This is a genomic window from Streptomyces sp. NPDC024017 (genome assembly GCF_040638895.1).
Lineage (GTDB): Bacteria > Actinomycetota > Actinomycetes > Streptomycetales > Streptomycetaceae > Streptomyces.
Genome location: NZ_JBEZYZ010000013.1, coordinates 1 through 115,343, shown reverse-complemented (window position 1 = coordinate 115,343; position 115,343 = coordinate 1). Strand labels below are relative to the sequence as shown.

At 70.9% G+C, this 115,343-nt stretch carries 85 protein-coding genes and 8 pseudogenes (1 of these 93 running past the window's edge); 41 read left to right on the top strand and 52 right to left on the bottom strand.

The window, feature by feature from the left end; translation table 11 throughout:
- Window positions 1-318, top strand: the 3' portion of a protein-coding gene (locus AB0G20_RS31220) for a DNA-formamidopyrimidine glycosylase family protein (protein WP_361308151.1). The gene continues 468 nt to the left of window position 1, outside the view; 318 of the gene's 786 nt are visible here — the last part of the coding sequence; the start codon falls outside the window, past its left edge; its stop codon occupies window positions 316-318.
- Window positions 319-421: 103 nt separating this feature from the next.
- On the opposite strand, the gene AB0G20_RS31215 is transcribed toward AB0G20_RS31220, so the two are convergent.
- The 3 genes from AB0G20_RS31215 to AB0G20_RS31205 form a co-directional block, all read right to left on the bottom strand.
- Window positions 422-1,318: a DMT family transporter gene (locus tag AB0G20_RS31215; RefSeq protein WP_361308516.1), complete on the bottom strand. Its 897-nt coding sequence runs from the start codon at window positions 1,316-1,318 to the stop codon at window positions 422-424.
- 127 nt (window positions 1,319-1,445) lie between these two features.
- Window positions 1,446-2,318, bottom strand: a complete 873-nt coding sequence (locus AB0G20_RS31210; RefSeq protein ID WP_361308149.1) for an acyl-CoA thioesterase II — start codon at window positions 2,316-2,318, stop codon at window positions 1,446-1,448.
- A gap of 37 nt (window positions 2,319-2,355) precedes the next feature.
- Window positions 2,356-4,869, bottom strand: coding sequence for a DUF3516 domain-containing protein (locus AB0G20_RS31205; RefSeq protein ID WP_361308147.1), 2,514 nt, complete (start codon window positions 4,867-4,869; stop codon window positions 2,356-2,358).
- A gap of 145 nt (window positions 4,870-5,014) precedes the next feature.
- Between AB0G20_RS31205 and AB0G20_RS31200 the strand changes: the two genes are divergently transcribed.
- Complete coding sequence (locus tag AB0G20_RS31200) at window positions 5,015-5,809, top strand: metal-dependent hydrolase (RefSeq protein WP_361308145.1); 795 nt, start codon at window positions 5,015-5,017, stop codon at window positions 5,807-5,809.
- A gap of 20 nt (window positions 5,810-5,829) precedes the next feature.
- Here AB0G20_RS31200 and AB0G20_RS31195 read toward each other — a convergent pair whose 3' ends face one another.
- The 4 genes from AB0G20_RS31195 to AB0G20_RS31180 all read right to left on the bottom strand — a co-directional run bounded on the left by AB0G20_RS31195 (window position 5,830) and on the right by AB0G20_RS31180 (window position 10,389).
- Complete coding sequence (locus tag AB0G20_RS31195) at window positions 5,830-6,075, bottom strand: type B 50S ribosomal protein L31 (protein WP_361308143.1); 246 nt, start codon at window positions 6,073-6,075, stop codon at window positions 5,830-5,832.
- A 44-nt stretch (window positions 6,076-6,119) separates the two neighbouring features.
- Window positions 6,120-6,590: a DUF5709 domain-containing protein gene (locus AB0G20_RS31190; protein ID WP_361308141.1), complete on the bottom strand. Its 471-nt coding sequence runs from the start codon at window positions 6,588-6,590 to the stop codon at window positions 6,120-6,122.
- Window positions 6,591-6,805: 215 nt separating this feature from the next.
- Entirely contained in the window at window positions 6,806-8,587 is a 1,782-nt protein-coding gene (locus AB0G20_RS31185) for an ABC transporter ATP-binding protein (protein ID WP_361308139.1), read from the bottom strand.
- Window positions 8,584-10,389, bottom strand: coding sequence for an ABC transporter ATP-binding protein (locus AB0G20_RS31180; protein ID WP_361308137.1), 1,806 nt, complete (start codon window positions 10,387-10,389; stop codon window positions 8,584-8,586). Before AB0G20_RS31180 ends, AB0G20_RS31185 begins: the two co-directional genes overlap by 4 nt.
- 208 nt (window positions 10,390-10,597) lie before the next feature.
- On the opposite strand from AB0G20_RS31180, the gene AB0G20_RS31175 reads away from it, so the two are divergent.
- Both AB0G20_RS31175 and AB0G20_RS31170 read left to right on the top strand, forming a co-directional pair.
- Window positions 10,598-12,202 carry a peptide-N4-asparagine amidase gene (locus AB0G20_RS31175; RefSeq protein ID WP_361308135.1) on the top strand — a complete coding sequence of 535 codons (1,605 nt, stop codon included), beginning with the start codon at window positions 10,598-10,600 and terminating at the stop codon, window positions 12,200-12,202.
- A 176-nt stretch (window positions 12,203-12,378) separates the two neighbouring features.
- Entirely contained in the window at window positions 12,379-13,791 is a 1,413-nt protein-coding gene (locus tag AB0G20_RS31170) for a cation:dicarboxylase symporter family transporter (protein ID WP_361308133.1), read from the top strand.
- Window positions 13,792-13,864: 73 nt separating this feature from the next.
- Here AB0G20_RS31170 and AB0G20_RS31165 read toward each other — a convergent pair whose 3' ends face one another.
- Entirely contained in the window at window positions 13,865-14,314 is a 450-nt protein-coding gene (locus AB0G20_RS31165) for a MarR family transcriptional regulator (RefSeq protein ID WP_361308131.1), read from the bottom strand.
- 86 nt (window positions 14,315-14,400) lie between these two features.
- Between AB0G20_RS31165 and AB0G20_RS31160 the strand changes: the two genes are divergently transcribed.
- Both AB0G20_RS31160 and mltG read left to right on the top strand, forming a co-directional pair.
- Entirely contained in the window at window positions 14,401-16,203 is a 1,803-nt protein-coding gene (locus tag AB0G20_RS31160) for an ABC transporter ATP-binding protein (protein WP_361308129.1), read from the top strand.
- Window positions 16,204-16,246: 43 nt separating this feature from the next.
- Window positions 16,247-17,092 carry an endolytic transglycosylase MltG gene (gene mltG / locus AB0G20_RS31155; protein ID WP_361308127.1) on the top strand — a complete coding sequence of 282 codons (846 nt, stop codon included), beginning with the start codon at window positions 16,247-16,249 and terminating at the stop codon, window positions 17,090-17,092.
- A 24-nt stretch (window positions 17,093-17,116) separates the two neighbouring features.
- Here mltG and AB0G20_RS31150 read toward each other — a convergent pair whose 3' ends face one another.
- On the bottom strand, window positions 17,117-18,193 hold the full coding sequence (locus tag AB0G20_RS31150; protein ID WP_361308125.1) for an NAD(P)-binding domain-containing protein: 1,077 nt from the start codon (window positions 18,191-18,193) through the stop codon (window positions 17,117-17,119).
- Between the two features lie 174 nt (window positions 18,194-18,367).
- Here AB0G20_RS31150 and AB0G20_RS31145 point away from each other — a divergent pair, with 174 nt between their 5' ends.
- Window positions 18,368-19,570 carry a serine hydrolase domain-containing protein gene (locus AB0G20_RS31145; RefSeq protein ID WP_361308123.1) on the top strand — a complete coding sequence of 401 codons (1,203 nt, stop codon included), beginning with the start codon at window positions 18,368-18,370 and terminating at the stop codon, window positions 19,568-19,570.
- 45 nt (window positions 19,571-19,615) lie between these two features.
- Here the strand turns inward: AB0G20_RS31145 and AB0G20_RS31140 are convergent, their stop codons facing one another.
- From AB0G20_RS31140 to AB0G20_RS31125, 4 genes are all read right to left on the bottom strand, one after another.
- Complete coding sequence (locus AB0G20_RS31140; protein ID WP_361308121.1) at window positions 19,616-20,644, bottom strand: ABC transporter substrate-binding protein; 1,029 nt, start codon at window positions 20,642-20,644, stop codon at window positions 19,616-19,618.
- Window positions 20,645-20,700: 56 nt separating this feature from the next.
- Entirely contained in the window at window positions 20,701-21,441 is a 741-nt protein-coding gene (locus tag AB0G20_RS31135) for an ABC transporter ATP-binding protein (protein ID WP_361308119.1), read from the bottom strand.
- Window positions 21,414-22,283 (bottom strand): ABC transporter permease, encoded by an 870-nt coding sequence (locus AB0G20_RS31130; RefSeq protein WP_361308117.1) that lies wholly within the window; start codon window positions 22,281-22,283, stop codon window positions 21,414-21,416. The genes AB0G20_RS31135 and AB0G20_RS31130 overlap by 28 nt, the downstream gene beginning before the upstream one ends.
- A gap of 134 nt (window positions 22,284-22,417) precedes the next feature.
- Entirely contained in the window at window positions 22,418-22,501 is an 84-nt protein-coding gene (locus tag AB0G20_RS31125; RefSeq protein WP_349817350.1) for a putative leader peptide, read from the bottom strand.
- 220 nt (window positions 22,502-22,721) lie between these two features.
- On the opposite strand from AB0G20_RS31125, the gene AB0G20_RS31120 reads away from it, so the two are divergent.
- The 7 genes from AB0G20_RS31120 (at window position 22,722) to AB0G20_RS31090 (ending at window position 33,492) form a co-directional block, all read left to right on the top strand.
- Window positions 22,722-23,144: a YjbQ family protein gene (locus tag AB0G20_RS31120; protein ID WP_234749552.1), complete on the top strand. Its 423-nt coding sequence runs from the start codon at window positions 22,722-22,724 to the stop codon at window positions 23,142-23,144.
- Window positions 23,145-23,290: 146 nt separating this feature from the next.
- Window positions 23,291-26,782, top strand: a complete 3,492-nt coding sequence (locus AB0G20_RS31115; protein WP_361308115.1) for a SpoIIE family protein phosphatase — start codon at window positions 23,291-23,293, stop codon at window positions 26,780-26,782.
- A gap of 52 nt (window positions 26,783-26,834) precedes the next feature.
- The gene (locus AB0G20_RS31110; RefSeq protein WP_361308113.1) at window positions 26,835-28,412 is read left to right on the top strand and encodes a sugar ABC transporter ATP-binding protein; all 1,578 of its coding nucleotides are present in this window, start codon (window positions 26,835-26,837) and stop codon (window positions 28,410-28,412) included.
- Window positions 28,409-29,470 carry an ABC transporter permease gene (locus AB0G20_RS31105; protein ID WP_361308111.1) on the top strand — a complete coding sequence of 354 codons (1,062 nt, stop codon included), beginning with the start codon at window positions 28,409-28,411 and terminating at the stop codon, window positions 29,468-29,470. The genes AB0G20_RS31110 and AB0G20_RS31105 overlap by 4 nt, the downstream gene beginning before the upstream one ends.
- 46 nt (window positions 29,471-29,516) lie before the next feature.
- On the top strand, window positions 29,517-30,680 hold the full coding sequence (locus tag AB0G20_RS31100) for a substrate-binding domain-containing protein (protein WP_361308109.1): 1,164 nt from the start codon (window positions 29,517-29,519) through the stop codon (window positions 30,678-30,680).
- Window positions 30,681-30,848: 168 nt separating this feature from the next.
- Window positions 30,849-31,955, top strand: a complete 1,107-nt coding sequence (locus AB0G20_RS31095; RefSeq protein WP_361308107.1) for an FAD-dependent oxidoreductase — start codon at window positions 30,849-30,851, stop codon at window positions 31,953-31,955.
- Between the two features lie 133 nt (window positions 31,956-32,088).
- Window positions 32,089-33,492: a cytochrome P450 gene (locus tag AB0G20_RS31090; protein WP_361308105.1), complete on the top strand. Its 1,404-nt coding sequence runs from the start codon at window positions 32,089-32,091 to the stop codon at window positions 33,490-33,492.
- Window positions 33,493-33,734: 242 nt separating this feature from the next.
- Here the strand turns inward: AB0G20_RS31090 and AB0G20_RS31085 are convergent, their stop codons facing one another.
- On the bottom strand, window positions 33,735-34,340 hold the full coding sequence (locus tag AB0G20_RS31085; protein ID WP_361308103.1) for a response regulator transcription factor: 606 nt from the start codon (window positions 34,338-34,340) through the stop codon (window positions 33,735-33,737).
- 218 nt (window positions 34,341-34,558) lie between these two features.
- Here AB0G20_RS31085 and AB0G20_RS31080 point away from each other — a divergent pair, with 218 nt between their 5' ends.
- Window positions 34,559-36,040: an MFS transporter gene (locus AB0G20_RS31080; RefSeq protein WP_361308514.1), complete on the top strand. Its 1,482-nt coding sequence runs from the start codon at window positions 34,559-34,561 to the stop codon at window positions 36,038-36,040.
- 26 nt (window positions 36,041-36,066) lie between these two features.
- Here AB0G20_RS31080 and AB0G20_RS31075 read toward each other — a convergent pair whose 3' ends face one another.
- From AB0G20_RS31075 to AB0G20_RS31055, 5 genes are all read right to left on the bottom strand, one after another.
- Window positions 36,067-37,290 carry a GDSL-type esterase/lipase family protein gene (locus tag AB0G20_RS31075; RefSeq protein WP_361308101.1) on the bottom strand — a complete coding sequence of 408 codons (1,224 nt, stop codon included), beginning with the start codon at window positions 37,288-37,290 and terminating at the stop codon, window positions 36,067-36,069.
- Between the two features lie 221 nt (window positions 37,291-37,511).
- The gene (locus tag AB0G20_RS31070; protein WP_361308099.1) at window positions 37,512-40,424 is read right to left on the bottom strand and encodes an AAA family ATPase; all 2,913 of its coding nucleotides are present in this window, start codon (window positions 40,422-40,424) and stop codon (window positions 37,512-37,514) included.
- 193 nt (window positions 40,425-40,617) lie between these two features.
- Complete coding sequence (locus AB0G20_RS31065) at window positions 40,618-41,622, bottom strand: (-)-alpha-amorphene synthase (protein ID WP_361308097.1); 1,005 nt, start codon at window positions 41,620-41,622, stop codon at window positions 40,618-40,620.
- The gene (locus AB0G20_RS31060) at window positions 41,606-42,988 is read right to left on the bottom strand and encodes a cytochrome P450 (RefSeq protein WP_361308095.1); all 1,383 of its coding nucleotides are present in this window, start codon (window positions 42,986-42,988) and stop codon (window positions 41,606-41,608) included. The genes AB0G20_RS31065 and AB0G20_RS31060 overlap by 17 nt, the downstream gene beginning before the upstream one ends.
- Window positions 42,989-43,392: 404 nt before the next feature.
- The gene (locus tag AB0G20_RS31055) at window positions 43,393-46,254 is read right to left on the bottom strand and encodes a glycosyl hydrolase 115 family protein (protein WP_361308093.1); all 2,862 of its coding nucleotides are present in this window, start codon (window positions 46,252-46,254) and stop codon (window positions 43,393-43,395) included.
- Between the two features lie 374 nt (window positions 46,255-46,628).
- Here AB0G20_RS31055 and AB0G20_RS31050 point away from each other — a divergent pair, with 374 nt between their 5' ends.
- Window positions 46,629-47,255: a chorismate mutase gene (locus tag AB0G20_RS31050; protein WP_361308091.1), complete on the top strand. Its 627-nt coding sequence runs from the start codon at window positions 46,629-46,631 to the stop codon at window positions 47,253-47,255.
- Between the two features lie 9 nt (window positions 47,256-47,264).
- Here the strand turns inward: AB0G20_RS31050 and AB0G20_RS31045 are convergent, their stop codons facing one another.
- From AB0G20_RS31045 to AB0G20_RS31035, 3 genes and pseudogenes are all read right to left on the bottom strand, one after another.
- Window positions 47,265-47,735, bottom strand: coding sequence for an SRPBCC domain-containing protein (locus tag AB0G20_RS31045; RefSeq protein ID WP_361308089.1), 471 nt, complete (start codon window positions 47,733-47,735; stop codon window positions 47,265-47,267).
- Window positions 47,736-47,744: 9 nt separating this feature from the next.
- A complete protein-coding gene (locus tag AB0G20_RS31040; RefSeq protein ID WP_184914192.1) occupies window positions 47,745-48,149 on the bottom strand; it encodes a DUF779 domain-containing protein in 405 nt (134 codons plus the stop codon).
- A 172-nt stretch (window positions 48,150-48,321) separates the two neighbouring features.
- Window positions 48,322-48,615 (bottom strand): annotated as a pseudogene (locus AB0G20_RS31035) (oxidoreductase C-terminal domain-containing protein); the annotation flags it as partial.
- On the opposite strand from AB0G20_RS31035, the gene AB0G20_RS31030 reads away from it, so the two are divergent.
- Both AB0G20_RS31030 and AB0G20_RS31025 read left to right on the top strand, forming a co-directional pair.
- On the top strand, window positions 48,594-49,064 hold the full coding sequence (locus AB0G20_RS31030) for a MarR family transcriptional regulator (RefSeq protein ID WP_361308087.1): 471 nt from the start codon (window positions 48,594-48,596) through the stop codon (window positions 49,062-49,064). The pseudogene AB0G20_RS31035 and the gene AB0G20_RS31030 overlap by 22 nt on opposite strands.
- Window positions 49,065-49,090: 26 nt before the next feature.
- On the top strand, window positions 49,091-50,014 hold the full coding sequence (locus AB0G20_RS31025) for an aminoglycoside phosphotransferase family protein (RefSeq protein ID WP_361308085.1): 924 nt from the start codon (window positions 49,091-49,093) through the stop codon (window positions 50,012-50,014).
- 6 nt (window positions 50,015-50,020) lie between these two features.
- Here the strand turns inward: AB0G20_RS31025 and AB0G20_RS31020 are convergent, their stop codons facing one another.
- The 3 genes from AB0G20_RS31020 to AB0G20_RS31010 all read right to left on the bottom strand — a co-directional run bounded on the left by AB0G20_RS31020 (window position 50,021) and on the right by AB0G20_RS31010 (window position 56,004).
- A complete protein-coding gene (locus AB0G20_RS31020) occupies window positions 50,021-52,060 on the bottom strand; it encodes a CocE/NonD family hydrolase (protein WP_361308083.1) in 2,040 nt (679 codons plus the stop codon).
- Window positions 52,061-52,076: 16 nt separating this feature from the next.
- On the bottom strand, window positions 52,077-53,393 hold the full coding sequence (locus tag AB0G20_RS31015) for an ATP-grasp domain-containing protein (RefSeq protein WP_361308081.1): 1,317 nt from the start codon (window positions 53,391-53,393) through the stop codon (window positions 52,077-52,079).
- Window positions 53,394-53,601: 208 nt separating this feature from the next.
- Window positions 53,602-56,004 (bottom strand): SpoIIE family protein phosphatase, encoded by a 2,403-nt coding sequence (locus AB0G20_RS31010; protein ID WP_361308079.1) that lies wholly within the window; start codon window positions 56,002-56,004, stop codon window positions 53,602-53,604.
- Between the two features lie 376 nt (window positions 56,005-56,380).
- On the opposite strand from AB0G20_RS31010, the pseudogene AB0G20_RS31005 reads away from it, so the two are divergent.
- Window positions 56,381-56,515, top strand: a pseudogene (locus AB0G20_RS31005) (sarcosine oxidase subunit gamma); the annotation flags it as partial.
- A gap of 128 nt (window positions 56,516-56,643) precedes the next feature.
- A complete protein-coding gene (locus AB0G20_RS31000; protein WP_175431149.1) occupies window positions 56,644-57,096 on the top strand; it encodes an Lrp/AsnC family transcriptional regulator in 453 nt (150 codons plus the stop codon).
- A 24-nt stretch (window positions 57,097-57,120) separates the two neighbouring features.
- Here the strand turns inward: AB0G20_RS31000 and AB0G20_RS30995 are convergent, their stop codons facing one another.
- The gene (locus tag AB0G20_RS30995; RefSeq protein ID WP_361308077.1) at window positions 57,121-58,059 is read right to left on the bottom strand and encodes an aminoglycoside phosphotransferase family protein; all 939 of its coding nucleotides are present in this window, start codon (window positions 58,057-58,059) and stop codon (window positions 57,121-57,123) included.
- A 141-nt stretch (window positions 58,060-58,200) separates the two neighbouring features.
- On the opposite strand from AB0G20_RS30995, the pseudogene AB0G20_RS30990 reads away from it, so the two are divergent.
- Window positions 58,201-58,299, top strand: a pseudogene (locus AB0G20_RS30990) (alpha/beta hydrolase); the annotation flags it as partial.
- Between the two features lie 133 nt (window positions 58,300-58,432).
- A complete protein-coding gene (locus tag AB0G20_RS30985) occupies window positions 58,433-59,101 on the top strand; it encodes a DUF5701 family protein (RefSeq protein ID WP_361308075.1) in 669 nt (222 codons plus the stop codon).
- 6 nt (window positions 59,102-59,107) lie between these two features.
- Here the strand turns inward: AB0G20_RS30985 and AB0G20_RS30980 are convergent, their stop codons facing one another.
- Both AB0G20_RS30980 and AB0G20_RS30975 read right to left on the bottom strand, forming a co-directional pair.
- Window positions 59,108-59,296 (bottom strand): hypothetical protein, encoded by a 189-nt coding sequence (locus AB0G20_RS30980; protein WP_361308073.1) that lies wholly within the window; start codon window positions 59,294-59,296, stop codon window positions 59,108-59,110.
- Window positions 59,297-59,598: 302 nt separating this feature from the next.
- Window positions 59,599-60,699: an AI-2E family transporter gene (locus AB0G20_RS30975; protein WP_361308071.1), complete on the bottom strand. Its 1,101-nt coding sequence runs from the start codon at window positions 60,697-60,699 to the stop codon at window positions 59,599-59,601.
- 188 nt (window positions 60,700-60,887) lie between these two features.
- Between AB0G20_RS30975 and AB0G20_RS30970 the strand changes: the two are divergent.
- A pseudogene (locus AB0G20_RS30970) lies at window positions 60,888-61,159 on the top strand (SgcJ/EcaC family oxidoreductase); the annotation flags it as partial.
- Complete coding sequence (locus AB0G20_RS30965) at window positions 61,160-61,672, top strand: VOC family protein (RefSeq protein ID WP_361308512.1); 513 nt, start codon at window positions 61,160-61,162, stop codon at window positions 61,670-61,672.
- Here AB0G20_RS30965 and AB0G20_RS30960 read toward each other — a convergent pair.
- Window positions 61,669-62,451, bottom strand: coding sequence for a polysaccharide deacetylase family protein (locus AB0G20_RS30960; RefSeq protein ID WP_361308069.1), 783 nt, complete (start codon window positions 62,449-62,451; stop codon window positions 61,669-61,671). The two genes, AB0G20_RS30965 and AB0G20_RS30960, sit on opposite strands and share 4 nt — an antisense overlap.
- Before the next feature lie 198 nt (window positions 62,452-62,649).
- Window positions 62,650-62,865: a hypothetical protein gene (locus tag AB0G20_RS30955; RefSeq protein WP_361308067.1), complete on the bottom strand. Its 216-nt coding sequence runs from the start codon at window positions 62,863-62,865 to the stop codon at window positions 62,650-62,652.
- Window positions 62,866-63,193: 328 nt separating this feature from the next.
- Between AB0G20_RS30955 and AB0G20_RS30950 the strand changes: the two genes are divergently transcribed.
- The gene (locus AB0G20_RS30950; RefSeq protein ID WP_361308065.1) at window positions 63,194-63,976 is read left to right on the top strand and encodes a methyltransferase domain-containing protein; all 783 of its coding nucleotides are present in this window, start codon (window positions 63,194-63,196) and stop codon (window positions 63,974-63,976) included.
- 5 nt (window positions 63,977-63,981) lie between these two features.
- Here AB0G20_RS30950 and AB0G20_RS30945 read toward each other — a convergent pair whose 3' ends face one another.
- Window positions 63,982-64,524: a LuxR C-terminal-related transcriptional regulator gene (locus tag AB0G20_RS30945; protein ID WP_361308063.1), complete on the bottom strand. Its 543-nt coding sequence runs from the start codon at window positions 64,522-64,524 to the stop codon at window positions 63,982-63,984.
- 107 nt (window positions 64,525-64,631) lie between these two features.
- Between AB0G20_RS30945 and AB0G20_RS30940 the strand changes: the two are divergent.
- Window positions 64,632-65,062, top strand: a pseudogene (locus AB0G20_RS30940) (helix-turn-helix transcriptional regulator); the annotation flags it as partial.
- 80 nt (window positions 65,063-65,142) lie between these two features.
- Here the strand turns inward: AB0G20_RS30940 and AB0G20_RS30935 are convergent.
- Window positions 65,143-67,035, bottom strand: coding sequence for an SMI1/KNR4 family protein (locus AB0G20_RS30935; RefSeq protein ID WP_361308061.1), 1,893 nt, complete (start codon window positions 67,033-67,035; stop codon window positions 65,143-65,145).
- Window positions 67,036-67,165: 130 nt separating this feature from the next.
- On the opposite strand from AB0G20_RS30935, the pseudogene AB0G20_RS30930 reads away from it, so the two are divergent.
- Window positions 67,166-67,550 (top strand): annotated as a pseudogene (locus AB0G20_RS30930) (transposase family protein); the annotation flags it as partial.
- Between the two features lie 30 nt (window positions 67,551-67,580).
- Here the strand turns inward: AB0G20_RS30930 and AB0G20_RS30925 are convergent.
- Entirely contained in the window at window positions 67,581-68,162 is a 582-nt protein-coding gene (locus AB0G20_RS30925) for a hypothetical protein (RefSeq protein ID WP_361308059.1), read from the bottom strand.
- 593 nt (window positions 68,163-68,755) lie between these two features.
- On the opposite strand from AB0G20_RS30925, the pseudogene AB0G20_RS30920 reads away from it, so the two are divergent.
- Together AB0G20_RS30920 and AB0G20_RS30915 are read left to right on the top strand one after the other, a co-directional pair.
- Window positions 68,756-69,436: pseudogene (locus AB0G20_RS30920) on the top strand (ABC transporter ATP-binding protein); the annotation flags it as partial.
- Between the two features lie 133 nt (window positions 69,437-69,569).
- Window positions 69,570-74,786 carry a family 43 glycosylhydrolase gene (locus AB0G20_RS30915; RefSeq protein ID WP_361308057.1) on the top strand — a complete coding sequence of 1,739 codons (5,217 nt, stop codon included), beginning with the start codon at window positions 69,570-69,572 and terminating at the stop codon, window positions 74,784-74,786.
- Window positions 74,787-75,042: 256 nt separating this feature from the next.
- Here the strand turns inward: AB0G20_RS30915 and AB0G20_RS30910 are convergent, their stop codons facing one another.
- Both AB0G20_RS30910 and AB0G20_RS30905 read right to left on the bottom strand, forming a co-directional pair.
- Window positions 75,043-76,263 (bottom strand): metallophosphoesterase, encoded by a 1,221-nt coding sequence (locus AB0G20_RS30910; protein WP_361308055.1) that lies wholly within the window; start codon window positions 76,261-76,263, stop codon window positions 75,043-75,045.
- 149 nt (window positions 76,264-76,412) lie between these two features.
- Window positions 76,413-77,891 carry a non-reducing end alpha-L-arabinofuranosidase family hydrolase gene (locus tag AB0G20_RS30905; RefSeq protein WP_361308053.1) on the bottom strand — a complete coding sequence of 493 codons (1,479 nt, stop codon included), beginning with the start codon at window positions 77,889-77,891 and terminating at the stop codon, window positions 76,413-76,415.
- Between the two features lie 822 nt (window positions 77,892-78,713).
- On the opposite strand from AB0G20_RS30905, the gene AB0G20_RS30900 reads away from it, so the two are divergent.
- Window positions 78,714-80,144, top strand: a complete 1,431-nt coding sequence (locus tag AB0G20_RS30900) for an endo-1,4-beta-xylanase (protein WP_361308051.1) — start codon at window positions 78,714-78,716, stop codon at window positions 80,142-80,144.
- Window positions 80,145-80,244: 100 nt separating this feature from the next.
- Window positions 80,245-81,552 (top strand): RICIN domain-containing protein, encoded by a 1,308-nt coding sequence (locus AB0G20_RS30895; protein WP_361308510.1) that lies wholly within the window; start codon window positions 80,245-80,247, stop codon window positions 81,550-81,552.
- A 504-nt stretch (window positions 81,553-82,056) separates the two neighbouring features.
- Here AB0G20_RS30895 and AB0G20_RS30890 read toward each other — a convergent pair.
- From AB0G20_RS30890 to AB0G20_RS30865, 6 genes and pseudogenes are all read right to left on the bottom strand, one after another.
- Window positions 82,057-82,290: pseudogene (locus tag AB0G20_RS30890) on the bottom strand (aldo/keto reductase); the annotation flags it as partial.
- Between the two features lie 383 nt (window positions 82,291-82,673).
- Window positions 82,674-82,847: a hypothetical protein gene (locus AB0G20_RS30885; protein WP_361308049.1), complete on the bottom strand. Its 174-nt coding sequence runs from the start codon at window positions 82,845-82,847 to the stop codon at window positions 82,674-82,676.
- 146 nt (window positions 82,848-82,993) lie between these two features.
- Window positions 82,994-83,662 (bottom strand): NAD(P)H-binding protein, encoded by a 669-nt coding sequence (locus tag AB0G20_RS30880; RefSeq protein ID WP_361308047.1) that lies wholly within the window; start codon window positions 83,660-83,662, stop codon window positions 82,994-82,996.
- The gene (locus AB0G20_RS30875) at window positions 83,659-84,492 is read right to left on the bottom strand and encodes an NAD(P)H-binding protein (RefSeq protein WP_361308045.1); all 834 of its coding nucleotides are present in this window, start codon (window positions 84,490-84,492) and stop codon (window positions 83,659-83,661) included. Before AB0G20_RS30875 ends, AB0G20_RS30880 begins: the two co-directional genes overlap by 4 nt.
- A gap of 155 nt (window positions 84,493-84,647) precedes the next feature.
- Complete coding sequence (locus AB0G20_RS30870; protein WP_361308043.1) at window positions 84,648-85,568, bottom strand: RNA polymerase sigma-70 factor; 921 nt, start codon at window positions 85,566-85,568, stop codon at window positions 84,648-84,650.
- Window positions 85,569-85,749: 181 nt separating this feature from the next.
- Window positions 85,750-86,223, bottom strand: a complete 474-nt coding sequence (locus AB0G20_RS30865) for a carboxymuconolactone decarboxylase family protein (protein WP_361308041.1) — start codon at window positions 86,221-86,223, stop codon at window positions 85,750-85,752.
- Between the two features lie 170 nt (window positions 86,224-86,393).
- On the opposite strand from AB0G20_RS30865, the gene AB0G20_RS30860 reads away from it, so the two are divergent.
- Window positions 86,394-86,777 carry a DoxX family protein gene (locus AB0G20_RS30860; protein ID WP_361308508.1) on the top strand — a complete coding sequence of 128 codons (384 nt, stop codon included), beginning with the start codon at window positions 86,394-86,396 and terminating at the stop codon, window positions 86,775-86,777.
- Between the two features lie 211 nt (window positions 86,778-86,988).
- Here the strand turns inward: AB0G20_RS30860 and AB0G20_RS30855 are convergent, their stop codons facing one another.
- Both AB0G20_RS30855 and AB0G20_RS30850 read right to left on the bottom strand, forming a co-directional pair.
- The gene (locus tag AB0G20_RS30855) at window positions 86,989-88,185 is read right to left on the bottom strand and encodes an FAD-dependent oxidoreductase (RefSeq protein WP_361308039.1); all 1,197 of its coding nucleotides are present in this window, start codon (window positions 88,183-88,185) and stop codon (window positions 86,989-86,991) included.
- Window positions 88,186-88,298: 113 nt separating this feature from the next.
- The gene (locus AB0G20_RS30850; RefSeq protein WP_361308037.1) at window positions 88,299-88,751 is read right to left on the bottom strand and encodes a nuclear transport factor 2 family protein; all 453 of its coding nucleotides are present in this window, start codon (window positions 88,749-88,751) and stop codon (window positions 88,299-88,301) included.
- A 166-nt stretch (window positions 88,752-88,917) separates the two neighbouring features.
- Between AB0G20_RS30850 and AB0G20_RS30845 the strand changes: the two genes are divergently transcribed.
- On the top strand, window positions 88,918-89,808 hold the full coding sequence (locus tag AB0G20_RS30845; RefSeq protein WP_361308035.1) for a LysR family transcriptional regulator: 891 nt from the start codon (window positions 88,918-88,920) through the stop codon (window positions 89,806-89,808).
- Between the two features lie 101 nt (window positions 89,809-89,909).
- Here the strand turns inward: AB0G20_RS30845 and AB0G20_RS30840 are convergent, their stop codons facing one another.
- Entirely contained in the window at window positions 89,910-90,365 is a 456-nt protein-coding gene (locus AB0G20_RS30840; RefSeq protein WP_361308033.1) for an Lrp/AsnC family transcriptional regulator, read from the bottom strand.
- Between the two features lie 95 nt (window positions 90,366-90,460).
- Between AB0G20_RS30840 and AB0G20_RS30835 the strand changes: the two genes are divergently transcribed.
- The 3 genes from AB0G20_RS30835 to AB0G20_RS30825 all read left to right on the top strand — a co-directional run bounded on the left by AB0G20_RS30835 (window position 90,461) and on the right by AB0G20_RS30825 (window position 94,551).
- The gene (locus AB0G20_RS30835; RefSeq protein WP_361308031.1) at window positions 90,461-91,336 is read left to right on the top strand and encodes a TIGR03619 family F420-dependent LLM class oxidoreductase; all 876 of its coding nucleotides are present in this window, start codon (window positions 90,461-90,463) and stop codon (window positions 91,334-91,336) included.
- Window positions 91,333-91,761: a nucleoside deaminase gene (locus tag AB0G20_RS30830; RefSeq protein WP_361308029.1), complete on the top strand. Its 429-nt coding sequence runs from the start codon at window positions 91,333-91,335 to the stop codon at window positions 91,759-91,761. The genes AB0G20_RS30835 and AB0G20_RS30830 overlap by 4 nt, the downstream gene beginning before the upstream one ends.
- 2,007 nt (window positions 91,762-93,768) lie before the next feature.
- Window positions 93,769-94,551, top strand: a complete 783-nt coding sequence (locus tag AB0G20_RS30825; RefSeq protein WP_261680454.1) for a hypothetical protein — start codon at window positions 93,769-93,771, stop codon at window positions 94,549-94,551.
- Between the two features lie 12 nt (window positions 94,552-94,563).
- Here the strand turns inward: AB0G20_RS30825 and AB0G20_RS30820 are convergent, their stop codons facing one another.
- From AB0G20_RS30820 to AB0G20_RS30790, 7 genes are all read right to left on the bottom strand, one after another.
- Complete coding sequence (locus AB0G20_RS30820) at window positions 94,564-98,457, bottom strand: CHAT domain-containing protein (protein WP_361308027.1); 3,894 nt, start codon at window positions 98,455-98,457, stop codon at window positions 94,564-94,566.
- A 315-nt stretch (window positions 98,458-98,772) separates the two neighbouring features.
- Window positions 98,773-99,567 carry a hypothetical protein gene (locus tag AB0G20_RS30815; protein ID WP_361308025.1) on the bottom strand — a complete coding sequence of 265 codons (795 nt, stop codon included), beginning with the start codon at window positions 99,565-99,567 and terminating at the stop codon, window positions 98,773-98,775.
- A 5-nt stretch (window positions 99,568-99,572) separates the two neighbouring features.
- Window positions 99,573-100,727 carry a hypothetical protein gene (locus AB0G20_RS30810; protein ID WP_361308023.1) on the bottom strand — a complete coding sequence of 385 codons (1,155 nt, stop codon included), beginning with the start codon at window positions 100,725-100,727 and terminating at the stop codon, window positions 99,573-99,575.
- Entirely contained in the window at window positions 100,724-103,003 is a 2,280-nt protein-coding gene (locus tag AB0G20_RS30805) for a hypothetical protein (protein ID WP_361308021.1), read from the bottom strand. The genes AB0G20_RS30810 and AB0G20_RS30805 overlap by 4 nt, the downstream gene beginning before the upstream one ends.
- A 211-nt stretch (window positions 103,004-103,214) precedes the next feature.
- Window positions 103,215-105,959: an AAA family ATPase gene (locus tag AB0G20_RS30800; protein WP_361308019.1), complete on the bottom strand. Its 2,745-nt coding sequence runs from the start codon at window positions 105,957-105,959 to the stop codon at window positions 103,215-103,217.
- Window positions 105,960-106,764: 805 nt separating this feature from the next.
- Entirely contained in the window at window positions 106,765-108,282 is a 1,518-nt protein-coding gene (gene adh / locus AB0G20_RS30795; RefSeq protein ID WP_361308017.1) for an aldehyde dehydrogenase, read from the bottom strand.
- 114 nt (window positions 108,283-108,396) lie between these two features.
- Window positions 108,397-109,620 (bottom strand): transcriptional regulator, encoded by a 1,224-nt coding sequence (locus AB0G20_RS30790; protein ID WP_361308015.1) that lies wholly within the window; start codon window positions 109,618-109,620, stop codon window positions 108,397-108,399.
- Window positions 109,621-109,880: 260 nt separating this feature from the next.
- Between AB0G20_RS30790 and AB0G20_RS30785 the strand changes: the two genes are divergently transcribed.
- On the top strand, window positions 109,881-110,300 hold the full coding sequence (locus AB0G20_RS30785; RefSeq protein ID WP_361308013.1) for a hypothetical protein: 420 nt from the start codon (window positions 109,881-109,883) through the stop codon (window positions 110,298-110,300).
- On the opposite strand, the gene AB0G20_RS30780 is transcribed toward AB0G20_RS30785, so the two are convergent.
- Complete coding sequence (locus AB0G20_RS30780) at window positions 110,266-110,754, bottom strand: hypothetical protein (RefSeq protein WP_361308506.1); 489 nt, start codon at window positions 110,752-110,754, stop codon at window positions 110,266-110,268. The two genes, AB0G20_RS30785 and AB0G20_RS30780, sit on opposite strands and share 35 nt — an antisense overlap.
- A gap of 685 nt (window positions 110,755-111,439) precedes the next feature.
- On the opposite strand from AB0G20_RS30780, the gene AB0G20_RS30775 reads away from it, so the two are divergent.
- The 4 genes from AB0G20_RS30775 to AB0G20_RS30760 form a co-directional block, all read left to right on the top strand.
- Window positions 111,440-113,305, top strand: a complete 1,866-nt coding sequence (locus tag AB0G20_RS30775; RefSeq protein WP_361308011.1) for a phage tail sheath subtilisin-like domain-containing protein — start codon at window positions 111,440-111,442, stop codon at window positions 113,303-113,305.
- Window positions 113,306-113,338: 33 nt separating this feature from the next.
- A complete protein-coding gene (locus tag AB0G20_RS30770) occupies window positions 113,339-113,863 on the top strand; it encodes a phage tail protein (RefSeq protein ID WP_004003113.1) in 525 nt (174 codons plus the stop codon).
- 128 nt (window positions 113,864-113,991) lie between these two features.
- Entirely contained in the window at window positions 113,992-114,726 is a 735-nt protein-coding gene (locus tag AB0G20_RS30765; RefSeq protein ID WP_361308009.1) for a hypothetical protein, read from the top strand.
- Window positions 114,719-115,343 (top strand): hypothetical protein (locus tag AB0G20_RS30760; protein ID WP_361308007.1); only part of this gene is annotated, 625 nt, incomplete at its 3' end. The genes AB0G20_RS30765 and AB0G20_RS30760, both read left to right, overlap by 8 nt.

The window sequence follows — 115,343 nt, the reverse complement described above, 5'->3', positions numbered from 1 at the left end:
ACGGCCCTCACCGACCAGTCCGTCCTCGCCGGCCTCGGCAATCTGCTCGCCGACGAGATCCTGTGGCGGGCCCGGCTGCGTCCCGACCGCGGGGCGCGCGATCTGACCCAGGAGGACTGCCGGCGCCTGTACCGCGAGATGCGCCGCACCCTGCGCTCGTCCGTCACCGCCCGCTGCGTACCGCCGCGCGACTCCTGGCTCACCGGCCACCGGGACGACCGGGACCCGAGGTGCCCGCGGTGCGGCACCGGCCTGCGCAGGTCCCGTATGGCGGGGCGGGGGACGGTGTGGTGCCCGCGCTGCCAGCCGGACGCGTGAGCTTCGGGCAGGGCTGGTCGGCGAGCCGAGGCAGCCGTGAGCCGTCACCGAAGCCGCTTGCGGCGGCCGGGCCCGTTCCTGCCCCCGGACGTCACCAGCGAGGTCAGGGTGCCGCCGCGGTCTCGTGCTCCTCGTCCGGAGCCACCAGCGACTGCGTGAACGGGATCCGAGCCAGCGCGAGCACCCCCGCGGCGATCAGCGCGACGCCGAACAGCTGGGGCAGCAGCCACCACCCGGAGCGGATGGTCTCCTCGTACAGGGTGATGCCGAGGGCGAGGCTCACCAGGGCGTCGCCGAGGGTGAGCGCGGGCTGCGAGGCGACCAGCGGACCGGCCTGCATGGCGTTCTCCAGCAGGAACAGCGCGCACACGCCGGTGGCGGCGAAGGCGTACGTCTGCCACGCGGTGAGGAAGCCCACGAGGCCCTGCTCGTCGAGGATGTGCATGGCGGCCTTCATCAGCGCCGCGGTCACCGCGTAGCTGATCGCCGTCGCGGCCCCCAGACAGGCCGCCCGGGCACGCCCTTCAGGGCGCCGGAGGGCGGCGAGGGCGAGGGCGACGACCGCCCCCGCGCACACGGCGAGCGCGGGAATCCAGCGGTCCAGCGCCACATGGGTGCGGTTGCCGGCGGGGGAGGCGGCGGCGAGCGCGACCGCCAGACCGGCCACCACCGCCGTCACGGCCAGCCAGCCCCTGCCCGGCAGATGCCGGTGCATCAGCAGCGAGGCGACGATGAGGGTGAGCGGCAGCTCCAGCACGAACAACGGCTGCACGATCGTCAGCGGCCCGGTGGCCAGCGCCAGCGCCTGGCAGACGGCGGCGCCGATCACCGCGAGGATGCCGGCCAGCCACACGGGCCGGTGCAGCAGATCGACGATCAGCCCGGCCCGCAACCCTTGGGAGGCGGGCACGGTGAGCGCCGCCTTGCGTTGCAGCACGGTCGCGACCGCGTTGCTGAGCGCGGCGCAGATCGCGAGCACGACGGGGAACACGGTGTGCAGCGTGGCCACCTCCCGGACCGGCGGGCGCGTGACGTCGGCGGTGCCTGCTCCTGCCATGGTCGCCGGATCCGGTCGGGGGCGCGATCGGAGCCCCGGCGCGCGGGGCCCCGGTCGGTGAAGGGCCAGGTCAGGCCAGCTTCCGGAAGAGCCCCTCCTGCACCACGGACACGACCAGACGGCCCTCGCGGTCGTAGATCCGCCCCCGGGCCAGGCCACGGCCGCCGACCGCGATCGGCGACTCCTGGTCGTACAGGAGCCAGTCGTCCGCGCGGAACGGGCGGTGGAACCACATCGCGTGGTCCAGCGACGCCATGTCGAAGCCGCGCGGGCCCCACAGCGGCTCGACCGGGATGCGGACGGCGTCCAGGAGGGTCATGTCGCTGGCGTAGGTGAGGGCGCAGGTGTGCACGAGCGGGTCGTCGCCGAGCGGCCCGACCGCGCGCATCCACACGGCGCTGCGCGGCTCGGCGTCGTCGACCTCCTCGGCGGTCCAGCGCAGCCGGTCGACGTAGCGGATGTCGAAGGGCTGGCGGCGGGCCATCCGCTCCAGCTGCTCGGGCAGCGTGCCCAGGTGCTCCCGGATCTCGTCCGTGACCGTGGGCAGGGACTCCGGGTCCGGGACCTTGCGGGCCGGCGGCAGCTGGTGCTCGAAGCTGCCCTCCTCCGGCTTGTGGAAGGAGGCGGTGAGATTGAAGATCGTGCGGCCCTGCTGCACGGCCGTGACCCGGCGGGTGGTGAACGACCGCCCGTCGCGCACATGCTCGACCTGGTAGACGATCGGCACGCCCGGCCGGCCCGGGCGCAGGAAGTACGCGTGCAGCGAGTGCACGGGCCGGTCGCCCTCGGTGGTGCGGCCGGCGGCGACCAGCGCCTGCCCCGCCACCTGCCCGCCGAAGACCCGCTGCAGGGACTCCTGCGGGCTGCGGCCGCGGAAGATGTTGACCTCGATCTGCTCCAGGTCGAGCAGGTCGACCAGTCTCTCGGCCGGGTTCGTCGTCATGGGTGGGAATCTCCTGTGCTCGCTGCTGCCCGGCCCGTCAGAGCTGGCCGACGTCGGTGACGCGGACGATCGCGCGGCCCTCCGCGTCCGAGGCCGTGAGGTCGACCTCCGCGCTGATGCCCCAGTCGTGGTCGCCGTTCGGGTCGTGGAAGATCTGCCGGACCCGCCACAGGGCGTTCTCCGGCTCCTCCTCGATGAGCAGCAGCTTGGGGCCGCGGGCGTCGGGGCCGGTGCCGAGATCCTCGTACTCGTCCCAGTACTTGTCCATCGCCTCACCCCACGCGTCGGCGTCCCAGCCGGACTCCCCGTCCATCTCGCCCAGCTCCCCGACCTGGTCGAGGGCGGCGAGTTCGACCCGGCGGAACATGGCGTTGCGGACCAGGACGCGGAAGGCGCGCGCGTTGGCGGTGACCGGCTTGACCTCGTCGGCCTTCTCCTGGGCCTCCTCGGCCGTCATCTCCGCCGGGTTGGCCAGCTGCTCCCACTCGTCCAGCAGGCTGGAGTCGACCTGGCGCACCATCTCGCCCAGCCAGGCGATCAGATCCTGGAGGTCCTCGGACTTGAGGTCGTCCGGGACGGTGTGGTCGAGGGCCTTGTAGGCGCTGGCGAGATAGCGCAGCACGATGCCCTCGGTGCGGGCCAGCTCGTAGTGGGACACCAACTCCGTGAAGGACATCGCCCGTTCGTACATGTCACGGATGACCGACTTCGGCGACAGCGGATGGTCACCGACCCAGGGGTGGCTCTTGCGGTACGTGTCGTACGCGTGGAAGAGCAGCTCCTCCAGGGGCTTCGGGTACGTGATGTCCTGGAGGCGCTCCATGCGCTCCTCGTACTCGACACCGTCGGCCTTCATCGCGGCGACCGCCTCACCGCGCGCCTTGTTCTGCTGGGCGGCGAGGATCTGCCGCGGGTCGTCGAGCGTCGACTCCACGACGGACACCATGTCGAGCGCGTACGACGGGGACTCGGGGTCCAGCAGCTCGAACGCGGCGAGCGCGAACGTGGACAGCGGCTGGTTGAGCGCGAAGTCCTGCTGGAGGTCGACCGTGAGGCGGACGATGCGGCCTTCGGCGTCCGGCTGGTCGAGCTTCTCGACGATGCCGCCGTCCAGCAGCGAGCGGTAGATCGCGATGGCCCGGCGGATGTGCCGCAACTGCTGCTTGCGCGGCTCGTGGTTGTCCTCCAGCAGCCGGCGCATCGCCTCGAAGGCGTTGCCGGGGCGGGCGATCACCGACAGCAGCATCGTGTGCGTCACCCGGAACCGGGAGGTCAGCGGTTCCGGTTCGGAGCCGATGAGCTTCTCGAAGGTCTGCTCCGACCACGCGACGAAGCCCTCCGGGGCCTTCTTGCGGACGACCTTGCGGCGCTTCTTCGGGTCGTCGCCCGCCTTGGCGAGGGCCTTCTCGTTCTCGACGACGTGCTCGGGCGCCTGCGCGACGACGAAGCCCTCCGTGTCGTACCCGGCCCGCCCGGCCCGGCCCGCGATCTGGTGGAATTCCCGGGCCCGCAGGGTGCGCACGCGGGTGCCGTCGTACTTGGTGAGGGCCGTGAACAGCACCGTGCGGATGGGGACGTTGACGCCGACGCCGAGCGTGTCCGTGCCGCAGATGACCTTGAGCAGACCGGCCTGCGCGAGCTTCTCGACCAGGCGGCGGTACTTGGGCAGCATGCCGGCGTGGTGCACCCCGATGCCGTGCCGGACGTAACGGGAGAGGTTACGGCCGAACTTGGTGGTGAAGCGGAAGTTGCCGATCAGCTCGGCGATCCGCTCCTTCTCCTCACGCGAGCACATGTTGATGCTCATCAGCGCCTGCGCCCGCTCCACGGCCTGCGCCTGCGTGAAGTGCACGATGTAGACCGGCGCCTGCCGGGCTGCCAGCAGGTCGGTGAGCGTCTCGGTGAGCGGGGTGTAGCGGAACTCGTAGGACAGCGGCACCGGGCGGGTCGCCGAGCGGACCACCGCGGTCGGGCGGCCCGTGCGGCGCGCGAGGTCCTTCTCGAAGAAGGAGACGTCGCCGAGCGTCGCCGACATCAGCACGAACTGTGCCTGCGGCAGCTCCAGGATCGGGATCTGCCAGGCCCAGCCGCGGTCGCCCTCGGCGTAGAAGTGGAACTCGTCCATGACGACCTGGCCGACGTCCGCGTGCTTGCCGTCGCGCAGCGCGATCGACGCGAGGACCTCGGCGGTGCAGCAGATGACGGGGGCGTCGGAGTTGACCGACGCGTCGCCGGTCAGCATGCCGACGTTCTCGGTGCCGAAGATCTTGCACAGCTCGAAGAACTTCTCCGACACCAGCGCCTTGATCGGGGCGGTGTAGAAGGTGACCTCGTCGCGGGCCAGTGCCGCGAAGTGCGCGCCCGCCGCGATCATGCTCTTGCCGGAACCGGTGGGGGTCGACACGATCACGTTCGCGCCGGAGACCACCTCGATCAGCGCCTCCTCCTGGTGGGGGTAGAGCGTGAGACCCCGCTCGCCGGCCCACGACTCGAAGGCTTCGTACAAGGCATCGGGGTCGGGGGTCCGCGGCAGCTGATCGATGAGGGTCACGCCCCCATCTTGCCTGGCCCGGTGCCCGATGCGGGAATCGGCTGCGGGCCCGAAGATCACGAACGCTACGCTGGGGCGCCGACGGGACGTCAGCACGCCCGGTCAACTGGACAGCGGCACAGGACGAATGGGGCGGGCAGCGGCCATGATGGGACCAGCACACTCACTGTCGGGAGCCGCCGCCTGGCTCGGCGTCGGTGCGGCCGCCGCGGCCGCCGGGCACCCGATGCCCTGGCCGGTCCTCCTCGTCGGCGCCCTGATCTGCGCCGGAGCCGCCCTGGCTCCGGACCTCGACCACAAGGCGGCGACCATCTCCCGGTCCTTCGGACCGGTGTCGCGCTGGTTGTGCGAGATCGTCGACAAGCTGTCGTACGCCGTCTACAAGGCCACCAAGAAGCAGGGCGACCCGCGCCGCTCCGGCGGGCACCGCACCCTCACGCACACCTGGCTGTGGGCGGTGCTGATCGGGGCGGGCACCTCGGTCGTGGCGATCACCAGTGACCGCTGGGGCGTGCTCGCGATCCTCTTCGTGCACATGGTCCTGGCCATCGAGGGCCTGCTGTGGCGGGCGACGCGCGGCTCCAGCAGCGAGGTCCTGGTGTGGCTGCTGGCCGCGACCACCGCGTGGATCCTCGCGGGCGTGCTGGACAAGCCGGGCAACGGCGCGGACTGGCTGTTCACGGCGCCGGGCCAGGAGTACCTGTGGCTGGGGCTGCCAGTCGTGCTGGGCGCGCTCGTGCACGACATCGGGGACGCGCTCACCGTGTCCGGCTGCCCGATCCTGTGGCCCATCCCGGTCGGGCGCAAGCGCTGGTACCCGATCGGGCCGCCGAAGGCCATGCGGTTCCGGGCGGGCAGCTGGGTCGAGCTCAAGGTGCTGATGCCGGTGTTCATGCTGCTCGGCGGGGTGGGCTGCGCGGCGGCGCTCAACGTCATCTGAGCGCAGCCCGACGACGTGCCTCAGCCGCCGCCGTAGCGCCGCTCGAACGCGGCGACCCGGCCCTCCGAGTCCACCGTGCGGGCCTTGCCCGTGTAGAAGGGGTGGCTCTCCGAGGAGATCTCCACGTCCACGACCGGGTAGGTCTCGCCGTCGTCCCACTCGATGGTCTGGTCGCTGGACGCGGTGGACCGGGTGAGGAACGCGTACCCGGCGGCGCGGTCGCGGAAGACGACAGGGTGGTAGTCGGGGTGCTTGTCCTGCTGCATGGATGCTCCTCGAACGGCTCGGGCCGGCTCGGCCGGTTCTGCGATCAGCCGGACAGGGTGTCCTCGTCGACGATGTGCACGGCGGCCTCCTCGGCCGACGCGGCGGCGCCGTCGATGCCCACGTCCATGGCGACCAGTGCCTCCTCCTCGTCCTCGTGGGCGCCCTCGTCGGGTGCCACGAGCCGGCCGGAGCGCGCGGCGCCGACCTCGTTGTCCAGGAGTTCCCCGTCGGTGCCCTCGCAGTCCCCGAGGCCGTCACCGTCCGGGGCGGAGGCATCCGGCAGCTCTTCGGAGAGCCGCTGGTCCAGCGTCTCGCCCCGCTGCCGCTCGGCCGCCGTCACGCCGAGGTGCTCGACGGCCCAGGGCCGCTCGGGAGGGGACCAGCCCCGGTCCAGGGGATCGTCGACGCCGTCGTTCTCCAGGGTGTCCTCGGCGTCGAGCAGCCCCGTGTCCTCCCTCTGCTCGTCTTGGTCCGGCTGGTAGACGTCGTCTCCCCAGCCGTCGGAGCTGTTCACGGGTACCTCCAGGGGGTGGGGACGGGCCCGTTCTCACGGGACCCGCACCGGGCCGCCGCCGCACGGAGCACTGACGCCGCCCGATCCGCTGTTTCCCGGGCGTTCCCCGATCCGGTGCCTGATTCCAGCCTTCCACCCCGGCTCGGGACCGCGCAACGCCAAGGACACGGCCGCCCTCCCCTCAGCGACGAGCGTCGTCTCGCACGACGAGGTGCTCAGCCGTGCCACGACCTCCACAGCGCCGCGTACGCCCCGTCCGCCGCGACCAGCTCCTCGTGGCTGCCCAGCTCGCTGATCCGGCCGTTCTCGACGACGGCGATGACGTCCGCGTCGTGGGCGGTGTGCAGCCGGTGGGCGATGGCGACGACGGTGCGGCCGTCGAGGACCCGGGCCAGGGACCGTTCCAGGTTGCGGGCGGCGCGCGGGTCGAGCAGGGACGTCGCCTCGTCCAGGACCAGCGTGTGAGGGTCGGCCAGCACCAGGCGTGCCAGGGCGATCTGCTGGGCCTGTGCCGGGGTGAGCGCCAGACCGCCCGAGCCGACCTCGGTGTCCAGGCCGTCGTCGAGCGCGCGGGCCCAGCCGTCGGCGTCGACCGCGCCCAGAGCCGCCCACAGCTCGGCGTCGACGGCGCCGGTCCGTGCGAGCCGGAGGTTGTCGCGCAGGGAGCCCACGAAGACGTGGTGCTCCTGGTTGACCAGGGCCACATGGGAGCGGACGCGTTCGGCGGGCATCCGGGACAGCTCGGCGCTGCCCAGGGTGATCCGGCCGTCCCGGGGCGCGTAGATCCCGGCCAGCAGCCGGCCCAGCGTGGACTTGCCCGCACCCGAGGGGCCGACTAGGGCCAGCCGGGTGCCGGGGGAGACCTCCAGGGACACCTCGCGCAGGACGTCCACGCCCTCCAGGTAGCCGAAGTGCACCCGGTCGGCGTGCACATGACGTCCCTCGGGAGCCACCGACGGATCCCCGGCGTCCGGCTCGATGTCCCGGACCCCGACCAGCCGGGCCAGCGACACCTGGGCCACCTGCAGCTCGTCGTACCAGCGCAGGATCATGCCCACCGGGTCGACCAGCATCTGGGCGATCAGCGCGCCGGTCGTCAGCTGGCCGACGTCGATCCACCCGTGCAGGGCGAACACGCCGCCGATCATCAGGACGGAGGCGAGTACGGTCACGTGGGTGGTGTTGATGACCGGGAAGAGCACCGACCGCAGCCAGAGCGTGTACCGCTCCCAGGCCGTCCACTCCCGGATCCGGCGCTCCGACAGCGCGACACGGCGCTCGCCGAGGCGATGGGCCTCGACGGTGCGCCCGGCGTCCACGGTCTCGGCGAGTGCGGCGGCCACGGCGGCGTACCCGGCGGCCTCGGAACGGTAGGCCGAGGGCGCCCGCCGGAAGTACCAGCGGCAGCCGACGATCAGCAGCGGCAGGGCGAGCAGCACGGCGAGCGCCAGCGGCGGCGCCGTGATCACCAGCCCGCCCATCAGCAGGAACACCCACACCACGCCGATCGACAGCTGCGGCACGGCCTCGCGCATGGCGTTGCCCAGCCGGTCGATGTCGGTCGTGATGCGCGACAGCAGATCGCCGGTCCCGGCCCGCTCCAGCACCCCGGGCGGCAGCCCGACCGACCGGACGAGGAAGTCCTCGCGCAGGTCGGCCAGCATCCGCTCGCCCAGCATCGCGCCGCGCAGGCGCACCTGCCGGACGAACACGGCCTGGACGGCCAGCGCGGCCACGAAGAGCCCGGCCGTCAGTTCCAGCCGCAGGTCCCGCGCCCCGTCGGACACGCGCTCCACGAGTCCGCCCAGCAGCCAGGGACCCGCCATCGAGGCGATCACGGCGGCTGTGTTGACGGCGATCAGCAGCAGGAACGCCCGCCGGTGCCGGCGCAGCAGTTCGGCCACGTAGGCGCGGACGGTCTCGGGGGCGCCGACCGGCAGGGTGTTCGCCGTCGTCGGGGCCGCCGGGTCGTAGGCCGGTGGCGCGACGCCGATCATGCCTTCTCCTCGATCTCTTCCAGTTCCTGCAGGACCTCGTCCAGGGCGACGGAGCCGTTCAGCGCGGCCTCGTCGTCCGTCTCGCGGGTGACCACCGCCCGGTAGCGGGGTTCGGTACGCACCAGCTCACGGTGGGCGCCGACCGCCACGGCCTCGCCGTCGTGCAGGAACACGACCCGGTCGGCGCGGTCCAGCAGCAGCGGGGAGGAGGTGAACACCACGGTCGTGCGCCCGTCGCGCAACTCCCGCACGCCCTGCGCGATCCGTGCCTCGGTGTGCGAGTCGACGGCCGAGGTCGGCTCGTCCAGGACGAGCGCCTCGGGGTCGGTGACCAGCGACCGGGCCAGCGCGAGCCGCTGGCGCTGACCGCCGGACAGGGACCGGCCGCGTTCGGTGATCCGGGCGTCCATGGGGTCGGCGGCGTCCAGCGAGCCCTGCACCAGCGCCGCCAGCACGTCGTCGCACTGCGCGGCCGCCAGCGCCTCCCGCGGCTGGACGGCGCCCGACGCGGGTACGTCGAGCAGGTCGCGCAGCGTGCCGGACAGCAGGACCGGGTCCTTGTCCTGGACGAGGACGGCCGTACGGGCGCTGTCCAGCGGGAGTTCGTCCAGCGGCACCCCGCCCAGCAGCACCGAGGTGCCCTCCTGGGACGGGTGTCCGCCCAGCCGTTCCGCCAGCAGGCCCGCCGCGTCCGGGTCGCCGCACACCACCGCCGTGAGCCGGCCGGCGGGCGCGAGCAGCCCGGTCTCCGGGTCGTAGAGGTCTCCGGAGGGGACCTCGGCGGCGCGCGACCCGGCGGTGTCCGTGGGCCGCTGAAGCGACAGCACTCCCGCGGCCCGCTTGGCGGAGGGCCGGGAGAAGGAGTACGCCATGGCGATCTCCTCGAAGTGCCGCAGCGGGTAGGTGAGGACCATCACCGAGCTGTAGACGGTGACCAGTTCGCCGACGGTGATCCGGCCCTCGCGCGCCAGCCGCACGCCGTACCAGACGACGGCGACGAGCAGCAGCCCGGGCAGCAGGACCTGGATCGCGGAGATCAGGGCCCACATCCGGGCGCTGCGCACGGCCGCGTGGCGCACCTCCTGGGAGGCACTGCGGTAGCGGTCGAGGAACAGCTCCTCGCCGCCGATGCCGCGCAGCACGCGCAGGCCCGCGACGGTGTCCGAGGCGAGTTCGGTGGCGCGTCCGGCCTTCTCGCGCTGGGTGTCGGCACGCCGGGTGGCGGGGGGCAGCAGCGGCAGCACGGCGAGCGCCAGCGCGGGCAGCCCCACGGCGACGACCACGCCGAGCGCCGGCTGGTAGACGAGCAGCCCGACGCAGACCAGCACGATGGTGACCAGGGCCGCGGTGAAGCGGGACAGGGCCTCGACGAACCAGCCGATCTTCTCGACGTCACCGGTCGAAACCGCCACCACTTCACCGGCAGCGACGCGCCGGGTCAGCGCCGAACCCAGATGGGCGGCCTTGCGGGCGAGCAGTTGCTGGACGCGGGCGGCCGCCGTGATCCAGTTGGTGATCGCGGTGCGGTGCAGGAAGGTGTCGCCGACCGCGTTGCCGACGCAGGCCAGCGCCAGCAGGCCGCCCGCCAGAGCGAGCCGGGTGCCCGAGCGGTCGACGACGGCCTGCACGGCGACCCCGACACAGAACGGCAGCGCGGCGACGGAGGCGAAGTGCAGCAGCCCCCAGGCCAGCGACTTGAGCTGACCGCCCAGCTGATTGCGGAAGAGCCACCACAGGAATCGGGGACCCGAACGCGCGTCCGGCACGCCCGGGTCGGGGTACGGAAGGTCTTGAATCTGCATGACGTCCCAGTGGCTCGTGTCAGGGGGATGGCGTGAGGATGGGTCCGGCCGATGGCAGCAAACCGTGACAGGTTCGCCTCGCCGCGTGGTCGGAGGCAACAGGTTTTCCGCGCACCGAACGGAACCGGCCGACCAGGGCGGGAAGAGGGCTGTCGAGGCGGGCCGGTGCGCATTGCGGAGGCGGCCGGGGCCCCGTAGAACACCGGCCATGAAGAGACGGATCGTCATGTCCATGCTTGCCGGAGCGACCCTCCTGGCGAGCACCCTCCTCGGCACCGGTCCCGTCCGGGCGGCGGACGTCCCGGCCCCGGCGGCCGACGTCCCCGCCGAGTTCGGCACCGACTGGCACGACCCGGTCACGGCCGCCCCGCCCGTCGGCAGGCCCGCCGGAGAGTCCTGCCAAGTCACCGTCGCCCGGGCTCAGTTCCGTGACTTCACCCCGTACCGCGGCACCTACACCCCGCCCGACGGCTGCGGCGACCGCTGGAGCAAGGTGGTGCTGCGGCTCGACGGCAAGGTCAAGGGGCGCCAGTACGACCGGCTCGGCTACCTCCACGTCGGCGGGGTCGAGATCTTCCGGACGTCGACGCCACAGCCCTCACCGGACGGCATCGAGTGGTCCGTGGAGAAGGACGTCACGCGCTACAGCGACACCTTCCGCACGAGCCGGGACGTCGAGATGCTCATCGGGAACGTCGTCGACGACACCTACACGGGTGTCCTCGACGTCAGCGTCACGCTGACGTTCTACCAGGGCCGCCCCGACGGGCAGAGCCCCGACCGGGTTCTCACCCTGGACGGCGACTCGGCCCTCACCACCCCGCGCAACAGCGAGCGCATCGTCGCCGAGGTGTACGCGACCGGTTCCGGCGGCGGCTGCGAGGAGTACTGGTACCTGACGGTGCCCGAACCGGCGCCGTACTCCTGCACGTCAGGGCGAGGTCCGTACCGGGAGGTGCAGATCAGCGTGGACGGCCGGCTCGCCGGCATCGCCACCCCGTTCCCGACGGTGTGGACCGGAGGCTGGTCGAACCCGTTCCTCTGGTACGTGATCCCGGCCCCGCGCGCCTTCGACATCAAGCCGATCACCTACGACCTCACGCCCTTCGCCGGGATCCTCAACGACGGCCGCCCGCACCGCGTGGAGGTCTCGGTCGTCGGCGTCCCCGAGGGGCGGACCGGCTGGAGCACGCCGGTGAACGTCCTCGTCTGGCAGGACGAGCGGCGCGAGCGGGTCACCGGGAAGCTCACTGTGCACAGGGCAGGTGACCTCGCCAACTCGTCGGTGTACACACCCGGTTCGGAACACGGGGTCGACACCGAGGGCGCCCACCGGCTGACCGTCGGCGGCTACGTCGACACGTCGCACGGCCGCATCGGGACCACCGTCAGCCGCTCCCTCGCCAACACCTCCACGCACCGGTGGAACGACGGCGAGACGCGTGACGCTCTCGAAGCCACCTGGACCGACGACGAGTCGGTGACCGTCGACGGCCGGACCACCCGCACCCGCCGCAGCTACACGATGGACGGCACGACCACCCTCGGCGCGGGCGACCGCCTGCGCACCGTGCTGACTCTCGGCGACCGCGCCACGGTCGTCGGGACGCACGGCGGACGACGCACCGCGTGGTCACGGCTCGACAGCTCCACTACGGGCGACGCGACATACACGGCGAACGTGCCGCGCGACCAGCGTCACGCGGTCGGCACCACGAGCGAGCGCTACCGGCTGTACGACTCGCACGGCTGCTACGACCGGACCCTGACCACCGTGCAGGGGGTGCTCACGGGGGACCGCAGCCGGTGCTGAGGTGAGCAGTGGGGTGTGTGTGACGCGTGCCACTCGTGATGCTTTTACCTGGCTGAAACGTTGCGGTCTTGTGCGCGATCAAGACAGCCTCCAGAGTGTTCGGGAATCGGAAGCCGCTTTCCGCATCACAGAAGTCCCCTCCGGCTTCTGCGCGTCCCGTCCCCCTAGGAGGCTTCGTGCCGCCGTCCGTACCGTCCCTGCCGCGACGCGTCGCACGCACTCTACGCACCTCGCTGTTCGCGCAGGTTTCCTGCGCGCTCGTCCTCGGAATCGTCGTCGGAAAGCTGTGGCCGGAGACGGCCACGGCTCTCCAGCCGCTCGGCGACGGTTTCACCCGGCTCATCAAGACGGTGATCTCGCCGCTGGTGTTCTGTGTGGTCGTCGTCGGCATCGCCAAGGCCGGTGACCTCAAGGCCTTCGGCCGGATCGGGGTCAAGGCCCTCATCTGGTTCGAGATCGCCTCCACGGCCGCCCTGGTCATCGGTCTGGTCGCCGCCAACGTCGTCGGCCCCGGCAGGGGGATGAACGTCGACCCCTCCTCGCTCGATGCCGCGGCGGTGGACGAGACGACGGGCGGTGGTCATCTGCCCACGACCACCGAGTTCGTCCTGAACGCGCTTCCGCAGAGCTTCGTCGGCGCCTTCGCCGAGAACGAGCTGCTCCAAGTCCTCATCCTGGCCTGTCTGGTGGGCGCCGCCCTGCTGCACCTCGGGCACACCAAGGTGCCGAAGATCCTGCCCGCGATCGAGCAGGCCCAGGAGATCATTTTCGCGGTCGTCGGCTTCATCATGCGGCTGGCCCCGATCGCGGTGTTCGGCGCGATGGCCCACCTGGTCGGCAACTACGGCCTGGGCGTGATGAGGACGTACGCCAAGCTCATCGTGCTCTGCTACGTGGCGGCGGCGCTGTTCGTCGCGCTGCTGGCCGTCGCCCTGAAGCTCGTGACCGGCCTCAGTCTGTGGAAGTTCCTGCGCTACATCCGCGAGGAGATGCTGCTCGCGCTCGGCACCGCGTCCACCGAGTCGGTCATGCCGCGCGTGATGCAGAAGCTGCGCCGGGCCGGCGCCCGCGACGACGCCGTGGGGCTGGTGCTCCCCACCGGCTACTCCTTCAACCTCGACGGCGCCTCGCTCTACCTGTCCATCGGCACCCTGTTCATCGCCCAGGCGGTGGGCGTGGACCTGAGCCTCGGTCAGCAGATCACCGTCGTCCTGGTGCTGATGCTGACCAGCAAGGGCATGGCCGGCATCCCCGGTTCGGCGTTCCTCGCGCTGGCCGCGACCGCCTCGTCCCTGGGGGCGATCCCCGCCGGGGCCGTCGCGCTGCTGCTCGGCGTGGACCGCATCATGGACTCGATGCGCGTCGTCACGAACCTGCTCGGCAACTGCGTCGCCGTCTTCGCGGTGTCCCGCTGGGAGGGGGCCCTGGACACCGCCCGGGCGAAGAGGGTGCTCGACGGGGAGGACACCTCCCCGCCGGACCTCGGCGAGAAGGGCCCCGGCGGCGAGGCCGACGCCGAGGCGCCGGCGCCGGGCATCCCGGCGCAGAAGGCCAAGGAGCTCAAGGAGCCCGCCCCCGAGGTCGGTTGACCGAAACGCAAGCGGGCCGCGGCCCCCGCTCCGGCAGAACGGGCGGGGGCCGCGGCCCGCTTGCGTGTTCCTGTCAGCAGGGCTGCACCGGCGTCCCGTCGATCAGCGTGTCGAGCAACCCCCCGAGCGCCTCCCGCTGAGCCCCCGTGAGCGGAGCGAGGATCTCCTCGGCGGCCGACCTGCGCGCCGCCCGCAGCTCGCGCAACGCGCCCCGGCCGTCGTCCGTGAGCTCGATGCGGATCACCCGCCGGTTCGCCGGGTCCGGCACCCGCCGCACCTTGCCGCTCGCCTCCAGACCGTCGACCAGTGTCGTCACGGCCCGCGGCACCACCTCGAGGCGCTCGGCCAGGTCGGCCATGCGGGGCGGTGAACCCCAGTGCGCCAGCGTGCGCAGCAGCCGGGACTGGGCCGGGGTGATACCGAGGTCACGATGCTCCAGATGGCGCTTCTGGATGCGGTGCACCCGGCGAGTGAGCCGCAGCAACTGCTCGGCGAGCAGGCCGTCGGAGTCGGGCGTGGTCATGCGGGAACAATATCAGGATGCTGTTCATTGTGAGTCTAGGTAACAATGAGCTACGATCCGATCCGCCGCATCCCTCGTAGGAGCCCATGCATCCCGACCGTGAAGCCCCCTGGACCCCGCCGGCCGACGCGCAGCAGCAGCCCCGGCAGGTCCGCCGCATCCTCGGCCTCTTCCGCCCCTACCGGGGCCGCCTCGCGATCGTCGGCCTGCTGGTCGGCGCGGCGTCGCTGGTCTCGGTCGCCACGCCCTTCCTGCTGAAGGAGATCCTCGACGTCGCGATCCCCGAAGGGCGCACGGGCCTGCTCAGCCTGCTCGCCCTCGGCATGATCCTCAGCGCCGTCCTCACCAGCGTCTTCGGAGTCCTCCAGACCCTGATCTCCACGACGGTCGGCCAGCGCGTCATGCACGACCTGCGCACCGCCGTCTACGGCCGGCTCCAGCGCATGTCCCTGGCCTTCTTCACCCGCACGCGCACGGGCGAGGTGCAGTCCCGCATCGCCAACGACATCGGCGGCATGCAGGCCACCGTCACCTCCACCGCGACCTCCCTGGTCTCCAACCTCACCAGCGTGATCGCCACGATCGCCGCGATGCTCGCCCTCGACTGGCGCCTGACGGTCGTCTCCCTGCTGTTGCTGCCGGTGTTCGTGTGGATCAGCCGCCGCGTCGGCAACGAACGCCGGAAGATCACCACCCAGCGTCAGAAGCAGATGGCCGCCATGGCCGCCACCGTCACCGAGTCGCTCTCCGTCAGCGGCATCCTGCTCGGCCGCACGATGGGCCGCTCCGACTCGCTGACGAAGTCCTTCTCCGACGAGTCCGAGGAACTCGTCGACCTGGAGGTGCGGTCGAACATGGCCGGCCGGTGGCGCATGGCCGTCATCACGATCGTCATGGCCGCCCTGCCCGCCGTCATCTACTGGACCGCCGGCATGGCCTTCCAGCTGGGCGGCCCCGCGGTCTCCATCGGCACGATCGTCGCCTTCGTCTCGCTCCAGCAGGGCCTGTTCCGCCCGGCCGTGAGCCTGCTGTCGACCGGAGTGCAGATCCAGACCTCGCTCGCCCTGTTCCAGCGCATCTTCGAGTACCTCGACCTGCCGATCGACATCACCGAGCGCCCCGACCCGGTCCGCCTCGACCGCGTCAAGGGCGAGGTCCGCTTCGAGAACGTCTCCTTCGGCTACGACGGCAAGGGCGGCCCGGTCCTCGACGGCATCGACCTCACCGTCCCGGCCGGCGGCAGCCTCGCGATCGTCGGCCCCACCGGAGCCGGCAAGTCCACCCTCGGCTATCTCGTGCCCCGGCTCTACGACGTGACCGGCGGCCGCGTCACCCTCGACGGGGTCGACGTCCGCGACCTCGACTTCGACACCCTGGCGCGCGCGGTCGGCGTCGTCTCGCAGGAGACGTACCTCTTCCACGCCTCGGTCGCCGACAACCTGCGCTTCGCCAAGCCCGACGCCACCGACGAGGAACTCCACCGGGCGGCGAAGGCGGCGCAGATCCACGACCACATCGCGGCCCTGCCCGACGGTTACGACACCGTCGTCGGCGAGCGCGGCCACCGCTTCTCCGGCGGTGAGAAGCAGCGTCTGGCCATCGCCCGGACCATCCTGCGCGACCCGCCGGTGCTCATCCTCGACGAGGCCACCAGCGCGCTGGACACCCGGACCGAGGCCGCCGTCCAGGCCGCCATCGACGCCCTGTCGGCCGATCGCACCACCCTCACCATCGCCCACCGGCTGTCCACCGTGCGCGGCGCCGACCAGATCGTGGTCCTCGACTCGGGACGCGCCGTCGAACGCGGCACGCACGAGGAGCTCCTGGAGGAGGGCGGCCGGTATGCGGCGCTCGTACGCCGGGACGCCCAACTGGAACCGACAAGATGAAAATATGCCGGGTTTGTGACGATATGCGGGTTACCGTGCCCGCATGCAGAAGAACACTCCGCCACGGAGCACGATTCGACTGACGCGCCGGGGCCGCATCGCCCTCGTCGCGACCGGAGCCGTCGTGGTCGGTACCGCCGTGGCGGTGCCGCTGCTGACCCTGGGGACCGAGGAGGAAGGCCGGCCCACGACCCTGGCCGTCCCGGAGGGCTGGCGCGCCGGCCAGGTCTACGCGGCCGTCGACAAGGCGCTCGCCCTGCCCGCCGGCAGCACCAGGAAGTCCCTCGCGAAGGCCGCGCTGAAGCTGCCCAACGACGCCGAGGGCAATCCGGAGGGCTACCTCTTCCCGGCCACCTATCCGCTCCAGGAGCAGACCACGCCGGACAAACTGCTCGCGCTGATGGTCGACACCGCGAACGAGAAGTTCAACGGCGCGCCCATCGCCGCCGGGGCGCAGCGCAACGCCATGAACGTGTATCAGGCCGTCACCATCGCCAGCATCGTCCAGGCGGAGGCGGCCACCAAGGCCGACATGGGCAAGGTGGCCCGGGTGATCTTCAACCGCCTCGAACGCGGCATGCCGCTGCAGATGGACTCCACCATCAACTACGCCCTGGGCCGTTCCACCCTCCGTACGACGGAGAAGGACACCCGGATCGACAGCCCCTACAACTCGTACCAGCGCATGGGCCTGCCGCCCACGCCCATCGACAATCCCGGCGACGAGGCGATGCGCGCGGCCATCAATCCGCCCCCGGGCGACTGGCTGTACTTCGTCACGGTCCGCCGGGGCGACACCCGCTTCACCGCGGACTACCAGGAACACCAGCGCAACGTGGCGGAGTTCAATGCGGAGAGCAAGAAGAGCGGGGCGAAGGCGGCCGGGTGAGGGGCGCGTGGGATCCGGCCCGGGTCACGCCGCGGCCGGCTCCCGTGCCAGCAGCCGCCTGATGTCCCGTACGGCCGCGCGGCCGGCCCGGTTGGCTCCGATGGTGCTGGCCGACGGTCCGTAGCCGACCAGATGGATGCGGGGGTCCGCGGCCGCGTGCGTGCCTTCCATGCGGATACCGCCGCCCGGGGCCCGCAGCCGCAGCGGCGCGAGATGGTCGATGGCGGCGCGGAAGCCGGTGGCCCAGAGGATGACGTCGGCGTCGATGTGCCGGCCGTCCTCCCAGTCCACCCCCGTGGGCGTGATGCGGTCGAACATCGGCTGCCGGTCGAGCACCCCGTCCTCGATGCCCTGCCGGATCGCGTCGTTGAGCGGCAGCCCGGTGACCGAGACGACACTGCGGGGCGGCAGTCCCCGCCGTACGCGTTCCTCGACGAGCGCGACCGCCGCGCGGCCCGCGTCCTCGTCGAAGGGGCCCTCGCGGAAGACGGGCGGGCGCCGCGTCACCCAGGTGGTGGCCGCCGCGTGCGAGGCGATCTCCAGCAGGTGCTGGGTGCCCGACGCGCCGCCGCCCACCACCACGACGCGCTGCCCGGCGAACTCCTCGGGACCGGGGTACTGCGCGGTGTGCAACTGCCGCCCCCGGAAGGTCTCCTGGCCCGGATAGCGCGGCCAGAAGGGCCGGTCCCAGGTACCGGTCGCGTTGATCAGCGCCCGCGCCGACCACACGCCGTCCGAGGTCTCCACGAGCAGCCGCCCGCCGGAGCCCTCGCGCACGGCCCGTACGTCCACCGGGCGCCTGACCCGGAAGTCGAAGGTCCGCTCGTAACGGTCGAAGTACCCGCTGATCACCTCGGCGGACGGCCGCGCAGGGTCCGCGTCCATGAGCTCCATGCCCGGCAGGGCGTGCATCCCGTGCACCTTGCCGTACGTCAGCGACGGCCACCGGAACTGCCAGGCGCCACCTGGGCCGGGGGAGTGGTCCAGCACGACGAAGTCGCGGTCCGGCTCGAAACCGGATCGCCGCAGGTGATAGGCGCCGGCCAGACCGGCCTGACCAGCGCCTATGACGACTACCTCGACCTCGCGTGTGTTGTTCACGCTTCTACTAACCGAGGCGGGGTCGTGGATCTTCCCTGCGTGGATCTTCCCGGCGGGCACGCGTGGCTCCGAACGAGTGGACTCCTCTGCCCGCGGACCGGAAGGCGGTCTCCGCCACGGGCGCGGGTGTGATGTTCCTTGCGTCCCGCCCCCTCCGGAAGAGGCGCCTCACCCATGCGACGTACCCCCTCCCGCCGTCTGTTCGCCGCAGCACTGCTCGTGGCGTCCGTGCTGGCCCCGACGGCGACGATGCCCGCCACGGCCGCCCCGGCCACCGGCTCCGTGCGGCACGACCACGACGACTCCCCGCGGCGCGGCCTCGGACCCGAGCTCACCGAACGGCTCGACCGGGCCGTCGCGGAGGTCCGCGAGCAGGCCGGCATCCCCGGTGTCGTCGTCGGACTGTGGATGCCGGGCAAGGGGAGCTACGTTCGCGCCTCCGGTGTGGCTGACACCGTCACCCGCCTGCCGATGACCGCCGACTCCTACGTCCGGATCGGCAGCGAGACCAAGACCTTCACGGTCACCGCGCTGCTCGAACTCGTGGACGACGGCCGGATCGCCCTGGACGACCCGATCGCGAAGTACGTCAGGGGCGTGCCCAACGGCCACCGGATCACACTGCGCCAGCTCGCCGGGATGCGCAGCGGTCTGTTCCCCTACACCGCCGACGCCGACTTCATCCACGACCTGCTGAGCGACCCGGAGCGCTACTTCAACCCCCACGAGGTGCTCACCTACGGCTTCCGGCACCCCAACACCTTCGGGCCGGGCGAGGACTTCCAGTACTCCAACACCAACCTCGTCCTGCTCGGCCTGGTGATCGAGAAGGTCACCGGGCGCAAGCTCGCCGACGTCATCCACGAGCGGGTGCTCCGCCCGGCCGACCTGCGCCACACCCTGTTCCCGCAGGACGACGAGTTCCCCGAGCCGCACCCGCGCGGCTACACCGACCAGACGCTCAGCGGTGAGGTCGAGGACGTCACGAACTGGAACCCCAGCTGGGCCTGGGCGGCCGGGGCGATGATCTCGGACCTGCACGACCTGCGCCGCTGGGCGAAGGTCGTCGCCACCGGCGAGTTGCTCAGCCCCGAGACCCAGGCCCAGCGCCTCCGGATGCTGCCGACCGGCTACCCCGGGACCGACTACGGCCTCGGCATCTTCGAGACCAACGGCTGGATCGGCCACAACGGCTCGATCCCGGGCTACGAGACCGTGACCGTCTATCTGCCCGCGCAGAAGGCCACCCTGGTCATCATGATCAACACGGATGTCCAGGTCGGGGGCCAGGAGCCGTCCACGCTGCTCGCCCGGGCGATCACCGCGGTCGCGACCCCCGGCAACGTCTACGACGGCTCGGTCGTCACCAGGCCGTGAACGCAGGGCTCCCCCGCCCGACGGCGGGGGAGCCCCGCGGCTGCCTCACGACCCGGTGGAAGCACGCGCCTTGGTCGTCGACGGCGGCAGGCCGCCGTTGAAGCGCGTGTCGGTGAACTCGGCGAAGTCCACCGTGCGCGGGATGAGCTTCAACGCCGTGAAGGTGTCGGCGATCTCCTGCTCGGAGGCGATCAGCGGCTTGTCGACGGCGACCGCGATCCGGGTCGCGTAGGTGCGCTTCACCGCGGCCAGCGCCACGTCCTCGGGGAGCCCGGTGTCCTGCGCCCAGACCTTCGCCCACTCCTCCTCGTGGTCGTACACCCAGGTGTAGGCGCGCCGCAGCCGCTCCAGGTAGTCCTTGATGGCGGCCGACTTCTTCCTGTCCTTCAGGGCGGCCGGGGCCGCGACCTGGAAGGTGTGCCCGTTGGTCACGCCGTCCCCGTCGGTCAGCACCCGCCCCTGCCCGGCTTTGAGGATCTGCGAGGTGTACGGGTCCCACACCGCCCACGCGTCGACCTTGCCGGCGGTGAACGCGGCGAGGGCGTCGGCCGGCTGGAGGTACTTGACCTTGACGTCGCTCAGCTTCAGCCCGGCCTTCTTCAGGGACGCGACCAGCTGGAAGTGCGCGGAGGAACCCTGGGCGACGGCGACCGAACGGCCCTTGAGCTGCCCGGGGTTCTTCAGGGACGAGTCCTTAGGGACGAGGACGGTGTCGCCCTTGGACGTGCCGTGCCAGGCGGCCACGACCTTGATCTTCGAACCCGCACCGGCCGCGAAGACCGGCGGGGTGTTGCCCACACCTCCGGTGTCGACGGCCCCCGCGTTGACGGCCTCCAGCAGCGGCGGGCCGGAGGTGAAGGTCGACCACTTGATCTTGTAGTCGAGGTTCTTCAGTTCCCCCGCGGCCCGCAGGATGGCCTCCGAACCGCCCTTCTGATCACCGACGTTGAGCGTGACCGAGCCGTGCCCGTCGGTGCCGCCGTCCGACGTGCCGGCCGCCGAGTTGCCGCCGCAGGCGGTGAGCAGAAGGGCGAGGGGGAGGAGCAGGGCGGCGGGGGCGAGGCGTCGTCGCATGGTGGTTCCGTTCGTGTGGGTCGTGCGGGGCGTAAAGGGGAAGCGCGCGCAGGGGTTCAGGCGGCTTCGGCGGCCGTCGCCTCGACGCCGAGGCGTTCGAGGAGGGAGGCGCGCAGCGCGGCGAAGCGCGGGTCGGTGATGTCGCGGGGGCGGTCGAGGTCGATGTGCTGCTCGTGGGCGATGACCCCGCGGTCCATCACCAGGACGCGGTCGGCGAGCAGTACGGCCTCCTCGACGTCATGGGTGACGAGGAGCACGGCGCAGCCGCGGCGCTGCCACAACTCGCCCACGAGCCGCTGGGCCTTGATGCGGGTGAGCGCGTCGAGTGCGCCGAACGGCTCGTCGAGCAGGAGCAGATCGGGCTCGCGCACCAACGCCCGTGCGAGAGAAGCGCGTTGGGCCTCGCCGCCGGAGAGGGTCTTGGGCCAGGCGTCGGTGCGGTGGCCGAGACCGACCTCGTCCAGGGCCTGCTCGGCGACGGCGCGCTCGGGCTTGCCGGGCAGGCCGAGGAGCACATTGCGCCACACCCTCTTCCACGGCATCAGCCGCGGTGCCTGGAAGGCGACGGCCTTGCGGCGCGGCACCAGCACCGTGCCCTCGATGTCGCGGTCGAGCCCGGCGAGGATGCGCAGCAGCGTCGACTTGCCGCAGCCGCTGCGGCCGAGCAGGGCCACGAACTCGCCCGGACGGACGTCCAGTCGCAGGTCGTCGATGACGGCACGGCCGTCGAAGGAGCGGGTGAGGCCCTCGACGTGGACCGCCTGGGGGGTCACCGGCCGGTGAACGTCGGTCGCCATTGCAGCAGCACCTTTTCGAGAGAGCGGACGATGAAGTCGGCGAGCAGACCGAGGAAGGCGTAGACGACGAGGCAGACCACGATCACGTCGGTCCGCAGGAAGTCCCGCGCCTGCACCATGAGGAACCCGATGCCGGAGTCGGCGTTGACCTGCTCGGCGAAGACCAGCGCGAGCCAGGCGATGCCGAGCGAGTAGCGCAGGCCGGTCATCGCGCCGGGCAGCGCACCCGGCAGCACGACATGCCGCACGAGGCCCCACCGCGACAGTCCGAGGGACTCCCCGGCCTCGATCAACTGGGCGTCCACGCCCCGGATTCCGGCGTAGACGTTGAGGTAGAGCGGGAAGGTCACGCCGAGCGTGATGATGGCGACCTTGGGGGCCTCGCCGATGCCGAACCAGATGATGAACAGCGGAATGAGCCCCACGAACGGCACGGTCCGCAGCATCTGCACGGGCGCGTCCACGAGGTCCTCGCCGATCCGGAACAGGCCCGAGACCAGGGCGAGTCCGGTGCCGACGACCAGTCCGAGCAGCAGCCCGGCCGCGACCCGCTGGAGCGAGGTGCCCATGGCCGCGGGCAGCGAGCCGTCGGCCAGCATGTCCCCGGCGACCTGGGCGATACGGCCGGGCGAGGCGAGCACGTCCGGCTGCAACGCTCCGGTGCTGCTGAGGAGTTGCCACAACGCCAGCAGCAGCACCGGGCCGGCGGTGCGGCGCAGCCAGCGCGGGACGCGGGTGCGGCGGGAGGAGGTGGGGACGAGGGGCTGGAGGTCGAGATCAGAAACCGATACAGGCGAAATATCGGGTTCCTTGGACACGGGTGGGGCATGGCTGATGCTCATGAGGGCTCCACAGGGGGAGGGTGCGGGCCGGGCGGGGCGCGCCTCGCCGCCGCCGTGCCGACGCGATCAGGAGCGATCAGCGGGCAGGCGGAACGAGGGCGGGAAAGCCGGGAAGTGAGAGGAGGTGAAGGGCGTCAGCAGCCGCGGCGACACGCGGCGGAGGCCACCCGCAGCAGGTCGATGTGACCGCGCGTGGTGAGCAGGGCTGAACGCAACATGCGGCCGAACCTAGCCAGCTGGCATGCGCACGGTCAACGGCGTCTCGATCAGTGGGACGTCCGTATCGCCACGCGGCCCGGCGTGCTCGGGGGAGTCCGGCGCGCGGCCCGGAGTGGGCGGGGGGAAGCCTGGGGCAACGTCCCGGCGTGGCCGGAAGAAGTCCGGGGCACGGCCCGGCGTGGGTCGGAGGAAGTCCGGCACGTGCGTCAGGATGGGGGCATGTCAGATGTCTTCACCACCCGAGTTCTGAACGTCAGCACCGGTGCCGCGGAGAGGGTCCTCGACATCACCGGCGACTGCGAGTCCTTCCTGCGGGAGGCGGCGGCCGGCCGCGACGGCCTCCTCAACGTCTTCGTCCCGCACGCGACGGCCGGCATCGCCGTCCTGGAGACCGGCGCCGGCAGCGACGACGACCTCCTGGCCGCGCTGCACACCCTGCTGCCGGCCGACGACCGCTGGCAGCACCGGCACGGCAGTCCCGGACACGGCCGCGACCACGTCCTGCCCGCCCTCGTCCCGCCCCACGCGACCCTGCCGGTGCTGGGCGGGCGGCTGGAGCTCGGCACCTGGCAGTCGGTGTGTCTGGTGGACACCAACAAGGACAATCCGGAACGGAAGGTGCGCCTGAGTTTCCTGGGGTGAACGCGGCCCCCGCCGCCCCGGCCTGTCGGTAGCCTGCCCCGCGTGGCCCTGGTGCGCCGTGACGCCCGACCGTAATGCCCGTATCCTCATCAATGCCAGATTCTCTTCCGAGCAGCGGATTACCGCGGGCGCAAGTGAGGCGAAGCGTGGTTCGGTCCGGCGAGGAACCCAGGCCGGCGGGGCGTGCGACGGACGGCACGGGGCCCGCCAGTCTTCGTGAGCTGTTCCTCCAGGGCGAGCCGGTCGAGACGGGCGTGCGGACGTCCATCCTGAACTCGTGGCGGCGCTGCCGGTCCCTGGGGCTCTCGCCGAACACCTTCGACCTGCCCTACCGGGAGGACTTCGACCAGGGCGCCCGTATCGTCCGGGCGGCCGTGCCGGTGCTCGACCGGCTGCAGGCCACGTTCGCCGGCAGCCAGGTCAACATCTCGGTCGCCGACGCGAACGGGACGGTCCTGCTGCGGCGCTTCGGGGACCCGTCGATGGCCAGGAGCCTCCCGGCCATCCAGGTCGTCCCGGGGTTCGTGTTCGCCGAGCAGGTCGCCGGTACCAACGGCATCGGGCTGGCCCTGGCGGAGCGGCAGCTCATCCGCGTCTACGGCGCCGAGCACTTCGCGGAGCGCTCCCAGCAGAGCGCCTGCGTCGCGCTGCCCGTCCGTGATCCGCTCAGCGGGCGCATCGAGGGCGTTCTGTGTCTCGGCTATCCGCGTGGCTTCGAGCGGCCCGCACTGGGTGTCGCGATCCGCCGGGCGGCCGAGGGCATCGAACGTCGGCTGCTGGGGCAGAGCTCCGCGCGCGAGCGGGCCCTGCTGCGGACGTACCTGGCCACCGGGGCCGAGGCCGCCGGTCTGCACCGCGGTGTGGCGTTGGACGCGCTGGCGAACGAGTTCCACCCCCGGGACCAGGCGATCCTGAGGGAGAAGGCCGCTGAGCTGATCTCCGGTGCGCAGCGGGGCGCCGCCGACGTGACCCTGCCCGACGGCCGGCGGGTGACGCTCGTGAGCCGTCCGGTGACGAGCGGCTCCGGCGTACGGGGCATGGTCATCGAGGCCGTGCTGCCCGGTTCCCCGGCGGGGGAGCCGCTGCTCATACCGCACCAGATGGACGAGCTGTCCGGCCTCACCGCCCCTGCCGTCCCGCTCTCCGCGGCGCGTCCGGCGATCACGCTGCCGTCCGGTCACCTCGCCACGGCCTCCGGCCCGGTCGTCACCACCGACGGGACTGGCGGGACACCGGGCCCGGACGGGACCGGCGGTCCCCGCGTCACCGCAGGGCCCGGCACGACCGCCTCGGCGGGCGGCGACCCTGCCCCCGCCGTATCCACCATGGCGGACGGCGAAGCGACTCCCGCCGTGCCCACCAGGGCGGACGGCGACCGGACTCCAGCCGAGCCCGCGACCTCGGACAGCGGCGACGGGAGCACAGCCGTGGCCGCTACGGCGGACGGGAACCGGATCGCCGCGCACTCCGTTTCGGCGGACAGCGGCCGGAGCACTGCCGCGCCCGCCGCTGCGGACGGCGGCGACCGGGAGCCTGCCGCGGCGGACAGCTGCCGGCGTACCGCCGAGCCCGCCGCGCCGGACAACGCCGGGAGTGCCGCCGAGCCCGCCGCGCCGGGCAACGCCGGGAGTGCCGCCGAGCCCGTTGCGGCGGACGCCGACGGGACCGCCGCCGAGGTCGCCGCGGCGCACCCCGGCTGGGCCGCCGCCGAGCCCGTCACGCCGGACGACGCCCCGAGCTCCGCAGAGCCCGCCGCGGCGGACGGCGCCGACCGGATCGCCGCTGAGCCCGCCGGGGCGGACAGTGGCCGGAGTCTCGTCGAGCCCGGCACGCCCGGCGCGACAGGTGAGGGCCGGCGTCTTGTCGAGCCCGGTGGGGCGATGGCGGCCGGTGGAGGCAGGGGCGTGGTGGATGAGCACTCCGAAGCGGCGTTCCCGGCCCGGGGGCTGGTGATGCTGGGGGAGCCGCACGTCGGGGCCTACGCCCTGGCCGCGCGCCGGCGTCTGGAGCTGCTGTCCGAGGCCAGCACCCGTATCGGCACCACCCTGGACGTGCGCCGCACCGCCGAGGAGCTGGCCGAGACCGCGGTCCCCGGACTGGCCGACTTCGTCACCATCGACCTGCCCGATGCCGTGCTGCGGGGCGAGGAGTCCGCCGATCCCCTCGCCGACCTGCGCCGCACGGTGGTTCACGGCATGGCTGAGGGCCTGCCGTTCACGCCACCCGGCAAGCGCATCGACTTCGGCCCGACCGCGCCCCAGCTGCGCTGCCTCAGCAGGGGCGAGGCCGTGCTGGAACCGGACCTGAAGGCCGCCGCCGGCTGGCTCGCCCAGGACCCCGAGCACACCGCGCGCCTGCTGGCCCACGTCCACTCCCTCATCGCGGTGCCCCTGCTCGCCCGCGGTGTCGTCCTGGGCGTCGCCTGCTTCTACCGCGCGGGCAGTTCCTTCGGGGACGACGACCGCTCCCTCGCCCAGGAACTCGCCTCCCGCGCCGCCCTGTCCATCGACAACGCCCGGCGCTACACCCATGAGCGCACCATGGTCCTGGCGCTCCAGCGCCGGCTCCTCCCGCACGGCCTGCCCGACCAGGACTCCATCGAGGTCGCCCATCGCTACCTGCCCGCCGAATCGGACGTGGGCGGCGACTGGTACGACGTCATCCCCCTGTCCGGCGCCCGCGTCGGACTCCTCGTCGGCGACGTCGTCGGCCATGGCATGCTCTCCGCCGCCACCATGGGCCGGCTGCGCACCGCCACCCGCAGTTTCGCCGAGCTGGACTTCCCGCCGGACGAGGTCCTCACCCACCTGGACAACCTCGTGGGCCGCCTGGACAGGGAGGATCCCGACGGCAAGGGGGCCGGCGTCATCGGTGCGACCTGCCTCTACGCCGTCTACGACCCGACCACGCAGCGGTGCCTGATGGCCCGCGCCGGTCACCCGCCGCCCGCGCTCGTCCACCCCGACGGCACCGTGACCTACGCCGACCTCCCCGCCGGGCCCCCGCTCGGCCTCGGGGGCCTGCCCTTCGACGCCGTCGAGGTCGATCTTCCCGCGGGCAGTCAGCTGGTCCTGTACACCGACGGGCTCATCGAGGACCGGCACCGCGACGTCGACGTGGTCCTGGAGCAGTTGCGCGTGGCCCTGGCCCATCCCGAGCGAGCCCCCGAGGAGACCTGCCAGGCGGTCCTGGACACCGTGGCGCCCGCGCACCCGCACGACGACATCGCCCTGCTCGTCGCCCGCGTCCACGCCCTGGACCCCGGCCGGATCGCCACCTGGGAGCTGTCGCCCGACCCGGCCCGCGTCGGAGAGGTGCGGGCGGCCGCCACGCGGTGGCTGTCCGACCGGGGACTCGACGAGACCGCGTTCGCCACGGAGCTGATCCTCAGCGAGCTGATCACCAACGCCATCCGGCACGGCGCCGGGCCCATCCGGGTGCGGCTGCTCTACGGCCGGACCCTGATCTGCGAGGTCTCCGACGCCAGCAACACCGCACCGCACCTGCGCCGGGCGGCCAGTACGGACGAGGGCGGACGTGGTCTGTTCCTCGTCGCGCAGCTCTCGCAGAGCTGGGGCACGCGCTATCTGCCCGAGGGCAAGGTCATCTGGGCCGAGTGCGGGCTCGACGCGGCCTGAGGGTGGCCTCGCCGCGAGCCGAAGAATGCCCGAAATGCTGTAATTTGATCGGGTGCGCGATGCTCCCGACACACCCCCGAAGGCGGCTTCACCCTTCGGGCCGGAACCCCTGGTCCGGATCCGCGGACTCAGCAAGCGGTTCGGCGGCACCGTCGCGCTGGCCGGCGTCGACCTCGACGTCCACCCCGGCAGCGTTCTCGCCCTCCTCGGGCCCAACGGCGCCGGGAAGTCCACGCTCATCAAGATCCTCGCCGGCGTCCACCACGCCGACTCGGGGCAGATCACCGTCGCCGGGGAACCCCTCGGCAGCCCCACCGCCACCCGGAGCATGTCGTTCATCCACCAGGACCTCGGTCTCGTGGAGTGGATGACCGTCGCCGAGAACATCGCCCTGACCACCGGGTACGGGCGCCGGTCCGGGCTGATCTCCTGGCGGCGCACCCGTGCCCGCTGCGTCGAGGCGCTGGGCATCGTCGCCGCCCACCTCGATCCGGACACGCCGGTCTCCGGTCTCGCGCCGGCCGACCGCTCACTGGTCGCGATCGCCCGGGCCCTGGCGGCACGCGCGCGGCTCATCGTCCTGGACGAGCCGACCGCCCGCCTGCCCGCCGCGGACTGCGCCCGGCTCTTCCGCGTCCTGCACGACCTGCGCGACCGCGGGCACGCCCTCCTCTACGTCAGCCACCGCCTGGACGAGGTGTACCGGGTCGCCGGCACCTTCGCCGTCCTGCGGGACGGCCGTCTGGTCAGCCACGGCCGGCTCGCCGGCCACAGTCCCGCGCGTCTGGTGCGCGACATCGTCGGCGAGCTGGACGAACCGTCCGCCCCCCGCCCCGTCGCGGCCCCGGCCGTCCACCGCCCCGCCGGGCCCCCGGCCGACACACTCCCCGTCCTGACCCTCGACAGCGTGCGCACCGCCCGGGCCGGACCCGTCGGCCTCGAACTCGCGGCCGGGGAGGTCCTCGGCCTGGTCGGCCTGTCCGGCGCCGGGCACATGGACCTGGGACGCGCCCTCGCCGGCGCCCGGCCCCTGCTGGACGGGCGGGCCGTACTGCACGGGCGGCCGTACCGGCCCCGTACGGTCGCGGAGGCCGTGGCCCTCGGGGTCGGCCTCGTGCCGGGCGACCGGCTGCGGGAGGGCTGCCTCGCCGAGCTGACCGTACGGGAGAACCTCCTGGCCAACCCCCGCGCGGGAGGCCTGCCGGCACCGCGCTGGATCGGCCCCCGCGGCGAACGGGCCCGGGCCGCCGCCCTGATCGACCGCTTCTCGGTGCGCCCTCGCGACAGCGAGACGCCCATCGCCACGCTCTCCGGCGGCAACCAGCAGAAGGTCATGATCGGCCGCTGGCTGCGCACGGACCTGCGGCTGCTGATCCTGGAGGAGCCGACCGCGAGCGTCGACGTCGGCGCCAAGACCGCGATCCACCGCCTGCTCCACGAGGCACTGGAGGCGGGCCTCGCGGTGCTGCTGCTGTCCACCGACTTCGAGGAGGTGGCGAGCGTGTGCCGGCGCACGCTGGTCTTCGTGCGCGGAACCGTGACGGCCGAACTGAGCGGCCCCGCCCTCACCGTCGCCGGACTCACCCGGGCGGCCTCGGCCATGCCCCCGTCCGCGGCCGGTCACCCGTGACGCCGCCGCCCCGGCCGCGGCGCCGCCGCCCCGGCGGCCACCACATCGGCGCCTACGGCCTGCTCGCCCTCACCGCCCTGCTCTATCTGGTCTTCTCCCTCGCCCTGCCGGACACCTTCCCCACGCTGGACACCGTCGACTCGATCCTGTCCAACCAGTCGATCCCGGCCGTCCTCGCGCTCGCCGCCATGGTTCCCATCGTCACCGGCGCGTTCGACCTCTCCATCGGCTACGGCCTCGGCCTGGCCCATGTGATGGTGCTGCAGCTCGTCGTCAACGGGGGGTGGCCCTGGCCGCTCGCCTGCCTCACCGTGCTCGCCGGGGGACTGGTCGTGGGCGTCCTCAACGGCGTCATCGTCGAGTTCGGCCGGATCGACTCCTTCATCGCCACCCTCGGGACCGGCAGCATGATGTACGCCGTGACCGGCTGGATCACCGACGGCGGCCGGATCGTCCCCGGCCCGCAGGGCCTGCCGCCCGCGTTCACCGACCTCTACGACTCGTCGTTCCTCGGCCTCCCCGTCCCCGCCTTCTACGTACTCGCCCTCGCGGCCGTCCTCTGGCTGGTGCTGGAGCGGCTGCCGCTCGGCCGGTACCTGTACGTCGTCGGGTCGAACCCCCGCGCGGCCGAACTCGTGGGCATCCCGACCCGCAAGTACACCGTCTACGCGTTCGCCGCCTCGGGCCTGATCGTCGGCTTCGCCGGGGTGCTGCTCGCCGCCCAGCAGCAGATCGGCAACCCGAGCGTGGGCCTCGACTACCTGCTGCCCGCCTTCGTCGGCGCCCTCCTCGGCTCCACGGCGATCAAGCCCGGCCGGCCCAACGCCCTCGGCACCGTCGTCGCCGTCGCCGTCCTCGCCGTCGGCCTCACCGGCATCGCCCAGCTGGGCGCCGAGTTCTGGACGGTCCCGCTGTTCAACGGCGGCACCCTGCTCATCGCCGTGGGCCTGGCCGGATACGCCGCCCGCCGCCGGCTGCGCGGCGGCGCGGCCCGCGACACGCCCGCCGCGCCGCCCCCGTCCTCTCCGGCGCCGGAGGCCGGCACGGCCCCGCCGTGACCCTCCCGGCACGCCCCGCCGCGCCGATCCCCTCACTGGAGCTCCCGTGCACCGCACCCGCAAGGCCGCCCCCGCAGTCCGCACCGCGCGGCTCGCCTCCTGTGCCCTGCTCGCCACGGCCGCCGCCCTCGCCGGCTGCGAACGCGGTTCCTCCGACGGCGCGGACGAGACCGCCACGGGCCCGAGCGGCTGCCCCGCCGTCCACGCCCGGGCCCGGGAGGCCGTCGCACGGGCGGAGCAAACCGACATTCCCTGGGGAGGGCCCACCAGCGGCCCCGAGGCGGTGTCCGGCAAGACCCTCGTCTTCGTCGCCCAGACCATGACGAACCCCGGTGTCGCGGGCGCGGCGAGCGGGGTGCGGGACGCCGCGCGGACCATCGGCTGGAACGTCCGGGTGATCGACGGCGGCGGCACCCCGGCCGGCATCCAGGCCGCCATGAGCGAAGCCGTCGCCCTGCGGCCCTCGGGCATCGTCATCGGCGGGTTCGACCCCGATTCGACCGCCCAGCAGGCCGCCCGGGCCAACGCGCAGCGCATCCCGCTCATAGGCTGGCACGCGGTCCCCGAGCCCGGCCCCAGCAGTCAGCCCGACCTCTTCACCAACGTCACCACCCGCGTCCAGGACGTGGCCCGCATCAGCGCGCAGTGGATCATCTCCGACTCGAACGGCCGCGCCGGGGTCGTGCTCATCACCGACGCGTCGATCCCCTTCGCGCGGAACAAGTCCGACCTGATCCGCAAGGAGCTGGCGAGCTGTCAGGGCGTGCGGCTGCTCTCGGTGGAGAACATCCCGATCCCCGACGCCAGCAGCCGTACCCCCCGGGAGATCTCCTCCCTGCTCTCCCGCTTCCAGGACCGGTGGACCCACTCCGTGGCCATCAACGACCTGTACTTCGCCGACGCCGCCCCCGCCTTCCGCGCCGCCGGGGAGAAAGGCTCCGGCCCGCCCTTCAACATCGGGGCCGGCGACGGCGACCCGTCGGCCTTCCAGCGCGTCAACAGCAGGCAGTACCAGGCCGCCACCGTGCCCGAGCCGCTCTCCCTCCAGGGCTGGCAGATCGTCGACGAGTTCAACCGCGCCTTCTCCGGCCGTCCCGACAGCGGATACGTGGCCCCCGTACACATCGCCACGGCCGGCAACAGCGAAGGCGCCTCCAGCTGGGACCCCTCGGGCTACCGCGAGGCCTACCAGAAGATCTGGGGGAGATGACGGCCGGTCAGGTGCCGATCCCTTCACGGAACATGCACGGAACCTCGGGACTCCTTTTAACTTTCAAGGGCTACTGTCGCGTCAGTCGAGTGGCCGCCGGGGGCCGATCCGAGCGGGGCCCGTCCGCGGCGGCCCTCGTTCCCCCCCACCAGGCACAGGAGACTCGGTGTGTACGACGGCGACGTAGTGGTGATCGGCGGCGGCTACGCCGGTGTCCGGCTGGCCAAGCGGCTCGACGACACGGCCCGGGTCACGCTGGTGGACCGCAAAGAGGTCTTCTTCCACCGCATCGCCTCCCTGCGCGCCGGAGTGCACCCCGAGTGGACGCACACGCCCTTCATCCCCTACGACCGGCTGCTGCGCCACGGCCGGGTGGCCACCGGCAAGGCCGTCCGCATCGACACCGCTGAGCGGCAGGTCGTCCTCGCCACGGGCGAGCGGCTGCCGTACGACGTGGTCGTGATCGCCACCGGCGCGGACTACCCCGAGCCGGCCCGCTTCACCGGCACCACCACCGAGGAAGCGGCCAAGTCCTTCGCCGAGCACCAGCGCAACGTCGCCACGGCCGAGCACGTCCTGGTCGTCGGCGGCGGCCCCGGCGGCGTCGAACTCAGCGCCGAGATCCGCCTCGCCCGCCCGGACGCGCGGGTCACCCTCGCCCACTCCGGGCCCGCCCTGCTCGACTCCACGGGCAGCACCCGTCCGGGACGCAAGGCCCTGGCCTGGCTGGAGTCCCACGACATCGAGGTACGGCTCGACTCGTTCATGTCGCCCGGCACCGACTTCGGCACCTACCGCGACGCCCGGGGCGCGATCATCGAGGCCGACCTGTCCTTCTGGGCGACCGGCACCACCCCCAACACGCTCTGGCTGCGCCTGGCCGGACACGGCGACTGGCTCAACGGAGCCGGTCGCGTGAAGGTCGACCGCACGCTCCGGGTCGAGGGCCGGCTGGACGTGTTCGCCGTCGGCGACGTGAACGACGTCAGCGAACTCAAGATCACCCCCGCCGCCCTCGCCCAGGCGGACCTCGCCGCCCACAACATCCGTGCCTATCTGCAGAGTTCCGGCAAGCACCGCAAGGAGCCGCGCTTCTACCGCCCGATCCAGCGCACCCCGCTCATCGTGCCGTTCGGCCCCGCCGACGGACTGACCGTGCTGCCCGTGCCGGGCGGCGAGTCCGCCGTACTCGGCGGCCGCACCACCACCCTGGCCAAGGCGAAGAGCCTCATGACGCCCTACATGCGCCGTCAACTCGGTTACACGGCGGCCTGACTCGCGGCCGGGCGAGCCCCGCCACCCCACCCCCCTCGTTACCCGCGAGTTCAGCCTGGGGTAGGGTCCCCACCGTTTCCGGCTACCGATTGATGGTGTGCCGGTACAGGGCGTGTCGGAGGGTGGCAAGACGATGGAATCCCAGCGGGGTGACGGCGGATCCGTGGACCTGGACGGCACGAGGCTGGAGACACTGACTCCCGAACCGCTGCTGACCAGGGACTACGAGACGCGTCCCGCGCTCGTGTACGAGCGTCTGCGGCAGCAGCACGGCCCGGTCGCGCCGGTCGACCTGCTGGGGGTGCCGGCCTGGCTGGTCCTCGGCTACCGCGAGTCGCTCCAGGTGCTCCAGGACGACGACGGCTGGCCCAAGGGCCTCGAGAACTGGCGGGCCCGCTCCGAGGGCAGGGTGCCGGCCGACTGGCCGCTCGGACCCTCCCTGGAGGTCAACCACATCCTGATCCAGGGCGGCCCCGGCTACCGGCCGCTGCGCTCCGCGTGGGACGTCGCCCTCAAGCCCTTCCAGGACCCCCGCCACCCCCAGGCCAAGCGCCTGAAGGCCGCCGTCACCGCCTACGCCGACGAACTGATCACCCTCGTCGGGCAGGGCGGCAAGACCGGCGTGGCGGATCTGTCCGCGCAGTTCTCCCGGCCGCTGCCGCTCATGGTGGCCAGCCATCTGCTGGGCTTCCCCGGCTCGCAGGGCGACGACGCACTGATGGACATGTGGCGGGTGCTCGACGCGGGCCCGGACGCCGAGGCCGCGCTGGAACGCCTGCTGGCGACGCTGGCCGAACTGGCCGCGCTGAAGCTGGAGAAGCCGGGCGACGACTTCCCCTCGTACCTGCTGGCCGCCCACCCGGACCTCTCGCTCGACCATCTCGCCCGCGAGCTGTTCATGCTGCTCGGCATGACCTCCGACCACGTCGGCATCCTCATCTCCAACACGGTCGTGGAGGTCATCTCGGGCGAGGGCAGCGTGCGCGCCAGCCTGTCGGCCGGGATGGTCAGGGAGACCATGAACCGGGTGGTCATGCGCAAGCCGCCCCTGGTCAACTTCGTCCCGCGCTTCGCGGCCCGGGACACCCCGCTCGGCAACTACACGATCCGGGCCGGCGACCCGGTGTGGGTCTCCCCGGGCGCCGCCCACGCCGACCCGCTGTTCGCCGACCACGTCGCCGCGGGCACCACCATCAGCACCCGGGCCCACCTGTCCTGGGGAGCCGGACCGCGCCAGTGCCCGGCGCGGGAGCTCGCCTCGACGGTCGCGGCGGTCGGTGTGGGGCGCTTGTTCGAGCGGTTCGACCATCTCGACCTGGCCCTGCCCGCCGACCAACTGCCGTGGCGCTCCTCGCCGTTCATGCGCGGTCTGCGCTCCCTGCCCGTGCACTACGAACTCGGCTCCGCGCCGCCCCCGCGGCCGTGGCCGGCCGACCCCGCGCCGGGCGTGGCCGAGGAGGTCCTGCCGGACCCGTCCGCGCGGCAGCGCTCCTCGCTGTGGCGCTATCTGACGGGCCTCATCCGCGGCGGTCGCTGACCGGAGAGGACCGAGCCGAACGCCCATCCCGCACCGGCGTTCCTCACGGTCCCGGGATGACGCTTTCATGCCGCACGCGTGACAAACGGTGCTGGGCGAAGGCATGCCCGTTCTGGGATGCTCTTATCAGATCCCGGGACAGGGCGCGAGGGCCCGCGGGGGCCGGGCAGGTGCACCTCGATGACCTGCCCGGCCGTTCCTGTGTCAGGGCGCTGAACAGGGCGGGAACGGGGGCGCGAGGCTCACACCCAGCCCGACTCCGTGGCGATCCGGATCGCGTCGATCCGATTGCGGCCGCCCGTCTTCCGGGTGATCGCCGACAGATGGTTGCGGACCGTCGCCGCGGTCAGGCACAGCCGCTCGGCGATCTCCCGGGTGGGCGTACCGTCGGCGGTCAGCCGCAGCACCTCCACCTCGCGCGGGGTCAGCGGGTTCGCTCCCGCGTCCAGCGCGGCCAGCGCGAACTCAGGGTCGACGAACCGCTGCCCCCTCACCAGCTTGCGGACACCGTGGACCAGCCGGTCCGGCGGGGCATTGGTGCTGATGACACCGGCGGCGTGCAGATCGAGCATCCGGCGCAGCCGCTCGGGGGTCGTCGAGGCCATCATCAGCAGCATCCGGCACTCCGGCAGCCGCGCCCGCAGCTCGCCCCGGACGGCGATCTCCTCGCCCTCCCTGGAGTCCACGCCGATCACGGCCACGTCCGGCCGGCACACCAGGGCACGCGCGACCACGTCACCGTTGCCGTCGGCCTCGGCGACGACCTCGATGTCGTCCTCCCGCGACAGCAGAGCAGCGAACGCTCCCCGCACGAGACGGGTCTGCTCGACGAGAAGAACGCGGATCACTGTCGCTCCCACTCCGCCGTACGCGGCCCGCTGGGCACCTTGATCGGATTATCGCCGCACACCGCGGATATTTCAGTTCGGGCCGCGGCGCAACTGATCGAGTGGTGGGGTCTGGGGGCCGGGCGTACCGTCGAACGGTGGACACCGCAGGCAGCAGCCCGCAGCCGGCTTCACCACAGGCGACCACCACCAGGGAATCCGGTGGTGGCGGTAACGCGATGGCGCTGCTGGTCATCGCCTCGTGCCAGTTGATGGTGGTCCTCGACATCACCATCGTGAACATCGCGCTGCCGCACATCCAGAGCTCGCTGGAGTTCTCCACGACGAGCCTGTCCTGGGTGGTGAACGCCTACACCCTCACCTTCGGCGGCCTGCTGCTCCTCGGCGGCCGGGCCGGAGACATCCTCGGCCGGCGGCGCGTCTTCATCTTCGGCGTGCTGCTCTTCGTGCTCGCCTCCCTGCTCGGCGGATTCGCCCAGAACGCCGGCCAACTCCTCGGCGCCCGCGCCCTGCAGGGCGTCGGCGGCGCCATCGCCTCCCCGACCTCCCTCGCCCTGATCAGCACCACCTTCCGCGAGGGACCGGAACGCAACCGCGCCTTCGGGGTCTTCGCCGCGGTCTCGGCCGGCGGCGGCGCGATCGGCCTGCTCGCCGGCGGCATGCTGGTGGAGTGGCTGAACTGGCGGTGGGTGCTGTTCGTCAACGTGCCCATCGGCCTGCTCATCGTGCTCGCCACACCGCGCTACATCAGGGAGTCCGAACGCCACCCCGGGCGCTTCGACATCACCGGCGCGCTCACCTCCACCGTGGGCATGGTGCTGCTCGTCTACGGCTTCATCAGAGCCGCGCAGGACGGTTGGCGGGACCCCCTCACCCTCGCCTCGTTCGCCGGAGCGGTCGTCATCCTCGCGGCCTTCATCCTGATCGAGCGGCGTTCGAAACAGCCCATCACGCCGCTGCACATGTTCGCCGACCGCAACCGCGCGGGCACCTACGGCATCATGCTGTGCCTGGCCGCCGCCATCTTCGGCATGTTCTTCTTCCTCACGCTCTTCGTGCAGAACGTGCTCGGGTTCAGCCCGCTCGCGGCCGGCCTTGCCTTCCTGCCGGTCAGCGCGGTCATCGCCGTCGGCGCCGGACTGGCCTCGCGGTTCCTGCCCGTCTACGGGCCCAAGCCGTTCATGGTGGTGGGCGCGATCCTGGCAGCGGCAGGCCTGGCCTGGCTCACCCTGACCGACGTGCACTCCACCTACGCGGGCAGCGTCCTCGGCCCGATGCTCGTCTTCAGCATGGGCATGGGCATGGAGTTCGTGTCACTGACCCTCATGGCGCTGTCCAACGTCCCCACGCCGGAGACCGGCGCGGCCTCCGGGCTCCTCAACGCCACCCAGCAGGTCGGAGGCTCCCTCGGGTTGTCCATCCTGGTCACGATGTACGGCACGGCCAGCACCAACGAGGCGGACAAGCAGGTCCCGGACTTCCTCGAGCAGGCGACCCCGGCCGAGCGCATCCGGTTCGAACGCACCGGGCAACTGCCCAAGCCCTGGTCCGACGAGATCCTCACCGCCGGCGTCTCGGCCGCCTTCATCATGGCGGCGATCTTCACCGTCGTAGCCGCGCTGATCGCCCTGTTCGTCATCCAGGTCCGCCCCTCCGACCTGGAACGCCTCAAGGGAGGGGCGGGCCCCGGACCGATGTGAGGCCCGCCCCGAACCCTTCCGGCCCGCTACGAACCGATGCGCGCCGCGATGACCGGCGCCAGCCGGTCGGCGATGACCCGGTGCCCCCGGTCGTTGGGGTGCACCGAGTCCGTCAGATCGCCCGACCCCAGCCAGCCGGTCGTGTCGACGAAGGACACCCGCGCGTCACCACCGGCGACGGCGGCCTTCACCGCGGCCTCGGTCTGCGGGACGAACCGCCCGCGGAACGTCTCCAGCGCGAAGATCCACGCCTGCGGATACGCGGCCCGCGCCTTGCGCAGCAGACTGCTGTACGCCGACTGGAACTGCGCCGAACTCACCCCGTGCCCGACGTCGTTGGTGCCGAGGTTGATGACGACCGCGTCGGCCCGGTAGCGCGAGAAGTTCCAGTCGGGCGTCGCCGCGTTCGGGTTGAGCTTGGCGAACTGCCGCTCCAGCCCGACGCATCCGTCAGCCGCGGCCACCAGACACGCCCCGCCCTGGGCGATCTGCGTGTGCTCGACGCCCAGCCGCTCACCGATCAGCCAGCCGTACGCGGTTCGGGCGTTCTGCGAGCTCGTCGTGCCCACGGTGATGGAGTCGCCGACGAACTCGACCAGTTTGGCCGGGGCCGGCGGTGCGAACGTCGTCGCGCCACTGTCCAGGACCAGCCCCTGGAAGACGGCGTCACCCTTGTACGACCCGGCCACCACCTGGTAGTTGACCTGGAGGGTGTGGTTGCCGGGGGAGAGCGCCGACGGGGTCAGGTTCACCGTCCCCTTGACGTCGTCGTAGAACTTCACGGGACCGTTGTCGATCCGCGCCCACAGGTCGATCGTGCCGCGCTGCTTCAGCTTGACCGTCCGGCCGGTGAAGCCGACCCGGTAGTACGCGCCCGCCCAGTACGGGGTGTAGGCGGTGGAGGAACTGGTCGTGTCCCAGCGGCCGACGAACTTGATGTTCGGGTCGCCGGGCTGCCCGGGGGCCGCGGCCTTCACCGTGGCGTCGCTGCCGAGCCGGGCGCGGACGACCGGGGCCAGACGCTCGGCGAACTTGGTGTGCCCCGCCTTGTTCGGATGCCCGTTGCCGTCCTCGTAGTCGGCGCCGTCCGTCAGCCAGCCCGTGGTGATGTGGGGATCGGACACCGAGCCGTCACCGGGCGCGGCCCGCGCGGGCGAGCCGCCGGCCCAGGACAGCAGGCAGGCCATGAGCGCGGCCGCGAGGAGGGCCGGCAGGGCACGTCTGGGGGAGGTGTGGGGGGAGGTCTGCACGGGGTTCCCTTCACGTGGAGGTGGGGTGGGAGCGCTCCCATAGGCAGCCTTTCGAGGGAAGCAGTGAAACGGTTCAGCGTCAAGGGGTGTGCCATGAAAGGAAGTTGAGGAGGGGGCTGCCGACTGCTGCTCGTGCGGCGCTGCCATATGGCCGGGTGGCGGATGTCTGCGGCGCTTCCCGCGCAGCAGCTCCTCGGCGGCCTGCCCGAGGCCGCCACCCGTCACGGCCGCGGCCGGGGGAACGTCTCCAGTGCCTCGGCCAGGCCCGCCGCGTCCGTGCCGACCTTGCGGTACACGGAGGAGAGCAGCTGCCGCACGCCCTGCTCGGTGAGGTGCAGTTCCTTGGCGACCACCGCCCCGGCGTGGCCCTGCACCGTCATCTCGGCGGCCTTGCGCTCCTGCGCGGTGAGCGTGTCCGTCTGCGCGTAGCGCAGGGGCAGTGGCCGCAGCCCGGCGGCGGACAGTTCCCGCCTGGCCCGGGCGGCGAGGCCCTCGGCACCGCAGTGCACCGCACCTTCCAGGCCCTGGTAGAGCCGGTCGGCGGCGTCGTGCAGGCGGCCGACGCGGGCCAGCGCGGCGCCGTGGCCGACCAGGGCACGGGCCAGTTCGTACGCGGCGGGCGATTGCTGCAACTGGTCCACGGCCCGGGCGTGCAGATCGAGCCCCGCCTCACCGCCCGTCACCTCCGCCTGGGCGTGCAGCGCCTGGCCGATCGCGGATGCCGCGCCGAAGTCCCGGGCCCGCTTCACGGCGTCCTGCGCGTGGCGCACCGCACGGTCGGGAGCACTGCGGGACAGCGCCGAGGCCAGTCCCAGCTGCCAGGGGCACCACGCGGGGTTGCGCCAGTCCCGGCCTTCCAGCCACTCGCCGACGCGGGACAGCAGGGGAGCGGCGTCGTCGGGCCGGCCCTCCGCCAGGAGCAACTCGGCGTAGACGGTGCGCGGGTCGGGGTAGATGACGGCGTTCGGGATGATGTCGCCGTAGTGGTACGTGTCGGCGAGCCGGCGTGCCGCCACGACGCGGCCCCGGGCCAGGAGGGTCTGGATCAGGATGCCGACGGCGAACCACTGGGCGGGTACCGCGCCTTCCACCCGGTCGGCGATGCGCAGGCCCTCCCGCACCAGGTTCTCGGCCTCGGCCAGGCAGCCGCGGCGGTACCGGATGTACCCGGAGAGCGTCTGGCCCAGGGCCAGATGGGAGCCGCGCCAGCCCTTCGACGCGCACTCGGCCATGCCCTTGGCGAACAGGTCCTCGGCCCGTCGCGGCTGGTCGCAGTACATGAACACCAGCGCGACCGAGACGGGCACCTCGAAGCCCCGGTTCTCATGGGTCCAGCTCAGCCCGCCCCGCAGGGCCTCCTCGGCGTACGCGAGGGCCTTCTGCCGGGGCTCGCCGCACATCATGGCGTCCCAGGCGCGCGACCCGAGGATGTAGCGCTCCTCCAGACTGCGGCCGGGCAGCCGGTCGGCGAGCCGGGCCAGCGCCCGCGAGCGGCCGGACGAGTCCGCCTCGTCGGTGCGGAAGGCGCTCCATACGAAGTGGTCGGCCTGCATCCGCAGCCGGATCCGGGGATGGGCGGCGGCCCGCTGTGCCTCGTCGGCGGCCACCGTCGCCGCCTCCGCCATCCGGTCGGTGTGGGCCAGCGCCTGGGTCAGCCGGTACACCATCGAGGCACGCAGCTCGAGGTCGATGTCCGGTTCCGCGAGTGCCTCCCGCAGGTGCGCCACGGTGGCTGTGGGATTGATGAGGAAGGTGGCGCAGGCCAGTTCGTGCAGCAGCGCGGCGCGCTCCTCCGGCAGCGGAGGCTCCTGCAGGGCCCGGTTCAGCAGCCGCCGGGCCGCCTCCGGGGCGCCGGAGTGCAGGGCTTGACGGGCGGCCTCCCGCAGACAGGTGACGGCCTCGGTGCTGCCCTCGCAGGGCACCTCCAGCAGGTGCCGGGCCGCGGCGGCCTGCCCGAGCCCGGCCGCCCGCACGGCTTCCGCGGCCGAGTTGTGCAGCCCCTCCCGCAGACTCGGCCTGATGGACCGGTAGATCGTGGTGGCGATCAGCGGATGGACGAACTCCAGAGCCTCGCCGGGCCCCTCGCCGTCGGCCAGGATGCGGGCGGCACGCAGCTTCTCCGTGGCCTCGGCCGCCGCCGTGCTGCCGATCGCCGCGATACGGGCGGCCAGTTCCGGCGAGATGGCCTGTCCGAGGACGGCCGCCGCGTAGGCGAAGCGGACGGTGGTGGTGCCGAACCCCTGGAGCCGCGCGATCAGACCGGGCCCCTTCACCGCGGCGGCCAGATCCCGCATCGCGGGCAGGTCCTCGCTGGTGCCCCTCAGGTTGCGCTCGCCGAGCCTGATGGAGAGCTCCACCGCCTCGAACGGGCTCCCCCCGGTGACCTCCCAGCATTCCTCGCAGAACTCGTCCTCGGCCTCCTCGCCGACCTCGTCCCTGACGATGTGTGCGACGGCCGTGGCACTGAGCGGCGCCAGGGTGAAGGGACGGTTCCCCAGGTCGGCGGCCGGGGTGCTGAAGGCAGCCGCTTCGAGAGGCAGTTCGTCGGGGCGGAAGGCGACGACGATCAGCAGCGACAGGTCCACGGCCCGGGGCGCGAACGAGGCGAGCCAGCTCAGTGACTCGGCGTCGGCCCAGTGCAGGTCGTCCAGCAGCAGGACGAGGGGCGCCTTCATCACCGCGAGGCGCGTCATCACCCAGTCGAGACCGTCGCGGACCCCGGTCGGGTCCGGCACGTGGCCGCTCGGCGTCGCGACCAGACCGAGAGCGGCGGCGACGATGTCGTACCAGCCGCCCAGGAAGGTACGGAGCTCCTGCTCGTCCATCGATGCCAGCGCGGGCTGGACGACCTGGCGCACCACGTGGAACGCCAGCTCCTGCTCCTTCTCACCGCCCCTGCCCGACAGCACGGTGAACCCCTGCGTCCGGGCGCGTGCCCGGGCCTCGGTCAGCAGGGCCGTCTTGCCCATCCCTGCCGGACCGGTGAAGGCGAGGAGCCCACCGCGTGGCGCCTGAGGCACTCCGTCGACGGTGTCCCGCAGACCCGTCAGCGCCGCGTCGAGGGCCCGGAGCTCCTTGCGGCGTTCGAGCAACGGCCTGGTCTCGGGCGTGGGTTGCCGCAGCTCATGCGCCATGTGCCGTACCGCTTCCTGTCGTCGGCCATCGGGAGGCAGCGTGAGCGTACGCCTCCCGATGGGCGCCGCTCCCGATTCTGGAACGAGCACGACGAAGAAGGGTGAATGACTTGCTACAGCGGCGTGAAGTGCGGATTCCGCGGGTACCGTGGCTCGAATGGGGACCTGCCCCGCAGCCTGCCGAGGCACCCCCTCACAGCGGGACCGGGGCCGCAGCGTCCGCGTAGCGCGGCACAGTGCGGGACCAGTAGTAGCAGCCGCGGATCCAGCCGGCCATGCCTTCCACATAGCCGACGCCCGAAGGGCTCAACTCCGGTTCGATCTCGTCGCAGAGGCTCTCGAACTCGCGGATCGTGCGGTTGATCTGCTGGATGGCCAGGGTGACGGCCACCGGCAGGGTGCACCGGTGGGCCCGTTGGTAGGCGAGGGCCAGATTGATCATTTCGCCGGACCGCTGTTCCTTGACCGCGGAGAAGAGGTCGGGGATCCACACCGCCGCGTCGGCCGACAGCCGGCTCAGGCGCCGCATGAGCGGGTGATGGAGTTCCCCGGAGGTCAGCTCGCACGGCTGCGCGGCCTCGCACAGCGGGTAGAAGGGCTCGACGCCCGCGGTGAGGGACCGTATCGAGGTGCACAGGCCGGACGGAATGGGGGAGGGGTGGGACTGGGCCACCGCCTCGTACAGCAGTCCGTGGACGTACTCACGGCTCTTCCACGCCCAGCGCGCGGCCTGTGCGGGTGTGCACCGTTCGCGGATCTGCCGGTAGAGGTCGGACAGAGCCGCTCCCAGGGGGGTGCTGGGCGGTGCGCCGTCCCGCAGGATCGCGATGCTCTCGCACAGCATGGGCAGCAGATTTCCGGGCCGGTGCCGGCCGACCTCCTCGGCCCGGTCGTCGAAGACGAACTGGTAGGCGATCTGGTGGGCGACGAGCTGCAGGATGCCGGAGTCCGCATCCGGGCTGATGTACGACGCCAGCTCGGCCGGACGGGTATGGATGATCATGGCCGAGATCCCGGGTTCGTCGCTCAGCCCGGTCGCCCGCAGCCAGTGCTCGACGCCTGCCGCGGCCGCCGCCTCATGAGGATTGCGCCGGAACGGGAAGGGCATGTAGAGGTGAGCGTCGATCAGCTCCACCAAGGTGGAAGCGGGAATCACGTCCTGCGCGACGGCCGCCCTTTCCTCATGCGTGGTCGACACCGTTGTCACCGTCCCTCCGGCTCTTCTCCACCCCGGATGCCGCGGTCGCGGCTCCGGGCGTGAGGGCGACGGCTTGCGGCGCTGTGCCGACCGGGGCGTCCGCCCGTGAGGTGCAGATCATCGTCAGGGACCTCGGTCCCAGCGTCGCCCCGGGGCGCGGTGGTGCGACGCGCCCGGCCGGATGCCGTAGCCGCCAGCGACCGGCGACGGTCGCCAGGGCCACCGTCATCTCGGCCATGGAGAACAGGTCGCCGATGCACTTGCGGTTGCCCGCGGCGAACGGGATCAGCGCCCCGTGCGGACCGGCGGCGGCCTCGCCGTCCAGCCAGCGCTCGGGCAGGAACCGGTCGGGTTCGGGGAACGACGCGGGGTCGTGGTGCAGGAGATACGGGCTGTAGAGGACCGTTGTCCCCCGCGGCAGCCGGCGTCCGGCCAGCTCCGCCTCCCGGGTCGTGACCCGCGTGAAGAGCCAGCCGGGCGGGGAGTGGCGCAGCGTTTCGGTGAGGACGGCCCTCGTGTAGACCAGGCGCGGCAGGTCGTCGACGCCCGGTAACCGGCCGGCGAGGACGGTGTCGACCTCGGCGTGCAACCGCCGCTCCACCTCCGGGTGCTGGGCCAGGAGGCTGAAGGTGGAGGCCAGGCACATCGACGGGCTCTCGGAACCGGTGAGCAGGAGGGACACCAACTGGTCGTGGACCTCCCGGTCGGTGACCGGGGCCCCGCCGTCCTCGGCGGCGGTCAGCAGGAGCCCGAGCAGGTCGTCGCGGGGAGCGCCCCGGCGGCGCTCGGCGATGGCCGCGTCGATGAGCTCTCGCACCCGCTCCACGGCGCGCCGGTAGCGGCGGTTCGCGGGCGTGGGGAGACGGAACAGGGCGTCGACCGGAACGACCGTGCGCACGAACAGGCCGCGGACTATGGCGGCGAGGCAGTGCCGCACCTCGTCGGCCGCGGCGGGACCCAGCGAGTCGGACAGCAGGAGCCGGCTGATCAGCCGGGTCGTCAGACGCAGCGTGGCAGCACTGACATCGACCTGCTGTCCACTGCGCCAGTCACGGCACAGCGACTCGGCCTCCTCGGCCATCACATCCGTCTGCGCGGCGACGCCGGAGGGGCGGAAGGTGGGTTGCAGCAATCGGCGCTGGCGCCGGTGTTCCGCGTGCGGGCAGGTGACGACGCCGTCGCCCATCAGCGCCCGCAGCCTCTCGTACTGCGGTCCGCCCTTGTCGAACGTGCGGGTGTCGCGGAGCATCCGGTGGACCAGCTCCGGGTGACACACCATCCACGCCCGCTGGGGGCCCAGGCGTATCTCGACCAGATCGCCCTGGGCGGGAAGAGAATTCAGAAACTCCAGCGGTCGGCGGAACAACGCGATACCGTGGCCGATGGATGGGAATATGCCTGGAGCAGTACCAACTGTCCATGCGTGTTCCGATTCAGGAGCGCAGCCGTTCATCGAAATACCACCTGCTTCAGTCGACCTGGAAAAACGGTGAGGTTTTACCGACGTGGCGCTTGCACCATGTCCTGCCCAGTCCAAGCCGGTCACCGTCCTGGCGAACCCTTTCTCCAGGGGGGCGCACGGGTGCACAGGGAAGCGCTGGGTGAATCACTTCGGATGCACGTCATGCGACACGCGATCTTCTTCCGTCGCTCCGGCTTCTCGGGGAGTCCTTACGTCTTTTCCGTGTACACGAATCCGGAGAAGAATGCCGTTGCGAAGGACCGGGCGTTATCCATGGCCGACGGACGGGTCCGCCCGGTCCCCCCAGGTCAGGTGCGGCGGTAACTCTCGGGCGGCGCCAGGTACCCGCCCGCCACCCCACCTGTGTCGATCACGATCTGGTCCACCGTCATCCCCGGATCCACCATGAACACCCTCAGCACATGCTCACCGGGCGCGGACACCGTCACCCGGCCCGTCAGCTTCTCGATTCCCTCCTCCACGTTGCGGGCCCAGGCGTCGCCCCGGTTGCCGGTGGCGATCGCCTGGCCCGACAGGACCGTCGGGGGCTGGTCGTCGAGGGTGACCGCGAGGCGCCGCTTGCCGCGTTCGTCGAGGGAGGGCAGCCGGAAGACCGTCACCGGGAACGTGCCGGCCGTGGTGAAACGGACCCGGTAACGCAGCTCCGGTGACCTCGTCGAGAGGTCCTCGGTGATCGGCGGTGCCGTCGTCGGGACAGCCTCCACGGCGGCCGTACGACGGCCCAGCCCCCGGACGATCCGCCACCGTGCCCCGCCGCGCGGCACCTCGCAGTCGAAGTGCGCGGCGTCGATCGACACCCAGCCGTGGGCCTCGACGAAGCCGCGGGCGCGCCGACGCGCCCGTTCCCCGTCGTTGACCACCAGCAGCGGCACCTGAACACTCCGGCCGGCACCGGTGAAGGCCAGCATCGGACGGTGCGTGCCCTCCGGCACCCGCGGCCAGTCGATCTCGGCCCACACCCGGACCTGGTCGGTGAGTTCACCGCCCGTCGTGCTCAGCCGGACCCACGGGGCGCTCGCCTCGGCCCGCCACTCCAGCGGCAGGAAGCCGGTGTTGAAGACGTCCACGAAGCGGCGGTCCCGGGTGTAGGAGGAGAAGGACAGCGGTCGGTCGGCTCCCGTCTCGTTGCCCTCGGAGGCCAGGCCCAGGCCCGACGTCTCCTGCCGGGGGAGCCTGGTCACGGCCGGGCGGCCCGGCGCCTTCGGGATCTCGGAAGGGTAGGGGTTGACGATGCCGTCCCACTTCCCGCCCGCGATCTCGGTGTTGTAGCGGCGGGTGATCGCCTGCTCCTCGGCGTGCGCCGCCTCGGCAAGGTCCGCGAAGCGGTTCGTGCCCGCCCCACGGCCCTGCCGGACGGCGAGCGCGTTGCGGTCCGCCCAGTAGTACTTGAGGTTCATCAACCAGGCGCCGTGGACGGGATATTCGACCAGCTCGTAGTAGGCGTCCCGGTAGGCCTCGGGCAGCTTCGAGCCCAGCCGCCGCGTCCGTTCCAGCAACTCCTCGTAGGCCGCCATGCGATGGCCCGCCTCGTCGCCGTGGTGCACCGTCGAGAAGACCGCCCGGTCGATGAACTCCGGGCGCCGCTGCGCCGCCAGGCGGTAGTACTCCGTGCGGATCGCGGCGATCTCCGAGCCGTACCGCCGGCCGAACTGGCGCCCCGCCCACTCCACGAGGAAGTCCTCGACGTTCGCGGGGCCCCAGCGGTCCACGTCCCAGGCCATGTCCAGGCAGAAGGACAGGCCGGTCTCGATCGACTTGATGTCACCGACGTTGAAGATCCACATGCGGTCCACCCGATGCTCGTGGACCCGGCGCAGCTCCTGCCACACCTTGCTCAACTGCGTGGTGTCCAGCCACAGATAGCTCCGGGGCCGTCCCCAGTAGGAGAGGTGGTAGTAGATGCCGTTGCCGCCGGGGCGGCTCCGCTCGGCGTCGTTCGGGAGCTGGCGCATGTTGCCGTGGTTGTCGTCCGGCCAGATCAGTGTGACGTCCTCGGGGACCTGGACGCCCGCGTTGTACAGCTCCAGGACCTCCTTGTACGGGATGAAGATCTGCGGCGCGGCCGCCGGGCCCACCTCCTCGGCCAGGATGCGGCGCTGATCGGCGATGATGTCGTTCATCACCACGACCTTCTCCGGGATCGTGGTGGCGTGCTTCGTCTCCAGCGCGGAGTCGTGCAGGCCGCGCATGCCGATCGTCCAGCTGCTCTCGAAGGCGGCGTTCTCGCGTGCCCGGGCACGCCAGTAGTCGGAGATCACCGAGGGGTTGACCGTGTAGTCGTAGAGGGGGAGCGTGCCGTCCTCGGCCCGGTGCTCCTCGGCCCACGGCTCCCATTCGTGGACGCCGTTGCGCAGCATGGCCTCGGGGTGGCTGGAGCCGACCACGATGCCGTAGCGCTGGGCCAGTTCGGGATTCTCGCGGTGCTTGTTGAAGAAGTCGGAGTAGGGATGCATCGCGGGCCAGAGGTAGTTGGCCTTGAGGCGGAGCAGCAGCTCGAAGACCCGCTCGTAGGTCTTCGGGCCGATGTTCTTGTCCGGCTCCTGGGTGCGGTGGGACCAGGTGGTGAGGTTCTGCTCGTCGTTGATGAAGATGCCCCGGTAGCGGACCGCCGGCTCCTTTCGGATGAGGGGGCCGGCCGGGACCGTCACGGTGTCACGGCGGGCCACGGGGACGTCGGCCCACCAGTACCAGGGCGAGACGCCGATGCGTTCCGAGGTGTCGTAGATCCCGTAGACCGTGCCGCGGCGGTCGCTTCCGGCGATGACCAGGGCACGTCCCACGCCGGGCAGCGGGCGGTCCACGACCTGGGTGACGGACGCCTCCCAGCGGCCCTTCACCCGGGAGACGTCCAGACGCCGCTGCGCGACGAGCCGGTCGATCACCGGGCTCGTGCCGATCGTCCCCACCAGGATCAGGAGTTCGGCGCGCGGCGGCACGGTGTGCAGGAGCCGTGGGCGGACGCCGCCGACCCGCTCCACGTCCGCCTGGAGGTCACCGGCCGCGCGGATGACGGCGGGGTCGTCCGCCGCGTCCACGAACACGTCCACGGCGGTGCCGTCCTGGACCAGGGGGAAGTCCGGGCGGCGGGCCGCGGGGGCGGCCTCGGCAGCGGCGACGGGCAGCAGGGGAGCGGCGCCTGCGGCTGCCATTCCCCGTAAGAAGGACTTGCGGGTCACGGACGGGAACGACGGTCTCTGCGGCACTGGGCACTGCCTTTCCGCGCCGCCTCCGCGGTGGTTCCTCGTACGGGCCGTCGGCGGGGCTGCGCGCACAGGGGATTGGCATGGGCAGGCTAGAAAGCGCTTGCTGCTGCACCCTAGGCGAGGCCATGTGAGGGCGTCCAGATGTGGGCGGCGGGTCTGCCGTGACACCGCTTGCGCCATGAGCATCTCCGCCAACGGCTCCGTGCGCGAGGGGACATGGGACGGCACGACGTGTGCGTGCCGGGGTGGGCGCCGTCGCGCGCCCTGAGGGTGATCGATAGGTTGGCGCTTGCCTCGCCCCCCCACGGAAGGTCAACCCGGTGCGCCCTCGACGTCCTGGTTCCGCTCTCACCGTCCTCAGCGCCGTGGCGACGACGGCCGCTCTGGCATTCGGCCCGGCCGGCCCGGCCACCGCCGACACCCACAGGCCCGCTCCCGCACGCCAGACGGCCGCCGCCCACGACCTCACCTCGGTGACCGATCTGATCGCCCAGCGGCTGCTGCTGGCCGACAAGGTCGCCGCCGCCAAGTACGGCACGGACACGCCGATCGACGACCCGGTGCGCGAGGCACAGATCCTGGACGACGTCCGGGCCCGGGCAGTCGGCCTCGGGCTCGACCCGGATGCCGTCGCCGCCGTGTTCCGGGACCAGATCGAGGCGAACAAGCTGGTGCAGCGCGGTCTGTACGCCCGCTGGGACGCGAACCCGGACGAGCGCCCCACCGAGCGCCCCGACCTGGCCAAGGAGGTCCGCCCCGCCCTGGACCGCATCACCACCGGGCTGCTGGCCGCGCTGCGGGAGACCGAGCGAAGCCGGTCCGTGCCGTCGTGCGGTCCGCACCTGGCCGGGGCAGCCGGCTGGTCCGCGTACACCCACCGGCTCGACGCCCTGCATCTGAAGGGACTCGGGCGGGCGCTGCCGTCGGTGTGCGCCGGCTCCTGGTAGCCCCGTCGTTCAGAAGGGGCCGTCGGCCTCGACGAGCCGGGCCAGGTTCTCCAGGGCCATGCGCGTGCCCGTCTCGTTGTCGGCGGCGGGCACGGCGTCGGGGATCCCCTCGTGGACCATCAGGACGTCGGTGCCGCCGCCCTCGGCGTCGGTGAGCGTGGTCGTAAGGGTCATGGCGCCGCGCAACGCGGGGTCGACGGCCTCGAACTCCAGCACCTCGACCACCTGCTCGTCCGGCACCAGCCGCGCGAAGTGCCCGCGGTAGGTGTCGGTGTGCGCGGCCGACTTCCCGGAGGCGTCCGGCGCTTCATAGGTGAGCGAGACACGGAACCCGCCGCCCTCGCGGGCGTCGAACTCGTGCACCTCGGCGCGCATCCCCGTCGGCACCCGCCAGCGCGCGATCGCCTCCGCGCTCACCAGCGCCCGGTAGACGGCGGCACGGGGAGCGTCGACATGGCCGGAGACCCGGGACGTGTACATGGGCCCACCCTAGGCGGTGTGGTCCGCCCCGTTCGGCAGCGGCGGCTCCGACTCGAGGCGGTGCAGTTCCTCGTCGGTGAGGAGGCGGGAGCGGAGCAGGAAGCGGACGCCCTCCGGGGCCTCCAGGGAGAAGCCGCTGCCCCGGCCGGGGACCACGTCCACGGTGAGGTGGGTGTGCGACCAGTACGTGAACTGGTCCGCGCTCATCCAGAACGGGGTGTCCCCGGCCACGTGCCCCAGCAGGACGTCCGAGGCGCCGACCCGGAACTCGCCGCGCGGGTAGCACATCGGGGCGCTGCCGTCGCAGCAGCCGCCGGACTGGTGGAACATCACCGGCCCGTGCGTCCCGGTCAGCCGCCGCAGCAGTTCCTCGGCGGCGGGGGTCAGTTCGACACGTCCTGTGCGCACGGTCATGAGGTCCTCCTGGCGGGACGTCGGGGTCGGGAACCGCTCCGTATCGCGAGTCCCCCAGTATCCGCCGCCGTACGGGGGAGGGCCACATGGCGGGAGCGGTACACCTCTCCGCTCCCGCCCCGCCCGGCGTAACGGTCAGGCCGCCGCGGTACCCACCGCCTCGGCGTAACGGTCAGGCCGCCGCGGTACCCACCGCCTCCCGCCAGGCGGCTCCGCCCGCGATGGCCTGCCGCCAGGCGCGCACGGCCCGGGGCGGCATGCCCATCGCCAGGGCGCCGGTCAGCCGGTCGCCCCTGCGGTACGCGGCCACGAACCGTCGCCCGGCCAAGTCCCCTTCCACTACCGCGACTTCGTCGTGGCCGCGCAGGAAGCCGTACGCCTGGATCCGCGTGCCGTACTGGTCCGACCAGAAGTAGGGCACCGGCGCGAACGGCCGGCGGGCCTTTGGCGCGGCGAGCAGGTTGCGCCCTACCGGCGGGCCGGTCCCGGCAGCACGAGCGTCTGATGGCGGAGTCGGGCCTGTTCCTGGACCGGGCCGCCGTTGCGATCCTCCGGAACATCGCCGAGAGTGAGCCGCTGCGCCCGGGGGTCCTCGCCGTCCGGCTTTCGGTGGAGGCGTCCCACGTCACCCGGCAGTTGCGGCAGCTGGAGCAGACCGGCCACGTCGTCCGCGTCCCGGACCCGGAGGACCGGCGCGCCCAGCGCGTCCAGCTCACCGAGGCGGGTCTGGACGCGGTCGAGCGCATGCGGGAAGTGCGACGCCGGGGCATGGAGGCCGCCCTTGCCACCTGGTCGCCCGAGGACCTGGGACGGCTGGCCGGGCTGTTCGGCCGGCTCGTCGACGACTTCGTCCGGCACGCCGAGACCGAGATCGACGGCCGCCCCGCGTCCTCACCGCCCGGCACGGGGACCTGATCACGGGCGCTGGTTGAATGCCGGGCATGACCGAGACCGACGCGCACGAGACCGACCGCTGGGTCCAGTACTTCGTCCGGCGCGGTTACCCCCGCGCCCGGCGGCTCGCCTCCGGCATGGAAGGGACCGTCTACCGGCTCCAGGACGGGACCGTCGCGAAGGTGTGGGCCGGGCGGGCCCCCGAGGACTTCGACCTCACCCGACGGCTCTACGCCGACATCGCCGCGTATCCCCTGCCCGTCGGCACGCCGCGGATCCTCGACGCCGAGGAGTGCGACGGGGTGCTCGTCAGCTACGAACGCGAGCTCGGCGGACGCCCGTTGCGCACGGACGGGGACGGTGAGCCGCCCGCCCGTGATCTGCCCCGCCGGGAGACCGACGCCCTGCTCACCGTCCTGCGCGCACTGGCCTCCGTCCCGGGCAGCGAGGTCATGCGGCGCCTGGTGATCCAGGGGGACGACCGGCCACTGTGGCAGGGCCACTCCCGCTTCTCCGACGCGCTCGCCGCCCTCGTGGAGCGGGCCGCCGGCCGCAACCGGGACGCCCTCGCCGCGCGGGTGCCCGGACTGGCGGACGTCGTGTCCCGTACCGCGGCCTCGCTGCGGGCGCTGCCCGACCGGCCCGAGAGCGTCATCCACGGGGACCTGGTGCCGCCCAACCTCCACGTGGACGAGGCCGGGCGCCCGGTCGCCGTCCTCGACTTCGGGTTCTGCACCACCGCCGGCGACCCCGCCTTCGAGGCCGCGGTCACGGCCGCCGTCTGGGACATGTACGGACCCGACGCCGACCGTCACACAGCCGAGCTGAGCCGTCTCTTCGCCCGGGAACTGGGCCATGCCGAAGAGGTCCTGGCCCTCTATCAACGGGCCTACGCCCTCATCACGTACGACCTCTTCGGCATGGGCCCGCACGACGGGCACTTCCGCTGGTGCGCCGCCTTGTTGCGGTGACGCGTACTACAGCAGGTCGCGGGGGACCTTCTCGTTCCAGGTGCGGGAGAAGACCCGGCGGTCGGCCTCGTACGCGTCGAGGGTCGCGTCGACGAAGAAGTCCGTCTCGTCGCACGTGAGCCGGGTGTGGGTGACCACCCGCGCGTCCCAGTCGTCCCGCTGGAACCGCATGGTCCACGTGGTCTCGCCGCCGACCGAGGTGAAGTCGTCGGCGACCGTCGTGTAGCGCTCGTGGGCGCGGCGGCCGGCCTCCAGACCGATGTCCTCGAAGCGGACCGTGCCCCGGTCCTTCACGATGTCCAGCTCGGAGCGGTAGTCGATCAGATCCCGCTTGACGTCCCAGCGCTCCTCCGGGGGCGTCACCTGGGTCATGGCGAGCGGGGGAGTGCCCTCGGGTTCGCCGAAGGGCGACGACGGCACCTCGTCCGGCTCCTCTACCGGCCGCACCGGCAGGGTGAGCGTGCTGGAGTGCTCGTGGACGCTGAGCAGGGCGGGCTTGGGCGCCGGCCAGGCCAGCGGCCAGTAGGACGTTGACAGGGACAGCCGGATGCGGTGGCCCGGCGGGAACGCCTGCGCCACACCGTTGAGCGGGATCGTGGCCCGGTAGCGCCGGCCCGGCTCCAACGGCTCGGGAGATTCGGTGCTGTCACGGCGGGTCAGGTTCAGAATGCCGTAGGAGACACGCGTCGCGGCGCCGTCGGGGCTCACGTCGGACAGCCGCGCCGCCACCAGGGCGACCGGCTCGCTGACCGACAGGTCGAGCTCCACGCTCGGCGAGCCGAGGATCTCCACCGGCTCGGTCAGCGGCTCGCTGTCGAAGACGAGCGAACCGCCGTCCTCCTCCCGCTGGTCGTAGGGCAGGTCCGGCGGCGCGTTGTAGGAGGCCCACTTGCCGGCGAACTGGCCCACGGACAGCGGCGAGCGCACGGTCATCGCCGCACCGCTCTCGGATGCCGCTGCCGTCCCGTCCCGCGCGGGCTCGATCGTGTGCCGGGTGAGCGGGTGTGTCACGGGCCGGATGTGCGGGGACGGCCAGTCCGGCTCGCCGACCCAGCGGCCCGGCCGCTCCTCGTAGGACGTGGAGGGCGGCACGCTGTCCTGCATCCACGCCATCAGCATGGGGCCGTCCATGACGCCGTTGTCGACGCCCTTCAGCCAGTGGTCCCACCACCGCACGAGCTCCTGGAGGTAGCCGATCGCGGGACCGGGCTCCCCGAGGTGGGGGAACTTGTGCGACCAGGGGCCGATCAGGCCCTTGCGGGGCACGTCCAGGTTCCCGAGCAGCCGGGTCACGGCGTTGGAGTAGCCGTCCGCCCAGCCGCTGGAGGCCAGGACCGGGCAGCGCACGCTGGTGTAGTCCTCGCACACGGAGGCGTGCCGCCAGTAGTCGTCGCGCCGCTGGTGACGCAGCCACTCCAGCACCCAGGGCTCGGTGTTCTCCAGCCGCTCGTGCCACATCTCGCGCCAGCGCTCGCCGACCACGGCCGGGTCGGGCGGGCAGGTGCCGTAGGCGAACATGGTGCCCGCCTCGGCCAGGTTGTCCGACAGCAGGGCGCCGCCCATGTAGTGCATGTCGTCGGCGTGCCGGTCGTCGGTGAACGAGGCGATGGCGATGGCCTTCAGGCTCGGCGGCCGGCGGGCCGCCACCTGCAGCGCGGCGAACGCGCCCCAGGAGATGCCCATCATGCCCGTGCCGCCGTCGCACCAGGGCTGCTCCGCAAGCCAGGCCAGGACCTCCTCGGCGTCCGCCTGCTCCCGTTCCAGGTACTCGTCGCGCAGCACGCCCTCCGAGTCACCGGTGCCGCGCAGGTCGACGCGGACGCAGGCGTAGCCGTGCCCGGCGAGGTAGGGGTGGTGGATCGAGTCCCGTACGGCCGTCAGGTCGCGCTTGCGGTACGGGATGTACTCCAGCACCGCCGGCACCGGCTCCTGGTCCGAGGAGGTGGGGCGCCAGATGTGCGCGGAGAGCCGGACCCCGTCGGACATCGGGATCGTGACGTGCTCCTCCTCCTTCGTCTCGTACGGCAGGTTGGTCACGTAACGCATGGAACCCACGTGCTCCTCACTCTCGCGCGGCTTCGGCCTCGGCCGCCGGGGCGTCCTCGAAGGCCAGGCCCAGGGCGGCCACGCAGTGGTCGAACTTCTCCCGCAGCTCGGCCTCGTCGGCCCCGCCGGTGTAGATGTGCGCCAGCTCGTAGCTGTAGCTGTCCTGCCCGGGGAGCTCCGAGAGCCGGTCGCCCTGCTCGGGGATCACCTCGATGCGCACGCCCGGGGTCTCCCGCTCGATGCGGGCGATCTCCTCGGGGCTCGGCGCCCGGCGCACCACACCGTCGGTGAACCAGCGGTGGTACCACTTCGCCGCCATCGCGTACGAGCCCTCGCGGTGCGGCATGTGCGGGTCCTCGCCGAGGGCGAGACTGACCATGCAGTGGTGGTTGGGTACGCCGTCGACGTACTGGAACAGCTCCGCGTGCGACTGGGAGTGCCGGGGGTTGATCTCCAGCAGGTTGATCTCCTGGGTCCGCGGGTCGTAGAAGTACTCGATGCTGAACGTGGCCGAGTCCATCCCGATCTGCCGCATCACGCGTTCGCTGACCTCGTGCAGCTGTGCGATGACCGGCGGCGGCAGCATCGAGGGGTACTGGTGGCGCAGGAAGCAGGGGGAGTCCGGGTACTGGATGGAGTCGAGGACTCCGTACACGGTCACCTCGCCCTGGTGGACGTAGCCCTCCACGGCGACCTGGACGCCGGACATCGCCTCCTCCGCGAGACAGACCCGGCCGCCCACGCCGTTCATCTCGGGCGGCAGGTCGATGCGTTCGAGGATGTGCTCGAAGGGGCGGCCGATGCGGGATATGCCGTCGCGGATCTCGGCGACGGCCTTGTGGAACTCCTCTTCGTCACCGACTCCGAAGGCGAGTTCGGAGGAGTACGAGAGGGCGGGCTTGAGCCACATCGGGAAGGTCACGTTCTCCGGCGGGCGCGGCGGGTCGGCCGACAGATCGACCTGGTCGAAGCGCGGGTGCCGGTCGGTGGCCTTCTGCTGCTCCAGCCGGCTCCAGTACTTGTGCTCGCACTTGACCACCGACTCCAGGCTGGTGCTGCGGGTGCCGTAGCGTTCGCTCAGCATCGGGACGAGGGTGCTGACCGGGAAGTCCCAGTAGCCGACGATCGCGTCGATGCTGCCGTCGAACGCGTCGAGCACGCCCTGGGCCTTGTCGAACAGGGTGGGCAGGTGCACTTCGCCGTGCTGGAGTTCCTCGACCGTCAGCAGCTGGTGGAAACGCAGCCGGTCGGCTCCCGGGACCTGCTGGAGCGTGGGCAGATTGGCCTCGTCGAGCCCGATCACAAAGACGTTCTTCACCGTCTCGTCAGACACGGCTCTCCTTCCGACGACGTACGGCCCTGAGGCCGGCTTGCAAGATCGTCTGGGTACCCCTCGTGCCCGGCGGCATGCGGGTCCGGGCATCGCGCCCCGTTCCGGACATGAGGGAACCCCGCGACGAGGCGGCTTGGCACCCGCCGCCGGACGGGCTCAGCCCCATCGGCGGCGAGGCCCCTGCACGCCCGCCTCGTGGTGCCCCGGCTCACACCCCGGCGGGCAGGGGCTGCTCCGCCCAGATGGTCTTGCCCGTGGCAGTCTGGCGGCTGCCCCAGCGTTCGGCGAGCTGGGCGACGAGCAGCAGCCCCCGCCCGCCCTCGTCGAAGACCCGGGCCCGCCGCAGATGCGGCGCGGTACTGCTGCCGTCGGACACCTCGCAGATGAGGGACGCGTCACGGATCAGCCGCAGCTCGATGGGGGCACCGCCGTACCGCAACGCGTTGGTGACCAGCTCGCTGACGATCAGTTCGGTGGCGAACTCCGCCTCCGTCAGCCCCCATTCGGACAGCTGCTCGCCCGCCATCTTGCGGGCCCGGGCCACCGCCGCGGGCTCCGGTGGCAGCTGCCAGGTGCGGACCTTCCCGGCGCCGAGCACCGCCGTCCGCGCCAGCATCAGCACGATGTCGTCGGCGGGCCGGCCGGTCAGCAGCGTGCGCAGCACCTGCTCGCAGGTCTCCTCCAGCGCCTGTGCGGGGCTGCTCAGTGCCCGGCGCAGCAGGGCCATCCCGGCCTCGATGTCGTGGCCGGGCGCCTCGATCAGGCCGTCGGTGTAGAGGGCGAGCAGGCTGTTCTCCTCCAGCTGCACCTCGGCGGCCTCGAACGGCAGGCCGCCCAGGCCCAGCGGGGGCCCGGCCGGCAGCTCCAGGAACCGTACGCCGCCGTCGGGCGTGACCAGCGCGGGCGGCGGATGCCCGGCGCGGGCCATGGTGCAGCGGCGGGACACCGGGTCGTACACGGCGTACAGGCAGGTGGCGCCGACCTGCCCCGACGCCTCCTGTGCGCCGCGCGCCTCCGGGCCCTCCTCCCGGTCGAGCCGGATGACGAGGTCGTCCAGCTGGGTGAGCAGCTCGTCGGGGGAGAGGTCGACATCCGCGAGTGTGCGCACGGCGGTCCGCAGGCGGCCCATCGTGGCCGACGCGTGGATGCCGTGCCCCACCACGTCGCCCACGACCAGGGCCACGCGGGCCCCGGACAGCGGGATCACGTCGAACCAGTCGCCCCCGATGTCCGCACCGGCCCCGGTCGGCAGATAGCGGTAGGCGATGTCCATCGCCGACAGCTCCGGAAGCCGCTCGGGCAGCAGGCTGCGCTGGAGCGCCAGCGCCGTGCGGCGTTCCCGGGTGAAGCGGCGGGCGTTGTCCACGCTGACCGCCGCCCGGGCGACGATGTCCTCCGCGAGCAGCAGGTCGTCCTCGCTGAACGAGTCCGGGGTCCGGTGGCGCAGGAAGTGCACCAGGCCCAGGGTCACGCCCCGGGCACGCAGCGGCACCATCATCACGGAGTGGATCATGTACTTGGAGACGGTCTCGGCCCGGGCGGGGGAGGACCTGAGCCACTCCAGCAGCTCCGGATCCCCCGGCCGGTGCCGGGCGCCCCGCTCGGCGGCCAGGGTCCGCAGCGGAAGCGTCCCCACCGGGTAACTGATCGGCTCGCCCACGGCGGCCACCGACTCCGGGCAGCCCTCCAGCACCGACCGCTGCGCGGTGCGCCGCACCATGACGGGCGTGTCCGGCGGCAGCGGCCCCGGCTCGTCGCCCACGGCGACGGACTCCAGGAGATCCACGGTGACGATGTCCGCGAACCCCCCGGCGACGGCCACCTCCGCCATCTCCTCGGCCGTCCGGGTCACGTCCAGGGTGCTCCCGATCCGCAGACTGGCCTCGTTGAGCACCGCCAGCCGGCGGCGGGCCCAGTACTGCTCCGTCGTGTCGAACACGGTGGCCGACATGCCCTGGACCGCGCCGGTCTCGTCCTTCAGCGGCGACATGAACATGGACCAGGCGTGCGGCCGGATCTCACCCGGGGCCTTGCTGTGCTCCTCGTGGAAGATCATCTCGCCGCTGCGCAGGACCTCCCGCTGGAGGCGGTCGAAGGCGTCGAAGGGCGGGTTCGGTTCGATCTCCCACAGGGTCAGGCCCTTCATCTCCTCCTCGGACCTGCCCATCACCTGGGTCATGATCGCGTTGGCGCCCACCAGCCGGGCATCCCGGCCGTAGACCGCCACCGGCACGGGGAGCTGGGCGAGCGTGAGGTCCCACAGGGTCAGGGCCCGGTGCTCGGCTGGCGCGGCCGGGTAGGCCGGTGCGGTGCCGGTCACGAGCCAGAGCAGTCTGCCCTCCGCGTCCAGCAGCGGCGTCCCCTGCAGCCGGACCACGAGCCGGTTGCCGTCCCGGTGCCGCAGCGCCACCTCACCGGCCCACCGCCGGCCCTCGGCCGCGTGCCGTCGCGTGGACTCCGGGAGCCGGGCGGCGAGCAGGTCGGTGACGGGCCTGCCCACGAGCTCGGCGGGTTCGTATCCGAGCAGGCGGCGAGCACCGTCGCTCCACACCATGATCGCCCCGTCGGCGTCGACGACGACCGCCGAGTCCTCCGGTACGCGTCCCTCCACGGTGCCTCCGGATGTGCCGCCCCTGTCTGCTCACGGTTCCCTGCACCGATTGTCCCGCTACCGACCCGCCGCGGCTCGTCTGCCGGGAGGCACCGAGGTGAGCAGCAGGAACGCGCAGACGGCCGCGCGGATCGCCTGCTCGAACCCTTCGACGTGGCCCCGGGTGAGACGCGCCGCCCTCTCCGGCTCGCCCGCGATGATTCGCCTCGATCAGCGGCCCGTACTCCTCGAGGTGACCGGCCGTGCCGGGCAGGCGGTCGAGGAACAGGCATCAGATGCGAGCGGCGAGCTGATGCAGCGTCCCGCCGAGCCGGATCCGCGCTCTCCGGTTCCCGCCGCAGGGCCGTCAGGACTGCTCTCCCGGTCCGGCGAGGCCGCCGCGTTGCGGGAGGCGCTGGGGCCGGACCCGGGGTCGGTGGTGGACCTCTCCGCGAACCGCACCACGCTGGAACTCAGCGGCCCCTCCGCCCGGCAGGTGCTGGAGAAGGGCTGTCCATTGGATCTGCACCCCGGGCCTCCGGACAGGCCGCGGTCTTCCATCACCGCGATCACGAGGCACTGAGGAAGGCTGGGCCGGATCTGGTCGGTGGATTCCCTTCCTTACTCCTTGATCGCGTGATCCGGGGCAGAATCTTCTCCATGGATGCCCTGGACCGGAAGATTCTCACCGAGCTGCAGCTGGACGGCCGTCTCACGGTCACCGAGCTGGCCGCGCGCGTGAAACTGAGCGTCTCGCCCTGCCACCGCAGGCTGCGCGACCTCGAACGCGAGGGTGCGATCCGCGGGTATCGCGCGGTGGTGGACCCGGCCGCCGTGGGCCTGAACTTCGAGGCCCTCGTCTTCGTCACACTGCGCTGGGAGGACGCCGACACGGTCTCCGCGTTCGAGGAGGCGGTGGCCGCCGTCCCGCACGTGCTCCAGGCCCAGCGCCTGTTCGGCGACCCCGACTACCTCCTGCGCGTCGCCACCACCGACCTGGCCGCCTTCCAGCAGCTCTACGACCAGCGGCTCGCGCGGCTCCCCGGCGTCCAGCGCCTCAACTCCACCCTCGTCATGAAGCACATCGTCGACGACCGTCCGCTGCCCGAGTGAGCGGCCCCACGCGGGCAGCCGGCCTCAGCCGCCCAGCCCTCCGGCGAACGGCATCGACCGCCACTGCTCGACTGCCGGCTTCAGCGCGTCCACCAGCAGGGGCAGCTGCGGCGCCAGCGCGAGACAGGCCACCGCCCGGGACATGCCCACCGCGTTGACGACCCGCAGCACGTCCTTGTCCAGCTGTCGCAGACCCAGGCGCCCGGCGGCCGCGTCGTAGGCGGCCTCGCACTCGGGGCCGAAGGCCGCCAGGTCCCACTCGACCGGCCCGAGCGTGGTCAGTTCGAAGTCGGAGTACAGCGGGCCGTCCGGGCCGGAGACGATGTTGGCCGCCGGGGCGTCCCCGTGGATCGGCTGGAACTCGATGCCGGGGAACACCGCCTCGAAGCCCGCGCGTGAGCCGACGACCGGCTCCAGCACCTCCCACTCGCGCCGCGCCCGGTCGAGATCGGCCGGCTCCAAGAGGTCGGGGCGCCCTTCGAGCGCGGCGAGCCCCTCGGTGACGAACCGCGGTTCGGCCGCCGAGAGGAACGGCAGCTCACCGGGGTAGGCGCGCAGCGCGCTGTGGAGGTCGGCGACCAGGCCGGCGTGGTGCACGAAGTCGGGCTCGGCGCTCTGGTCCAGCTCGGCGAACTGCCAGAACGTCATCGAGAACCCGTCGCGCCGCACGGGCTCCCGCGGCACCAGCGGACTCGGCGGGATCACCGGCTGCCCCTGGTCCGCGAGCCACCCTGCCACCCCCAACTCCTGCCGCTGCCGGACTGCTTGGGAGTCGGCGTCGGCGTACGACGGCAGGACGGTCGGCACCCTGACCACCACGGGTGACGGAGCCAGGTGCACCACGACGGAGAAGACGTCGTAGATGACCTTCGCGTCGGCCACGTCGAGCCCCAGATCACGCCCTGCGGCGACGGCGGCAGCGAGGGCGCGGGAGGTGCGGGCGGCCATCTGATCAGGTGTCATGAACCCCTTCATGCCGCCGATGGTGTCACGCCGGGAGTGGAGCCGCACCGGGTTAAGGACCCCGTCCGCCGCCTGTGCGCCCCGGGTCGACGACCGGTGCGCTGCGAGGCAATCGGCCGGTCCGTGTCCGCCCTGGCGTGCTCCGCCCAGCCGACGACCGGCTACGACTACGACACCTTCGCGGCCGACCTGAACACCGTGAGGGAGACCCTCGACCTGCGGGACGCCGTCCTCGTCGGGTACTTCCGCGCCGGCATCGGGCCTTCCCGGCGAAGTGATCGGACTCCGCCTCCGACTCTTCCCGGGCGGGAACATCACGGCGGACCGGCTCGTTGCCCATGCGTTCGCCCACCTCGCCGACCCAGGGAGCACTGTGCCCGAAACCACGTCCGACCCGTCCACCGTCCTCCCCGCACTGCCGGCCCTGAGCGCGCAGGCCGAGCGGCTGATCGAGCTGGGGGTGCACGAGATCGCCGGGCTGTCCGCGGACGAGATCCGCACGTTCGCCGCGGAGGCCGGAGACGGACCCGAGGGCGGCGGTGCCCTGCTGGCCGTGCACCCGGACCGAGCTCCCGCCTCCGCCCTCGCGCCGCTGCTCCGCCGGGACGGCAAGCCGGGCTTCGTCGTCGTCGACATGCCCGACGTCGACGAGTTCACCCCCTGCGCCCTCGACCTGCCCGACGCCCCGCTCTACCTCGTCACCGGTATCGACCGCGGCGACCACATGGCCAACTGGTCCCCGGACGAGGCGCTGCCCGCCCTCACCAAGGAGGACCGCACCCCGCTGGTGCTCTCCGAGGGCATCCACTGGGTGCTGCAGCAGCCCGCGGCCCTGGAGCGCAACCTCTGCTTCATGACCATCGGCTCCCGGCTGCGCAAGCCCAACGGCGCCCTGGACGCCCGCACCCCGGCCATCTGGATCAGCAACGGCACCGGCCGGGACGGCCGCGAGCGCCGCAACGCCCCCAAGGTCGGCTGGTGTTGGTGGAACAACCGGCACACCTGGCTGGGCTTCGCCTCCGCGACGGGCCGCAGGGGCTGAGGCCCGTCACTGCACGAACCGGGTGAGCGGCGCCGGGCGGCCCGCGGTCAGTGCGGCGAGATCCGCGTGCGCCTCGTCCCGCACGTCCGCGGGAACCCGGCGCTTGCGGTGGGGCCGGCCACCGAGACGTTCTTCAGGTGGTGCGGGCCGGACGAGCGGCATCGGGAGGAGGCCGTCGGACGGGCTGCGGTCCATCCGCGGGGGTTCGACGACCGCGGATGGCACACCGCACCGCGACCGGACCAGGCGCGGACCGGGCGCGGAAGCCGATCGTGGCCGAACTCGTCGCCCTCACACCGAGATCGAACACCGGGATCGAAGCAATGCGGCACTCCGGATGGGCAAGCGGCCGCCGGGGACCTGATACAGGTACGCGGCGACGCGGTCGGCCCTGACGGAAGAGGTGCTGTCACGCGCCACCCGATGGCGCTGGGCCGGCAGGCTGATCGTTGAACTCGGCAGCCCGGGCACCCTCCACGCCGAGGGCCCCGGCGCGCTCAGGCCGCCGGGCCCGCACGGCTCCGCAGCGCCTGGTACACGGACCACACCACGGCCACCAGCGGTACCGCCACCACCGCGCCGATCACCCCCGCGGCGACCGCCCCGCCGACCACCGCCAGGGCGACCACCACCGGGTGCAGCCGAACGGCCCAGCTCATCACGATGGGGTGCAGGAGGTGGCCCTCGATCTGGCCGATGACCACGATCAGGGCCACGACCACCAGGGCGATGAGGGGCCCCTCCGACGCCAGGGCGACGACCGCCGCGATCGCCAGAGCGATGGGCGAGCCGATCAGGGGGATGAACGCGGCCAGGAACTCCAGCAGGGCCAGCGGCACGGCGAGCGGCACCCCGAGGGCGAACAGCGCGATGCCCACGAGGACCGCGTTGGTCGCCGCCACCAGCAGGATGCCGTGCGTGTAACCGGTGAAGGTCTGCCAGGCGGCCCCGGCCCCGACCGCGAACCGCTGCCGGGCCCGCTCGGGGAGCTGGCCGCACAGCCACTGCCACTGCTTCTCGCCGGAGTGCGTGAAGAAGACCGCGCAGAACAGCGCCAGCGCCAGCACGGTCAGCACCTCGACCAGCCGGCTCGCGCCGCTCAGCGCCGTACTGATGAGGGTGGAGCGGTGGTCCGACAGGAGCTTGCCGATCCGGGACTGGAGGTCGTCGAACGCGTCCGCGGGCAGCCGGAAGGGCGGTTCCTCCAACCGGCGCTCGATCCGGTCGATCCCCGCAACGAACTCCTTCTCCAGCCCGGTCCGCTGGTCCGCCACGGTCTCACCCACCAGGGCCAGCGCCCCGAGGACGAGGACGATGCCGCCGATGAGCGCGGCGGCGACCGCGAGCGGCCGGGGCATGAACCGGGCCAGCAGCCCGGCCACGGGACGGAGCACCGCGGTGATGACGAGACCGAGGAAGACGGCGACGGCGATCCGGTGGAACTGCCCGAGCACGGAGAAGGCGACCCGGACGACGATGCCGACCGCGATGAGCCGCCACGCGTACGCGGCCGCGGTCCTCAGCACGCCCGGCACGCGCGACTCGACGTCGTTCAGGCGCGGCAGCGCCGAGGCTGGTGGATCGGGGGGCGTCGACATCTCATGCCCGTACCACCCACCGGCCGCCGAACCGCGGGGCGGGCCCGGAATTCCCCCGAAGGCCGGTACCGGCCCGGCCGCGGCGACACCGCGCCGTCGATCCTGCCGGAGACCCGGGCCACCCGGTCGGCGCCCACGACCGCCACCCCGCCGGCCACGAGTGGCACATCCGCGCCCTGTGGGCGGAGATGGCCCGGGGCTGGGCGGCCGGCGACGCCGCGATCTTCGCCGCGAACTTCACGGAGGACTGCGACTTCACGACCGTACGCGGCGACAAGCCGACCGGCCGTAGCGGCATCGAGGCCGGACACGCCGCCCTGGCCCCTACGCCGGCACGGTCCTCGACGCACGGGTCGTCGCCGTCCGCTTCCTCGGCCCCGACCTGGCCACCGTCGAGGCGGAGTCGACCGTCAGCACCCCGGGCGGGGAGCCGCTCACCACCACGCACGCGCTGGCCGTCGTGGAACGGACCCCGCAACACCCCTGGCTGATCAGGGCGTTCCACAACATGATCCCCGCGCCCCGCCCGGCGCAGCGCGAAGCGGAGAACGAGAAGGAGTCCGCCGCGGACGGCGCCGCTGCCCGGCCCCGGCTTCGCCACCTGGCCATCGTGACCAGCGACCCGGAGAAACTGGCCGAGTTCTACACCTCGGTCTGCGCGATGGAGCTCTTCCACCGCGACCCGGACGGCAGTTGCTTCCTGTCCGACGGCCATCTGGCACTCGCCCTGATCAGGCACCAGCTCGACGGTGACACCCCGGTCGGCATGAACCACTTCGGCTTCCACATCACGGACACGGCGGCCACCTTCGAGGCACTGACGGCGGCCGGCACTCCGAAACCGGCTGAACGGTTCACCAACCGTCCCTTCGCCGAATACCGGGCCATGGACCCGGAGGGCAACTGGTTCGACCTCTCGGATCACGGCTTAGGCGGCCCGCGCCCGCCCTCCGGATCCTCCGGCCGCTCCTAGCGCACGGGGAAGCCGAAGGAGTACCCCTGCTCCTTCAGCCACGGCAGAACCTCGCGCAGGGCGGCCACGGTCTGCGAGCGGTCTCCTCCCGCGTCGTGGAAGAGGAGGGTCGGACCGTTGGAGATCTCGTTCTTGACGGTGGCGACCATCGCGCTCGTGCCGGGGCGCTCGAAGTCCTTCGAGTCGATGTTCCAGCCGAGCGGACGCATGCCACGGGACGCGGCGAGGTGACGGCTGTAGGGGGTGAAGGCGCCTCCGGGCGCCCGGTAGTACAGCGGGCGGACGCCCCCGGACGCCTTGGTGATCATGCGTTCGGCGTCCAGGATCTGCTGTGACTGGTAGGCCTTGGACTTGCGGTCCATGGTGACGTCGTGCGAGACCGTGTGGTCGCAGAGGCGGTGTCCGGCCGCCACCACCGCCTTGACCAGGTCCGGGTGGGCGCGAGCCTGCGTGCCCACCATGCAGAACGTGGCCTTCACGCCGTTGTCCCGCAGCACCTGCAGTACCTCGGGGGTCCAGACGGGGTCCGGTCCGTCGTCGATGGTGATGTTGACGCTGTGGGCGCCGGCGTCCGAGGCGTGCACGATGTCCGCCGACACCGGCGCCGCCTTCCGGCCCTGCTGCGCATGGGCGGGCGGCGCCGAGACGCCCTGGGCGGGCCGTCCTTCGGTGGCACCGAGTTGCGCGTTCCAGAACGAGGTCAGGCCGGCCACCGCGGTCACCCCGAGCGCCGCCGCCAGCACTTTGGCGTACCATCCCCGTCCGCCGCTTCGCACCATGTCTTCTGTTCCTTCGCCGTCGCCGTGGAGCCCGTGCATACGGCAAGAGGGCGGAAGGCGGCCGGCGGATCCGTCTGTTACGGATCACGGACAATCCCGCTGCTAGGCGGTACCGGTCGTTGAGCCCGCGCGGACGGGAGGTGACGTTCCGGACCTCGTCGAAGCGGTGGTGGGACGGCGGTGGGCGGCCTGAGCGTTTTAGTCGCTCTCGCGCTCCAGGACGCGGCGGGCCGCCTCGGCCTCCGCGGCCGGCGGCGACAGTTCGTCGAGGGTGTCGAGCTCGTCGTCCGCTTCCAGTTCCCGTTCCCAGGCCGCCGCGAGGTGCTCCTGCTCCTCGCGCGGCCTGGCGCCGACCGCGTCGCGGTGCTCCGGGTCCAGCGCTGCCAGGAATCGTCCGAGCGGGTCCGTGGGCATACGGGGCTCCTTGTCGTATGGAGGGGGTGCCACCGACCCAGCATGGCTGAACCCCCGCACGACGGCCGCTCGACACAGCCGGGGAAGTCCGCATCGCCATGCTGAGGGAATCCGAACGCCTCCGTCTGTCCCCTTTAATGGGGACGCCGCAGCCCGTTCACTCACATACCCGGCCGACGAAATCCTTCTCTGCGAATTCACGGAGAGACAGGCGGTCGTGACGGTGACCATAGCGGAGACCGAGGAAACCAGTTCGGCGCTCGCCGAGGGTCCGGCGGCGTAGCCGCCCCCGACCCCCTGTCCCCGTTCCACTTCCAGGAGATCCGCCATGACCAGCACGTTCCGTCCCGACTTCGGGCTCACCGCGCAGGACTACGGCCGCCACCGCGCCGGATTCCCGCCGCAGATGGTCACGCACCTGTACCGGCACGGCATCGCCTTCCCCGGCAAGGACGTACTCGACGTCGGGACCGGCACCGGCACCCTGGCCCGGCTGTTCGCGCAGGCGGGGGCGCGGGTGACGGGCCTGGACCCGGCGGCGCCGCTGCTCGAGCAGGCCCGGGAGCTCGACAGGGAAGCCGGCGTGGAGACCGACTACCGCGTGGGCACGGCGGAATCGACGGGGCTGCCGGACGCGTCGTACGACGTGGTGGCGGCCGGCCAGTGCTGGCACTGGTTCGACGCGCCGAAGGCCGCGGCCGAGGTGCGGCGGCTGCTGCGCCCCGGCGGCCGGGCCGTCATCGCCCACTTCGACTGGCTGCCCGTGCCGGGCAACGTGGTCGAGGCGACCGAGGAGTTGATCCTCTCCTTCAACCCGGCCTGGACGATGGGCGGCGGCACCGGCCTGTACCCGCGCTGGCTGACCGACCTGGCCACCGCGGGCTTCACCGGCATCGAGACCTTCTCCTTCGACCTGGCCGTGCCCTACCCGCCCGAGGCGTGGCGGGGCCGGATCCGGGCCAGCGCCGGAGTCGGCGCCAGCCTGTCGCCGGACGAGGTGGAACGCTTCGACGACGCCCTCGGCCGGGTGCTGCGCGAACGCTTCCCCGGTGAGGTGATCCACGTCCCGCACCGCACCTGGGCCGTCGTGGCCACGCGGAGCGACGACTGACCCGCTCACCAGACGTCCGTCAGGACGGCACGGGTGAGTTCGGCCTTGTGGCCCAGACCGAGCTTGCCCTTGGCGCGTTTGACGTACGTGTTGACGGTGTGCGGGCTCAGGCCCAGCCGGCGGGCGGCGGTCTGGTCGTGGGTGTAGCCGTCCGCGATCAGCCGCAGCACCTGCCGCTCCCGCGCGGACAGGGCGAAGCCGCCCTCCTCCTGCCGCGCCGGGGTGTCCCGGGCCGCCGCGGCACGGACCGCGGCGGTCAGCTCGGCCGCGGTGCACCGTTCGGAGAGGTGACCCGCGAAACCGGACGCGGCCATGTCGAGCTCCGGCGGCGGATCATTCGGTGACATCAGCAGCATCCTGGTGGCCCGCGCTCCGATCGCCGGGTCGCGCGGCCGGTGGTCGGTGACCAGGACGTCCAGATGGCGCGGGGCGCTCTCGCCGCCGTCCTCGGGGACACTGCGCACCTGGAGTCCGGGCACCGCCGACAGCGCCGTGCGCACCGCCCAAGCGATGAACTGACGGTCGTACAGCAAGCCGATCTGGTACACGGGCTCACTGCCAGCCCACGTCGGAGGCGCCCGCTCCGGCGCTCGCGGTGAGAGTGGTGCCGGCGTTGTCCACGGGGGCGTCGGCCGAGCTGGGGACGGACAGGCCAGCCACTTGGCTGGCCGAACACGGTGGCGAGGCCGGACCGCGCCGTCCCTGCCCACCCGCATGATCATCATGGACCGGTCCCGGGCGGCCCTCCCGGTCAGCAGCGACGACACCTCGGCGGGCGCCGTCGTCCTCACCGGCAGCGGGACCCTCACGGCCCTGTGTGCCCTGTCCGAGAGCATCTGGCAGACCGCCGCCCCGCTCGGCGAGACCCACCGCCGCGACAGTCAGGGCCTCACGCCCCAGGAGGCCAACGTCATCCTGCTGCTCTCCGACGGCCACACCGACGAGAGCATCGCCAAGCGCCTCGGCGTCTCACCGCGCACGGCCCGCCGAATCGCCGGCGAGCTCATGGAACGCCTCGACGCCCGCAGCCGCTTCGAAGCCGGCGTCCGCGCCGTCCAGCGTGGCCGGCTGCCGTCGACGCCCTGAAGCGGGGTTCACCCGTCGCCCGGATACGGCGGCCCGAACACCTGCGCCGTCGTGCCGGCGCACTCCCGGGTCGCGTCACCTCAGCCCACCCGGATCACCATGAACGTCTCGCCGTCCCTGGGCGGTCGTGTCCAGGAACGGGTGGTGAACGTGTGCAGCCGTCCGTTCACGATGGCGTGACGGGGCAGACGGACACCGAACTCGCCGGCCACCGCTTCCAGCAGTGACCGTTCCGTCCCGACGTCGTCCGCCGGGTCCTCGAAGAACCGGCTCGGGTCCAGCGCCCCCGGTATCTCCCCGCTTGACCGGACCTCTCCGTCCGCGTACGTGAACGCGTACTGCTCGGCGCCGTCCCGCGCCACCGACAGGTGGAAGAACGGTTCCCCGTGCACTGTCCTCAGGCCGCTCCACACCACCACCGCGCGGGTGCCCGCGCCGGCGGCTGCGGCCGGGGAGACGAACCGCCGCCGGTCGAACGAGGACGGATCGCCCTCGAACGCGAAGCTCCAACCGGCGCCCGCCCGGCCGACCGCCATGAGAGCCCTGTCCTCGAAGGACGAGAACTCCCTTCGGTCGCGCAGCGATCCGTGGCGCGCTTCCCAGAGGGTCATGGGTGCGTTCAGCACGGTGCCGTCCCCGTCCGCGAGGCGTCCGGGCAACTCCTCCGGCTCCACCCCCTCCACCAGGACGAACCGGTAGGACGTGCGGTTGTTGCCCGGGTCCGGCTCCGCGAGCCACGCCAGGCCGCCCGGGTCGAGCCCGGCCGTCGGGCTCGGAGCCTCACCCGCCTGCCCGCCCCTCGGCGTGGACAGCAACTCCCGGCCCCGCTCCGGGGTCAGCAGCGGCCCGAGCACGGGGTCGGCCACCCAGCCCAGCGGCGCCAGATGGTCCGGTCCCAGCGGCTCCCACAGGGGCAGAGCATCGATCAGCGTCCGCCATGCCCCGTCGGTGTCTCCCCACCGCGCCAGCTCCCGCGCCCGCTCGACCGCTTCCCCGAACGGTCCGGCCGCCGTGTACCGGAACGTGCCGTCGCGCACCTGGTCCAGCGTCGCGTACGCCAGTGACACCAGGTCGTCGTCGGCGCCCCGCAGATCGAACGTCAGCGTGGAGTCGTCCCGGTACGAGTGCGCCGCGTGCTCGGCGACCAGCGGCGGCAGCAGCTCGCGCGCGTACCGCAGGTCCGTCGCCAGTCCGTCGAACGACACCATGGAGGTCTGTCCGAGCAGGCGGCGTATCTGGTCACCCAGCCCGGCGGCCCGCGGTCTGCCGTACTCCTTGGCCTCGTCCAGCGTCTTCACGGCCCGCTCCCAGCCGCCGCGCAGCGCCTCCAGCCGGGCCTCCTCCAGCTGCGCGTCCAGCGTCCGCGTCGTGTCGTTGACGAACACCGGTTCGCCGTCACTCCGGTGCGCCCGCAGGCTGTGGAACTCCCGGTGCATCTCCCGCATGAACTCACGGAAGTTCGGGTGGCGCTCGGGCGGCGCGGCCCGCCAGCTCGCCCACGTGTAGACGGCCCACTCACCGTCCTCGTCCACGTCCTCGGGATCCAGGAGGACGTGGGTGGCGTCGGACTCGACGTCGAGCTGCAGCCCGCGCCGCCAGAGGTCCGCCTCCCGCCGCTCCTCGGGCTCGGAGTCCTCGTCCAGGTACTCCTCGAACAGGTCCGCGAGTCCCGACTCGTTGTCGTGCCAGTGCGCGTCCTCGGGCCCCGCCAGCAGCCAGACGAACCCGCCCGCGTGCCGCCATCCGCCGCTGACCTCGAGGAACTCCCGGTACGACGGGGGCATCCGCCGGCCCAGGCGCTCCTCCATGGCTGCGATCCGCTCCGCGGACGCCGGCGGGAACCCGAGCCACCGTGCCTGCCGCGCGGCCTCGTCGTCCTCGCCCCGCGTCTCGTCGTCCGGCAGTGAGTCCGCCCACTCACCGCTCCACCTGAGCAGGAAGGAACGCCAGTCGAATGCCGTGGAGTTCGTCATGTGCCCGATGCTGCCACCCACCACTGACAACGCTGCGACCTCCGCAGCGCTGAACCGCCGTCAGGCCGTGCTCCACCTCTGATTGCTCGCGCCGTCGCCGGCGTGACTAGCCCACGCCCCGGCAGCCTCCGAGCATCACGGCATGAACGTGCAGGTTCTCGCCGACCCGGCCGGACGCCTGATCTGGGCATCGGACGCACTGCCGGGAGCCTCGCACGACATGACCGCGGCCCGGACCCACGACATCCCGGCCGCTCTGACCGCCGACGACATCAAGTGCTGGGCGGACAAGGCGCATCAGGGTGCGAGCCCCAGCATCCGTGTTCCCGTTTCGAGGCAGGAACCTGCGCGGCTGGCGCCGGCGTCACAACCGGGACCATGCCAAGATCCGCAGCCTCGGCGAACGCGCCATGGCGATCCTGAAGAGCTGGCGGTTCCTTCGGAAGCTCCGTTGCAGCACCACCCGGATCACCGCCGTCGTCAGAGCCGTCGTCACCCTCGAACTCGCCATCTGATCAAGATGGAGAGCGCTCAAATCGGTGGGGTCAGGTCACCGAGATTTGCCACTTGCCGTGTTCGGACAGGGTGACGTATCCGTGCTGCGGAAGGCGCAAGGTGCCCTTCTGGTTGGCAGCGGAGGTGAAGCGGATCAGCTGCTTCCCGCCGTCAGCCGGCGTGTAGATGATGGTGCCGGGGGAGTCGATGAAGTCGTAGTGCACAACCGGGGCGTATTCGAAGTACGGCTTGGGGCTGAAATAGCCGAAGGTCTGGGTTCCCTTTCCCCGGGCTGTTTTGGCCGGGAGCTGAGGCAGCGCGTCGCTGTCCACGATGCGTACCTTCCACCGGCCCAGGCCACTGGCGCCCTCGTTGCCCACTGTGATTCGCCAGATGGCGAGGGCGTCGCAGTCGGCCGGCAGAACGATGTGCGACGGCCCAGTCCGGCCGATGGTGACGAGCGTGTCATGGGCCCGCTGATGATAGGGACCCTTGCGCACGGTCGACAGGTCGAATCTCGTGGTGAAGCCCGCGCGGAACTCCAAAAGGACCGGCTTTCCGTCCCCTGCGCCCGGTATCTCGACAATCCGGCTGCGCCAGCCGGACCATTTAGCGGACGTGGTGCTGCGCACGTTCCCTCCCCTGTGTCGGTCGCAAAGCGCTCGGGAGTCATGGTGGCACGCGGGCCCGGGCTCCGGCTCCGCTCCAGCCCGACGGGGGCCGGCCGTCGCTCAGGAGAAGAACCTGGCACCGCCGACGCCGGGGCGGACTCCGCCTTCGGAAGACCGGCTTCCGTACGCGGCGGGTTACCGACCGAGGAGGTTCAAGGGGCTGTTGCCGAAAAACCGTCCGTAACCATGTGACCCATATCCTCGCGAAACTTCGACCTGTGCGTGGAGCGGCTGGCACCACATCCGCACCTCGGGTTGTACCCGGGTCATGTGCCAGGTCGAGGCCGCCCAGGGGACCGATGAGGCACTGCGCAATCTGGAACGGCTCGGGCGGGAGGTCTTCCCCGCCGTTCGCCAGAGGGTCGGCGCGGCGCCGGCCGGGGCCGGCGTCTGAGGGGATGGTGCGCCATGCGTACGGCACTGCCGGGCTCCGAGAGCGGGGCGGTCCACGGCGCGCCCCGGCGGCCTCCGGCATCGATCCGCCTGTCCGGCAGGGCACTGCTCGAACACGCCGGTCCGTATCGGGGCCGGATCCTGCTGGCCCTGCTGCGACGTCGGGGAGGGTGCTCGTCGACGGCCAGGAGGTCCGCGCCCTTCCGCTGCGCGAGCTGCGGGCGTCCATCGGCTACATCGAACAGGACGCCCCCGCCCTCTCCGGCAGCCTGCGCGACAACCTCCTCCTCGCGGCCCCGGACGTCACCGAGGAGGACGTGCGGGACGTGCTCGTCCGCACCCGTCTCGACGCCTTCGTACGCGCGCTGCCCGCAGGGCTGGACACGCCCGTGGGCCACCGGGGGACACGGCTGTCCGGTGGCGAGCGGCAACGCCTGGCCGTCGCCCGGGCTCTGCTGCGCAGACCTCGGCTGCTGCTCCTCGACGAAGCCACGTCCCAGCTCGACGCCGCCGACGAACTCGCCCTGCGTGATGTCGTCCTGGAGGTCGCCCGTGACACGACGGTGCTGGTCATCGCCCACCGGCTGTCCACCGTCACCATGGCCGACCGCATCGTCGTCATGGACTCCGGCAGGGTGCGCGCCACCGGCACCCACGAGGAACTGCTCGCCCACGACACCCTGTACCGACGGCCGGCGGCCACACAATTGCTGATCCCCCCGCCGGAGGGACCGCCCCACCACCACGAACGGCACGAGGTGGGACATCGCGAGTCGGACGGACGTGTTCGACCTGTCGGACATTGTTCGGAACCTCTTGACGCTGCCCCGGGCGTCGACTGAGACTCTCGCAACACACCCGTCACTCGCGTGTAACGACAGGCCCACGGCAAGGACTTGCCGTCGTCTCGTCGTCTCCTCGTCCTTCCGTTCCGCCTTGTCCCTCATCAGCCATGCCTCAGCAGGGAACCTCGACATGACGCACGTCGCACGCCTTCGCAGCCGCGCGAGACGTCGGGCGGGCCATCTCGCCGGACTGACCGCCGCGTCGATGCTGCTCACCCTCGCCGGACCCATCGCCTCCGCCGAGGCGGCACCGGCGGCTCCGGTGGCCGAAGCCGCGGACATCACCGAGGGCCTCGCCCTGTGGTACAAGCTCGACGCGAGCTCCGGCGGCACCGTCACCGACGCCTCCGGCAACGGCCGGAACGGCACGATCAGTGGCACCGCCGACTGGTCGGCATCCGGCCAGGGGCTCGCCTTCAACGGGTCGGACACCTACGTCAAGGTGCCGGACGACGTCATGAAAGGCATGGACGCGATCACCGTCTCCATGGACGTACTGATCGACTCCGCCCAGAGCACGCCCTACTTCCTCTACGGCTTCGGCAACACCAGCGCGGGGACCGGCAACGGTTACCTGTTCACCACGGGCAACTCCTTCCGCACCTCCGTCGCGACGGGCAACTGGTCGACCGAGCAGACCACCAAGCCGTCCGACTCCCACAACCTGACCCGCGGGGTGTGGAAGCACATCACCTACGCCCAGACCGGCTCCACGGGCGTGCTCTACGAGGACGGTGTCGAGGTCGGCCGCAATACCGCGGTCACCACCACTCCGGGAGCCATCGGCTCCGGCACCACCAAGGCCAACTACATCGGCAAGTCCGTCTACGACGGCGACAAGCTCTTCAAGGGCCGCATCCGCGACTTCCGCGTCTACGACCGGGCACTGGACGGCACGGAGGTCGAGCAGCTCTCCCTCCCCGTCGCCACGCAGGGCGTCGCCGACGACAAGGACGCCCTCAGTCTCGGCGACACCAGCGGCGTCACCTCCGACCTGGACCTGCCGAAGACCGGCCCGGCCGGCGGCTCCTCCATCACCTGGGACAGCGACAACCCGTCCGTCGTCTCGGACACCGGCAAGGTGACCCGCCCCGAGGCCGGCTCACCGGACGGCCGGGCCACGCTCACGGCGACCCTGAAGAAGGGCACGGTGACCGGCACCAAGACCTTCGACGTCACGGTCCGGCCCGGGCTCGACGACGCCGCCGCCACCCGGCAGGCCGCCGAGGCGCTCACGGTCCACAACCTCGACGACGTACGCGGCAACCTCACCCTGCCCAGGAGCGGCGACTACGGCACGGCCGTCACCTGGTCCTCCGCGAAACCGGACGTCCTCTCCGCCGACGGCGAGGTCCACCGCCCCGCACACGGCGACGGCGCCACCACCGTCGAGCTGACCGCCACCGTCACCAAGGGCGAGGCCAAGGCCACCCGCGTCATGACGGCCAAGGTGCCCGAACTGCCCGCCGACGCGGCCCTCAAGGGCTACATGTTCAGCTACTTCACCGGCGAGGGCACCTCGGACGGCGAACAGCTCTACGCGGCCCTCAGCAAGGGCAACGACCCGCTGCACTGGCGCGAGTTGAACGACGGCAAGCCGGTCCTCACCTCCACGCTCGGCGAGAAGGGCCTGCGCGACCCGTTCATCATCCGCTCCCCGGAGGGCGACAAGTTCTACCAGATCGCCACCGACCTCAGGATCTACGGCAACGGCGACTGGGACGCCTCCCAGCGCACCGGCAGCAAGTCCATCATGGTCTGGGAGTCCACCGACCTGGTCCACTGGACGAACCAGCGCCTGGTCAAGGTCTCACCCGACAGCGCGGGCAACACCTGGGCGCCGGAGGCGTTCTACGACGCCGAGCGCGGCGAGTACGTCGTCTTCTGGGCGTCGAAGCTGTACGACAACGCCGACCACTCCGGCGACACGTACAACCGCATGATGTACGCCACCACCCGTGACTTCCACACCTTCAGCGAGCCCAAGGTCTGGATCGACCGCGGCTACTCGGTCATCGACTCCACGATGATCCGGCACGACGGCACGTACTACCGCCTGTCCAAGGACGAGCGGAACAACTCCTCCTCCACCCCCAACAGCAAGTTCATCTTCGAGGAGAAGAGCGACTCGATCCTGAACCCGTCCTGGACCGCCGTCGCCGAGGGCATCGGCAAGGGCGCGATGAATGCCGCCGAGGGACCGCTGGTGTTCAAGTCCAACACCGAGGAGAAGTGGTACGCGTTCCTCGACGAGTTCGGCGGCCGCGGCTACATCCCCTTCGAGACGACGGACCTCGACTCCGGCACCTGGACCCCGTCCACCGGCTACGACCTTCCGTCCAAGCCCCGCCACGGCACCGTCCTGCCGGTCACCCAGGCCGAGTACGACCGGCTGCTGCGCGCCTACCAGCCGGACCAGATCGTGAAGAGCGTCGAGGACGTGTCGGTGAAGACGCGGGTCGGCCAGGCACCGGTCCTGCCGGCCACGGTCGTCGCCGAGTACGCCGACGGCGTCAAGCGGCCCGTCGCGGTCACCTGGGAGGACGTGCCGGCGTCGAAGTACGCCCAGGCCGGCACCTTCACCGTGACCGGCAGCCTGCCGAACGGCGCCGCGGTTCCGGTCCGGGCCGAAGTCACCGTGTCCGACGAGGGGCCGGACGTCCCGGCCGACCTGCTGCTGCACTACGACTTCGACGAGACCGGCGGCAGCATCGCCCGTGACTCCAGCGGTCGCGGCCACCACGGCACCTATGTGCGGACGCCCGGGTTCGGCACCGGTGTCGAGGGCGGCTCGTTCAAGATGTCCGGCGGCTCCGACTCGCCGTACGTGAAGATCCCGAACGGTGTGCTGAAGAACGCCGACAGCGTGACGGTGTCGACGTACGCCAAGTGGAAGGGCGGCAGCAGCTTCCAGTGGCTGTTCGGGCTCGGGCCCGACAGCGACAAGTACCTGTTCGCCACTCCGTCCAACGGCGGCTCCAGCCTCTACTCGGCCATCACGAAGGCGAGTTGGTCAGCGGAGTCGAAGCTGACGGCCGGCTCGCAGCTCACGCCCGGCCAGTGGCGGCACGTCACGGTGACGCTGGACGGCGCCACCGGCACGGTGATCCTCTACGCCGACGGTGTCGAGGCGGCCCGCACGACGACCACCATCAAGCCGTCCGAGCTGTACGACGCGGCCAAGGACTACAGCGGCTACATCGGCCGGTCCCTGTACGCGGCCGACCCCTACTTCGGCGGCGAGGTCGACGACTTCCGCATCTACGACCGTGCCCTCACGGGCGCCGAGGTCATGGAACTCAGCGGCAACACGGCGGGCATCGCCAAGGCGACGCACCCGGCGCTCAAGGTCGACGCCCTCATCGACAACGCGGGCGGCACGATCACCCTGCCGATGAAGGAGGGCACCGATCTCACCGCGCTGGCACCGGAGTTCGCGCTCGCCGCGGACGCGACGATCAGCCCCGCCTCCGGCAGCGTGCGCGACTTCACCCAGCCGGTGACGTACGAGGTCACCGGTTCGGACGGCAAGAAGCGCACCTGGAAGGTCTCGGCGCCGATCATGAAGACACCGGTCCTGCCGGGTCTGAACGCCGACCCGAACATCGAGCGCTTCGGCGACACCTTCTACATCTACCCGACGACCGACGGCTTCGAGGGCTGGAGCGGCACGCAGTTCAAGGCCTACTCCTCCACGGACCTGGTCCACTGGAAGGACCACGGCGTCATCCTCGACCTGGGGCCGGACGTCAGCTGGGCGGACAGCAGGGCCTGGGCGCCGGCCATGACGGAGAAGGACGGGAAGTACTACTTCTACTTCTGCGCCGACGCGAACATCGGCGTCGCGGTGTCCGACTCGCCCACCGGGCCGTTCAAGGACGCCCTGGGCAAGCCGCTGCTGAAGGCCGGTGACTTCCGCGGCCAGATGATCGACCCGGCGGTCTTCACCGACGACGACGGCAAGAAGTACCTCTACTGGGGCAACGGCCGCGCCTATGTCGTCCCGCTGGGCGACGACATGACCTCCATCGACACCTCGAAGGTCACGGACATCACCCCGAGCGGCTACAACGAGGGCACCTTCGTCATCAAGCGCAAGGGCACCTACTACTTCATGTGGTCGGAGAACGACACCCGGGACGAGAACTACCGCGTCGCCTACGCGACCGGCCCCTCGCCCACCGGCCCGTGGACCAAGCAGGGCGTGATCCTGGAGAAGGACCTGTCCCTGGGCATCAAGGGGCCGGGCCATCACTCCGTCGTCCACGTCCCGAACACCGACGACTGGTACATCGCCTACCACCGCTTCGCCATCCCCGGCGGAGACGGCACCCACCGCGAAACGACCATCGACAAGCTGGAGTTCGACTCCGACGGACTGATCGAGAAGGTCGTCCCGACCCTCGGCGGCATCGACCCGGTCACCGTCGTCCACGCCGGGCCGGACGCCACCGGAGCCGAAGGCGAGGCGATCACGCTCGCCGGCACCATCTCCGGGGCGGGCACGCCGAAGTGGACCGTCCAGGACGGCGCCCCGTGCGCCGTCAAGGACCCCGCAGCGGCCCGGACGACCCTCACCTGCACCGACGACGGCACCTTCCAGGTCACCCTGACCGGCGGGCGCGGCACCGACACCGCGACCGTCAAGGTCTCCAACGCCGCCCCGTCGATCACGTCCGCCAAGGGCCCCGGCGCACCCCTCCCGGTGGGCAGGACCGCCGTCGTCACCGTGTCCTTCGACGACCCGGGCACGGCCGACCGCCACACTTGCAAGGTCGACTTCAAGGACGGCAGCCGGCCGGCGACCGGCACGGTCACCGACTCCGGCTGCCGCGCCGCACACGTCTACGACGAAGCGGGCATCCACCGCCCGGTCGTCACGGTCACCGACGATGACGAGGGCACGGACAGCACCACGCTCGCGGAGCTGATCGTCTACGACCGTGCCGCCGGCCCCGCTGCCGGCGCCGGCACGATCACCTCGCCGGCGGGTGCCTACCCGGCCAAGCCGGGGCTGACCGGCAAGGCGGCGTTCACCCTGGGCGCCCAGTACAGGAAGGGAGCCACTGTCCCCACCGGCAAGGCCACGTTCGTCTTCGGCTCCGCCCGGCTCGCCTTCCGCTCGACCGGCTCCGACTGGCTCGTGGTGAACGGCTCCCGGGCCGTCTACCAGGGCACCGGCACGGTGGGCGGCAAGAGCGGCTACGCCTTCAGAGTCACCGCCACCGACGGCCCGGACACCTTCCGCATCAAGATCTGGAACAAGTCCACCGGCGATGTCCTCTACGACAACAAGACCGGCGCCACGACGAAGGGCGTCATCACCATCGGAAACCACCGGCGCTAGGTCCGTCCGCAACGGCCGAGTGCCGAGGAGGACATCGGCGACGAGGGGCACCTGACGGGCATCCGCCCTGATCAGGTGCCCCTCTCTCACAGTGAAGCGTGGGAGCCCTTTCTGGTCGTGCCCGCAGCCGACTCCGGCCAGGACCCCGCTGATCGCGCGCGTACGGGGGTGCGGCCCTCAGGGAGGGCCGGGAGCGTCACAGCGGTCGGTCGTTCGGCGGAGGTCAGCGCCGTCCCGCCGGGCTGCCCGCCCAGTGCTACGGCGAGGTGGGCAGGTGGGGGGAGCGGAGCACGAGCAGGGTGATCTCGCTGGGTGCGAAGACGCGGAACGGCGGGCCCCAGAAGCCGGTGCCGCGGCTGGTGTAGAGGAGGGTGCGCATGCCGTGGTGGCTCAGGCCGGCGAGGGCGGGCTGGTCGGTGCGGACCAGGTGGTGGAAGGGCCAGATCTGGCCGCCGTGGGTGTGGCCGGAGAGCTGGAGGTCGATGCCGTCGGCTGCCGCACGGTCGACGAACTTGGGCTGGTGTGCCAAGAGCAGGACGGGTAGGTCGGGGTCGGCGCCGTTCAAGGCTCCCGCGAGGTGGGCGCGGTGGCCTGCCAGGCCGGAGGACTCGGCGGTTACGTCATCCACGCCGGCCACCACGAGGGTGTCGCCTCCGCGTTCGAGCAGCAGATGGCGGTTGCGCAGCGGCTCCCAGCCCAGCTCGTCCATCAGGTCGACCCAGCCCTGGGCCTCGCTGTAGTACTCGTGGTTGCCGGTGACGTACACACGGGCCCGGGTGGCCTGCACGGTACCGAGTGGGACGGCTTGGGCACGGCGGCGTTCGGCCGTACCGTCCGCGATGTCGCCGGTGTGGCAGACCAGGTCGGCTTCCAGCGTGTTCACCGTCTCGCACACCCGCGCCGACCAGCGAGTGCGATCTAGCGGGCCGTAGTGGGTGTCGGTGATGAGGACGACGCGGAGGCCGTCCAACCCGGCACCCAGCCGTGGGAGTTGCACGTCGAGTCGGCGCACGCGCGGCACGCGGCGGGCTTCGGCGTACCCCCAGGCGAGTAGTACGGCGGTCGTGCCGAGGACGGCCCACGTGACGATTCGGGCCCGGTCCTGACTCTCGCCGACGCCGGCCACGGTCAGGGCCAGCCGCAACAGGACGCCGAGCAGAAGGGACCAGGTGAACAGAACCCAGCTGGTGCCCAGCAGGGTGTCACCGACGATCGCCGCCCGGTCCTGCTGGCGCCGGCCGTGGCCGCGCGCCATCGCGAGCGGCATACCGACGAGGCCGAGGGCGCACAGGGCGGTGCCGACCAGCGTGACGGGCAGCGGCCAGTGCTGGCCGGTGTGCAGGAGCACCCAGCAGGGCACGGCCCACAGCAGGACGGGGGCGATCAGGGGGAGGTAGCGCATCAGGCGGTGCAGTCGGCTCGGCCGCGGAGCGTGCGCTTCGCTGTCGGCGGGTCGGGTGTTGCTGGTGTCGGTCACGCTTCCCCTGTCTGACCGGGCTGCCGTCTCGCGCACTGTATCCGGTCGCCCTCGGGCCGACCGGACCGGCGTTCCGACCTGGGGCGGGCTCGGCGTTCCGCCGAGCCCGCCCCGCCGGCTCCCTACCGGGGCCGGACTCGTGTCACGCCTCAGCGCTGTCGTGTCAGCAGCCCCGGCCGGTAGGGCCAGTGGCCGTACTCGCCGCCGGAGTTGGGGCTGCGCCCCTGGTAGAGGAACTGAAGGTTGCACGGATCGACGGTGAAGGTCTGATCGGCGGTGGTGCGGATCAGTTCGCCGTGGCTGATGTCGTTGGTCCAGGTGGCGCCGCTGTTGGCCTTGCCCGCGAAGGGGTTGCTCTCGGTCGCGGCCTGGGGTGTCCATGAGCCGTTCAGACTGGTGGCCGTGAACGAGCGGAAGTAGCGGCCCTGCGAGCCGATCGCCTCGACGATCATGAGGTAGCGGTTCTGGCCCTGGAGCTTGTAGACCTGCGGGGCTTCGAACAGGTTGTTCTTCGTGTCGCTCATGATCGTTGTGTAGGCCGAGCCGAAACTGCTCGGGAAGTTCCCGATCGGCATGCTGGCCCGGTAGATCTTGCCGTTGTCACCGGCGAAGAACAGGTACATGTTCTGGCCGTCGGCGATGAGCGTCTGGTCGATGGGGCCGGTGTCGGAGCCGGTGATGCTTCCGGAGAAGAGCACCTGCTGTGCGGACCAGCCATTGGGGTTGGAGGGGTCACTGGACGTCCGGTAGGAGAAGGCGCTCCCACCTCCCCACTGGTAGGCCATCACCCAGATGTTCTTCGGCGCGAAGTAGAAGAGCGTGGGTGCCACGACGGAGTTCGACATCTTGTTCTGGCTGGCCGAGGCCATCTCCGGCCAGTTGCTGAACAGGCCGAAGTTCATCGAACCCCAGCCCACTCCCGTTCCCGCGGCGCCGTGCGTCGTCGCATAGACGAGATGCTTGCCGTTGTAGGGGACGACGGTGAAGTCCTTGAGCGAGGCCCACCCGGCCTTGGGCTGCGCCAGCGCGCCCGTCGATGTCCAGCGGTATGTCGACGGAAGATCGCACGGGCCGGGATTGTCGCCGCCGACCTTGACGAGCTGCCACTGCTGGTTGGTGCCACCCCAGTCGTCGTACTGGACGATGTTCGCGTTGTCGGCGGTGGAGGCGCCTTGCACTTCGAGGGCCTTGTTGCTGTGGCGCGAGACGAGCCTCACGTAGCCGTCCGAGCTGTCGGCCAGCCGCCACTGCTGGTTGGTGGCGTTCAGGTCGGCCCACTGGACGATCGAGCCGCCGTTCGCGGTGGACCAGTTGTGGACGTCCAGCACCTTGCCCGAGTGGCGGGACTTGATGCGGTAGTAGCCGCCCCCGGAATCGACGAACTGCCACTGCTGCTGGGCCTGATCGTTCCTGGCCCACTGGGTGATGCGGGCGCCGTCGCCGGTCGCCATGTTGTAGACATCCAGGGCCTTGCCGCTGTTGCGGTTGACCAGCACATACGAGGCGTTGGGATCTATGGTCGCCGCGCCGGCGGGCTGGGCACCGATGAAGGTGGCCATGAGCAGCAAGGGCGCAAGGACGGCGAGTAAGCGTCTCAGGCGGACCGGGGACGGGTGGCGAAACCACACAGTAGGCCTCCTTTGGGGCGGGGGTGGGGTGACCCCGATGAACCGCGGAGCGGACGTGTTGGAGGGCAGGGGCAATCTCGAATGTTTCGAAGAATTCCCGGATGCTTCGACGCCACAAGCTAGGAATGTGCTGCCCTCCGGTCAAGGCTTGTCGCCGATCTGTCCACAAACAGCGCCTCCCCTTAGGGCTTGGCAAGCTGTCACGCCGGCCGGGAACACGCAGGGGTTTGCGATCCGGCTCGCCAGTCCGGGGCGTCCGCGCGGAGGAGAGAAGTCGAGCAAGCGGCGTCCGCACGCTCGTTCCGGCCCGAGACCCGACCCCGGCCCTGCGGAACTCGCCGAAGGCGGCGCCGGGGTTCGCCGACCGGCTCGCCGGGATTCCGGAAAGTTTCGGGCGAGCGACCGAAACTTCTTCTGCGGGGAGTATTGACGATCCATCGTCAACACCTCAATCATCCCAGTCTGAGAACGCGGTCATAGTTCGAGATGTCGAACCACGTCGGCCCTGAGTCATCGTGCTGCACGGCAGAACCACGCACAGAAGCACGGCAGTTCCACGCACAGAAGCACCGCAGATCCACGCACCACAGCACCTGCGCCACCCCGTCACGTTCCGGTGAGGTTCCCACCAGCGCATCCCGGCTCTTCGCGTTGGCTCTTCGCGCAGTTGAAGAAGTACGCGGCCCGGTCTCATGACCGCGGTATCCGGTAATTCCGTGCTGCCCGGGTTCCGGCCCGCCCCGTCCGTCTGCCGAGTGGGAGCGGACGACGCATTCCCCCGCGCTCCAGTCGTTCCGTGATTTCTACCTTGGAGGCACAGTCATGGGCACGTATGCCCTTCCCAGACCGGTTGTCCGCCGGAAGATCCGAAGCCTGCTGTTGGCGCTGCTCGTCGGCGTCCTCGGTACGGTCGCCGCACTGGTCGCGCCGCCGACCGCCCACGCCGCCGAGAACACGCTCGGCGCCGCTGCGGCGCAGAGCGGCCGCTACTTCGGCACCGCCATCGCCTCGGGCAGGCTCGGCGATTCGGCGTACACGACGATCGCGAACCGTGAGTTCAACTCGGTGACGGCCGAGAACGAGATGAAGATCGACGCCACCGAACCCCAGCGGGGCCAGTTCAACTTCACCGCCGCTGACCGCGTCTACAACTGGGCGGTGCAGAACGGCAAGCAGGTGAGGGGCCACACCCTGGCCTGGCACTCCCAGCAGCCCGGCTGGATGCAGAGCCTCAGCGGCAGCACACTGCGCCAGGCGATGATCGGCCACATCAACGGCGTGATGGCCCACTACAAGGGCAAGATCGCCCAGTGGGACGTCGTGAACGAGGCCTTCGAAGACGGCAACTCGGGAGCCCGGCGCGACTCCAACCTGCAACGCACCGGCAACGACTGGATCGAGGTCGCCTTCCGCACCGCCCGCGCCGCCGACCCGGCCGCCAAGCTCTGCTACAACGACTACAACGTCGAGAACTGGACCTGGGCCAAAACCCAGGCCATGTACCGCATGGTCCGAGACTTCAAGCAGCGCGGCGTGCCGATCGACTGCGTCGGCTTCCAGTCGCACTTCAACAGCGGCAGCCCCTACAACAGCAACTTCCGCACCACCCTGCAGAACTTCGCCGCCCTCGGCGTCGACGTGGCCATCACCGAACTCGACATCCAGGGCGCTTCGGCCACGACCTACGCCAACGTGACCAACGACTGTCTGGCCGTCCCGCGCTGCCTCGGCATCACCGTCTGGGGTGTGCGCGACACCGACTCCTGGCGACCGGGGGACACGCCGCTGCTGTTCAACGGCAACGGCAGCAAGAAGCCCGCCTACACCGCCGTCCTCAACACACTCAACGGCGGCTCTACCACGCCCCCTTCGGATGGCGGACAGATCAAGGGCGTCGGTTCGGGCCGCTGCCTGGACGTGCCCGGCACCAGCACCACCGACGGCACCCAGCTCCAGCTGTGGGACTGCAACAACGGCACCAACCAGCAGTGGACGCACACCGCCGCCGGCGAGCTCAGGATCTACGGCAACAAGTGCCTGGACGCCGCCGGCACCGGCAACGGCACCAAAGTCCAGATCTACAGCTGCTGGGGCGGCGACAACCAGAAATGGCGCCTCAACTCCGACGGATCCATCGTCGGCGTCCAGTCCGGCCTCTGCCTCGACGCCGTCGCAAGCGGCACAGCCAACGGCACCCTGATCCAGCTCTACTCCTGCTCGAACGGCGGCAACCAACGCTGGACCCGCACCTGATGGGGCCTGCCACAAACGAAAGGGTGAGTCGATGAAGACCGACGGTGCGGCTTCCCCCGCCCCTTTACGCAGACATCGCTGGTGGTCCCGGATCGCCGCCGTGGTGGCGGCAGCCCTCGCGATCGGCATGCTCACCGCCGTGAATCCGACGCCCGCCGAGGCGGCGACGGTGGACACCAACGCCTGGTACGTCCTGGTCAATCGCAACAGCGGCAAGGCGCTGGACGTCTCCGGCACGTCCACCGCCGACGGCGCGCGGGTCGGCCAGTGGACGCGCAGCGACGCAGCCAACCAGCAGTGGCAGTTCGTGGACTCCGGCGGCGGCTTCTACCGCCTCAAGGCCCGGCATTCGGGCAAGGTTCTCGACGTGGCCGGCGCCTCGACCGCGGACGGTGCCGCGATCCAGCAGTGGGCCGACCACAACGGGGCCAACCAGCAGTTCCGCCTGGCCGACTCCGACGCAGGCCACGTCCGGCTGATCAACCGCACCAGCAGCAAGGCGGTGGAGGTGCAGGGCGCCTCCACCGCCGACGGCGGCAACGTCGTCCAGTACTCCGACTGGGGCGGCGCCAACCAGCAATGGCAGATGATCAAGCTGTCGTCCGGTGGCGGTGGCGGTGGCGGATGCGGCAGCGCCCCGACCCTGGCGAGCGGTACACACACGATTCAGAGCGGCGGCAAGAGCCGCAGCTTCATCCTCAGGGTTCCCGCCAACTACGACAACAGCCACCGCTACCGGCTGATCTTCGCGTTCCACTGGCGGGGCGGAACCGCCGGCGACGTCGCCTCGGGCGGCACGAGCGGGAACGCCTGGTCCTACTACGGCCAACAGGAACAGTCGAACAACGGCGCGATCCTCGTCGCTCCCCAGGGCCTCGGCAACGGCTGGGCCAATTCGGGCGGTGAGGACATCACCTTCGTCGACGACATGATCCGGCGGATCGAGGGCGGCCTCTGTGTCAACCCGGCACAGCGCTTCGCCACGGGATTCAGCTGGGGCGGCGGTATGAGCTACGCACTCGCATGCAGCCGGGCGAACGCCTTCAGGGCCGTCGCGGTCATCTCCGGCGCCCAGATCAGCGGGTGCAGCGGCGGCACCCAGCCCATCGCCTACTTCGGAATCCACGGCATCAGCGACAACGTCCTCGGCATCGCACAAGGACGGTCCCTGCGCGACAAGTTCGTCGCCAACAACGGCTGCACTGCCCAGAGCCCGCGCGAGCCCGCCCCGGGCAGCCGTACGCACGTCACCACCACCTACTCGGGCTGCCGTGCCGGGTACCCGGTCCAATGGGCCGCCTTCGACGGAGGCCACATACCCGGTCCGGTAGACGGCTCCCCCAACGAAAGCGGCGTCACCACCTGGACCAAGGCAGAGATCTGGAGGTTCTTCGCACAGTTCCAGTGACCCGCCTGCACCGCGGAGTGGAGCCAGGATCATCCTGGCTCCACTCCGTCGGCGTCTGCCCCAGGCTCTAGAAGAAGCCCAGCTTCTTCGGCGCATACGACACCAGCAGGTTCTTCGTCTGCTGGTGGTACACGCCTGACCTCGCTCCTGACCTTCGGCAAAGAGCGGAAACGTCGAGGGCCAGGCTGAGTCGGGCCGCACCTGGTCCGGATCTTGATGAGTGGTGCGTGATGCCGGCGAGTGGGCCGCGGTACCACATGGCACAGTTTGTCGAGACCGTCCAGCGGTGTCCCTCTGATCGAGAGCGGGGGCGTATTGCAAGGTCGGGCCTCGTGGTCCGGGCGAGTCCGCACAGTCGGTGAGACGTGCGTGCGAGCGCGTGCGACGGCCGAGACGAAGAAGCCCCGCAGGCATGGTCCGACGGGGCTCCTGCGCGCGGCCGCCGGAGAGCCGTCTCGTCGCTGGTGAGGTGTGGACCGGTACGCGGAACACCGCCGTCGTCCGTTACTTGTCGACCAGCGACATGTGGTGCTCGTTGTAACGGTCCCCCTGAACCCCGGCCCGGCCGGCGAGTTCGTTGAGGTCCGCAAGTTCGTCGGGGGACAACGGCAGCTTCGTGGCGCCGGAGTTCTCGTCGATTCGCGCGATGTGTCGTGCGCCCGGAATCGGAACGATCCACGGGTGCTGTGCGAGCAGCCAGGCGAGTGCGACCTGCCCGGGCGTGGCGCTCCAAGACCGTGCTGAGCAGGACGATGCCGCGCAGGTTCGACGACGACGAGTTCAAGACCGAGCATGGCGCTTACTCCAGTACTGGACCAGCTGTTCGTGGGGTTCAGCGGCTTCCGCGGGAATCGTCCTGCTCAGCGGGGCGTCTTCGCGGCCCGGAGGGGTGATCCGGCCCTCCTCCACCTGCTGCTGGAGCCGGTCGAGGGTCTTCCCCCGAATTCGACCGCGCTCATCTCGGGAAAGGGCTCATCCGAAGGAGCCGGACGCCGTCCGCTTCTGGTCCGCTGCCCAGGACGTCGGCAGACGCAATCCGTCGTACGAAGGGGAACCGGGTGCTGCGGTCCACACGATGATGTGCTGCTCGGGATCCGGTACCGCGGTGGCGATCAGCGCCGTCAGGAGTGTGGCGACGGCGAGTTGTCGAGGGCGTCGAGTTCGACCAGGCGGACCTGGGTGTAGACGGTGCTGTCGAAGCCGCGCAGCGAGAGTTCCAGGACAAGGACCGACGTGAGGAATCCGGCGAACAGCCCCGTGAACACGAGGCTGACGAAACGGGCGTACTTCGTCATGATCACGTTCTTTCGTGAGGGGTGACCCGGACGGCGAAGTGACGGGCGGGACGGCCGAGGCATCTTCACCACCTTGTTGGCTACCGTCGTGGATCGTCGCTCGCCTTCTCACCCGCAGCCCGGGTCGTGTGCGTGGCTGGTATTCGTCAGTTCGCGATTCCGACGACCTGCTCGATGCTGTCCGGCTGGTTCACCATGGCCAGCATGTGGTGGGCGACGTCGGCGCGCGGCACGGAGAACCCGCCCCGGATGTTGCGGTTCCACGCGGTCCGGTACGTGCCGGTCAGGGGCTTGTCGGTGAGCTTGGGCGGGCGCGACACCGTCCATTCCAGTCCACTGTCGCGCAGGGTCTGCTCGGTGACGGCGAGGTCGGCGTAGTGCCGGCCGAACATCGCCCGGGTCAACGGGACTCCCAGGTAGCGCATGAAGAAGCCGTCGCCGGGATCGTGCCTGGGTGGCGTCGGCCGGCCGGGCAGCGGCACCGGTCCGACGGGGGCGGCGCTGACGATGATGATCCGCCGCACGTGCTCGGCCTGCATCGCCTCGACGATCGCGCGAGTGCCACGCGAGGTGATACCCGCGTCCGCGCGCGGGTTTCGCGGGCCGAGAGCGGACAGTACGGCGTCGGCGCCGCGTACCGCCGCGGCGAGCGTCGGCATGTCGGGTCGGGTGAGGTCGACGGCGACCGTCCGGACGCCGTCCGGCAGCGCAGGTGGGCGGCGGGCCACGGCGGTCACGTCATGCCCGCCGGCTACCGCCTGCTCGACCAGGTGCCGTCCGATACCGCCGGTGGCGGCGACGATCGTGAGTTTCATCGGGGTCCTCCCGCGGTGAAGGCGGCACGGTGGTCCTGCGCCCAGGTGGCGTACGTACGTGCCGGGCGGCCCAGCAGCCGCCGCACGGTGTCGGTGGTGGGCCCGGCCTCGCGGGCGTAGTCGGCCAGCGAGCCGAGCAGCCGGTCGGGTACCTCGTCGGGCAGGCCGGCGGCGAGCATGCCGCGGCGGATCTCGTCCGGTGAGGCCTCGACGAACGACAGTGTCCGGTCCAGCGCCGTGCCGAGCGCGGCGACCTTCTCCGGCTGGCTCAGCGACTGCTCTCCGGTGAGCAGGTACGTCTGACCGCGGTGCCGCGGGTCGGTCAGGGCGAGGGCGGCCACCGCGGCGATGTCACGCTCGTCGACGGTCGAGGTCCTCGCGTGCGGGTATGCCCCTCGCACGGTCCCGGTCGCCCGGATCTGGCCGGCCCAGGCCAGGGTGTTGGCGGCGAAATCGGCGCAGCGCAGGATCGTCCAGTCCAGGCCGCTCCCCTTGGCGACGTCCTCGACCGCGTGGAACTGCTGCCGGAAGCGTGCGTGCCCGGCCGGGTACTGCACGGTCACGGCGGACAGTACGACCACTCTTGCCGCGCCCGTCCCGCGGGCGCGGGCCAACAGGTCGACAGCGGTGGATCCGGCGGCACGCGGGCTGAGCAGAACGGCCTCCACGCCGTCGAGGGTGGGAACCTTCGCGGGGTGGACGAGCTGTGTGCCCGCGGGGAATTCGGCGTGCGGGTCGCGGGTGACAGCGGCGATCTTCGCTCCCCTCTCAACCAGGAGGCGGACGGTTTCCCGGCCGACGACGCCGGTGGCCCCGGTAATCAGGATCATGACTGAACCCCCAGTAGGTGTGTCGACAGTCGATCTTGCGCGGTGGATGATCACGGTTCGTATCGCGGGAAGACGTCACGGGCGAGCCGTGCGCCAGGATCATCGGCATGCGGCACTGAAGCCTCCGGTCCTGCCCTGTCAGGTTGGTCGGGAGATCACTGGGTTTTACGGGTCTGCTTCACTTCCTGGTCGACGGCCCAGGCGTCGGCGACCGGGCCGAGGTGGCTGAGCTTGTCGGGGTTGATGACCGCGCGGATCGTCTGGATCTGCCCGTCGAGTGTGTCGAGGGCGAGGATGTGGAGGATTTTGCCGTCGCGGTCGCGGAAGAGCGCGCCCGGCTGGCCGTTGACCTCGTGCGGTTCGAACGTGATGGCGATCCGGGCCATGAGCGGGTAGACGGTGGCGAGCAGCCTGGCCACGTTCTCGGCGCCGGTGACGGCCCTGGCCAGCTGCGGTGCCTTGCCACCGCCGTCCCCGACGAGCTGGACGTCGGCGGACAGCAGATTCTGCAGTCCGTCCACGTCTCCCTGCGTCAGTGCCTCGAAGAACCGCCTCGCCAGCTCCTGCCGCTCCTGGCGGTCCGCTTCGAACCGGGGCCGTCCCTCGTGCATGTGGCGGCGTGCCCGTACGAGCAGCTGTCGGCACGCGGCCTCCGAGCGCCCCACGGCGGTGGCGATCTCGTCGAAGCCGAAGGCGAAGACCTCCCGCAGCACGAACACCGACCGCTCCAGCGGACTGAGCCGCTCCAGGAGCAGCAGCGCCGCCATCGACACCGAGTCGGCCAGCTCCGCCGCGCGGGCCGGGTCCTCGTACGGATCGTCCAGCAGCGGCTCGGGCAACCACGGTCCGACGTACTTCTCCCGCCGCACCCGGGCGGAGCGCAGCACGTCGATCGCGATCCGGGTCACCGTGGCTGACAAGAACGCCTTGGCCGACACGGGCCGGGTTCTCGAGGCGTCGTAGCGGAGCCAGGTCTCCTGTACCGCGTCCTCCGCCTCGCCCACGCTGCCCAGGATCCGGTACGCGATCGAGAACAGCAGCGGCCGCAGCTCCTCGAACTCCTCGACCTTGCCCACGCCGACTCCCCCCTTTGCGGTCCGTGTGCCCGGCCGGACCCGTGTCGGCGAGGCATCTTTCGAAGATCATCCGATGTGTGAGCGGAGCGGACAACGCCCGCGCCCGCGGACGACCTGATGGCCTTGAGCATGGCGTCCCGGTCCCGGCAGGCCTGACCCGGGCCAGGGGTGCGGTGGCGGTTCAGTGGAACTGGCCGACCTGGTAATCGCCGGCCGGCTGCTGGGTGATGATGTTCAGCCGGTTCACCGTGTTCATGAACGAGACCAACAGCACGAGGGCCGTGAGCTGCTCCTCGTCATAGTGATGGGCGGCACGCGCCCACACCTCGTCGCTGACCCCGGTGGCCGCGTCCGCGACCCGGGTCCCCTGCTCGGCCAATGCGAGCGCGGCGCGTTCAGCCTCGGTGAAGACCGTTGCTTCCCGCCAAGCCGCGATCAAGTTCAGCCGCACCGGGCTCTCGCCGGCCGCGGCGGCTTCCTTGGTGTGCATGTCGATGCAGGCCGCGCAGCCGTTGATCTGGCTCACGCGCAGCGCTACCAACTCCTGCGTCGTGGCTGACAGCGGCGATTCCTTCAGCTCCCGGCCGGCCGACATCAAGTACTTGAGGGCCTTGCCGGCAGCCGGGTTGGCGAAGTAGTTCAGTCGCGCGTCCATCGTGTGCTCCTCCACGTTCGTCGATGCCTTCACCCCCAAGACGAGGCGGCCCTCACGCCTGTGACACGACGCGGTGTGACCCACGTCTCTCCGCTGACCGGACTCGGGATGTCATAGGCCGAGTCGCTGCCTCGTCTCAGGTACGGAAGTCCTCGATCAGGGAGTTGATGATGAACGTCGCGCTGTGGATCATCGCTGGGGTGCTCGCCGCCGTCTGCCTGGTGGGCAGCTCCAAGATGTTCGTGCCGCAGGAGAAGCTGGCCGCGATGGGCTCCTCTGCGCAGTGGGTCCTGGAGTTCAGCCCCGGCGCTCTCAAGGCCATCGGCGCCGTCGAGCTGCTGGCTGCGGTCGGCCTGATTCTGCCCGCGGTGCTCGACATCGCGCCGGTGCTGGTGCCGCTGGCCGCCACCGGACTCGTTCTGCTGTTCGCCTGCGCGGTCACCATGCGTCTGCGCCGTGGCGAGAAGGCCACGATCGCCGGCGACCTGATCTACCTCGCCCTTGCCGCCTTCATCGCATGGGGCCGTTTCGGCCCCGAGTCCTTCACCGGCTGACCATCGGCGCATATCAGTCGAGCGCCGAAGTGCCGGGCACACTCCAGGTCGTACCGATACGCCTACCAGTCAACGGAGTTGGCTACGACGTCACTCTCTTCGGCAATGAACACCCGCCTACTACAACAGCTTCGTCGCTATTGAACTTGCGCCGCGCCGCACAAAGAACACAGCCGAGTGCCGGGACCCACGTCGGCTGCCGGTGCGCGGTTCAGGCGGACTGCTCGGCGGTGGCCGCCGTCTCGCGGCGCTGGGCCCGCAGCAGTCGGCGGCCCTGTTCGCCCTTGGACCAGGTGTGGGAGCCGGGCTTGCGTGCCTCGTTCACCAGCTGCTTGATGGTGTGCTTGCACACGAACTCCTTCACCTTCGCGCCTGTCCGGCCGCCGAGGTGGAGCCGCTTGGCGGTGTCGTCCCGGTGGGCGAACTGGAAAATGCCCGCACGGCGCCCCAGGCTGATGCACTGGCCGGCGAACCCCAGGTCGATCGGTGCGGGCCGCTTGTTCGCGATGCGGCTGAGCACCGTGTCGGCGGCGTGTGCGCCCAGCGGGCCGGCGGCCTGGCAGCTCATCCGGAACGGCATGTCCGACGGTGCCGCCGAGTCCCCGGCGGCGACGATCCACTCGTCGTCGATGCTCGTCAGGGTCTCGTCGGTGAGCAGGCGGCCCAGGGTGTCGGTGCTGAGCCCGCTGCGGGCGGCCAGGTCCGGCACGCCGAACCCGGCGGTCCAGACGGTGACCGCGCTCGACAGCTCACGGCCGTCGCCGAGCCGCACACTGCCACCGGTCACCTCCGTGACCTTCGTGCCGGGGCCCTGCAGCACGGTCACACCGAGGCCGGTCAGCCGCTCGGCGACCGAGCGGCGGCCGTTCGGATGCAGGTAGGGGCCGAGGAGCCCGCCGCAGACCAGGGTCACGGTGCGGCCCGCCTCCGCCAGTTCGGCGGCGGTCTCGATGCCGGTCGGACCAGCGCCGACCACCGTCACCGGGGCCGTGGCGGGGGCGGCGTCGAGGACCGACCGCAGGCGCCGCGCCTCCTCGAACGTGGCGATCGGGTGGGCGAACTCGGCAGCTCCGGGCACGCCCGGATCGGCGCTGCCGCTGCCCACCGCGTAGATCAGGTAGTCGTAGCCGACCGTGCCGCCGCTCGCCAGCTCCACCCTTCGCCCCGTCGCGTCGATCCGGGTCACGGTGTCGACCACCAGCCGGACGCGTTCGCCCAGGACCTTCCGGTAGTCGTTGACGGCCTTGTGCGTCCCGCCCGCCAACTGGTGCAGTCGGATCCGCTCGACGAAGTCCGGGCGGCAGTTGATCAGCGTCACGGTCACGTCGTCGCGCTGCGTCAGCCGGTTGGCCGCCATGACCCCGGCGTAACCGCCGCCGATCACGACGACTTCGGTGTTCTCAGCCATGGCTTCTTTCCTCCGCTGTATAGGAATTCGCGTTTCAGGAATTCGCGCACGCAAGATGTCGACTTGGCGCGCAAGATGTCGACTTCGCACACCGTGACGGCGTGCGGGACTGATCAGCTGAGGCCGAGGCGCTTCGGCGCCGAGCCGCGGAGCGGGGTGGAGTCCAGGTACCGGACCTCGTAGATGCGTTCGCTGAACTTCCAGCCGTCGGCGGTTCGCTCGTAACGGTCTTGGTACAAGGCGTAGTTCAGGTGCGAGCTGCCGTCGCGCATCCGTCCGAACTCCTGGATGTATGCCCGGCCGGCCGCGGTGTCGCCGTCCAGCCGGATGACGCCCGGGTGGACGTTCTGCACGAAGAACTCCCAGAGCGACTGGCCCCACTCGATCCCCGCGCGGATCTCCTCGCGGCCGACGAACTCCTTGTCGATGTGCGGCCAGCGCATGGCGCCCTCGGGCGTGAACAGCGAGACGGCGCGTTCGAAGTCACGCATCATCACCGCGTCCGTGAGCTCGGCTCGCAGCGCCTCTATCTCGACGCGATCGGCGATGGCCCGCATGTCGCCCATCGGTTTCCCTCCCCATCCATGTGTGCGTCAGGCGGGTGCCGCCTGTCCGGTGGTGATGGATCCAGCATCGGCGCGGGCGAACAGCGGAACAATGTAAGGTTCCTTGGGCTATTCATAATGTGACGGTTATGTATGGGTGGCGGTTACGCATGAATGGGGGTTGTGCGTGGAGCTGCGTGACATCGAGATCTTCCTGACCTTGGCCGAGGAGTTGCACTTCGGCCGCACCGCGGAGCGGCTTCATGTGTCCCAGGCCCGCGTCAGTCAGGCCATCGCCAAGCAGGAACGGCGTCTGGGCGTCGTCCTGTTCGACCGCAGCAGCCGGCGCGTCGCCCTGACCCCGGTCGGCCGGCGTCTTCGCGAGGACCTCCAGCAGGCCGTCGACCTTCTCCGGGAGGGGCTCGCCCGCGCCGAAGCGGCCGGTGCGAGGACGGGGCAGACCCTGCGTCTGGGTGTGTTCGGCCATGCCGGCCACGAACTGCGCCCTCTCATCGAGGCCTTCCGCGCCCGCCACCCCGGCAGCGACGTCCAGTTCGGCGAGATCAACGGCAGCGACCCGTTCACCGCGCTGCGCACCGGAGAGCACGACGCGCACGTGCTGTGGCTTCCGGTGGCCGAACCGGACCTCACGGTCGGCCCGACCCTACTGACCGGAGGCCGCGTGCTCGCCGTGGCGGCGGACCATCCGCTGGCCGAGCGCGGCACCGCGTCGCTGGAGGACCTCGGCGACAACCACGTCGTCGACTTCGGCCCCGAGGCCCCCGAGTACTGGATCGCTGCCATGGTCCCCACTCGTACGCCGCTCGGTCGCCGTATCCCGCGTGGGCCCGCCGCGCGAACCTTCCACGAGGTTCTCTCCCTGGTGGCCTCCGGACAGTGCGTCCACCCGCTGGGCGAGATCGCCGCCCGCTACAACCGTCCCCCCGGCATCGTCTTCCTCCCCATGCCTGACGCCCCCACCCTCCACTTCGCCCTCACCTGGCGATCCACCGACGACAGCCCCACCCTCCGCGCACTGGCCCAGACCGCCGCCGACCACGGCCCCATCTCCATATGACAGCGGATGAAGGGCAGTTGATGGTCGCCGCTGCTCTACGCCAGGCCGGCCCCCGGCGATGGAGTGACGTCCGCGCAACGTCAGCGCCTACCTGACGTTGTTCACCCGAAGCCCCCCGGACCGCGCAACGGGAGCGTCCGGCTGAGGACGAGGTTGGTGGTGGTGCTCCCGAACTCGGCCAGCTCGTCGACGATCTCCTCCAGGTGGGCCATCGACGTGGCCACCACCTTCATGACGTAGCAGTCGTCTCCGGTGGTGCGAAGGCACTCCAGGATCTCCGAGCGCTCCTCCAGCAGCCGGCGCAGCGGCTGGTGCCGGGTTCCCGGCCCCGGGTACTTGAGCCGGACCACCGCCATCACCGGGTAACCGGTCCGCTCCGGGTTCACCTCCGCCCGGTACCCAGTGATCACCCCGGCCTCCTCGAGCCGACGCACCCGCTCCTTGGTCGCCGACGCGCTCAGGTTCACCCGCCGCGCCAGCTCGGTGAACGGGATCCGGCCGTCCCGTTGGACTTCTGCCAGGATCGCCCAGTCCGTCACGTCGAGACTCTCGGTCATACGCCCATTCTACCGGCGGATCCACGGCCGAACCGCCTCTGAACAGGCGGGAATCCCTTCTGGCGACCTATGCGCCCTGCCTAGGGTTGGGCCCTATGAAGATCGGAGTGAACGTCCCCAATTTCGGCCCGGGCACCGACCCCGGAGTGTTGCGAAGCTGGGCCCAGACCGTGGAGGGCCTGGGCTTCGACCTACTGATGATCTCGGACCACATAGCCATTACGCCGGATGTCGCCGAGCGCTACCCGGCACCCTTCTACGAGCCCTTCACCACCCTGTCCTGGCTGGCCGGCCTCACCACCCGTATCCAGCTCGGCACGACAGTCCTCATCGCTCCCTACCGGCACCCGCTGCTCACCGCCCGAATGGCGGCCAATCTGAATGAGCTGAGCGGCGGCCGGCTGATCCTCGGCGTGGGAGTGGGCTGGGCGCGGCAGGAGTTCACCGCCCTCGACATCCCGTTCTCACAGCGCGGACGGCTGACCGACAGCCACCTGCGGGACATCCGGGCCGCCTGGAAGGACACCGCCTCATACGGAGACCGCCGGATCCCGGTGTGGGTCGGCGGCAACAGCGACGCGGGGCTGCGCCGGGCCGTACGACTCGCAGACGCATGGCATCCGCTGCACCCCACCATGCCGTGGCTGCGCGAAGCCGCAGGCAGGCTGCAGACGTACGCGGACGAGCAACACTTGCCCGTGCCCGCCCTGGCTCCCCGCATCGCCCTGCGACTCACCAAGGAACCGGTCGACGGAGCGGGACGGCCCGCCGGTGAGGGCACCATCGACCAGATCATGGACGACCTCGACCAACTTCGGCTGCTGGGAGCCAAGTCCGTCGTCCTCGACACCTACGAGGGCGACCCCCACACGACATATCACCCGCAGGCGGCCTGGCAAGCCCTCGCCACCGTGGCCGCGCACCTTCTCCCGCCCAACACCCCACCCCGCACCGCGAGGGAGCAGTCATGACCACACCCGACGACCACACCCTCCTCCGACAGGCCATCTCTCTCGCGGCCAAGGCACGCACGAGCGGCAACCCGCCCTTTGGATCTCTGTTGGCAGGACCGGACGGGACGATCCTGGCCGAGGAGCACAACACCACCCTCACCGACAACGACGTCACCGCACACCCGGAACTCAAATTGGCGAGGTGGGCCGCAAGAGAACTCGACGCGCAGACGGCGGCAGGCACCACCATGTACACCAGTTGCCAGCCTTGCGGGATGTGCGAGGCCGTCATCCAATGGGCAGGACTGGGGCGAGTGGTGTTCGCCCTGTCCAACGAACAGCTCCTGGACATCAGGCCGGGTAGCAGCCGACCGCCCGTGCCGCAGGACGGCCCCGCGCTGCTCGAAGAGGTACGGGCCGCAGTCGAGCCCTACTACCGCTGACCGCCGGGCCCAGGGCAGAGCCCGCCACCAGCGGAACGCACCTGGGTACGCTCACCCCTCCAAAGGAGCCACACCCATTTTGTGCAGAGAAGCACACGCCGCCGTTGGCCGCCGCGCAATCCGACCTCATCGGGGCTGAGCTTGGCACGGCGTGCCTTGAGGAACTCACTCGGTCAGGTGCGGGTTGCGGTTCATGATCTCCAGCGTCGCCCACAGGCCAGGTGTTGTGACGGGGAAGGACTCTTCCTACGTCGGGCGCGACCTGGCCGCCGAGTGAGCGCACCGCTCGACGTCCGCCGGGCCCACCACCATGCCGTTGAGCAGGAATCAGGCGCGCAGCATCCGGTCGGGGTGTGTCCCGGGTCCTCCTCCGTGACGGAGACAACCGGCGTGGTCTGGCCGCGCTCACCGCTGCGCCCGGGCCACGTCACGCCGTGGCTGATCGTCATTGCCGGGGCGTTGTTTCCAGTGGCTGCCGCCGGGCGACTGGAGGGTCTCGGCTGTGCTGGTTCGCGCTTGGTTGGCGACAGGGCGACTGGGGGCCTGTCGCCCGGTGTTGCCGGCGGTTCGGGTGCTGCTTACGGATACCAGGGGGCGCTGCGGTCGTGAGCCGGTGGCTCGTGGGGTCGTGTCCCTCGGCGCTATTCGGTCCGCGACTGGTCCGGGGAATCCCCCTTGGATTTCGGACAGTGACTCGAAAACCCGATTGATCGCATTGGGTGCCTGCGATGTCGGGTTGCCTGGTGGAGCGCAACGATGCCCCAGGCAACCCGACTTCAGGCTCTAGAAGAAGCCAAGCTTCCGAGGGCTGCAAGAACAAAGAATGTTCTTCGTCTGCTGGTGGTACAGAGATAGCGCATCGCTGACCAGCGCAAGTGTGACCGTCGAGAATTGGGTGGGGTCGTTGGCCCGAGAATGGTCCGGACCGTGATTGATGATGCTCCCCGGCCGGGTTCTTGCTTGAGTGGACCTTCGCCCGGATCGCGCTCTTCTTCCATGCGAGTGTGGTGCAACCAGCAGTGGAGCGGGGCCGCGACTTTCGCAGATGCGCCCCCCGCAGGAGGAATCAGTCTCGGTCAGGGTCACCTGGGCCACGGAAAGCGCGCTTTGCTCGATGCCACGACTCGGCAACGTCGGGCAGCTGGTTCCGGATGGCGGAGTCCACCGGTTCATGTCCTTCTGTGAAGGCGGTCGAACCGGAGGTGGCCAGTGGGCAGACCTCAGCTCGACCGCCACGGCAAGGCGTGTGGTCAGCTGAGGTCCTGCCGACGTTCAGAACTCAGGTGGCGCGGTGCCAACGCGACATGAGATGGGCGCTCCCTATTGCGAAACCGCGAACAGGAGAAAGGCAGAAGCGATCCTTGCCATCCTGAGCGTCGGTCCCAGGTCTCCGGGTGGTGTGGTGGGGGCTCGAAGGTCCCCGATGGTTTCATCACGGCCAACGCCGCTAATCTGTGGGCGAGTTAAGTTCGGCGGGATGGTCGGGCGGTTCGTACATCCCTGTAGGCGGTGTGGATCAGAGCCTCGCCAAGGGCGGCTCCTGGTCCTTGCGGTACCGCACGGTGCCCTACCCCTGCGCATAGGCGAAGGCGGTCCGCGACCAAGACCTCGCCGCCGTCGACCGCACGCTGCGGATCACGTAGTGACGGGCACGAGTGCTCGCCTCGACACGCGCGCCCGCACTGAACTGTCCGGCCCGACGGCGGACCGTCCCAGGTGGAGAAGACCACCGCAAACGAACTCCCTGGCCGCCTTTACCGACCCGGACAGCATGAGGCCCTGCGAGCCTCGGCGCGCCCACACGACATTTCCGCCAGCGCGCCGCGCGATCATCCGAGCTGCTTCGCCCGAACTCCGCGCCGAACTGGCCACCGCCTGCCCGGTGACCAGCGGTGGCGGCTGCTCGGACGCGTACCTCGAGTCCGTCACCAGGCCGTCGCAGGGGTGCTCGACCGAATTGGGGAACTGTGCCAACAGGATCTCCACGCATGAAGCAAAATTCTGCATATGAGCGAACATAGGCCACTTTTCGTGGCGGAGGGGCGCGCATCCGAGGTGGATGTGCTGCTGATGGAAGACGAGTTGGGGCCTGGTGCCGTCAAGGGAGGGCAGGGAGAGGTCACCTTGCCTTTCCGGGAGCCGAGCTACATATCGATCGGTGAGCCCGTGGTCATCGGGCTGGACCCGCAGGTGGAGGTCTCGGATGAGCTCAGGCGCCAGTTCGACGACTTCGAGTTCCACCAAGTGCAGTTGACGTGCTCCTTCCAGGCCGCGGTCGGCTCCCGGTTCACCCACGCGCGGTTCACGGCGGAGCTCGTCACCACTGTCGACGGAGGGGAGCCGTCCACCGGGGCGCAGGCGATCGCGTACGACCTCTTCCCTCTGCGGCTGGAGGAGGCCCGAACCGTATCGGTCATCTCGCAACGTCCGGGACTGGACGTCACCTTCGGCTTCGAGCCGGTTGAGGCGACACTGGCGCTGCCATCGCGTGAGCGTATGGAGGAGAGAATCCAGTACACCAGTCGAGTCGAAGCCTTTGATCTCCGCGGGACCCGGCCGGCGTGGAACTTCTACCGCACGGAACAGCGGGAGATCAGTGGGCCGCATCGACTGTTCATGCTTGTCCGCAAGCCCAAGGGCACTACCGTGCAGGCCACCTTCGGGTTGAGCACTACGGTTCAGTTCATGATGGGTGGTCACGGCTTTGCTCCCGTCGATCTGGTGATGCTGTTTCGGCGGCGCAACCGGTCAGGCGTGTTGACCGACGAGCCGAGCATCCCTCTCTGCTGAGCTCGGATTTGGTCAGCGCCCGTGCACGATGAAGCCCGCCCAGAAGCAGGGTTCGGCATAGGGCGTCTCGTCCGGTGAGCTCGCCGCCTTGCGCTCAGCGAGCTCACCGATCAGAGTCTCCGCCGCATGGGCGGAGTGCCGAGTGCTCCGGCCGCGCGGAGGGGTCTGGACCTGCCGTGGGGTTTGCGGGGGCGCGAGGGACGTTCTCCAGGCCGCCAGTTCACGGTAGGTCACGGTGCGTAGCCAGGCCTGTGCTTTGGCCAGCGCCTCCGCGAGATCGGTTTCCTCCATGGCAGGCAGCCATTCCTGAGCGAACCTCACCATGAGCAGGTAGGTGGCTCGGTCGTCCACCGCCCACAGAGGCGCCAGAATCGCCTGGGCGCCGGCCCGAAGCATTCCGGCCGCCAGACTTCGGACCTCCTCCCGTGCCCCGCGGAGGTTCATGACCGCAGTCTGACACGCCGAGAGGATGAGCAGTCGCAGGCCGTCGAGATGGACCATGTCCCCTTGGGCGTCGCGCAGCGTCAGCGTCTCTCCACCGGCCAGCAACAACCGGGAATTGAGGAAGTCCGCGCTGTCGAACTCGCCGTGGCACGAAGCGACGACGACGGTCCCCTTGCGCAGGCTCTCGACGAGCCAGTCCCGCGTCGCGGCCCCATGCACACGGGCGCGGGCCGGATCGCCTGCCAGGGCCGCAATGGTGAGGGCCTCGGCTTCGCTCCACCGCAGAAGCTGGTGGGTGGGATGCGGATCCCCCAGTGCATAAACGCCGGACCTGCCATTGCCATTGGTGACTGCCAGAATGGTGCGGGCACTTGGTGCGACCGTCATGGAGAGGAGGTCGCCGACAGTGCGTTGGACCTCGGCGCCGGACGCTTCGGCCTTGGGCACCGACACGGGCACACATGGCAGAGGAAAAGCCGGAAGACAACCGCACGGAACGAGAGTCACCCTCGTCATTCCGTGCTCCAGAAGCCAGGCTGTCAGCGGCTCCATGGCCGCCTCTGCCAGCCTCGGCAGACACCGGCGCAGTTCACCGGCGAGGATGTGGTGATGCAGCGTCGCCGCAAGACGGGACAGGCTCGGTTCGTCCAGGTCGCGCAGCGGCCGACGGGTGATCTCCTCAAGACCTGGATGCTGTACACAGGCCCGCGCTGCTGCGCCGAATGAGCTGTCCGTCCCTGCCTGCCGGCACGCGTCGCTCAGGTGCTCAGCCTTCTCCATGAATGTGTCGCCCGGCCACTGGTGGACCATCCAGCCCAGGCCGACGCCCTCCTGAGCAGCCCCGTAGCCGCCCACGACGCGCCCTGAGCGATCATCGACCATCACCTGGACCAGGTCCTGCACGAACGCGGCGGTGAGATCGGGCAAGGGGAGGGCCAGGATCTTCCCCGCCGCGGCAGGGCTACTGGAGGGATCTACGGCCAGGGCCAGGCCGCCCCATTCCGTGGCCAGCAGATACACGACCGGGTGGGTGAGACCCGCGGCGATCTGGTCGGCGCTGAGCACGGGGTCGAGAAAGTCGGCCGGATCCTGCTCCAAGCGAATCTCAGCGACGACCGCCTGGAACCGCCGCCTGGCATCCTGCAACGCCTTCGCCCGCGCCAACGCGACGGTCTCGCCGTCGGCTTCTGTGGCCTCGCCGGCCGAGGGATCCCACTGGCGCCAGCCCACGTCGTCGATGGCGGACTGGGCAGCGGTGAGCGATAGCTGCGCTTCGACGAAACGCCCCCTGCGGTCTTGGTCCTTGATGCGCTCGGCGTCGGCGGACCGCACCGCCAATGCCTCGGCGAGCGACCGTGCCCGGCTGCCTTCGAGGATTTCCACGGCCTCGTCCAGGCGGCCCAGTTGTACGAGAGCGAAGGCGTCCAGTTCGCCGGCTTCACAACTTTGCCGCGCCACGTCATCAAGTCCGTAGGTGCCCGTACTGACTCGGGACAGGAGAAGGTCTCCTGCGGTGCAGGCGGAAGCGAAGGCTTCATGCGCGGTGTGCCAGTTGCCGCGGTGAGCTTCGATCATGCCCAGCGTGCCCACCGTACTGCGATGGTCGGCGGGCCGGTCTGCCAGCGTGAGCACCTCGAGGGCTGCCCGCAGGCATCGCGCCGCGAGGTCCAGGTTGTCCGCGCGTTCCCCTGACAGTCTTCTGTAGTAGGCCTGGCCCAGGTTGTGCTGGGTGCGCGCCCATTCGACGGCATCGTGTTCGCGCGTGCGTACAGCGAGGGACCTGGTCAGGTTGCCGATGGCCTGCTCGATGTTCTCCGAGGTGATCCCCGACCGCCGCTCCAGCAGTGCGGAGGCGAGGTTGAACAACGTGCCCGCCCACGGCACCGGGTACCTCTCGCAGGTCAGAACCGTCAGTGCCTCCTGGAAGTCCTCGACGGCCGCCTCAATCGCATCGGTTTCGTCCCGGCGCAGACGCCATCGTGTGTACCCCATGCTGTTGCGCAGCCTGGCCCACTCGTACGGATGGCCCTCGCGGTCGAAAACGGTCATGGCGCGCTCGAAGGCCGCGATGGCGCGGTCGTGGTTCTCTCTCGGATCACCGAACCGCCGATCTCGGTACAACTGGCCGAGCTGGCCGGTGAAGAGTGCCCAGTCCAGGGATCCGACAGGACGTGTTCCGATGGAGTCGGTGCAGTACCGGATGGCGCGTTCGAGGTTCTCCGCGCGGTCCCCGGAGAGCCGCTTGCCGTAGGCGGCTCCGAGATGGTTCTTGATCGTCCCCCACTCCAGCGGGTCGTCCTCGCGGGTGTAAGCATTGAGCGCCGTTTCCAAGGCGGAGATCGCCTCTTCCTGGTGCTGTGCCGCATCGTCCGAGGGATGGTGCAGCAGGGCCAGGGCCAGTTCGTCGAGGAGTTCGGCGCGGAAGGAGGGGAGTACGACGTCATCGCGTCGGAGGGCGGCGCGCAGCATGGAGATCCGCACGCGCGGCTGCCTGTCGGCTTCCGGTGAGGTGATCATCGCGATGAGTTCCGGCAAGGGAATGACTCTGTAGAAGTCGTGCCAGTAGGAGGCGAACAGGCAGGGATCGACCCGCGTGGCAACCCCAGCGGCGGAGGAGTCCTCGACGACCGGTGTGCTCCGGGTGCTCAGTGGTGCTCCCGCCTGCGCGAGCACCTCGACGACAGGGGCGAGACGGGCGAGGGTCTCCTCCCGGAGACCGGGTGGGGTCAGGCCCAGGCGGGACCGGAATGCGTCATACATGCTGCGGACGAGTCGTTGACGTCGCCGGGGGTCCGTACGGGGGGTGCGGGCCAGCATCGCGCACAGGAAGGCCTCTATCGACAGGTCCAGCACATCGGGTTGTGTGCCGTCCGCGAGATCGAGGTACAGCAGACCGAGATTGGTTTTCGCCATCACGTAGTCGTCGGGGTACTCGAGGACGTCGTGCACTTCCAGCGCGGCACGATATGCCTGAAGAGCCTTCTGTTTGTTGTCGGCCGACTTGCCTCGCAGGCGTTCGGCATAGGCGCTCCCCAGGTTGTTCTGGGTTCTGGCCCAGCTGTAGGGATCCGTATCGCGGGTCCGGACGGAAAGCGCCGCGAGGTAGGCGGCGATCGCCTGCTCGACGGCCTCGGCCGCCTCCTCGCTGCCGGGTGTGTCGTCCGAACCCCGCAGCATGCGGTACGCATTGCCCAGGTTGTTCTGCACCGTAGCGAATTCGACGGGGCAGAACTCCGGTGTGTATACCTCCAACGCGGCTCGGTAGGCGGCGATGACCTCCCGCAGCCCCGGTTTGTCATCGGGCCGGCACACCTGAGCGAGCACATCCCCGAGTTCCTGTTGAGCCGCCGCGCACAGCCAGCGTGAGCCGCCCTCGATCCGGGCGGACTCGATGAGGCGGCGCAGGGAACGCAGCATGAGGCCGACGTCGCTCCGTGCCATGGCGACTTCGATGTCGTCCACCAGGGGAGCCGCCCACTCGGGTAGCGGGACGAGCCCTTCGCCGTCGTCAGTCGGCCGCTGGGTGGGGCGGGGCCAGGCCGGATGATCTAGCGCACTGGTCATACCACTGCTCCTAGCCGTCGTGCCCGTGCCGGGAGGTCGTTTCCCGGCCCCACGCGACCGGATACACGAGCTCTTCCGCCAGCGACGCATCAAGCGCGAGACGGAATCCGCCGGGTTTTCCTTGCAGAGTGAGGACGACCTTGCCGACGGATCCCTCCCTCGTCAGGCTGTACGACGCCCCCGTCCCGTCGGCCACGGCCGCCAGGAGCTTCCTCAGCTGCGCCGGAATACCCACCAGACCCCGAGCGCTACCGCCAGGCCTGCCAGGGTCAGTACCGCCATGCGAGCCTTTCGCTTGCTCGTTGTCCTCTCCCGACTCCGCGCCGGGGCGGGACCTTTTCCCAGTTGGTGCACTCCCTGCAGTGCACTGTCGTGGAGTAGTACGGCCACCTCGTCGGGAAGGTCCGAGGCTGCCCGCTCCGCGCCGCTCAGGGAGCCCAGGGCATGTGTCGTGAAGGCGTACCCTGCCGGGTCCTCCGTCAGCAGGCGCCGTACGCGCGCCACGAAGGCCCGGACTGAAGCCTCGTCCTGGACGCCACCGGCCCAGGAGCCCGGGGCGTCTTTCGACGTCTCCTCGTCCTCCGTGTCGCCCGCAGCCGTCTGCAGCGCGTCGAGCAGTCGGGTGTCGACCTCGCCGTCCGTACCGGACATGAGCGCATTCACGAGGTCGCCGTCGAAGGCGGCGTCCAGAGCTTTGCCCAGGCGTGCCCGTTCCGCGTCGTCGAGTCCGCACCGCACCAGCCACAGGGCGAGACGTTGGTCCTCGTGCACGGCGTCGACCACCAAGGTGTGGCGGATGCGCGTGCCGATCGCGTCGGTGCGCTGGGAGGGGATACCGCTGATCACAAGACCGGTCCTGCCGTCTTCCCGGCGCCGGATGACGAGTTCCTCACTCTCCATGAACACCCAGCGAGCCAGCGTGTTCCACCACTGGTCGGGGGGAGCTTCACCCAGGAAGGCATAGTCGTGGCGCCGCCGGGTGCCCCGGGTCATCAGATGGGCGCGCATGCTGTTCACCATTCCTCTACTCGCTTGTCGGCTGGTTCCCTGACCATGTATTCGAGAGCCGCCTTCAGCAGTTCTCGGCGCCGGGTCGCCTCTTCCATCTCTTTCTTGCTCTTCCCTCGGGCATCGGCATTGGTTTGCGCCTCGCCGGAGAGGTAGTAATCCAGCGTTCCCCAGAATCCTTTGCGCTCCGACTTGCGTTCCAACGCGGTCTGGTAGGTGACCCTCGCGGTGGCGGCCCGTCGGCGCTCTGCGGTGACCTGGCCGGATATGACACACCGGCACAGCTCCTGCATCACGGTGCCGGCCGCCTTGGGTTTGACCTTGGGTGGTATGCCTCGGAAGCGATAGTGGCCCCGGAAGTCCAGAGTCGGATCACCGTCGCTGTCGATCGTTTCGGTCCACTTCCCTTCCATCAGGTCCACGCATCCGTAGGTGTCGATCGGCGCGTACACCACCCTGACAGTGCGATTCTTGCTTTCCTTCTCGACGACTTCGACGATCGTCCTGTACTTCTCCCGGACCAGCTGCCGCAGTTGTGCGGCCTCACGTCCCCTTCCGCCGTTGTCGTCGAAATACGTCTCGCACTTCAGAGGGGCGAGCAGCAAAGTGGCGGGCTCGTCGCGATGTTGGGGAAGATTGCGTGCCTGAGCCCATGTGCGAGCCATCGGGAGGATGTCTTCGAAGCCGAGAAGGTCGGCTGCGGCTCGACGCTGGGCCGGGGTCGCCGCCTCCATCAGGACGGCCGATTCCACGGGCACCAGCAACATGAGGCTTTCGGCGATGTGCGTTTCGCACTCGGGCCACTTCTCCTTGGCTTCGACGAAGCGGGCCCGGACTGAGGGATCGAGCCAACCGCCCGGGTAGTCGAGAATGCTGAAAGGGATACCTCCCGTGCCGTTCCCCAGTGCTTGCAGTCCCACGTTGTAGAGCGCCATCGACTGAGTCCCGCCGAGTGAGCCGGCATCGAACTCGCGGGCCTCGATGGCCCGGCGTAGACTCTTCTGGTTCCTGCGGACCCTTATCTCTGTCTCCTCGTCCATGACGAGGGTGATTCCGCTGCCTGCCAGCATCGCTTGCGTCTCGGCCAGGATGGCTGTGAGCAGGGTCGTCTTGCCGGCCCTGGACGGACCGACCATCGATACCTTGAACGACGGAGTCAACGGCCGACCTCCTCTGTGCCAGTGACGTGCTGATCCATGTCGGTGAGCAGCCCGCGCAGGGTGGTCACCAGGCTCCGGACATGGCGCACCCGCTCCGTGACGGCCCGCTTCCCCGTCAGGTCGCCGGGCCACATGTGGCCGTGAAATCCGCTGACCAGACGACGGAACTCCGCCTCGGAGGACTCCGACCGGACGAAGGCGTCCTCGAACTGCTCGCCGTAGGCGAAGAGCGCCTGCGCCGTCGCCGCCGGCTCCTGGGCAAGAACCCCCTGGGCGTCATACGCCGCCTGCCGGGCCAGCTGGGTGATTCTCTCCAGCAGCAACTCGGCCCCGTCGGCCGTACGTGGCACGGACAGCAGGCTGGTGGGGCCCGCCTCGCGGAACGGATCGTCTGGCTCGGGGAACAGCACGTCGAGGGCCCGCCGCAGCCTGGGCAGCACCCGGGTGTGGTAGTCGAGCCGGATGTCCAGCGCGACCTCGAGTGTCTCGGCCAGGGTGGGACAGGGATCGGATGCCTCGCGCAGGACACGCGCCAAGGTCATCAGGGAGTCCTGGGGGCGGACAGGGCGTGGGGGGCCGGCTTTGTCGACCAGCCGTGTCAGCCTGGGACCGAGAGCAGTGACCAAACCTGTCCAGAACTCGTCCCGGCGTTGCGTCAGGAGATCGTCCACGGCCGAACAGCGGCGTGCGATCTCCACCCGCGCGCCATTTAGCTGGGTGAAGGCGAACGGAAGGGAAGCACGGTCCACGCGGAAGCGGTTCAGCGCCCGCCGTTGCCAGGCCTCGACGCCTTCGCCGAATCCGCTGACCACCCACTCGCGGACGTCCTGGTGGACCTCGGTGACGCGGGCGAAGTACTCGGTGTCCTCGTAGTCGTCCGCAGTCCGTTCGCGGAGGGTGTCCACCCAGGCCTGGACGGAGGCGGCCACCTCCTCGCGCAGTGCGGCCGCCCGGGCGATCACATGCTCCGTAGCGGTGGGCACAGCCGCCGACCGCAACGCGTCGGACCAATCGGCCAGTTGGACCAAAATGCGGGCTGTGCGGTCGCGGCACACTGCGACAGCGTTGTTGATGACCGCCTCGTCCATGCGCGGCAGAGCGGTCGCCAGGTGCTCCAGGACCGGCTGGAGTACCTCGTCGCGGACGATGTCACGGTCGGCGCCGTCCGCGAAGGTCACCCAGTAACCCCGGTCGGCGTCCGCGCCGTTGAGTCGTGCACACAGGTCGTCGCCGAGCGCCTGGACGTTCTCGGGAAGGCACTCTCCCGTGTTCACGAGGATGAGAGTGAAGTCCCGTACATCGGCCACCCCGCAGACGCGCGCGATGAGCTCCAATGCATCGGCATCCTCTTTGGCCCACATGGCGTTAGTGTCTGTGGGGCGCTTGACGACGATCACGAAGTCCACGTCGTGGCGCAGACCCTCCACGTGATGTGTCTCTGCAGCAGGCACCAGTTCGCCGAGGCCGGGCATGTCCACGAGTCCCAGGGAGGTCACGTCCTCGATCGGGAAGGGGCAGGTGATCGCCGCGTCCCGGACCGCGAGGTACGGTCGCTTGACAGGGCCCTGGCCAGCCTCCGGGTAGGCCACCCACTCCCTGATGTCCGACAGGCCCACGCTGCGGACTTCGCCGGTGAGACAGTGCCGGTACGTGGCCAGGGCGTCCTGGGCCTCGCGCACGCGGGCCAGCAGCGGCGCCAGCCGCGGCTGTTCGGGTCCGCTCACGCCGTCGACGCGCGGGTAGGCGTAGTTCGCGAAGTCCGACAGGTCACGTGGTGCCGGCAGCAGGCCGAGCTCGCTGTGGTAGGGACCGATCACGTCTTGAAGGAAAGACGTCTCGCTGTGCATCGTTAGCCGGGCGCCGCGGTCGCCGGCCGAGTGGTAGATGCGACTGCGGACGGCCGTCACCGGCTGGCCGCGCCCACTGGGGATCTGCCGGTCGTCGAGCCCGGACAGCGACTGCAGCACCGTGCTCTTGCCGTTACGGGCACGGCCGCTCACGCCGATGTTGACAGTACCGCGGCTGACTCTGCCGCGGACCGTGGCCAGTACCTCCAGGCAGTCCTGCGCCGCCCGCACGACTGCGTCCGCGTCGAGAGAGTTCAGCATGGCCTGAGCCGGGCCGTCCGCGGGCGGTCCGCCATCGAGAACGGCACCACCTAGCTCCATGGCCAACTGGTGAATCCTTCGCCAGTGGCGGATCTGTTCGTCGACCACCGGCAGACGCGCCCGCCGTCGGCGCAGCACCTCGTCCAGACGTTCCTTGTTGTCGCTCATGGGCGACGGCCCCCCTCGCATCCCCACACATCACGCACGACATCGCAGTTCCAGCCCCGTTTCGCCGGATGGCTGCTGCCTCGCTCAGCACGCTACGGGCCGAGCCACCAGCGGGACCCTGGGGATGACCCCGGGGTTATCCCCAGGGTTGTGAGGTCGCCGTCCCAGGGCCGGTGCCTGGAGATGCCGGCGGCTACCGCTGAGCGGCGTTTCAGCCGTCTCGTCCGAGCTTGTCGATCAGACCCATGCGGGAGGTGATGCCCAACTTGGCGTAGGCGTTGCTGAGGTGGTACTCGATGGTCTTCACGCTGAGGAACAACTCGCGGGCGATATGACGGTTGGTCATGCCCTGCACGGCGAGCCTGCAGACGGTGAGTTCCTGAGACGTGAGCACGGGATGCGCGACGTCCTCCGGGCGTGCTGCCGCCCGTCCGCAGGCTGCCAGCTCCCTGTCGCACCGCTCGAGATACGGCGCTGCCTGGAGACGGTGGAACATTCTGGAGGCGGGTTCGAGTACGGCCGCCGCGTCGGCGCGCCGGTGGGCGCGGCGCAGGAACGTGCCGTGGGCGAGGAACAGCAGGGCCTTCTCGAAGCACGGCTCCCCCCGCTCGCAGTGGGCCAGCCCGGCGCGGAAGGCGCGCTCGGCGGCTTCGATGTTTCCGAGGGCCTCCTCCACAAGGCCGCGGCAGCGCGCGGCTGCCGCTTGGTCGAGCCATCGGCGGCGCTCGGTGGCGCGGCGCTCGTAGGGGACGAGCACCTCTCCTGCCTCGGCCGCACGACCGGTGCGGACCATGGCTTCCACGAGCAGTGGACGCCAGGAGAGGAGGCCGACCTCCTCGATGCCGTGGCGGTGGGGGACCTCCTGTCCCAGAAACACGCTCAACCCGGAGACCACGTTCTCGTAGTCACCACGGGCGGTGTCCACCAGGGCGAGTGCCGTGGCCGCGAACGCGGTGTCGTTGATGTCTCCGAGCATCCGGGCGTGTACGGCTGCGGCCCTCGCATGCGCTTCGGCCGTCTGGAAGTCGCCCCGCCCGGCGAGGGGAAAGGCGGTCACGGCGTGCACCACGGCGAGAATGGAGATCTGGTCGGTGTCCTCGGCCAGGGAGACGGCCTGGGTGCCGTGTGCCACGGCGTCGTCCCATGACCCGGCCCGGTACTCGGCATCTGTGAGGAACCCCAGTGCCACGAGGGCCGCGTACGGCAGCCCACCACGCCGGTGCGAGGCGAAGGTGTCCTGCAGATCCCGGCGAGCCTCGCTCAGCTGCCCGTTCCACAGGTGCAGCATGCCGCGTGCGAGCAGACCGTCCAACTGCTCCGGACTGTTGCGGGGCCCCGACGGAGGCAGATGGGCAAGGGACTTCATGGCTCCCTCGTACTCGCCGGAGACGGCGAGTCCGATCGCCAGTGAGTCCCGCAGGAAGGACGATCGTGTGCCAGGCGGCAGGCCGAGTCCGCGGCGCGCCCAGTCGATAATGTTCGGCGCGTCGCCCTGAATGAGGCACAGCCACGCAAGCTGCTCCGCGGCCTTGCGGAGGGTCTCGGTACCGGTCGCCGCGTCACAGCTTTCCCAGCAGGCGGAGAGTTCGAGGCGAGCCTCGTCCAGCCGTCCGGCCGTCAGGGCAAGATGCCCCAGCACATAGTGCTGTTCGGCGCCGGGATCAGCCTCCCGGACTTCCTGTTCGAGTTCGGCGGCTTGACTGACATCCCCGGCGAGAAGGAGGTATTCGACCGCCTGGAGCATCCACTGTGCGCTGCGGGAGCGGTCCGGACACAGCCGTGCGGCCGACATCGAGGCGGAGGCCGCGGCCGACCAGGCACCCTCCTCCGCCTGCTGCCCGGCAAACCGGCCGAGTTCGTCTGCGAGTCCGCTGTCGGGGCCAACCGCGGCGCACACCCGGTGCTGGAGGGTGATGCTCGGATCGTCCGAGAGACCGGCCGCCAGCTGATGCAGGCGGGAGCGCTCGCCGGGCTCCAGACTGCGATACACAACGGCTCGCAGCAGTGGGTGGGGGAAGGCCACCCTGGGCATGGATCCGACCGCGCCCTCTGCAAGCAGTTCCCGTGTCATGGCGTCCGCCAACGATTCCAACGGGTCCGGCACCGCACCGAGTTCCGCCGCCACATGCAAGGGAGCGGACATGCCGAGGACACTGACGGCGCCGACGAGTCGACGTGTGCAAGGTGCGCAATCGCCGAGCCGCTCAGCGACGAGCCGCTCGTACCGCCGCGGCGCGGGTAAGAAGTTGTCGCCCGGACTCAGCAGTTCGCCCGGATACTGTTGAAGCAACGCCTTGGTGTGCAGTGGGTTCCCGAATGTGTGGTCCCTCAGCCGAGCGAGGGCCCAGCGGGGCAGCGGTGACAAGCCCAGCGCCCGGCTCAGCTCGGCGAGCTCTGTGACGCCGAGTCCGGCCAGCGTCAGTCTGGCGGTCGTGTCCCCTTCGAGAATTCGGTGCAGTCCGTGCGGCAAGCGTGGGTCTGCCGCGTCGCGGGTCACCAGCACCGTCAACACCCGGTCCACGCGTAGGCGCCGCAGTACGAAAGTGATCGCATGCAGTGAAGGGGTATCTGCCCACTGGACGTCGTCGATCACCAGAATGACCGGCGCACGGTCCTGGAATTTGCCCAGAGCGTCGATGAGAGACGCACCGACGGCGATCGGGTCCGGCAGAGAGGGGCCGGCATCCGCGACGCCGTGCATCTGGTGTATCAGCTGCGTGACGACCCCGTACGGCAGGTGCATCTCAAGTTCGTCCCCGGAAGCCTGCAAGACGCAGTGCTCCGCGCCGAGGCCGGCGAGGAAACACCGCACGAGCGATGTTTTTCCGATACCTGCCGGCCCGTCGATGAGGACGGCTTGCGGCACCCCCTCCGAGGCTCGAACCAACCGCGCACCCATCTGTGACAGCTCTTCCGCCCTGCCGAAGAACAACGCTTCAGGCACTTGCCGCGACATGCCGTTCCTTCCCCCCAGGAAGGGATCCCGCCGGGTGCACGAGCGAGGTGCACCCGGCGGGAGCCACTTGACCTTCGAGACATATACCCATCAGTCGCAGCGAGGGGACGAACAACGGTTCCTGGGGCGCACCGTGCTCAAGGCTGATAATGGATGGCCGGGATTCTCCGTCTCATGGTGGTACACGCTGGACTGACCTGCGAAAACGGGATCGCTGTCGGCCGGGGGCGGCGACCTGGTCCGGGAATGGCCAGATCTTGATCTCGGGGGGGCGCAGGCAGGCCACCCCCCAGGCATCCAGGAGAAGAAGCAGGATTGCCGACGCACCCTGTTGCATGGTCGACAAGGGGCAGCAGGTGGCTATAAGAGGACATTTATGGTCCAGTACGGGCAGCCGCCCTGCCTGCCTGCAGCAATGTTGCCCAGCCGCGCTGACACTTTTCGCCCACACGCTTCATGGCGGCAGCTCCAGGGCTTATCACTTCCTGGATAGGGCTCCAGTGGTTCGAGCTCGGCATCCCGCATAGTCAGCACCGGAGCGCGTGGATCCTTCCGCGGACGTCCCGTCGCCGCCCGGCCTCCTTCTGAAGCGCCCGCTTCCGGGGTGAGGATCGCACGCGGCACAACGGCCTTGTCATGTCAGGAGCTTGGGAGCGAGCGTCCTTGCGGCGGACGTCTTGCCCGGCCCTTTCCGGGCTGCTGGCCTCTCTGCGTGGTCTTCGGCAGCTCGTGCATGTCGGCAGGCCCGTTCCGTGTCGGGTTGCCTGGAGCCCAACGATGCCTCCAGGCAACCCGACTTCAGGCTCTAGAAGAAGCCAAGCTTCTGAGGGCTGTATGAACAAAGAATGTTCTTCGTCTGCTGGTAGTGGTCGAGCATCATCTTGTGGGTCTCGCGGCCTATCCCCGACTTCTTGTAGCCGCCGAACGCCGCGTGGGCCGGGTACGCGTGGTAGCAGTTGGTCCAGACCCGGCCCGCCTTGATCTCGCGGCCCAGGCGGTAGGCCGTGTTGCCGTCGCGGGTCCAGACACCCGCGCCGAGGCCGTACAGCGTGTCGTTGGCGATTTTCAGGGCCTCGTCGACCGAGTCGTACGTGGTGACGGAGACGACCGGGCCGAAGATCTCCTCCTGGAAGATCCGCATGTCGTTGGTGCCGCGGAAGATGGTCGGCTCGATGTAGTAGCCGCCCTCCAGGCCGGACACGGCGCGGGGGTTGCCTCCCGTGACGACCTCGGCGCCTTCCTTCCTGCCGATGTCGAGGTAGGAGAGGATCTTCTCGTACTGGTCGTTGCTCGCCTGCGCGCCGATCATGGTCGCCGGGTCCAGCGGGTCGCCGCCGACGATGGCCTCGGTGCGTTCGACGCAGCGCGCCATGAAGTCGTCGTAGATCGACGCGGGGATCAGGGCGCGCGACGGGCAGGTGCAGACCTCGCCCTGGTTGAGGGCGAACATCACGAAGCCCTCGACCGCCTTGTCGAGAAAGTCGTCGTCGGCGGCCATGACGTCGGGCAGGAAGATGTTGGGGCTCTTGCCGCCCAGTTCCAGCGTGACGGGGATGATGTTCTCGCTCGCGTACTGCATGATCAGGCGGCCGGTCGTCGTCTCGCCGGTGAACGCCACCTTCGCCACCCGCGGGCTGGACGCCAGCGGCTTGCCCGCCTCCACGCCGAACCCGTTGACGACGTTGACCACGCCCGGCGGGAGCAGGTCGGCGATCAGCTCCATGACGTAGAGCAGGCTGACCGGGGTCTGCTCGGCCGGTTTGATGACGACGCAGTTGCCCGCGGCCAGCGCGGGGGCGAGCTTCCAGGTGGCCATGAGGATCGGGAAGTTCCACGGGATGATCTGGCCGACCACGCCCAGCGGCTCGTGGAAGTGGTACGCGACCGTGTCGGCGTCGATCTCCGCGATGCTGCCTTCCTGCGCGCGGACGACTCCGGCGAAGTACCTGAAGTGGTCCACGGCCAGCGGGATGTCGGCGGCCAGGGTCTCTCGGACCGGCTTGCCGTTCTCCCACGTCTCGGCGACCGCGATCTTCTCCAGGTTCTGCTCGATGCGGTCCGCGATCCTGTTGAGGACGTTCGCGCGTTCCGCCGTGGACGTGCGGCCCCACTGGTCGGCCGCCCGGTGCGCGGCGTCCAGGGCGAGGTCGACGTCGGCCGCGGTGGAACGGGCCACCTCGCAGAAGACCTTGCCGGTCACGGGCGTCGGGTTCTCGAAGTAGCGGCCCTCGACGGGGGCTGTCCAGTCGCCGTCGATGAAGTTGTCGTAGCGGCGGGCGAAGGTGACGATGCTGCCTTCGGTTCCTGGCTGCGCGTACACCATGGCGGCTCTCCTCGGTGAAGGGCGGTGCGGGGCGGGCGACGGTCCGTGCCGTCGTGACGGCCCTCACTGTGCTCCCGGGAGGTTGGCGCAAGGTTGGCGCGTGGGGACGGCCCGTCAGTCGCGCAGGGCCGTCGTCAGCCGGCCCGCCGCGATCGCGCGGCGCGTGTCGTCCGGGCCGAGCAGCCGCAGCGCGTGCTCGTGGATCTCCGCGTCGTACGGGGCCCGTTCGCCGTAGCGCAGGGCGTGCTCCGGGCGGGTGCTCGCCAGCACGGCCTCGCGTACCGCCACTTCGAGGCGTGTGCGCCACTCCTCGATGCCGGGGGCCTCGGAGCGGGGCAGGAGCGGGCCGCCGTAGCGGCGCAGGGCGGCGTCCGTGTCGCCCCGCTCCAGCGCGCGCAGGACGTCGGCGGCGTCGCAGGACACCGGGGCGGTGAGGGCGTAGTGGCGGGCGGAAATCGCGCCGCCCAGCGCCCGGCGCAAGTGGGAGATCTCCGCCTTGAAGGTGGAGGAGGTGACCGGCCGGTCGCCGTACAGGGCTGCGCGCAGCCGTTCCGGGGAGAAGCCGTCGGGTTCGAGCGCGAGGAGGGTGAGGATCTCCAGCTGGCGGGGGCGCAGGGGGAGCGGCCGTCCCTCGTGCACGGCTTGTTCGGAGCCCAGGCACGTGAGCCGCAGCCGGGCCGGGCGAGGCGCCTCCGCGGTCAGGCGGGCCTCGATCGTCGACACGAGCGTGCGGACGGTGGACATGGCCAGGGGGTGCGAGCGGTCCCAGGTCGTGGACAGGTCCAGTACGCCGAGGACGCGGCCGTCCCGGCCGTGCACCGGGGCGCAGTAGCAGACCCAGCCGTGCAGGGCCGACACCAGATGCTCCGCGGAGAAGACGGAACTGGGGCGGCCGGTGCGCAGAGCGAGGGACAGCGCGTTGGTGCCCATGGCCTGCTCGTCCCAGCGGCCGCCCGGCGCGAAGTTGACCCGCTCGGCCCGGCGGCGCATGGTCGGGCCGCCGCAGGTCCACAGGATGGTGCCGGACTCGTCGGTGACCGCCGTGACGAAGCCGGCGTCCTCGGCGATGCTGTGCAGCTCCCCGGCGAGAGCGGAGACCGGCCCGTACAGCGGTGAGGACGTCCAGCGCTGGTGCACCTGGCCGCCGTCGGTGACCGGGGCGCTGTCCCGGCCCGGGTCGACGCTGCCCAGCGAACGCGCCCAGGACTCGGTCACCTCGTGGCGCAGTGCCGCGGTGCCGCCGGGCGGTGTGCCCGGGACGCTCAGCCGCGGCACCCAGCGGGACCACTCGTGCTCCAGCACGGCCCTGCGCTGCCGGAGGTCAGGGCGCTGTGACATGGCCTCTCCCTGCCGTCGTACCGGTTTCTCGGCGTGAGGTCAGTGTTACCGGATGCGCCTGCCCCGGTCGAGAATTCCGGCAGACCCGGGAGCGATGTTCCGCAGGGGGTCGGGAGCGGTCCTCGCCCCTGAACGGGCGACCGCCTGACTGGAAGTTTGTCCGGTGCCCGCGTGCCGCCGTACGGGTGACGGGTTCACTCGACCCGACGGACGGGGTCCCGCCCGCGTACCACCGGTGTGCGGCGGCGCGTTCCCCTGGTATGGACAGCACGGAGACGGCGCGGCGCCTTCCGGGGCACGACGCCACACCCCGCTCGTACGCCGAACTCACCAGCGGATACGCGGGACATCCGCCGATCTACGCGGCCCTGGTCGCCGAGTGGGAAGCCCGGGGCAACACGGTCCCGGAGCACCGCGACGGCCAATGGGTCTCCTTCGCCGCGCCGGCCGAGAGCGAGACCTGGACCGCCGTCACCTCCTGGGCCGTCGGCCGGCACATGGGTCCGGTCGTCCCCGCCGCCCCTCACCCGGCTGCCACTCCTCACCCGGCTGCCGGCCGGCACCCGGGCCCGGCCGCCCCCGCCGGCACCCGCCCTGCCTCCGGCCGCCACCCGGGGACGCCGGCGCCGGCTTCCGGCGCCCGCTTCACCAGCCGTCCGACACCACCGGCTCCGCGCTGACCGGCGCCAGCACCGCGAGGGTCCCGCTGGCCTCGCGCAGCGCCGATTCGAGCGTGCCGGGGGTGTGCAGCGTGCCCGTTCCGTCCGGCGGGACGAGCCACTCCAGGCGGCCGGCGGGCCGGTAGGGGGGCGGCACGGCGACCCAGGAGCCCCGGCCGACGTGCCGCACGCCGAAGCCGACCCACTCGCTGACCGGATCGGGCGGCAGGAAGAACCCCACTCTGCGGGCCGCGGAGTCCACCAGGGTGGGGCCGGGCACCTTCAGCGGGTCGCGCCACAGGATGTCCAGCGCGAGCAGGCCCAGCCGGTCGGGGACGCTGAGCACGTCCCAGTACCGGCCGGCCTCCACGAGCATCGTTCCCGCGCCGTAGTCCCACTCCCGCTTGCACTCCTGGGGGTCCGTGGCGGCCGCGGCGAGCCACTCGACGGCTTGCTTCCACATGACGCTCTGCATGTCCACCCCAGGCACAGTCGGCGGCGCCGCGGTCGGCGCGCTGGAACGGGCCGGTGACCCGCGGGGTTCCGCGTGCCGCCCGGCCGTAGCCATGCTCGTAGATATTTCTACGGGCCGGAAGGGGTGGCGCGGCCTGGCGTTTGGGCCGGGCATGTCCCGGTCGAAAGGGGGCACTCGAAAGGCACGTCCCGTAAGGCCGCGATCAACTTCGTGCGCGTCCATGCCGCCCCGACGAAATCGGCCACCCAGGAGTGTGTGCGACTCGGGGAGAAGTCGAGGAGCGTCGGGCTCCAGCACCGGACATGCGGGTCTCGCAGGCATGCCTTCCGTGCCGCCGACCCTCCGGCGTGGGGGAGGTGTGGACCAGTTCACGGCGGCGCGCGGGCGCGATGTGCGGATCCGGGAAGTTTGCCTTCACACAACCTTCTTCCGTGCTGGCCAGAACCCGTCTTGTTCGGTCAACTCCGAAGGCAAGAGGGTGGGTTGAGCACTTGAGCATCAGGAGTCACAAGCGCGCTGCTTGACCCGTGCGAACCGAACCGCACAGGTATGACGGGGGAACTGATGAGGTGCGCGTGCCCACGGCCGACGGGGCCGGGCAGAGTCCTCGCGCACGACCGAACGTCCCTCCCTCACCGCCTCTTGGTGCCTTCATCCGGTGCCCGAGACAGGGATAGGAGGGGGAATGCCGATGAGTGCAGTGAGCGCCGCCAAGCCGACGTATCCCGGTGTCTACGTCGAAGAGCTTCCCAGCAGCACCCGCACCATCTCGACCCTGACCACATCGGTGACCGCGTTCGTGGGCCACACCCGGCGCGGTCCGCTGAACGAGCCGGTGCGCGTCACCAGCTTCACCGAGTTCGAGCGCCGCTTCGGGGGCCTGAGCGCCCAGAGTGCCGTCGGCTACGCCGTTCACCAGTTCTTCGGCAACGGCGGCACCGTCGCCGTCATCGTCCGGGTCGCCAAGGCCGGCAGCGGCGAGGCCGCCCGCGTCACCCTGGAGTCCACCGAGGGCCACAGCGAGTGCGACGTCCTCGCGGTGCACGCCAAGGAACCCGGCGTGTGGGGCAACGGACTGCGCATCGCCGTCGACCACGACACGCCCCGCCCCGACGAGACCTTCAACCTGCGCGTCCACGACGCCAAGGGCGAGGCCCGCGAGAGCTTCACCGGCCTGTCCACCGACCCGTCCCACGGCCGGTACGTGCAGACCGTCGTCAACGCCGGCTCCCGGCTGATCCGCGTCGAGGTCGTCGGCGAGGGCCGGCCCGACCCGTCCGGCACCGTCTCCAAGCCGTTCGGGCACGAGCTGCCCGACCTCGCCGTCGACCTCACCGTCAAGATCGGCGACGTCGAGCGCGAGTTCACCCTCTACGACCCCGACTGCGACGGCGAGGCCCCGCACTCCGTCGCCGAGCTGGCGCTGCTGCTGGAGCGCAAGCTGCGCGCCCTGCCCGACGCGCCCGGCAAGCACGCCTTCGCCGGCGCCGAGGTCACCGCCTTCGGCCGCCGCGTCCAGGTCGTCGCGGGGTCCACCGACCCCGACGACGTCGTCCGCTTCCTCGGCGAGTGCGCCAACGACCTGGGCCTGGAGGCCTCGGTCAACCCGCCCGTCTTCCCGCTGGAGGGCGGCGAGGACGGCGAGGCGCCCGGCCCGCGCGACCTCATCGGCTCCGAGGCCGACAAGACCGGCATCCAGGCGCTGCGTGGCGTCGCCGACGTCAACCTGCTCGCACTGCCCGAACTCGCGGCGTACGAGAAGACCGAGGACGCGGTCACCGTCGTCTCGGCCGCCCAGCGGCTGTGCCAGGAGCGGCGGATCTTCCTGCTGGTCGACGCGCCGAGCACCTGGGTCAGCGTCGACACGGCCCGCGCCGGGCTCGCCGCCTTCGACGCCGTTCGGGGCAACCACGCGGGCCTGTACTTCCCGCACCTGCAGCTCACCGACCCGCTCACCGGCCGGCTGCGCTCCTTCCCGCCGTCCGGCGCCGTCGCGGGTGTCATCGCCCGTACCGACTCCGAGCGCGGTGTGTGGAAGGCCCCGGCCGGCACCGAGGCGCGGCTCGCGGGCGTGCACTCGCTCACGGTCAACCTCACCGACCGCGAGACCGGCCTGCTCAACCCGCTCGGCGTCAACTGCCTGCGCACCTTCCCGGTGACCGGCCCGGTGGTCTGGGGAGCGCGCACGCTGGAGGGCTCCGACGCCCTCGACAGCGAGTGGAAGTACGTCCCCGTCCGGCGGCTCGCCCTGCACGTCGAGGAGAGTCTCCAGCGGGGCCTGCAGTGGGTGGTGTTCGAGCCCAACGACGAGAACCTGTGGCAGCAGATCCGGCTCGCCGCCTCCTCGTACCTGCACACGCTGTTCCGCCAGGGCGCCTTCAAGGGCGGCACGCCGCGTGAGGCGTACTTCGTCAAGTGCGACGGCGACACCACGACCGCCGAGGACATCGAGAACGGCATCGTCAACGTCCTGGTCGGCATCGCTCCGGTCCGCCCCGCCGAGTTCGTGGTCGTCAAGATCCAGCAGACGTCCGGACAGTTCGCGCTCTAAGGAACGCTCCAAGGAATCCCTGAGGACATTTCGATGGCAGAGTTCACGGTCAACGCCCATCGCTTCGACCCGTACAAGAACTTCAAGTTCCTGGTCCTGTGGGACGGTCGGACGGTCGCCGGCATCAGCAAGATCAGTCCGCTGAAGCGGACCACCGAGGTCGTCAAGCACCGGCACGGAGGCGACCCCTCGTCCCCGCGCAAGTCGCCGGGCCGCTCCGAGTTCGAGGGCATCACCCTGGAGCGCGGCGTCACGCACGACCCCGAGTTCGACCGCTGGGCCAACAAGGTCTGGCAGGTCGGCGCGGGCCTCGGCTCGGAGGTGTCCCTCGCGGACTTCCGCAAGGACATCGTGATCCAGGTCCTCAACGAGGCCGGCCAGGTCGCCGTCTCGCACAAGCTGTACCGGACCTGGCCCAGCGAGTACCAGGTCCTCGGCGAACTGGACGCCAACGCCAACGCGGTGGCCATCCAGTCGCTGAAGCTCGAGTGCGAGGGCTGGGAGCGGGACTACGAGGTGCCCGAGCCGGAGGAACCCTCGTTCCTGAACCCGGCGTAGCGCTCCGCTGGTGGACCGCGGGGGGTGGGCTGTTGTTCGTCTGCGGGTTCGTGGGGGCTGGTCGCGCAGTTCCCCGCGCCCCTTCGGGGCGCACCCGAAACTGCTGAGACACGGGTAGTGGGGGAGGCATGGCCATCACGCGGGCGGCCGACGTTTTGGCCACCTGGGAGAGCGGGGTGGCCCAGGGGCCGGCCGAGCGCGCTCTGCTGCTGCACGGGGCCGCGCGGCCCGAGCTGGGCGGTGACCGGCAGCGCCTGCTGGAGCTGCCGGTGGGGGAGCGCGAGGCGGACCTGTTCGCCCTGCGCCGGGCCCTGTTCGGCGAGCGGATGCAGGTGCGCCTGGAGTGCGGGGCGTGCGGCGCGGACATGGAGTTCGAGCTGGACGCCGGGGAGTTCGCCCGCACCCTGGCCGACCGGGGCGAGCCGCTGGTGCGGGTCGCCGAGGACGGCTGGGAGATCGAGTTCCGGGTGCCCGGCGTCGCCGACCTGACGGCGGCGGCCCGGGCGGCCGACCCGCGCCGGGCCCTGCTGGCGCGGTGTGTGGTCAACGCCGTACGCGACGGGCAGTCCGTGTCCACGGACGTGCTGCCCGCCGCCGTGCAGCGCCGGATCGCCGAAGCGGCCCAGGCCGCCGACCCGGGCGGCGACGTCACACTCGCCGTCGCCTGCCCCGAGTGCGGGGAGGGCACCCGGGCCGAACTGGACATCGCCTCCTACCTGTGGACCGAACTGGACGCCTGGGCCCGGGACCTCCTGCTCGACGTCCATCTGCTCGCCACCGCCTACGGCTGGAGCGAGCCGGAGATATTGGCGCTCAGCCCGCTGCGGCGCCGCTACTACCTGGAGCTGTGTGCGGATGTCTGAGTCCACCTCGCGGGGGCGGCCGGAGCCCGACTTCCTCGACCGGCTGCTCGCCCGGCACGCGGCGCCCGCCGCACAGCGCCCCGGCGTGGTGCGGGTCCGGCCGCGGCTGGCCGGGCCGTTCGAACGGGCCGAGGCGGTCCGGGCCACCGCACCGGACCCGGACGACGCCGAGCCGCTGTGGCCCGTCACCGCCCCGGCCGCCGCGGCCCGGCCGGACCCGGCACGCCCGGCGGCCCGCGAGGTCGTCCGTACGGAACGGGAGCGGACGGTCGTGCGGACCGAGCAGGTCCCCGCGCCCGCCGAACCCGCGGCCCGTCCGGCCCGGCCGGCCGAGACCGGTGAGCCGCTGCTGCGTCCCGCCGCGCCGGTCCGCCCCGCGCTGCGGCCGGTCCCCGACACCGCGCGCCGCGCGGCGGGCCGGGGCCGCCCGGAGGGGACGGGCCCCACGAACGCGGCGTCCGCACCGACCCCCCCTGGTGCGGACGTCGCTCCCCCCGCCGTGTCCGCCCCGCTGCTCCCCAGCGCCGCCCTGGAGGCCGGTTGCAGCGCACCTGTGGGTGCGCTGGCCGACCTGCTGGCCGACGGGCAGATTGTCAAGGAAATGCGCCTGCGCGCGG

What these genes read in the sequence shown, in the direction of transcription:
- AB0G20_RS30960 (WP_361308069.1), bottom strand. Translation starts at nt 62,451, where the DNA reads ATGGTGCGAAGCGGCGGACGGGGATGGTACGCCAAAGTGCTGGCGGCG.
- AB0G20_RS31020 (WP_361308083.1), bottom strand. Translation starts at nt 52,060, where the DNA reads ATGCGTTACGTGACCAACCTGCCGTACGAGACGAAGGAGGAGGAGCAC.
- AB0G20_RS30980 (WP_361308073.1), bottom strand. Translation starts at nt 59,296, where the DNA reads ATGGACCGCAGCCCGTCCGACGGCCTCCTCCCGATGCCGCTCGTCCGG.
- AB0G20_RS30800 (WP_361308019.1), bottom strand. Translation starts at nt 105,959, where the DNA reads ATGTCGCGGCAAGTGCCTGAAGCGTTGTTCTTCGGCAGGGCGGAAGAG.
- AB0G20_RS30775 (WP_361308011.1), top strand. Translation starts at nt 111,440, where the DNA reads ATGCCGATGAGTGCAGTGAGCGCCGCCAAGCCGACGTATCCCGGTGTC.
- AB0G20_RS31055 (WP_361308093.1), bottom strand. Translation starts at nt 46,254, where the DNA reads ATGGCAGCCGCAGGCGCCGCTCCCCTGCTGCCCGTCGCCGCTGCCGAG.
- adh (WP_361308017.1), bottom strand. Translation starts at nt 108,282, where the DNA reads ATGGTGTACGCGCAGCCAGGAACCGAAGGCAGCATCGTCACCTTCGCC.
- AB0G20_RS30785 (WP_361308013.1), top strand. Translation starts at nt 109,881, where the DNA reads ATGGACAGCACGGAGACGGCGCGGCGCCTTCCGGGGCACGACGCCACA.
- AB0G20_RS31195 (WP_361308143.1), bottom strand. Translation starts at nt 6,075, where the DNA reads ATGCAGCAGGACAAGCACCCCGACTACCACCCTGTCGTCTTCCGCGAC.
- AB0G20_RS30850 (WP_361308037.1), bottom strand. Translation starts at nt 88,751, where the DNA reads ATGGGCGACATGCGGGCCATCGCCGATCGCGTCGAGATAGAGGCGCTG.
- AB0G20_RS31160 (WP_361308129.1), top strand. Translation starts at nt 14,401, where the DNA reads ATGCATCCCGACCGTGAAGCCCCCTGGACCCCGCCGGCCGACGCGCAG.
- AB0G20_RS31210 (WP_361308149.1), bottom strand. Translation starts at nt 2,318, where the DNA reads ATGACGACGAACCCGGCCGAGAGACTGGTCGACCTGCTCGACCTGGAG.
- AB0G20_RS30860 (WP_361308508.1), top strand. Translation starts at nt 86,394, where the DNA reads ATGAACGTCGCGCTGTGGATCATCGCTGGGGTGCTCGCCGCCGTCTGC.
- AB0G20_RS30955 (WP_361308067.1), bottom strand. Translation starts at nt 62,865, where the DNA reads ATGCCCACGGACCCGCTCGGACGATTCCTGGCAGCGCTGGACCCGGAG.
- AB0G20_RS30995 (WP_361308077.1), bottom strand. Translation starts at nt 58,059, where the DNA reads ATGACACCTGATCAGATGGCCGCCCGCACCTCCCGCGCCCTCGCTGCC.
- AB0G20_RS31180 (WP_361308137.1), bottom strand. Translation starts at nt 10,389, where the DNA reads ATGCAGATTCAAGACCTTCCGTACCCCGACCCGGGCGTGCCGGACGCG.
- AB0G20_RS31070 (WP_361308099.1), bottom strand. Translation starts at nt 40,424, where the DNA reads ATGGCGCATGAGCTGCGGCAACCCACGCCCGAGACCAGGCCGTTGCTC.
- AB0G20_RS30935 (WP_361308061.1), bottom strand. Translation starts at nt 67,035, where the DNA reads ATGACGAACTCCACGGCATTCGACTGGCGTTCCTTCCTGCTCAGGTGG.
- AB0G20_RS30880 (WP_361308047.1), bottom strand. Translation starts at nt 83,662, where the DNA reads ATGAAACTCACGATCGTCGCCGCCACCGGCGGTATCGGACGGCACCTG.
- AB0G20_RS31140 (WP_361308121.1), bottom strand. Translation starts at nt 20,644, where the DNA reads ATGCGACGACGCCTCGCCCCCGCCGCCCTGCTCCTCCCCCTCGCCCTT.
- AB0G20_RS30900 (WP_361308051.1), top strand. Translation starts at nt 78,714, where the DNA reads ATGGGCACGTATGCCCTTCCCAGACCGGTTGTCCGCCGGAAGATCCGA.
- AB0G20_RS30805 (WP_361308021.1), bottom strand. Translation starts at nt 103,003, where the DNA reads ATGAGCGACAACAAGGAACGTCTGGACGAGGTGCTGCGCCGACGGCGG.
- AB0G20_RS31040 (WP_184914192.1), bottom strand. Translation starts at nt 48,149, where the DNA reads ATGACCGTGCGCACAGGACGTGTCGAACTGACCCCCGCCGCCGAGGAA.
- AB0G20_RS31080 (WP_361308514.1), top strand. Translation starts at nt 34,559, where the DNA reads ATGGCGCTGCTGGTCATCGCCTCGTGCCAGTTGATGGTGGTCCTCGAC.
- AB0G20_RS31175 (WP_361308135.1), top strand. Translation starts at nt 10,598, where the DNA reads ATGAAGAGACGGATCGTCATGTCCATGCTTGCCGGAGCGACCCTCCTG.
- AB0G20_RS30865 (WP_361308041.1), bottom strand. Translation starts at nt 86,223, where the DNA reads ATGGACGCGCGACTGAACTACTTCGCCAACCCGGCTGCCGGCAAGGCC.
- AB0G20_RS31025 (WP_361308085.1), top strand. Translation starts at nt 49,091, where the DNA reads ATGACCGAGACCGACGCGCACGAGACCGACCGCTGGGTCCAGTACTTC.
- AB0G20_RS31145 (WP_361308123.1), top strand. Translation starts at nt 18,368, where the DNA reads ATGCGACGTACCCCCTCCCGCCGTCTGTTCGCCGCAGCACTGCTCGTG.
- AB0G20_RS30975 (WP_361308071.1), bottom strand. Translation starts at nt 60,699, where the DNA reads ATGTCGACGCCCCCCGATCCACCAGCCTCGGCGCTGCCGCGCCTGAAC.
- AB0G20_RS31135 (WP_361308119.1), bottom strand. Translation starts at nt 21,441, where the DNA reads ATGGCGACCGACGTTCACCGGCCGGTGACCCCCCAGGCGGTCCACGTC.
- AB0G20_RS31120 (WP_234749552.1), top strand. Translation starts at nt 22,722, where the DNA reads ATGTCAGATGTCTTCACCACCCGAGTTCTGAACGTCAGCACCGGTGCC.
- AB0G20_RS31130 (WP_361308117.1), bottom strand. Translation starts at nt 22,283, where the DNA reads ATGAGCATCAGCCATGCCCCACCCGTGTCCAAGGAACCCGATATTTCG.
- AB0G20_RS31200 (WP_361308145.1), top strand. Translation starts at nt 5,015, where the DNA reads ATGATGGGACCAGCACACTCACTGTCGGGAGCCGCCGCCTGGCTCGGC.
- AB0G20_RS30875 (WP_361308045.1), bottom strand. Translation starts at nt 84,492, where the DNA reads ATGATCCTGATTACCGGGGCCACCGGCGTCGTCGGCCGGGAAACCGTC.
- AB0G20_RS31165 (WP_361308131.1), bottom strand. Translation starts at nt 14,314, where the DNA reads ATGACCACGCCCGACTCCGACGGCCTGCTCGCCGAGCAGTTGCTGCGG.
- AB0G20_RS30950 (WP_361308065.1), top strand. Translation starts at nt 63,194, where the DNA reads ATGACCAGCACGTTCCGTCCCGACTTCGGGCTCACCGCGCAGGACTAC.
- AB0G20_RS30830 (WP_361308029.1), top strand. Translation starts at nt 91,333, where the DNA reads ATGACCACACCCGACGACCACACCCTCCTCCGACAGGCCATCTCTCTC.
- AB0G20_RS31125 (WP_349817350.1), bottom strand. Translation starts at nt 22,501, where the DNA reads ATGTTGCGTTCAGCCCTGCTCACCACGCGCGGTCACATCGACCTGCTG.
- AB0G20_RS30885 (WP_361308049.1), bottom strand. Translation starts at nt 82,847, where the DNA reads ATGACGAAGTACGCCCGTTTCGTCAGCCTCGTGTTCACGGGGCTGTTC.
- AB0G20_RS30835 (WP_361308031.1), top strand. Translation starts at nt 90,461, where the DNA reads ATGAAGATCGGAGTGAACGTCCCCAATTTCGGCCCGGGCACCGACCCC.
- AB0G20_RS30840 (WP_361308033.1), bottom strand. Translation starts at nt 90,365, where the DNA reads ATGACCGAGAGTCTCGACGTGACGGACTGGGCGATCCTGGCAGAAGTC.
- AB0G20_RS30770 (WP_004003113.1), top strand. Translation starts at nt 113,339, where the DNA reads ATGGCAGAGTTCACGGTCAACGCCCATCGCTTCGACCCGTACAAGAAC.
- AB0G20_RS30855 (WP_361308039.1), bottom strand. Translation starts at nt 88,185, where the DNA reads ATGGCTGAGAACACCGAAGTCGTCGTGATCGGCGGCGGTTACGCCGGG.
- mltG (WP_361308127.1), top strand. Translation starts at nt 16,247, where the DNA reads ATGCAGAAGAACACTCCGCCACGGAGCACGATTCGACTGACGCGCCGG.
- AB0G20_RS31045 (WP_361308089.1), bottom strand. Translation starts at nt 47,735, where the DNA reads ATGTACACGTCCCGGGTCTCCGGCCATGTCGACGCTCCCCGTGCCGCC.
- AB0G20_RS31090 (WP_361308105.1), top strand. Translation starts at nt 32,089, where the DNA reads ATGGAATCCCAGCGGGGTGACGGCGGATCCGTGGACCTGGACGGCACG.
- AB0G20_RS30765 (WP_361308009.1), top strand. Translation starts at nt 113,992, where the DNA reads ATGGCCATCACGCGGGCGGCCGACGTTTTGGCCACCTGGGAGAGCGGG.
- AB0G20_RS30825 (WP_261680454.1), top strand. Translation starts at nt 93,769, where the DNA reads ATGAGCGAACATAGGCCACTTTTCGTGGCGGAGGGGCGCGCATCCGAG.
- AB0G20_RS30915 (WP_361308057.1), top strand. Translation starts at nt 69,570, where the DNA reads ATGACGCACGTCGCACGCCTTCGCAGCCGCGCGAGACGTCGGGCGGGC.
- AB0G20_RS30780 (WP_361308506.1), bottom strand. Translation starts at nt 110,754, where the DNA reads ATGCAGAGCGTCATGTGGAAGCAAGCCGTCGAGTGGCTCGCCGCGGCC.
- AB0G20_RS31000 (WP_175431149.1), top strand. Translation starts at nt 56,644, where the DNA reads ATGGATGCCCTGGACCGGAAGATTCTCACCGAGCTGCAGCTGGACGGC.
- AB0G20_RS31185 (WP_361308139.1), bottom strand. Translation starts at nt 8,587, where the DNA reads ATGATCGGCGTCGCGCCACCGGCCTACGACCCGGCGGCCCCGACGACG.
- AB0G20_RS30815 (WP_361308025.1), bottom strand. Translation starts at nt 99,567, where the DNA reads ATGCGCGCCCATCTGATGACCCGGGGCACCCGGCGGCGCCACGACTAT.
- AB0G20_RS30790 (WP_361308015.1), bottom strand. Translation starts at nt 109,620, where the DNA reads ATGTCACAGCGCCCTGACCTCCGGCAGCGCAGGGCCGTGCTGGAGCAC.